The organism is Azotobacter chroococcum, assembly GCF_002220155.1.
GTDB lineage: Bacteria > Pseudomonadota > Gammaproteobacteria > Pseudomonadales > Pseudomonadaceae > Azotobacter > Azotobacter chroococcum.
Map to the genome: position 1 here is coordinate 2,441,573 of NZ_CP011835.1, position 115,343 is coordinate 2,556,915.

The following is a 115,343-nucleotide window of genomic DNA, read 5'->3' on the forward strand; positions in this document are numbered from 1 at the left end:
TGTTCGATGTACTGGCGCGAGCATTGTCCGAATAGTGAATCGCCCTGGGTTTCCCAGAGGCTTCCTGGCAGCACTTCTATCCCGTCGGCGCGGCCGAACGCTGGGAATACAAAGTCGCCCACTCGCAAGTCGCCCGGGCAAGCGCCCTGCTCCAGGACGGACAGGGCAATCTGCTGGCAGCCGAAGAGCTCAAGGATGGTCAGGGCAGGATTCTGAAGATCGACGCCGCGGGCAAACGTGAAGTGCTGGTTTCCGGCCTGCACAAACCCGACGGGCTGGTGCATTTCCAGGGCGGAATCGCCTACAGCCAGGAAGGCGGAACCCATCCGGTTAACTGGCTGTTCGAGGGTCAGATCCGCTCCCTGTTCGAGGGCACCAACGTGCAGGGCCTCGAAGCCGACGGCAGCGCCCCCATCCCTCTCGAGCACCTGAGAACGAGCCCAGCTTCCTGAAATGCGATGCGCGCGGGCTCTGGATCAGCGAGGACGCCACCCATCGGGCCCGGCTGCTCCTGTTGAATCCGCAGGGCCGGCTGGAAACCGTGCTCAGCCACCTGCAGGCCCCGCAGGTCCTCCTGCCCACCGGCGCGCACAGCGACCTCCTGGCGGAAGGCGGACGCAACCGAGTCCTGGAGATCCGCCGCAGCGAGTGAATCCGTCCCTCATTGCCCGGCGAAATACTCCCGGGTCAGCCTGAGCACCACCGGGCTCAGCAGCAGCAGCGCGACCAGGTTGGGAATCGCCATCAGGCCGTTGAGGGTGTCGGCCACCAGCCAGGCGAAGTCCAGCTGGGCGATGGCGCCGAAGGGGATCGCCGCGACCCAGATCAGCCGGAACGGCAGGATCGCCCGGGTGCCGAAGAGGAACTCCCAGCACTTCTCGCCGTAGAAGCTCCAGCCGAGCACGGTGGTGTAGGCGAAGACCGCCAGGGCCAGGCTGAGCAGCGCCGCGCCGAAGCCCGGCATGGCCGACTCGAAGGCCGCCGCGGAGAGCACCGCGCCGCTCTTGCCGCTGGTCCATACGCCGGAGCAGAGGATCGCCAGACCGGTCATGCTGCAGACGACGATGGTGTCGATGAAGGTGCCGAGCATGCCGATCAGCCCGGAACGCACCGAGCTGGTGGTGGTGCCGGCAGCCTGGGCGATGCCGGCGGTGCCGAGTCCGGCCTCGTTGGAGAAGATGCCGCGGGCCACGCCATAACGGATCGCCGCCATCACCGCCGCGCCGGCGAAGCCGCCGCTGGCCGCTGCCGGACTGAAGGCGTGCTCGAAGATCAGCGCGAAGGTGCCGGGAATCGCCTCGGCGTTGACCACCAGCACCACCAGGGCGGCAGCCACGTAGATCAGGCACATGAAGGGCACCAGGGCCTCGGCGACCCGGCCGATGCGCCTGATGCCGCCGAGGATCACCAGTGCGGTGACCACCATGGCCACCAGGCCGGTGCCCCACATCGGCACCCCGAAGCTGTCCTCCAGGGCATGGGCCATGCTGTTGACCTGCACCATGTTGCCGATGCCGAAGCCGGCCAGCCCGCCGAACACCGCGAAGGCGCCACCCATCCAGGCCCACTTCGGCCCGAGACCGTTGCGGATGGCGAACATCGGCCCGCCGACGTGCTCGCCGCGCCCGTCGCGCTCGCGGTAGTGCACCGCCAGCACCACTTCGCAGTACTTGGTGGCCATGCCGACCAGCGCGGTGCACCACATCCAGAACAGTGCGCCGGGACCGCCGAGGAAGATCGCGGTGGCCACCCCGGCGATGTTGCCGGTGCCGACGGTGGCGGCCAGGCAGGTCATCAGTGCCTCGAACGGGCTGATCTCGCCGGTCGCGCTCGAACCCCTGGCGCGCCCCTGCCAGAGCAGGGCGAAGCCGGTCGGCAGACGCCGCCAGGGCATGAAGCGCAGCATCAGCAGCAGGAACAGCCCGGTGCCGAGGATCAGCACCAGCATCGGCGGCCCCCAGACGATGCCGTTGAGCGCGTTGACCAGATTGTGGATGGACTCCATCGGAAGGCTCCTTCGTTGTTGCGCGGCGGATTGAGCCGCCAATGGAAGCACGAAGCGGACCAGCACGCACGGCTCCGGCAGCGCTCCGTCGCCGGGCCGCGCGTCATCAGAAGTCGCGCTTGTAGAAGATATCCAGCGAGCTGGCCAGGCCGCCGGCCGCCTCGAGGTACAGCTGGCGGGTCAGCTGGTAGCGCAGGGCGATGCTGTTCAGCGGCTCGAACACGCCGACCCCGTAGATCAGGCTGAGGCGCTCGGAAAGCTTGCCGCTGGCCACCACGCTGGTGTCCGTGCCGGTGCCCTGGGTGCCCACCTCGAACTCCTCGATGCCGAGGCTTTCCGCCAGGCTGCCGGTGATCGAGGAGCTGCCGGCCAGACCGAGGCCGAGCGCGGCGCGGGCCAGCAGGGCGCTGTCGCCGCTGTCGCTGCTGCCCGGCGCGCGGCCCAGCAGCAGGTAGGACAGCGCCTGTTCCTGGCCCATCGCCGGCTCGCCGAACACGTCGGTGCGCGGCTCCAGGGCGTTGCCGCCGACCCGCAGGCCGGCCACCACGTCGCCGACCCGGCGGATCGCCTCGATGTCCAGGTAGGGCTGGTCGATCGGGCCGATGAACAGCAGGCGCGCCCGGCGGATGTCCAGGCGCTGGCCATAGGCGCGGTAGCGGCCCTTGTCCAGGCTCAGCTCGCCGCGGGTGTCGAGGTTGTCGCCGATGTGCAGGTGGCCGGCCAGCTCGGCGGTCAGGCCGAAGCCGCTGAAGGTCAGCTTGTCCCGGCCGACCTCGACGTCGATGTCCATGCGCATCGCCAGCTTCCGCCGCGGCTCGACCTCGCGGCCGGCCACCACCGCATCCTCGGAAACCCGGACGGTCGAGGCCGGCAGTTCGCGCAGGGTGATCGCCCCGCGCGGCACCCCAAGCGCGCCGCTCAGGGCCAGCTGCCGATCGGCCGCCCCCCCGGCCAGGCGCACCTGCAGGTCCGGCTCCACCTCCAGCTCGGCATAGGGCTGCACGCTCACCGGCAGGCGGCTGCCCTGGATGCGCAGGTCCAGATCCAGCGCCTGGCGCCAGTCCAGGGTGCCGTCGAGGCTGCCGCGGCCGTGCTCGCCGCTGCGCCAGCCGCCGTTCAGGCGCAGGCTGTCGCCGACGATCTGCACCTGCAGGGCGAGATCCTCGATGCGAGTCGGCAGGTCGCTGCCGGCCAGCAGCCCGCCGCGCAGCTCGAGACGACCGTCGATCTGCGGCTGCAGCAGGCTGCCGCGCAGGCTGCCGCTGCCGTCGAGCCTGCCGGCCAGTTCCTCGATCGGGCCGGCGAAGGGGCGCAGCACCGCCAGGTCCAGCCCGCGCAGGGCGAACTGGCCGGAGAGCGGCTTGTCCCTGCCGCGCGGATCGATCTGCGCACGGACTTCCAGTTCGCCCAGCTGCGGCCCGGCGAAGGCCAGGCGGCTGTCGATGCGCTGCGGCTGCAGGCGGCTGTCGAGCACCAGCTGGCGGTAGGGGAACTCCTGCCAGCGCCCCTTGTTGCGCAGGCGCAGCACGCCGTTGCCAGCGTCCAGACGGATCTGCCCGCTGGGCCCGGCGGCCGGCAGGTCGAGCTGCAGCTCGCCGTTCAGCCGGCCCTGCCAGGCGAAGTCCTGCGGCCACCAGGCGGCCAGGCTGTCCAGCGGAAAGTCGCGCAGCCGGTAGTTCAGCCGCGGCTCGGGCAGCAGCCGCTGGCCCTCGCCGCAGAGGCTCGCCGAACCGGAGCGCCAGCAATGCGCAGCGAGGTTCAGCCGGCCGTCGGCCAGCCGCTCGAGGCGCGCCGGAGCCTGCAGGCGCCAGTCCTGGCCGCTGCTGCGCACCTGGCCGCGGCTCAGTTGGCCGCGCCAGTTCCAGCCCCGTGCCAGCTCCTCCAGACGCCCGTCGAGGGCCAGCGCCAGCTCCAGTTGCGGGCCGTCGAGGTCGAGGGTCAGCGTCTGGCTGCGCCGATCGCCCTGCCCCAGCACCTGGAGCCGCCCCAGGCGGGTATCGCCGGACTGGATGCCGTCGGCCTTGAGGGTTACGCGGCCGCGCTGGGCGGCGTCGAGATGGGCGTTCAGCGCCAGGCTGTCCAGGCGCCGCTCGTCCAGACGCAGCCGGCGGCCGGCGAGATCCAGTTTGCCTTGGGGGGCCTGCAGCGTGCCGGCGAGTTCGAGACGCCCGTTGGCGCTGCCCTGCAGACCCGGCCAGAGCTGACCGAGCTGCGGCAGCGCCAGCTCCAGCTGCCCCCTGAGCTGCGCGTCGAGCCGCCCGCTGCCGTGGATGCGGTTGTCGCCCAGGCGCAGGTCGAGGCTCGGCACGTCCCAGGCGCCATCCGCGCCCTTCGCCTCGAGCAGCAGGCGCGCCCGCTGGCCGCGCAGCTGGCCGGTCAGGTCGGCAGCGGCGTCCAGCTGCAGACGGCCGTCGCGGTATTGACCCCGGCTCTTCAGCGGACCGCCGAGGCGCCCGGCCAGCTCGGCGAGCCAGTAGGCGGGATCGAGGTCGCTCAGCTGCAGGTCGGCGTTCCAGCCGAAGCCGTCGGCGAAGCGCAGGCCGAGCACGCCCTGCACCCGCCCCTGGCCGGCGACCAGCCTGAGCTGCGGCAGGTGGAGCTGGGTGAAGTCGCCGCTCAGCGGGCTGGCCAGGGTGAAGGGACCGGCCGGCCCCTCGAGGGCGGCGTCGAAGTTGCCAAGATAACCGCCGTCGCGGTAGGACAGCTCGCCGGTCAGGCGCTTGAGACTCACCGCCGGCTCAGCGATCGCTGGATAGAGCCGCCGCCAGGGGAAGTCCCGCCAGTCGATGCGCAGCTCGCCGGCCAGTCCCTCGCGCCAGTCCAGGCGGCCGGCCAGGTCGACACGCTGCCTGTTGCCGGCATCCAGGCGGAGCGTCGCGAGCTCTGCGCCTTCGGCCGTCACCCGCCCCTGCAGAGCCAGCGCCACGGCACCGCCCTCGCCCGGCAGACTGGCATCGCCCTTGACCGCATAGCCCTCCTGCAGGTCGCCGTCGAGGCTGAGTTCGAGCCGCTCCAGACGCAGGGTGTCCGGCAGCCCGGCAGCCGCCTTGAAGCCGTCGGCGGTCAGGGTCAGGCTGGCCGGGACCTGCTCGGCGAGCGGCCGGATATCGCCGCTCAGCCGTCCTGTCAGGTAACCCTGGCTGTCGGCCTGCAGCCGCAGGCAGTCCTGCAGATCGCCCTCCACCTGCAGGCTCAGCTCCCAGGACTGACCCTCCGGTGCCGGCAGACGCAGGCTGCCGCTCGCCGTCAGCGGCCAGCCGGCGCGGGGCAGCAGGCGGCCCTGCAGGTCCAGCATCAGCTCGTCGCGGCGGGCCTCGAGCGTATCGATGCGAATGCCCTCGGCACTCCAGTGCGCCGCCAGATGCAGGCCCTGTGCCTGTTCGCCGTCGTTCAGCAGCAGGCGGCCGACGCGCACCTCGCCGAGGCGGATCTGCAGCGGCAGCTTCAGTTCCGGCAGTTGCAGCGGCCCGCCCGCCCCCTCGTCTTCGCCCGGCGGCAAGGTGAGGCTCACCTGCCCGGCCACCAGCCGGTCCACGCAGAGGGTCAGTCCCAGCAGGCAGGCCGGTCGCCAGGCGAACTCGACCCCGCTCAGCTCGACAGCCTGCTCGCCCTGCCGCCAGCTCAGCCGTCCGGCCTGCCAGCTGCCGGCGAGGCGCCCGGAGAAGTCCTCCACCAGCAGTCCCGGCACCTGATCGAGCAGCCAGCGGCTGCCGGCGCCCGTGCCGAGCAATCCACCCAGAACAGCCAATAGCAGCGCCAGCCCCAGCAGCAGGCCATACAACCCCAGTCTCAAGCCCTTCATAGCTCCGGTCCCATGGAGAAGTGCAGACGGAAGCTGCCGTCGTCGAGGCCGTGAGCCACGTCCACGCGCAGCGGACCGACCGGCGACACCCAGCGCACGCCGAAACCCACGCCGGTCTTGAGATCGGGCGAGGTTTCGGAATTGAAGGCGTTGCCCTGGTCGATGAAGGTAGCGATGCGCCATTTGTCGCGCAGCGCATACTGGTATTCCAGGCTGCCGGCGATCATGTAGCGGCCACCGATGTGGTCGCCGTCGGAGTTGGTCGGCGACAGCGTCTGGTACTCGTAGCCGCGCACGCTCTGGTCGCCGCCGGCGAAGAAGCGCAGCGACGGCGGCACCGTGGCGTATTCGTCGGTGAAGTTGCCGCCGAACTGCAACCGGCCGAGCAGGCGGTGGCGGCCGGCCAGGGTGGTCAGCCCCTTGAGCATCGCGGAGCTGTAGAGCAGGTTGGCGTCCGACAGCAGGCCCTCGCTCGCCGCGGCCATCTCCACCTGTAGGCGATAGCCGCGGCTCGGGTCGAGGGGATGGTCGCTGTTCAGGTAGGAATAGGCCACGCCCGGCAGCAGCAGGGTGCTCAGGCCGTTGTCGCTGCCGTAGCGGTATTCCTCGCGCTGCCATTTCAGCGAGAACACCTGCTGCCAGCCGTTGTCCAGCCGGCGGTGCCACTCCGAACCGACCTTGAGCAGCCGGCTACGGGTGTCGGTGTCGGCCAGCTCCTCGAACTGGTAGCCGCCGACGAAGCGCAGCTTGTCGGTCATCGGCGGGTCGAGGGGGATGTCGTACCAGAGGCCGACGTTCTGCTTGGGCTGCGACAGCTCCATTTCCGCGCCGTAGCTGTGCCCCTGGGGATTGGCCCAGTGGCGCGTCCAGTTGAGCCGCCCGCGCGGGCCGACGTCGGTGGAGAAGCCGGCGCCGATGCCGAAGCTGCGCGGCTTGCGCATGTGCAGCTGGACCAGCACCGGCACCACCTGGCCATTGACGCCGGCAGGGCTGGCGTCGACCCGCACGCCCTCGAAGTAGCCGCGCGCCTGGAGGTTCTGCTGCAGCTTGGCGATCAGCTCGGAGTCGTAGGGCGCGCCGGCCTCGAAGGGCACCATGCGCCGCATGAAGGCATCCTCGAACGGCGTTTCGCCCTCGAAGACCACCTCGCCCAGCCGGTAGCGCGGCCCGCTGGCATAGACCAGCTCGATGTCGGCGACGCCGGCGGCCGGGTCGATGAACAGGCGCTGGCGGGTGAAGCGGCCGGCGAAGAACCCGAAGCGTGATGCCTGGTTCTGGATCAGCTTCTTGGCGCTCTCGTAGCGGCCGTGGTTGAGCTGGGCGCCAGGCCTGAGACGGCGGCCCTGCGGCACGCGGAACGCCTCGAGCTGCGCCGCCGGCCCCTCGATGCGGATCTCGACGCGGCGCAGGCGCACCGGCTCGCCGGGAAGCACGCGCAGCAGCAGGGTCGGCGGAGCGCCGGGACGGACCTCGCTGGAAATCTGCGCATGGTAGTAGCCGAGCGCCTCGGCCGCGCTGCGGGCCTGCGCCTCGGCGGCCGGGGCGAGACGGCGCAGGGCCTGCTCGTCGCGCTCGCCGAGTTCGCCGATATAGCCCTCGATATTCGTCCGCAGGCTGGCGCGGGCCGGCTCGACCTGCACCTCCAGGCGGGCCTGGGCGAACACCGCAGAAGCGCAGAACAGCAGGCCCAGGAACGTCCCTGTATGGATGAAAACTCTCATGGGCAAGGATGCTAGCACGGCTGTTCGAGCGCTCCGACCGCTCTTGCCAAGCGTTTACATGGCACTCGCGTGCCGGTCAGGCATCCGTTTCCGCCAGCGGCTGCGGGCTGGGGTGAAAGAGGATGTGCTCGTGCACCGGTCCCAGCTCGACCAGGCCGACCTCCTGATAACCCTGGCGCTGGAGGAACTCCAGATAGTGCGGATCGCCGGTGTCGAGCACGATGCCGCGGGAGTTGCTGTCGCCGGTGCACCAGCGGTGCAGGGCCCCGAGCAGCTGTTCGCCGTAGTGCATGCCCTGGAACTCCGGACGCACGCCGATCAGCGGCAGCATGTGGTAGGCGCCCGGCGGCAGGCAGGCAATCACCGCCTCGTGGTAGTCCAGGTAGCGCCGGGTGCAGCGAAAGCCGGCGGTCAGCAGCATGCGCATCCGCCAGCTCCAGCTTTCGGTGATCTCCAGCCGGCGCTGCGGCGGGGAGATCAGCGCCACGCCGAGCAGCCGCTCGCCGAGCAGCAGACCGAGCGCCGGCAGGTCGTCGGCGAAGTGGCGCGACAGCAGCTCGCGCACGGTGGCGCGCACCCGCTGGTCGTAGCCAGGCCGGTCGGCCTCGAACAGGTAGGAGAAGGTCGGCGTGCGGCGGTAGGCCTGGTAGAGCAGCGAGCAGGACTCGCGCAGGTAGCCCCCATCGATGAGCCGAACTTCGGCAGGCGCGGTCATGGGCAGGGCCTCCTGGCAGCGGTTCGTTTCCCCTTCCTGCACGTTAGCACCGGGCTCCGGCAGCCGCCAGGCAGCTGGCCCGGCCGCGCGGTGATCGGCTAGCATGGCGGCCCCGCTTCGAACCGGCAGTCCCCCATGAAGATCGTCTCCTTCAACATCAACGGCCTGCGCGCCCGCCCGCACCAGCTCTCGGCACTCATCGACAAGCACCGGCCGGACGTGATCGGTCTGCAGGAAACCAAGGTCGCCGACGAGCAATTTCCCCGCGAGCAGATCGAGGCGCTCGGCTACCACGTGCACTACCACGGGCAGAAGGGCCACTACGGGGTCGCGCTGCTCTCCCGGCAGCCGCCGCTGGAGGTGCAGAAGGGCTTTCCCGAGGACGGCGAGGACTCGCAGAAGCGCTTCATCTGGGGCACCTACGCCGACACCGCCGGGCAGCCGGTCACGGTGATGAACGGCTACTTCCCGCAGGGCGAAAGCCGCGCCCATCCGCTGAAGTTTCCCGCCAAGACGCGCTTCTACGCCGACCTGCAGGCCCTGCTGGAAAGCCGCTTCGCCCCCGACCAGCCCCTGGCGCTGATGGGCGACTTCAACATCGCCCCGGAGGACGGCGACATCGGCATCGGCGCGGAGAACGCCAGGCGCTGGCTGCGCACCGGCAAGTGCAGCTTCCTGCCGGAGGAGCGCGAATGGATGGCCAGGCTCAAGGGCTGGGGCCTGCAGGACAGCTTCCGCGAACTGCACCCGGAGGTCTGCGACCGCTTCAGCTGGTTCGACTACCGCAGCCGCGGCTTCGAGGACGATCCCCGGCGCGGCCTGCGCATCGACCTGATCCTCACCTCCCGCGCCCTGCGTCCACGCCTGCGCCAGGCCGGCGTGGACTACGAACTGCGCGCCATGGACAAGCCATCCGACCATGCGCCGGTGTGGCTGGAACTCGACTGATCGCCGCAGACCGTGACCGGCTTCACAGCCGGGCACGACAGTCCGCGCCGTCCGTCAATCGTCACATAACCGCAACCAAACGGACTTATTCTCGCGCGACCCTCCCACCCGTGTAGTAGAAGGTGCCCTGCCCATGTCGCGCGCCCTGCCCGTGCCTGCCCGTTTTTCACGAAGCCCAGCCCGTTCCCTGCTGTTCGCCCTGCTCTGCTCCAGCCTGCCGTGGAGCGCCGCGGCTGCCCAGCCCAAGCCTGCCGCGCAGTCCCCCGTGCTGCGCATCCAGGGTTCCAACACCATCGGCGCCGAACTCGGCCCGGCCCTGGTGGTCGGCCTGTTCGAGCAGCAGGGCCTGCGCGAGGTACGTGTCGAGAATGGCGCGCAGGCGAACGAGCAGCGGGTCGTCGGCCTGGATGCCCAGGGCCGCCAGGTGCTGGCGGAAATCAGCGCCCACGGCTCCAGCACCGGCTTCGCCGCCCTGCAGGACGGCAGCGCCGATCTCGCCGCCTCCTCGCGGCCGATCAAGGACGGCGAGGTCGCCACGCTGACGGCGCTGGGCGACCTGCGCAGTCCGGCGGCCGAGCAGGTGATCGCCATCGACGGCCTGGCGGTCATCCTCCATCCGGCCAACCCGCTGCGCGCGCTCAGCCTGGAGCAGCTGGCCAGGGTGTTCGCCGGCGAGCTGAAGACCTGGGAAGAACTCGGTGGACGCGGCGGCGCGATCCAGCTGTATGCCCGCGATGCCCAGTCCGGCACCTTCGACACCTTCAACGAACTGGTGCTCAAGCCCCAGGGCAAGACCCTCGCCGCCAGCGCCAGGCGCTTCGAGTCGAGCAGCCAGCTGTCCGGCGCGGTGACCCAGGACCCGGCGGGAATCGGCTTCATCGGCCTGCCCTATGTGCGCCAGGCCAAGGCCCTGGCGATCTCCTCCGGCGAATCCCGGCCGATGCCGCCCGAGCCCGCGCTGATCGCCACCGAGGACTATCCCCTGGCGCGGCGCCTGTTCCTCTACAACCCGCCGCAACAGCCCAGCGCCTGGACCAAGGCCCTGGTCGAGTTCGCCCACAGCCCGCGCGGCCAGGAAGTGGTCGCGAAGAACGGCTTCATCGCACAGAAAGTGCAGGCGGTACACGTCGATCCCCACGCCGGCATGCCGCCAAGCTACCTGCAGCTGGCTCGCGAGGCCAATCGCCTGTCGGTGAACTTCCGCTTCCAGGAGGGCAGCGCCCTACTCGACAACAAGGCCCTGCGCGATGTCGAGCGCGTGCTCGCCTACCTGCGCGAGAAGGGCAAGCTGGAGAATTCGGTGGTGCTGGTCGGCTTCGGCGATCCCAAGCAGGACAGCGAACGCAGCGCCCTGCTGTCGAAGCTGCGGGCAATGGCGGTGCGCCGCGAACTGGCCAAGGGCGGCGTGACCTTCCGCGAAATCACCGGCCTCGGCGACGCCCTGCCAGTGGCCGCCAACAACGGCGAGGAAGGCCGGATCAAGAACCGCCGGGTCGAGGTCTGGGTGTACTGACTCCAGCGGAGGCGGGGCGCCCGCACGGCGCCCCGCCCGAACCGCTCAGCCGTTGCCGGCCTCCTCCGGTTCCTCGACCATCTCCAGGCTCAGTCCCTGCCAGGCGCTTTCCCCGCCGTTCCTGTCGGCGCCGGCCACCCCGCCGTCGCGGTGCAGCTTCAGCTTGAGACGCACGTTGTTCGCCGAGTCGGCGTTCTTCAGCGCCTCCTCCTCGCCGATGGCGCCCTCGTTGACCAGCTCGATCAGCGCCTGGTCGAAGGTCTGCATGCCGAGGTTGCGCGACTTCTCCATGATCTCCTTGATCTCGGACAGCTCGCTGCGCTTGATCAGGTCGCGCACCGTCGGCGTGCCGAGCAGCACCTCCACCGCGGCGCGGCGCTTGCCGTCGACCGTCTTGACCAGGCGCTGGGAGACGAAGGCCTTGAGGTTGTTGCCCAGGTCGTTGAGCAATTGCGGACAACGCTCCTCGGGGAAGAAGTTGATGATGCGGTCCAGCGCCTGGTTGGCGTTGTTGGCGTGCAGCGTGGAAATCGCCAGGTGACCGGTGTCGGCGAAGGCCAGGGCATGCTCCATGGTCTCGCGGTCGCGGATCTCGCCGATCAGGATCACGTCCGGCGCCTGGCGCAGGGTGTTCTTCAGCGCGGCGTGGAAGCTGCGGGTGTCCACGCCGACCTCGCGCTGGTTGATGATCGACTTCTTGTGCCGGTGCACGTATTCCACCGGATCCTCGATGGTGATGATGTGCCCGCCGCTGTTGCGGTTGCGGTAGTCGATCAGCGCCGCCAGGGAGGTCGACTTGCCCGAACCGGTGCCGCCGACGAACAGCACCAGGCCGCGCTTCTCCATCACCACGTCGAGGAGGATCTTCGGCAGCTTGAGGTCCTCGAAGCGCGGAATGTCCAGCTTGATGTTGCGCGCGACGATGGACACCTCGTTGCGCTGCTTGAAGATGTTGATGCGGAAGCGGCCGATGTTCGGCAGGGAGATCGCCAGGTTCATTTCCAGTTCGCGCTCGAACTCGACGCGCTGCTCGGCATCCATCAGCCCCTCGGCGATCTTCGCCACGGCGCCCGGCTGCAGCGGCTCCTGGCCGAGCGCCTTGAGCACGCCGTTGAACTTCGCGCAGGGCGGCGCGCCGGTGGACAGGTAAAGGTCCGAACCGTCCTGGGTGGCCAGGACTCTCAGCATCGATTGAATATCCATGGAATAGGTCCGCGAGGCATATGTCGTTCAAAATCAAACGGTTGTCAAACCGGTTCGGGCCACTCTAGCCAGCCCCTCCGATCTGGCACAATGCGCAGACTTCCAACTTGAGGACTCCTTCCATGGCCAAAGCGATGGCACGTCACATTCTGCTCGGCAGCGAGGCCGAAGCCGCGCAGTTGAAGCAGCGCCTGGCCAAAGGCGAGGACTTCGCCCAGCTGGCGCGGCGCCACTCGCTCTGCCCCTCGGGCAAGCGCGGCGGCGACCTCGGCGAGGTCCGTCCGGGGCAGATGGTGCGGGCGATCGACCAGGTGATCTTCAGGAAGGCCCTGCGCGAGATCCATGGCCCGGTGAAGTCGCAGTTCGGCTATCACCTGGTGCAGGTGTTCTATCGCGACTGAGGGGCGCTGCCCGCCGCCCTTGGGGCGATCAGCGAACGCCTTTTCCGGTCAGGCGCTTCCAGCGCCGGCATTCGGGGACGCATTATCCGCGAACCACTCATCGGTTGCGTTGCCCTCGAAATAGTTGTCTGATGACATACCTCATCAGAGTCTCCAGCCCGGAAAACCCCAATGCCCCGCGCGCCTTCGGCACCGCCCGTCCAGGGCAACACCCTGCAGATCCTTTCCATCGTCTGCTTCACCTTTCTCGGCTTCATGAGCATCGGCATCCCCATGGCCGTCCTGCCGGGGCTGATCCACCACGACCTGGGCTTCAGCACCCTGGTCGCCGGCCTGGTGATCGGCCTGCAGTACCTAGTGCAGTTTCATAGATGAAGTTGTGGAAATTATGGCATCAGGCGATGCTATGCCCCATGAAAGCACCTCTATTCGTTCGCCCTTTGACTACCGAGGAACGGCAGGCCCTGCAGGTTGGCTTGCGTGCCCGGGAAGCCTTCACGCTGCGGCGCTGCCAGATCCTGCTGGCCAGCGCTGACGGCAAGACCGCCACGGAAATTGCCGCTCTGTTCGGCTGCGCCACGCAAACCGTACGCAACACCCTGCGGGCCTTTGCCGCCGAGGGGGTGTCTTGCCTGACGGAGAAGTCGCATCGGCCCAAACGTGTCCGTCCCTTGCTTGCGGGCACGCAGGCCGAGCGCTTGCGCTCTTTGCTGCACCGCAGCCCCCGCGATTTCGGCAAGCCCACCCGCTTGTGGACCTTGAGCCTGGCCGCCGAGGTGGCCTTCGAGCAGGGGCTGACCGAACGGCAACTGAGCTATGAGTCGATCCGCCAGACGCTGATACGCCTGGGCGTGGGCTGGAAGCGGGCCAAGACCTGGATTACCAGCCCGGATCCCCACTATGCGCGCAAAAAAAGCGACGCGACTGGCTGATCGAACTGGCCACAACGCACCCGGACTGGGTGCTGGGTTTTCAGGACGAGGTCTGGTGGAGTCGTTTTGCGCGCCCATCCCTGAAGGCCTGGAGCGCGGGTCAGGCCCTGCGCCTGCAGCAGTTGTCGGTGGATCCGCAGGATGCCGGACCCAAGGCGCTGAGCTGCTATGGCCTGCTGCGCGCCGACACGGGGCAGATGCTGCTGCGTTTCGTCAAGGGCCGCCCGGTCAGCCAGGTGACCGAGGACTTCCTGGAGTGGGTCTGCGAGCGCCTGGCGAGCGAGGGGAAGAAGGCGCTGCTGATGATCTGGGACAACGCCAGCTGGCATATCAGCCACCGGGTGCGGGCCTGGATCGGGGCGCACAACCGCCGGGCCAGGGCCGAGGGTGGCGTACGGATCGTAACCTGCCGCCTGCCGAGCAAGAGCCCCTGGCTGAACCGGATCGAGCCCCGCTGGGTGCATGGCAAGCGGGCGATCCATGAACCCGAACGCCCGCTGACCAGCGCTGAGGTGATGGAGCGAGTCTGCACCTATTACGGTTGTGAACAGCTCCCGCCACTTGAACAGGATGTTGGTTGAAACTGCACTAGTCACCCTGCTGGTGCGCCCGTTTTCCTGCCGGGTGATCGACAGCGCAGGCCCCAAGCCGGCCCTAGTCTACGGGCTGACCGGCTGCGCCCTGGGCGGCCTGCTGATGCTGCTGGCCACGCTCTGGCCGGCCCTGCCGCTGCTCAGCCTGCTCGCCCTGGTGCTCAGCCGCCTGGTGCTGGGCGCGGCCCACAGCGTGCTCGGCGCCTCCGCGATCGCCTGGGGCATCGGCCAGGTCGGCAGCGCGGGTACCGCCCGGGTGATCTCCTGGAACGGCATCGCCAGCTATGGCGCCATCGCCCTGGGTGCGCCGCTCGGGGTCTGGCTGGTGGAGCGCTACGGCCTGCCCTGGATGGGCGCCAGCGTGCTGCTGATCGCCCTGTGCGGACTCGCCCTCGCCTGGCGCAAGGTGGGCGTGCCGGTGGTCGCCGGCGGGCGGCTGGGCTTCATGAGCGTGCTCGGGCGGGTCAGCCCCTACGGCCTGACCATGGCCCTGGGGACCCTCGGCTACGGCACCATCGCCGCCTTCATCACCCTCTACTACGACAGCCGCGGCTGGTCCTGGGCGGCATACGCGATGACCGCCTTCGGCCTGAGCTTCATCGCCGCCCGCCTGCTGTTCGCCCAGGCGATCGACCGTCTCGGCGGCTACCGGGTGGGCATCGCCTGCCTGCTGGTCGAGGGCGGCGGCCTGCTGCTGCTCTGGGCGGCGCCCGGCCCACTGTCGGCGATGCTCGGCGCGGGGCTGAGCGGCTTCGGCTTCTCGCTGGTGTTTCCCGCCCTCGGCGTGGAAGCGGTGAAGAGCACACCGGCATCGAACCGCGGGGCGGCGATCGGCGCCTATTCGCTGTTCCTCGATCTGGCGCTGGGCGTCGCCGGCCCGCTGATCGGCCCGCTGATCGGCCTGCTGATCGGCAGCCACGGCTTCCGCTCGATCTTTCTGGTCTGCGCGCTGGCCTCCTTCCTGGGCCTCGGCCTGACCCTGGCCCTGCAGTACCGCAGCACCCGTCAACCCAGCGAAGCCGAGACGGCGCTGGCGACAGTCGAGGTGGATTAGCGCCCTGCCCGGGCGGACAGCTTCAGTGCCGGCGCTCCGGCCCCGTCAGTCCCAGCTTCTCGATGCGGGCTGAAGTTGAACTGGGGACAGCAGGGCTTCAGGTAAGTGGCATTGCCCGGCGTCGCCGCCTCGACGCTGCCCGGCATGACGAGGCCGGCCGCCGAAGTTGCCAGCACAAGGGCCCGCATATCGAAGATCCGGCGGCATCGAGCGCTGCGCACCGTCGGACGCGCAGGATCATCTGAAGCTTTCCCTAGCTTGGAATTTTTAGCCGGCGAGGCATATGCGAACCTGCTGTGCACAAGCCTTTGCAACACAAGCGTGAAACGTCCACTTGCCTCCGTCAGGCCTGCCGCTTGAAAAGCATTGCCACTTCGAAGTGCCCAAAATCAACCCAAGACCGCATTAAACATGCTTTGCAAGCACAGAGGAAACGTTCCAACAATGGCAATTGTTTACTAAACAACCATTTTCCCCCAACAGAACATAAAGAACCTTTTAAATTTTTATAGGAAAAATTCTTACTGGCAAATTAATGGCCACCCCTCCCCTAATCCAGAGAACGGCATGGCAAGATTCTGTGAATTACCGGACTCAGCCAGGCAGCCGGTCGCTTACTTGCAATGGCAAGGGCCCCTGTAGAGCAACCATGACTATGAAAAGCAGCTTGCCAAACAAAATTTCAAAGACTAAGTTAGCGCTATCTCATATAAAAACTGAACTTGCCCAAGCATGCACGCATGTCACCAGCCCGCTTCTTTGGATAGGCGAGGTGGCAGACAACAAGAACAACAAGACAATGGCGGCAGACTTAACTTTGCGGTGATTTGTTGCGTCCCGCAAAGACAGCGCTGTCCCGACGATTAGGAAGGTATCCATGCTTCCAGCCAGTAGTACGTCGGTAAACGCAGGGAACACCGGTTGCGGGCTACCCTGCGCTCCCCAGGCACTTTGCCAACATAGTGATTTCACTCTCCAGCATTGGAGATTCGATTTCCATCCCACCCACACCGTCACTACGGTGCACTCGATGCAGGCTGCCAGCAGCTATAGGGCTGCCTCTTGCAGCATTCAGGCAAGCCTGCACACGACACACTCAGTCATCGGGCGATTGCCATCCATACCGGGCCGGCAAGTCTCCCCGTGGTTGCGTATCGGGGAGGCGTTGCCAGCGCGCGCACCTCGATGCCTCGAAGCGATGGCTCGAAGCTTCGGCTGAGACTCGCTGAACGATCCTCCCCTATCCAAAGCAACCGGCTCCCGCTCGGAGCGGCTGCACGACGGCGATCTTCCAACGTTGTTATCCCCCCAAAAAAAAGGAAATGATATGCAGCCAATAAGGTTTCGCAAAACACTGCTGAGCGTCATGGTAAGCGCTGTGGGCCTCTGTCAAACCGCGCTGGGTGCCGCCCCCGGTACCGGCGTGGTGGAGAGCGTGGCCCCGGGTGCGCCGGGGAAAGCACCGTTTTGGTCCTATTCGGGAAAAACCGGTATCGGCACCTCCTACGAGCAGTACAACGAAGATGGCCAATATGCCCGTTCGGCGGCCACCGGTCCCGTGTCGAAAGTCTGGTTCTCCCTGGCCCAGGGGATCGTCACCGAGACCATGTTCGGCTTGATTCATGAAGCTCAGCTCAGGGAGTTGCAACTGGTTATCCAGGGGCCGGACTTCGTGGATCTGGAAGCGCAGGACACCGACAGCGAAATCCACTACCTGTCGGTCGACGGCGAGGGCCGCCCCAATTCGCTCGCCTACAAGATCATCAACCGCGACAAGGAAGGCCTGTACGAGATCGAGAAACATGTGTTCACCGATCCGAACACGAACTCCCTGATGATGCGGGTCATCTTCCACAGCACCGACCCGGCCATCCAGGCCTATGTGCACGTCGATCCGGCGATCGGCAACACCGGCAGCGGCGACACCGCCTTCGTCGACCGGCAGGCGCTGTACGCCCAGCAAGACGAGACGACGCTGGTGGTCAAGGCCAGCCAGCCCCTGGAGAACGCCACCGTCGGCTTTGCCGGAACCTCCGACGGCCTGACCGACCTGAAGAAGGATGGCAAGCTCGACAACCAGCACACCAGCACTGGGTCACAGCAGGGCAACGTCGCCCTGCTGGCGCGCCTTCCCTTGAAGGGCACCGAAACCACAATCGACCTGGTCGTCGGGTTCGGGAAGAGCCGCAAGGAAGCCGACAAGGCGGCGGACAAGACGCTTGCCCGCGGCTACGCCAAGGTGCTGGCCCACTACAATGGCGAGGGCAAGGCGATCGGCTGGCAGGATTATCTGCAATCCCTGTCCGCCCTGCCGGCCATGTATGCGCAGAGCACGGACAACGGCAAGCTGCTCAACGTCAGCGCCATGGTGCTCAAGGCCCAGGAAGACAAGAGCAACGCCGGGGCGCTGATCGCCTCCCTGTCCAACCCATGGGGCGATACGACTTCCGCCGAGCAGAGCAGTACCGGCTACAAGGCCGTCTGGCCACGTGACTTCTACCAGTGCGCGATGGCGCTGCTGGCGCTCGGCGACCGCCAGACGCCGAAGGTTGCCTTCGAATACCTGAAGAAGGTTCAGGTCAGAGAAGACACCCCCGGCAACGAGGGCGCTACCGGATGGTTCCTGCAGAAAACCCATGTCGATGGCGAGCTCGAATGGATGTCGGTCCAGCTCGACCAGACCGCCATGCCCATCATGCTGGGCTGGAAACTCTGGCAGGCCGGGATACTGGACGACAAGCAGATCACCGACTGGTACCAGAACATGCTCAAGCCGGCGGCGGAATTCCTGGTCACGGGAGGTCAGCTCAAACTCGGCTGGAACGATTGGAACATCACCCCACCGCTGACCCAGAATGAGCGCTGGGAAGAGCAATGGGGCTACTCGCCCTCGACCACGGCAGCGCTCATCGCCGGCCTGGCAGCGGCCTCCGACATCGCCGAGCATGCGGGTGATACCAATGCGGCGCAGACTTTCCTGAACACCGCAAAAGGTTACTCCGACAAAGTGGAAGCGAGCATGTTCACCCGCAGTGGCGAGCTGGGCGACGGACGCTATTACCTGCGCATCACCCAGAACGACGACCCCAACGACGGCGGCACCCTGAGTTACAGCAACGGCTACGCCGGACTGCCGGAAAGCCAGATTCTCGACGCCGGTTTTCTGGAGCTGGTGCGTTACGGCGTTCGCCCCGCCACCGATCCCCACATCGTCGATTCGCTGGGAGAGCTCGACAGCCAGGTGCTGCCCGAGCACCTGAAGGTTAAATACACCTTCACCTACCCCGGAGTCGTAGGCGAATTCCCCGGCTGGCGTCGCTACGGCAACGATGGCTACGGCGAAAATCTAAACACCGGCGGCAACTGGATGACCTCCGAGCCGGGCTCGGACCGGGGCCGGGTCTGGCCGTTCTTTACCGGCGAGCGGGGCCATTACGAGCTGGCGCTCGCCAAGGCCCGGTTGCCGGAAGGGGTCAGCACGTTGAGCGACGAGCAACTGATGCAGCTCAAAAATACCTACGTCAAGAGCATGGAGCTGTTCGCCAATGAAGGCATGATGCTGCCGGAACAGGTCTGGGACGGCGTGGGTGACAACAGCACCCATGGCTTCGAGAAGGGAGAAGGCACGAACTCCGCCACCCCCCTGGCCTGGACCCATGCCGAATACGTCAAGCTGGTTCGCTCGATGACCGACCAGGCGGTGTGGGATCACTACCCCATCGTCCAGGAAAAACTCGCGCAATGACCTGAGGGTGCACATCGCGCCGGGCAAGCGCCGCACCGCTTGCCCGGCACGTCAACAAGGCGCCCCCAGCATTACCATCACATCAACTTTCGCATCAGCTCGGCCAAGGCCTCCACCTAGGCTCGCACCGAACCCTCAAGCCCTTTCGCCACTTGGCATTGCCATAGCGGCGCACGCCTTGCTTTCCGCTGTCGATTACCGAGCTCTGTCAAGGGAGCCGAGGCGCTGAGCTGCGCTGCAGCATGAGCGCGAAGGGCAACTGCTACGACAACGCCTGTGCCGAGAGCTTCTTCCACAGCCTGAAGGTTGAGTGCATCCATGGGGAACGCTTCGGTACGCGTGCCCAGATGCGAGCAACCGTGTTCGAATACATCGAAGTCGACTACAACCGCCAGCGGCGCCACAGCACGCTGGGATACATCAGCCCGGAATCCTTCGAGCTCCGGATGAGTGCTTAAAACCCTGTCCACGACTGCTGGTCAAGAGCACTTCGGTAATGCCCACGATCCTGGGCGAAGGAATAAAGAAAGCCATCCAAGCAAGACCTCGGCAATAGACAGCGCTATCCATGGATGGTCGCACTGCCACCCAGCCAAGCCTATTGCCACTATCGTGTTATTTTTATTGATTATCGCTGGGCTGCATTAAGGCAATACCTGGAACCCGGCGACTCCATTCTCATAAAGATAGCGCTATCCTGAAAAAATAAACATCTTTTGGCAATCTCGAAACCACAGATAATCATTAATTTCTACCTGGATGAAACTATTCAGCCGTAGCAGCTCAATATCATTGCAACTGGCGCCAGGCCTTCCTCCACATCGCCATCAATATGGCCAGCACAGTTCTATCAAGCTGCGCGAAGCTCGCGGGGCCAGGCGAAGTTCGTTATCACTCTCGGCAAACCGAAAAATCGGGCTATAACCGATACAAGTTTGGAGCTTTCATTTATTCAGAAGTACCTGCCTACCGCGATCGAACGGCAAACAACCGGAAATGCATATGCGGTGATGGCCGGCGTGATGTATGTGAGCAGTCCGAAACTTCCACAGGTTTCCATCTTCAGGCACGACCTGAGCCGGCTGCGCCCCCGTCATCCTTTCCTGGCACCCGCCACGCGCATGAAGCCGGCGATCCAGCCACGATGGCGACAGGGCCTGCTCGGGCGCCACTCCGTCCACGTGCAGCACCGAACGGCGCTCCCCCTCAAACGGACCGAGCTTCTCCCCGGCCGCGTCCTGCCAGGGCCGCGGGCCGGTGTGTCGCCCTTTCCTTCCCGCAGGGAAGCGCTCGAGTGTGTTGCCGCCGCTGCGCTACCGCGTCCAGCTCGAACCCAGAGGCCGGACCTGCAACGAGTCGAGCATCGCGCTGCCGCCCTCGGAGAAGAGCTGTACACCGTCGCTCGTCGCGCCCGGGAAGATCTGCGCGGTGATGACGGTCTGCCCCTGGTCACCGAAGACCTCCACCGACGACCAGTCGACGAGCACATGCAGCCGGATCTTGCCATCCCTCGCGGTCAAGGGCGCCCGCTGAACGCCGGGGAAGTCGGTGCTGAAGCTGCCCTCGCCGGAGCGCGTCCGGTCGACGTAGATTTCGCCGGCCTCGGCGTCGTAACCGATGAGGGTTTCCTCGCCGTTGCCACTACGGACCTTCAGCCCGGCCCGCTTCGCGTCGCCGGAAAGCAGGTCGGCCTTGATCTCGAACGCCTTGCCCTGCAGCGGAAGCGTGGTCGTGCCGGACGGAATCTGCTGTTGGCTGAACGTCTGCCAATCCTCTCCCAGCAGATCAAGCTCCTGCACGGGCTGCTGAACCAGCCGGAGAGCGCCATCGATGGTGCGCAAGGCAAACTCGCGCGGAATACTCATCGCGCCACGCCAGGGGCTCGTCGGCGTCAATTGGCCGTAATTCCAGTTGTTCATCCAGCCGATCGCGAGGCGGCGCGCATCGGGCACGTTGTTGAAGGTGATCGCGGCGTAGAAATCCTTACCGTAATCCACCCAACTGCTGCGCTGCAGGAGCGACAGCGCGGGCTCATCCGCAAACATGAAGTGGTCGGCGAGGATGTAACCCCAGCCGCCCGTGTTCCTGTCCCTGAGCTGGATCTGGGCGGTCTGGCCGATAAGGTTCCGGACGTTCCATGCAGCCCAGTCCAGCGTGGTGCTGTTGGGCCCCGTCGTCGATCGGACCACTTCGCCATCGATGAGCAGGTTGACCGTAGTTTCCGTGGGGCGCGGCAAGGCCGGCTCGTCGGAGAACATGAAGTGGTCCGCGTTGATGTGTCCCCAGCCACCGGTGTTGCTGTCGACGATCTCGATGCGCGCCGTCTGGCCCCTGAGCTCGGAGACGTCCCAGTGGGTCCAGTTGAGGGCCTCGCTGTCCTGACCGGTGGCCGTGCGCACCACCTCGCCATCGACGACCAGATTGACCGCTGTCGGAGGATTGTTGGCAGTGCCGGGATAAGGATGGGCGCCACCACCGACCAGAAAATTGATGTAGTCGCTCATGACGGTGAACCCGGGCGAGACAATCGTGCCGGTTCCGTTGTCATAATCGATGAAGGTGTTGACCAGTTGGTGCCCCTCGTAGCCGCTGACGGACTGCTGGCCTGCGAGTGTGCCGGCCGCCGGCGCGCTACCGGCGAAGGTGCCGGTGGCGCTCCAACCGCTGCCGTAACTGCTCCCCTCGAAGTCGGCGAATACCGAGCCGGCGGGTACCGCCTGGTCCGAGATCGCGGGATCGTGCGGATGCTTGCCTCCGCCGACGAGGAAGTTGAGGTAAGGGCCTTCGATGGTAAAGGGGGGCGATGTCAGGGTTCCCGTTCCCAGGTCCGCCTCATGGTAACTGTTGACCAGGCCGCCACCGAGATATCCGCTCACCTCGCCCTGCGGCGAAATCGTGCCGGAGATCGGGCCCGAGCCGAAGGCGGTACCGGTCGTGGTCCACTCACCGTAGTCGCGCTCCTCGAAGCCCTGGTAGAGCTCGCCGGGGGGCGGCGTATAGTCGCCGAGGACATTGTCGGCCCGAAAGGTCGTCCCGTCGAAGTCGCCGACGAAGTACTGCATGCCGGAGCCGCCCGCGATGCTGCCGGGATTGAGGCTGACCAGAAGCACCCACTTGATCCGGCCGGAATCGCCGTCGACGGGAAGCGGAAAGAGGTCGGGACACTCCCAGGCCCCCCCCGTGGCGTTGGCGGGGCCGAAGTCGCTCATGTGCGTCCAGTTCTTCAGATCGGGCGAGCTGTAGAGCTTGACCTTGTGCTCCAGCGCCGCGACCACGGCCATGACCCACTTCTGCCCCGGCGCGTACCAGAACACCTTCGGATCGCGGAATTCCGCCGAACCGATGTCGAGCACGGGATTTCCGGCGTATCGCGTCCAGGTACGGCCGCGGTCGGTGCTGTACGCAAGCGACTGCGCCTGCGATCCCGGCCGTGCGCTGGTGTAGATGGCCACCATCGGCGGATTGCGCCGGCTCCCGAAACCGCTGGTGTTGTGCTTGTCGACCACCACGCTGCCGGAAAAGACCATTTCGTCGCCCTGTTCGGGAATGGCCACCGGCAAGTGCTCCCAATGCATCAGATCCGGGCTGACGGCGTGCCCCCAGGACATATGCCCCCAGGTATCGCCGAACGGGTTGTACTGGTAGAACAGGTGATATTCGCCGTCGTGGTAGACCAGTCCGTTCGGATCGTTCATCCAGTTCTCGGCGGGACTGAAGTGGAACTGGGGCCGGTAGGGTTCCTGATAGGTGCCATTGTCCGACGCCCCGGCGGCATCCTGCATGGCGAGGCTGGCTGCGGAAATCGCCAGCGCAAGGAGCCGTATGGCCGAGCGTCGGCAGACCAAGGCATCACGCCCCCGACTTGCATGCTTGTCATTGTTCATTTTTCAGCCTTCCCTAGCTTGGATTTTTCAGGCGGCCAGGCATATACGGGCTTACCATGCACAAGCCTTTACAACAAAAGCGCGAAACGTTGAGCTATTTATTTGAGTTCACCCCCAGCGCATTGCAACTTCGTCTCGACTGAGAACACTCCCTCCCAAAACAAATCCCCAGGAACATTGTCTATCCAGCAGGCGCGCACTCGTGACCGGCAACGCAGCACATGACTTTCAGCGAACCCCAAAGTCACTTTTTCTATCGTGCGAAGAGCATCCGTTTTTATTCGGGCGACACCGCCTCCCAGCCAGGCGCCTGACTGCAAAACCAGCACTGGCGTGCATCCTGATAGTTCACCCGGAGAAATACTTGCCGCCAGCGGCTCCATCGGCAAATAATTATTGAGGCAAAGCGACGCACTTTAGCTGACGTATTGAATCATCACATCCATCGACAGCCTGCTTGACCTGCCTCACCAAACCACAAATCGAGCGTCAATCAACACCTACCTGACTCCAGAACTTTCGCCATATCGAAGAAGCTACCCATCCCTGTTTCGCAGCCCAGAAAAGCAACTTCAAGAGCGCAATTACAGTATCCGCATGGATACTCTGTCACTTTCATTAATCTGAGCCAGCCAACGTCCCTAACATGATGACGCCTCCAATAAGGCTCATGTCTGAAAGCATAGGAGAAACGTTTCAGCAATGACAACTCACACCAAGAAATTATTTCCACGAACGCAATGTAAGATTGTTTTTAATTGTTATGGGAAAAGTGCCGATCTGGCCAAATACTGGCCATGATCGGTCCAAGGGTCGCGCGGCAAGATGCCATTAACGGTGCAATCGACCTGGCCCCTGGGCCGCTGATGCTTCTGCCTTCCGTAATCGTCCGAAGTCAGGCTGGCAAAGCACTGGCCCCACTTGTGCCTTTTGTCGGCCACTCGGACAGCTTGCGAAGATCGTGCATTACTTCTTCAAGGACAGCCCCGGAAGCCTGAGCAGGCGCTCAGACACCAGACTTTGAGGGCCTTTCGCAGTCTGTGCAGGCGATGCGCAGAAGTCTTGCCCGGATGCCGGAATCGTGCGCTCGGGCGCAGGTTGCATCGGCGGCTTCGCGCAGGGCAGGAAGGACTCCGGACGCTGTCCGCACAGGCGTAAACGGTAAAAAGACTCAATGGTCAATGACAGGCTTCAGCTTCTGGCTCGCATCAACAGAATCTGTGGCGGCCATGACTGACTGCGCGACAAAGAGCAGTTACATCCACCGAGCATGCCGTAATGCAATCAAAGGATCTGATGATGAACCTGATGATGAAGCCGAACTGGACTCCCGACAGCTGGAGAACCAGGCCCATCCAGCAGCAACCCGAATACCCCGATACCTCCCATCTTGCCCAGGTCGAGGCAACCCTGGCCGGTTATCCGCCGCTGGTGTTCGCCGGCGAGACACGCGAGCTGCGCCGGCTGTTCGCCGAGGTCAGCCAGGGACGCGCCTTTCTGCTGCAGGGCGGCGATTGCGCGGAGAGCTTCGCCGAATTCTCCTCGAGCAAGATCGGCGATACCGTGAAAGTGCTGTTGCAGATGGCGGTGATCATGACCTTCGCCGCCGGCTGCCCGGTGGTCAAGGTCGGACGCATGGCCGGCCAGTTCGCCAAGCCGCGCTCGGCGGGCAGCGAAACCGTCGACGGCGTCACCCTGCCCGCCTACCGCGGCGACATCGTCAACGGCATCGACTTCGACGAAAGGAGCCGGACACCGGACCCGCAACGCCTGCTGCGGGCCTATCACCAGTCCACCGCCACCCTCAACCTGCTGCGCGCCTTCGCCCAGGGCGGCTTCGCCGACCTGCATCAACTCCACCAGTGGAACCTCGACTTCATCTCTGACGAAGCCCTGTCGGAAAAGTACAGCCAGCTGGCCGGCCGCATCGACGAAAGCCTCGCCTTCATCCGCGCCTGCGGTCTGAAGAGCACGCCGCAGTTGCACAAGACCAGCTTCTTCACCGCCCACGAAGCGCTGCTGCTGAACTACGAGCAGGCCCTGACCCGCCAGGACAGCCTGACCGGCGAGTGGTACGACTGCTCGGCGCACATGCTGTGGATCGGCGACCGCACCCGCCAGCCGGACGGTGCCCACGTGGAATTCCTGCGCGGCGTCGGCAACCCGATCGGGGTGAAGGTCGGCCCCAGCATGGACCCGGACGAGCTGCTGCGCCTGATCGACAGCCTCAACCCGGACAACGACCCGGGCCGCCTCAATCTGATCGTGCGGATGGGCGCGGACAGGGTGGAAGAACATCTGCCGGCGCTGATCCGTGCGGTGCAGCGCGAAGGCCGCCAGGTGCTGTGGAGTTCCGATCCGATGCACGGCAACACCATCAAGGCCGGCGGCTACAAGACTCGCGCCTTCGAGAGCATCCTGCATGAGGTGCGGCAGTTCTTCGCCGTGCACCGGGCCGAGGGCAGCCATGCCGGCGGCATCCACATCGAGATGACCGGGCAGAACGTCACCGAATGCATCGGCGGCAGCCGTGCGGTCACCGAAGAGCGACTTTCCGATCGCTATCACACCCACTGCGATCCGCGCCTGAATGCCGACCAGGCTCTGGAGCTGGCCTTTCTGATCGCCGAATCGATCAAGCCCAAGCACCCGAAGGCCCCCCGGCACAACGGCACGCGATCGGGCCATAGGTATCGGCTGCTGGAAGTTCGCTGATTTCAGTGGCGGTCTCTGCGACACCGGCCATGACCGCTCTCATGGCCGGCTACCGCCGGAGGTGGCAACGCTCGACGCAGGCGGCAAACACGCCGGCAAGCGCGCATTGCGGAGGTCGGGTCCGGGCATGAGACAGTCGCAGGCCAGCGCCTTCGCACGCGAGGGCGCGGATGGATGTGGGGCGGCCCCGCAGCATTCACTCAGTCAGGCATGCCTGATCCTGTCCGCCGGCGACATGCCGAAGCTTTCGCCCCAGCGCGGCGCTCCCGGCACCTCCAGGCCGAAGCAGTCGAGCGCCCGGGCCACCGAGTGATCGACGATGTCGGCAATGCTCTGCGGCTCGGTGTAGAAGGCCGGTACCGGCGGATGGATGATGCCACCCAGCTCGGTCACGGTCAGCATGTTGCGGATATGCCCGGCATGCAACGGGGCCTCGCGGACCATCAGCACCAGGCGCCGGCGCTCCTTCAGCGCCACGTCGGCCGCACGCGTTAGCAGCGTGGTGGTCACGCCGCTGGCGATCTCCGCCAGGGTGCGCACCGAACAGGGCGCCACCAGCATGCCGAGCGTTCGGAACGAGCCGCTGGAAATGCTGGCGCCGACATCGCCGATCGGGTGTACATGGTCAGCCAGCGCGTACAACTCGTCACGCTTGAGGCGGGTTTCGTAGGCGCGGGTCATTTCTCCCGCGCGCGACACCACCAGATGGCTTTCCACCTCCAGGGCCCTTAGCATCTGCAGGGCCCGGATACCGTAGATGATGCCGGTGGCGCCGCTGATGCCGACGACCAGCCGTTGCGCGCTCATGAGCGGGCCTGCGGAAAGAGCTCGGGCGCGAAGGGGTGCGGGTCGACGTCACGGAATTTCGCCCGCTCGAAGCGCTCCCGCAGATGCCAGGGCGCCGTGCAGTCGAAGATGGTCTTGCAGGTCAGGCCGCGCGCGGCGATCGACGGGCTGTACTCCGGGACTTGCGACGGGTCGAGCACGTGGCCGGGCACGCCGGGCACGAAGATCGTGTCCACATCGCCCTGGTAGCGGGTCTGCATGGCCCAGAGCACATCGTCGGAGTCGAAGGGGTCGACGTCCTCGTCGACCAGGATGACGTTCTTCAGCTCGCGGTAGACGGCAAGCGCGATGAGCGCGGCCTGGCGCTGGCGGCCTTCGTCGCCCGGCCGGCGCTTGGCCACCTGCAGCACGGCGAGCAGCTTGCCGCCGCCGGCGGTATGCGCATACACGTTCTTCAGCAAGCCCGGCATGGCCCGTTCCACGGCGTTGCGGATGCTCGCCTCGGTGGGAATGCCGGCCAGGTTGGTGTGTTCCTCGCCGGGGCCGACCAGGGTCTGCAGGATCGCCTGCCGGCGCATGGTGACGGCAGTCACGCGGATGACCGGCAGCGAAGGGTTGGCAGGTCCCGTGTAGCCGGGAAACTCCGGCATGGCGCGGCCGCTGTCGGTGTTGATGTCCTCGCGCAGGCGCTCGTGGGGCAGGATCTCGCCCTCGATCACCACCTCGGCGCGGGCGATCGCCTTCTGCCCGATGCTGACCGCCTCGACCAGCTCCACCGGCCTGCCGCGCAGGCCGCCGGCGATCTTCAGCTCGTCATAGCCCAGCGGCGTGGTCGGCGCCTCGAAGCAGGAGCCGATGAGGATCGCCGGGTCCAGCCCCATGTTGATGGTCACCGGCAGCGGCTTGCCGGCCGCCTCGGCCTTCTGGCGGAACTTGTCGATGTGCCGATCGGGGGCGAAGAAGATTGACAGCCGGTCCCGGCCCTGCACGCACAGGCGGTGGATGGTGACGTCGGCATGGCCCTCCTCCGGGTCGCTGCCCAGTACCAGGCCGAGACAGAAGAACGGACCGGCGTCCTCGTCGGTGTTGGTCGGTGCCGGCAGCAGTTCGCGCAGATCGAAGCCGGGGTCTTCGGCGCGGTGGACGATCTCCTGGCACGGCGCCTGCTCCCTCGGGACGACCACCGGATCGATGGCCTTCTCGATCGCCTCGCCCATGCGCTCGGCCAGCCGGTCGGGCGTGGTGTCGAGCAGCAGGGCGACCCGTTCGCGGCTGGCCATCACACCCACCAGCACCCGCGAATCCGGATAGCCCTTGATGTGATTGAACATCATCGCCGGCCCCAGCCGGGTCGGACGCTTGACGGTGCCGCCTGCCCCGACACGCTTGTAGACCCCGGCCAGTTCGCCATGCGGGTCCACCGGATGGTCGGTGTGCAGGAGCTGCCCCGGCACTTGCTGCAGACGCGCCAGAGCGCTGCGCAGGTCATTGATGGGCGGGAAATCGATGAAGGCGGGGAATGGCTGTTCCATAGGTTGAAAAGTCCATTTTCAGAAGATATATCCATGCCTCCTGGCGTACACACTGAAATTCTCGCTGGAAATGCGCTGGACCTTGAGCCTGTGCAGGAAACTTCCCGTACAGGCATTCCCATGGCCACCGGCCATGAGCCCTCATGCATGCAAGACAACAAGCCAGGCGGCTTTACATTCCTGCATTCGATTGTTGTTTGCAGCAGCGCTGTAAAGATAGCCCCACCTGCCTGCCGCTCAAGCCCTGCCATCGGAAACCACGGTGTTTCTGCTGGCGACACCCGTGTAGAGAGCCGGTCGATTCGGCCCTGGGACTCTTGCCGACTGTCTGAAGGCCTGGCATTTCAGCGACTTGCCGGTCGTCCATCTGGGACTCCGCTCCCTAGGGCCTGTTGACGTTTTGGCGTAGGCCGCGACGGCGGCCCGTTTGGCGCAGAACAAGGAACGAGGAGAGAAGTTTGGTCATTCCAAATGAACGACGAGCGACGCCGTGCTGCGCCAAAGGGGCCCCGTCCCTTCGGGTTGCGCGGCAACGCGGCTCACGCCAAAACGTCAACAGGCCCTAATGCCGGCGGTCCGGCCGGGCCAGCCCCAGCTTCTCGATGCGGTAGCGCAGCATGTCGCGCGTCAGGCCCAGCAGCCGCGCCGACTTGGTCACGTTCCAGTCGGTCTTGTCCAGCGTGCGCAGCACCATGTCGCGCTCCACCTCGGGCAGATTGAGTCCCTCCTCCGGCTGCGCCGGCTCGCAGTCCCGGGCCGCCGGCGGGCGTGGCTCGCCGCCCTCCATCAGCTCCGGGCAGAGGGCCAGCTGGGCCGGGCCGACCAGGTTGCCCGGCGCCAGCAGGGCGGTCTGCTCCAGCATGTTGCGCAGCTCGCGCACGTTGCCCGGCCAGCTGTAGCGCTGCAGCAGTTCCCGGGCCTGTGCGTTGAAGGCCAGGCCGGGCTTGCCGTAGCGCTTGCCGTGCAGGGCCAGGTAGTGCTCGGCCAGGGCGATCACGTCGTCGCCGCGGGCGCGCAGCGGCGGCACCCTGATTTCGATGATCCGCAGGCGGAAGAACAGGTCGCGGCGAAACTTGCCCTGCTGCACCATCCGCTCCAGGTTGCAGTTGGTGGCGGCGACGATGCGCAGGTTGACCCGCCGCTCCTTGACCGCCCCCAGCCGGCGGATGCTGCGGTCCTCCAGGAGCTTGAGCAGCTTGGCCTGCAGCGACAGCTCGATCTCGCCGATCTCGTCGAGGAACAGCGTGCCGCCGTCCGCCGCCTCGACCAGGCCGACCCGCCGCTCCTTGGCGTCGGTGAAGGCGCCCCGCTCGTGGCCGAACAGCTCCGCCTCCAGGAGGTGCGCCGGAATCGAGGCGCAGTTGACCTCGACGAAGGGACCGTTGCGGCGGCTGCCGTCGAAATGCAGGGCGCGGGCGACCAGTTCCTTGCCGGTGCCGGTCTCGCCCTGGATCAGCACCACCGGCAGGTCGGCGTCGGTCATCCGGCTTTCCGCCTCCAGCAACTGGCGCACCGTCGCCTTCATCGCCAGCATCGCCGGCGAGCTGCCGATCAGCGCGTCGAGCCCGGCGTCGCGGGCCTCGCGCGCCTGGTAGAAGGACAGCGCATGCTCTAGGCGCTGGGCCTCGAGCGCCTTGTCGATCAGCAGCTTGAGTTCGGCCAGCACCACCGGCTTGGTCAGGTAGTGGTAGGAGCCGGCCTTCATCGCCGCCACCGCGTCCTCCACGTTGCCGTAGCCGGTCATCACGATCGGCTTGATCTGCGGGTCCAGGGCGCGCACCCGGGCGATCAGCTCCAGCCCGCTCATCCCTGGCAGGGAGCGGTCGGTCAGCAGCACGTCGGGACGATGGGTCCCGAGCATCGCCAGCGCTTCCTCGGCCGAGCTGCAGACCAGCGCCTCGTAGTGCTTGCGCTCGAGATACGTCTGAATGTTGCTCGCCAGCGTCGCGTCGTCCTCGACGATCAGAATGCTGTGCTCCATTGTGGCTATCCCCCTTCTGCAATCCTGAAGACCAGACACACGTCGGTCCCCTCCTTTTCCCGGCTGTCCAGCCGGATGGCGCCGCCGAAGCGCTCCATGATCCGCTTGACCAGCACCAGCCCGACGCCGAGCCCGCCGCGCTTGGTGGTGTAGAAGGCCTTGAAGGCCATCGCCATCTGCTCCTTGGTCATACCATTGCCGCTGTCGCCGATGGTCAGGCGCAGGCGCCGCTCGAGGGCGTCGACAGCGATGCGGACGCGCAGCGAGCCGCCCCGCGGCATGGCCTCGAGGGCATTGGAGATCACGCTGTTGAGCACCTGGGCGAACAGCAGCCGGTGACTGAGCACCGCCGGCGCCGGCTGCGCCTGCCAGTCGACCTGGATGTTGGCGCTGCGGATCTGCCGCTCGAAGGCCTGCAGCACCTCGTCCACCGCGGCGACCGGGTCGACCGCCTCGCGCTCGCCGCAGAGCGGGCGGGAGGAAATCAGCAGCTCGCTGATGCACTTCGACAGGCGATCGACCTGGCTGATGATGTCCTCGATGTTCTTGCGCACCGGCAGCGCCTCCGCATCCAGCGCCAGCTCGGCGCTGGAGCGGATCGCCGCGAGGGGGTTGCGCAGGCTGTGGGCCACCGCCGAGGACATTTCCCCCAGGGCCACCACCGTCTCGTTGGCGACCAGCTGCCGCTGCTGGGCGGCGAGCAGCCCCGACAGCCGCCAGATCATCCAGAACAGGCCGAGGTAGATCAGCACGCCGCCGAGCACCGCAGCCAGCCAGAACACCAGGTAGCTGCGCTGCAGCTGGGCGAGCAGGTCGACCGGCTCCTTGTGCAGCTCCAGCAGGGACTCCACCCGGCCCGCCTCGTCCCGCAGCGGGATGTAGTGCTCGACCTGGAGGCTTGCGGGCGGGCTGATGATGTTCGCGCCGCTCGCCTGGAAATGGCTGGCGGTGACCGTATCGCCGCAATCGAAGGCTTCCTCGAGGCTCGGGCTGGCGCCTTTTTTGCCGATCAGTTGCGGATCGCTCGACCAGAAGATGACCCGGTCGGGGCCGTACAGGCTGGCCAGCTGTACATCGGGAAGATTGACGACATGCTCGAGGAACTCGCGCCGCCCGAGCGCCTGCGACAGCTCCCCGGAAGCGCTGCCCTCCTGCCCCGGCCCGACAAGCCCCGCCTCCATCGGCATGGCCATCCCCGGCGCGGCATGGTAGCGCTCCATGGCGGCGATCGCGTGAACCGCCTGGGCCGTCAGCAGACCATCGCGCCGGACGTTCTCGATCAGCAGGAAACGGGTGGAAAGGATGGTCAGCGAGATGACGACCGTCGTGATGACGGCGAAGCTGACCAGAGAGAACCATCTGATCAGGTTGAAACGCTTCGGGATCTCCGCGCCCAAGATTGGTCGCCTCCATGCGAAGAAGGATGCCTCTGGGACCCCGACTGGCTCATCCGGTTTTTGTTTTTCTGCTGAGACCTTTATAGCCCATCGCCATGGGCACCCAAGCACGATTGGCGATTATGAACGTCGGTGCTTATTACGAGAGCCGCCAGCCTAGCGGCCCCATGTGTCAGCTTCGGGTCAGCGCCGGCCCACTCCCCTGGACTGCACGAAACCTGTCGGCACCGTCGTGGACAGTAAAGCAGCGAAAAGTGGCCGCTGGCGCGAATGGGACAGATCTGTGCACGCCCCTCAGTGCCGGTGCCCCGGGTGGTTGAGGGCACGCAGATACATCGCGCCGGCCAGCGGCAATTCGCCATCCAGCTCGGCCAGGCTGGCGGTCTGCATCGGTAGCGGATCCTGCAGGTGACCGTGGATCAGCAGGCCGGCCAGGGCGCCGATGAAGGGCTGATGGCTGACCAGCAGCAGCTCCTCCTCGCGGCGCTCGGCCAGGCGGTCGAGGGCCTGGCGCGGATCGTCGTCAGGAGTCAGCCAGTCCGCCACCGCCAGCTGCGGTGCGCTGTCGAGCAGCGCCTCCAGCAGCTCGGCGGTCTGCCGGGCGCGCACATAGGGACTGCAGAGAATCGTCCGCAGCGGCCGGTGGGCCAGGTGCGCGGCCGCCTGGCGGACCTCCTTGCGGCCGTGCCGGGTCAGCTCGCGCTCGGCATCGGTGCGGGCGTGCGGCTCGGCCTCGCCATGTCGCAGCAGCCAGAGTTTCATGGGGATCTCCTTGCCGGCTGGGGATCGGAATCAGAAGCCGCTGGTGGAAATGAAGTCCACGTCGGTCTTCGGCTCGCCGGTCATCAGCGCCTCGATGACCTGCGCCAGGGTCCGTCCCTCGAAGAGAATGGCATGCAGGCCGGCGACCAGCGGCATGTAGACGCCGAGCTCCTCGGCCTTGGCCTTGAGCACCCGCAGGGTGTTGACCCCTTCGGCCACCTCGCCGAGGCGCGCCACCGCCTCCTCCAGGCTGAGGCCCTGGCCGAGCGCGTAGCCCACTTGGTAGTTGCGGCTCTTCGGCGAGGTGCAGGTGACGATCAGGTCGCCGACCCCGGCCAGGCCGAGGAAGGTCATCGGGTTGGCGCCGAGCCGCACGGCGAAGCGGGTCATCTCGGCGAGGGCGCGGGTGACCAGCATGCTCTTGGTGTTCTCGCCCATGCCCAGCGAGGCGGCCATGCCGGCCATGATCGCGTAGACGTTCTTCAGCGCCCCGCCCAGCTCGGCGCCGAAGCGGTCGCCGCTGGCGTAGACGCGGAAGGTACGCCCGTGCAGCACGGCCTGCACCGCCCGGCACAGCGCCTCGTCCTCGCTGGCGATGACCGTGGCGGTCAGCGCATGCTCGGCGATCTCCCGCGCCAGGTTCGGCCCGGAGAGCACGCCGATGCGCGCCTGCGGCGCGATCTCCTCGATGATCTGGCTCATCAGCTTGAAGCTCTGCGCCTCGATCCCCTTGGTGGTGCTGACCAGCATCTTCCCGGCCAGCAGCCCGGACACCGGCTGCAGCACCTGGCGCAGGGCGCTGGAGGGCAGCACGACGAAGATCAGCTCGCTGCCCGCAATCGTCGCGGCGAGGTCGGTGACCGGCTCGACGCCGTGAAGCACCTTGATCCCCTTCAGGTAGCGCGGATTCTCCCGCTGCGTGCGGATCGCCTCGGCCTGCGCCGGATCGCGCATCCACAGCCGCACGGCGTGGCCGTTCTCCGCCAGCAGGTTGGCAAGCGCCGTGCCGAAGCTGCCGCCGCCGAGCACCGCGATAGGTTGTCTTGCAATCATCTCGTTCCTCCAGTACGGCAATGGGGCGGCATTATACGGGGCGGGGCCGCGGCGACCAGTCATCGGTTGTCCCTTGTGCGGGCGCAGCCACTGGCGTAAGCATTTTGAAATGCAGGCAAGCTTCCCCAGGCCGCTCGACGGCCCTTCCTCCGGTCAACAAGTGATAAACTAGGTAATTACGGCCGACCCTCGTCATTCCGCTCCCATGCCTTGTGCTGCCGGCCGCGACGCCAGGGCAGGAATGACCGCGCTCGGCACTGTGACTTTCAACATCAGGCAACAGTCTATGACTAGGCTGCCGAATCATAGCCCCGTTGCCTGCGGCCACCAGACGTTTCGTCCGCCTTCACGAACGGACTATTGAGGAACTTGCATGACCAAACAAAACGCCTATACCCGGGAAGACCTGCTGCGCTGCGCTCGCGGCGAGCTGTTCGGTCCGGGTAATGCGCAACTGCCCGCCCCCAATATGTTGATGGTCGATCGCATCACGCATATCAGCGATACCGGCGGCAAGTACGGCAAGGGCGAAATGGTCGCCGAACTGGACATCAACCCCGACCTGTGGTTCTTCGCCTGCCACTTCGAAGGGGATCCGGTCATGCCGGGCTGCCTGGGCCTCGACGCCATGTGGCAGCTGGTCGGCTTCTACCTGGGCTGGCAGGGCAATCCGGGCCGTGGCCGGGCCCTGGGCTCGGGCGAAGTCAAATTCTTCGGCCAGGTGCTGCCGACGGCGAAGAAACTCACCTACAACATCCATATCAAGCGCACCATCAGCCGTTCGCTGATCCTCGGCATCGCCGACGGCACCGTCAGCGTCGATGGCCGCGAGATCTACAGTGCCGAAGGCCTGCGCGTCGGCCTGTTCACCTCTACCGACAGCTTCTGAAGGACATCCACATGCGTCGCGTCGTGATCACTGGCCTCGGCATCGTATCCTGCCTGGGCAATGACAAGGACACCGTATCCGCCAACCTGCGTGCCGGCCGGCCAGGGATTCGCTACAACCCCGCCTACGCCGAAATGGGCCTGCGCAGCCAGGTGTCCGGCTCCGTCGACCTGGATCTGGAAGCGCTGATCGACCGCAAGGTCTACCGCTTCATGGGTGACGCCGCCGCCTTCGCCTACCTGTCCATGGAACAGGCGATCAAGGATGCCGGCCTGACCGCGGAAGAGATCTCCAGCCCGCGCGTCGGCCTGATCGCCGGCTCCGGCGGCGCCTCCACCTTCAACCAGATGGAAGCCCTGGACACCCTGCGCGAGAAGGGCGTCAAGCGCGTCGGTCCGTACCGCGTGCCGCGCACCATGGGCAGCACCGTCTCCGCCTGCCTGGCCACCCCCTTCAAGATCAAGGGCGTGAACTACTCGATCTCCTCGGCCTGCGCCACCAGCGCCCACTGCATCGGCAGCGCCATGGAGCAGATCCTGATGGGCAAGCAGGACATGGTCTTCGCCGGCGGCGGCGAAGAGGAGCACTGGAGCCAGAGCTTCCTGTTCGACGCCATGGGCGCCCTGTCCACCCAGTACAACGCCACCCCGGAAAAGGCCTCGCGCGCCTACGACGCCAAGCGTGACGGCTTCGTCATCGCCGGCGGCGGCGGCATGGTGGTGGTCGAGGAGCTGGAGCATGCGCTCAAGCGCGGCGCGAAGATCTATGCCGAGATCATCGGCTACGGCGCCACCTCCGACGGCTACGACATGGTCGCGCCGAGCGGCGAAGGCGCGGTGCGCTGCATGCAGCTGGCGCTGGCCACGGTCGACACCCCGATCGACTACCTGAACACCCACGGCACCTCGACGCCGGTCGGCGACCTGGCCGAGGCCAAGGCGGTGCGCACCGTGTTCGGCGACAAGGCCCCGGCGATCAGCTCGACCAAGAGCCTGTCCGGCCACTCGCTGGGCGCCGCCGGCGTGCAGGAAGCGATCTACAGCCTGCTGATGATGGAAGGCAACTTCATCGCCGGCTCGGCCAACATCGAGGAACTGGATCCGGAAGTGGCCGATCTGCCGATCGTCCAGAAGACCCGCGAGAACGTCATCCTGAACACCGTGATGAGCAACAGCTTCGGCTTCGGCGGCACCAACGCCACCCTGGTGCTCAAGCGCTGGCAGGGCTGACCCCGCGGTCCCGGCCATACAGCAGACGCCCCGCTTTGCCGGGGCGTCCTGCTTTCCGGCGCCCTACTCCTGGCGGAAGGACGGCTCGGCGACGAACTGCCAGTCGGCATAGCGGGTCGTCCCCTCGAAACTCTCCCAGCCCGGCGGAAAGTTCGCGCTCTTCAGCGGCTGCCGTTCGGACAGGCTGTAGACTCCGGCGATGCGTCCGTCGACCGAGCGGATCAGCCCCCACTCGCGGCTGCCGGTGACCGGGTCGGCGTAGAGCCGGCGCAGGTGGCGCTGGCGCTTGATCTGCCGGCGATCCTCCAGCAGCTCCTCGAGGCTCTGCGGATACTGGGCGATGCCCGGCGAGTGGCGGTAATAGCTGCGCAGCGCCATGGCGTACTGGTTGCCGATCCACAGCAGGTCGCGCTCCCGGGCGCGCTGGCTGGCGGTCGACCACAGCTGGCCGGCCGCGGCCAGCGCGCCGCCCATCAGCGCGACGAGAAACAGCACGCCCAGGTAGGTGAAGCCCCGCTGGCCGCGCATCGGATCACCACTCGGCATACAGGCTGCCGTCCTTGGCCCGTCCGTCCGCGCCGCTCCTGACGTCGGCGACGCTGCCGGGAACCCCCTCGGGCGGCGGCAATACCACCCACTGGTCGCTGCGCTCACTGATCGGATCCACCGGCAGGTTGCGCAGGTAGCGCTGCTCCACCAGCGCCTCGAGGCTCTCCGGATAGCTGCCGGTGTCGCCATAGTACTGGTCCAGGGCATCGCGCATCACCGCCAGGCTCTGCTTGAGGGTGGTTTCCCGGGAATACTCGAGGCTGGAGAAATAGCGCGGCACGGCGATGGTCAGCAGGCTGGCGATGATCGCCATGACCACCAGCAGCTCGATCAGGGTGAATCCGGCCTGTCGTCGCATAACTACCACTCCCCATACGGAATGCCGTTGAGCCCGCGGCTTTCGGACAGCGAATGGACGTCGAAGACGTCCTCGCCCTCCTGCGGGTTCTCCGCGGAACTGTCGTAGCTGCGCAGCCCCCAGCTCTCCAGCGCGCTCGTGCCCGGCTCGGCGAAGGGGTCGCGGGGAATCCGCCGGAGGAAATAGAGCTTGCTCCCCGACGGGTTGCGCAGGTCGCGGACGCCCTCCACCAGCACCTCCAGCGAGGGCGGATAGCCGCTGCCGAGGGCGGACTTCTCGATGAAGCCGGCGTCGGCCGCCTGCTTGTAGGCGTCGATGGCGTCGCGGATGCGGTACAGCGCGGTTTTCAGCTCCTGCTCCTTGCCGCGGCGGATCACCGTCTCGGTCAGCGGCGCGGCCATGCCGACCAGCAGCCCGAGGATCGCCAGGGCGATCACCAGCTCGAGCAGCGAGAAGCCGCGCGCCCTGCTCCTCATGGCTGATCCAGACCGGCGGCGGCCAGCGGCTCGGCGCCCGGCCGGCGCCGGCTGGCCTCGCCCTCGCGGGGCAGCGCGGCCGGCCGCAGGCGCAGGCCGCTCTCGGTGCCGGACTCGAACTCCATGTCGTAGGGGCTCTGGTACGGCAGGTTGCGCACGATGTGCGGGGTGATCGACAGCACCAGCTCGGACTTGCTCAGGGTGTCCTTGTTGCTGCCGAACAGCCGGCCGAGGCCGGGGATGTCGCCGAGGCCGGGAATGCGGTCGCCCGACTTGCCGTGGTCGTTGCGCATCAGGCCGGCCAGTACCTGGGTTTCGCCGTTGCGCAGGCGCAGGGTGGTGACCGCGTTGCGGGTGTCCACCTGGACCGGAATGGTCCCGGCCGCGGTGGCCGGCTGCTGGGTCGCGTTGCTCACCTCCAGCCCCACCTTGATGGCCACCTCGTCGTTCAGGTGGATGGTCGGCTCGACCTCCAGCTTCAGGCCCACGTCCAGGTAGGTGATGCTCTCGGTGATCACCGGCCCCTGGGTCGAGGGCGTCGAGGTGGCGCTGACCACCGGCACCCGCTCGCCGATGTGGATGCGCGCCTGCTCGCGGTTGCTGACCCGCAGCACCGGGCTGGCGAGGGTGTTGATGTCGCTGTCGTTGGCGTTGATCTTCAGGGTCGGCGACGGCGAGAAGTTGATGCGGTCGGAATTGATCCCGCGCAGCTGGCCGAGGATGCTCACCGCGCTGCCGCCGTCCTCGGTGAGGATGCCGAAGGTGTTCGGCCACTGCAGGCCGAGGTCGAGGATGCGCTTGCGCGAGACTTCCATCACCTCCAGTTCCAGCACCACCTCCGGGTTGGCCTGGTCCTGGGCCTGGAACAGCCGCTCGGCCAGGTGCACCGCATCCGGTGTGTCGCGCATGGTCAGGGTGTTGAGACGCTCGTCGACGAACACGTCGCGGGTCTTGAGCAGGGTCTTGACCATGTTCAGCGCGGTATTGGCGTCGGTGTTGGTCAGGTAGAAGGTCCTCAGCACCAGCTCCTGGTAGTCCTTGAGCTTCTGCGGGGTGTTCGGGTAGATGACGATGGTGTTGTCGTTGACCACCTTCTGCTTCAGCTGGCTCTGCTGCAGCAGCAGGTCCACCGCATCCTCGATGGCCACCTGGCGGACGTAGATGGTCGCCTTGAGGTCCGGGCGCACGTCCTGGTCGAAGATGAAGTTCATCCCCGCGGTCTGCGCCAGCACCTCGAACACCAGCTTCAGGTTGGCCTCGCGGAACTCCAGGCTCACCGGTTTCTGCAGCCTGGAGCGCAGCTGCGGATAGGCGACGGCGGTCTGCGCGCGGGTTCCCTCGATGCCCTCCTGCAGGGCCAGCGCCCCCTCGTGCCGCGGCTCCAGGACGAGGATCGCGCGCACCAGCCGCTCGGCCCCGGCCAGGTCGCCGCGGGCCAGGGCCAGCTCGGCCTGGCGGTACTGCTCGGCTACATTGCGCAGCTGGACGATCTGGCGCATGCCCTCGCGGGCCCGGGCGTTGCCCGGCTCGATGCCCAGCACCCGCTGGAAGGTAGCCTGCGCCGCCTCGTTGTTACCCGCGGCGCGCGCCTGCTCGGCCTGGGCCAGCAGCCGGGTGACCACCACTGCCCGCTGGGTGGTCAGGGCGATCTGCGCGCCGGGATCCTGCGAATCCTCATGCGCCGCCTCGGCCAGTTGCGCCAGGCCTTCCTCGTACTTGCCCTGGTCGATCAGGGCGATGCCCTCCTTGCCCGGCTGCCCGGCGCAGCCGGACAGCAGCACGCTCCCCAGCAGCACGGGCAACCAGAGGGCGCTTGCAGCCTTGCGCGTTGCGATGATCATGGATTGTCCCCCACAGACAGCGTCTGGGTCTGTTTCAGCGGCAGATAGACGAAGGTCAGCTCGTCGGCAGCGACCTTCTCCACCCGGTAGGTGCCGTCGATCACGTCGCCGGCCTGCACCGTGTGCAGGTGGTCGCCGCGCAGCAGAAAGACCCTGAGGCGGACGCTGTCGTCCAGCCTGCCGATGAATTCGAAGGGCAGCGGCGGCGCGGCCGGTGGCGCTGGCGGCGTCAGCGCTGCGGCCTTCGCCGGTGCGGCATCGGAAGCACGGCGCGCAGGCGGCGCGCGCCAGCTGCGCGCGGCGAACAGATCGGCCTGCGGCACCGCCCGGCTCGATGCCACGCTCCGCAATGCCCGGCTTTCCGGCTGGGTGGCGGTCTGCTCGTCCGGCGCCACCGCCGGCCGGCTGCGCGGCGCCACGGCCAGGGGCTCGGCCTCCTGCGGGAAGAACTCGGGCAGCAGCGCCAGCAGCCCCGCGACGCCGAGGAAGGCCAGCCAGCCCAGCAGCCGTCGCTTGTCCATCACCACCTCGACAGATAGAGGGTCATGCGGATGCGCGCCTCGAGTTCGGTTTCATGGATGGCCTTGCGCTTGAACTCGACATCCTCCAGCACCAGCGCCGGCACCTCGCTCAGCAGGCTGTGCAGGAAGCGGCGCAGCTGCGGATAGCCGGCGCGCACCGGCAGGAGGATGCGGTAGCGCGCCAGGCGGGTCTTCGGGTCGATGCCGAGGGAATACTCGCCGCGGGCCAGCGACAGGTTGTGTGCCCGGGCCGCCGCGTAGATGCGGTCGATGGTCGTGCTCGCCGCCGGCTGCGCCGGCAGCTGGCGGTGGAAGTCGGCCAGCTGCTGACCGGGCCCCTGGGGCGGCAGCTCGACGCCCCGCTCGATGCGCACCTGACGCTCGCGGGCCGCCACGATCTGCCCGGCCAGCATCTCGCGCTCCTGCCAGGCCGGCCACAGGCCGAACAGCCCATGGCCGGCGACCAGCACCAGCAGCGCGGCGCCGCCGGCGCCCGGCCAGCCCAGCCGCCGGAGGCGCTCGCGGACGATCAGCCTATGGACGCCCATCCGGCACCTCCCAGGTCGCCAGCAGGTTGAAGCGGATCGGCCGCTCGGCCACCTGGACGAGCACCTCGTGGTCGAGCAGGGACACGTCGCTCAGCCCGTCGCTGTCCTCGAGGCGCTGGTGAAACTCCAGCATCGCCTCCAGGTTGCGCGCCTCGGCGCTGATCCGCAGCAACCGCTTGCGCGCATCCGGGGTCAGGCCGAGCAGGGCGACATCCTTGAGCGGCAAGGCCTCCAGGGTGGCGAACAGCCCGTTCCAGGGCAGGTTCAGCGCCGCCGAGACGCGGCGCATCTCCGCCAGGCTGGCCTGCTGGGCGAGGCTGTCGGCCTTCGACAGCGGCGCCTGGCGGACCTCGCCGCCCTGCCCCGGCTGCAGCCGGGCCAGCGCCTCGGCATCGCGCGCCCGGTCCGCATCGATCCGCTGCTGCAGCGTCCAGAGCACTCCGGCCAATAGCAGGCCGGCGGCCAGCAGCGCCCAGCCGAGCGGACTGGCGATGGATCTGCGCTGGAAATCGAGTTCGATCGGGCGCATCTCAGTTCACCGCCTGGGCCATGGCCTGCAGGGTATCCGCCGAGGCGCGCGGCAGTTCCAGGGCGTGCAGCCCGGCCGGCGGCGGCGCCGTGCGCCCCGGCGCATGCAGGTAGAACGCCGAACGCGCCGCGTCCTCCAGGCCCTGCAGCTCGCTCTCCCGCTCGACCAGCGCGAGCAGCGCGGCATCGTCGTCGTCGCCGCTCACCGAGCGCACGGCGGCCCAGCCTCCGGCGCGGGCCAGCAGCAGGCTGCTGCGCCCCGGCTCGGCCAGCACGAAGAGGAAGTCGCCCGCCGGCAGCTGCCCGGCGAAGCGGTTGAAGGCCGCCATCAGGTAGGGCTGCACCGAGCACAGGCGCAGCCCGGCATCCTTCGACAGGACCTGCAGGCGCTCCAGCAAGCCCCGCTCGATGGCCGCCGCCAGCCGCGGCTGCCCGGCCGGTGCCGGCGACAGGCGCAGCAGCCAGCCGTCGGCCAGCGCGCCGTAGATCTCCTGGAAACGGAAGCGCGCATAGGCCTCCAGCTCTTCCGGCGAAGCGAGCTGCTCGCTCCAGGGAATCAGCGCGAAACGCACGAAGCGGCTGGACAGCAGCAGGTCCAGGCTGGCTCGCCGCCGGCCCTGCTCGCCGAGCAGGCGCTCGAGCGCCTGCGCCGCAGCGCTCCAGGCCGGTCCCTCGGCCGGGCCGTATTCGACGCCGCCGAGCAGTTCCAGCTCGCCGCGCCGCCTTCGGAACAGCGCCAGGCGCGTGGCGCCGAGCACGGCGATGCGCCGCTCAGCCAACGAAAGTGACACGGTTGATCTCCTCCAGGGTGGTCCGTCCGCTGCGTACCAGCTCCACCGCCGAGCTGCGCAGCAGGCGCAGGCCGCGGCGGCGGGCCAGCTCCTTGATCTGCGAGATGGGCTGGCGCTCGACGATCAGCTGGCGGATCTCGTCGTCGAGCAGCAGCAGTTCGGCGATCGCCTTGCGCCCGCGGTAGCCCGAGCCGCGGCAGCGCCCGCAGCCGCTGCCGTGGACGAAGCGGAAGTCGCCGACCTCGGCCGGGTTCAGCCCGGAGGTCAGCAGTTCCTCCTCGCTCGGCTCGACGGGCGCCGCGCAGTCCGGGCAGACCAGGCGGATCAGGCGCTGGGCGAGCACCGCGTTGAGCGCGGAGACGAAGCTGTAGGGATCGACCTCCATCTGCACGAAGCGGCCGATCACGTCGAACACGTTGTTGGCATGGATGGTGGTGAACACCAGGTGGCCAGTGAGCGCCGACTGCACGGCGATCTGTGCGGTTTCCGGGTCGCGGATCTCGCCGACCATGATCTTGTCCGGGTCATGGCGGAGGATCGAGCGCAGGCCGCGGGCGAAGGTCAGGCCCTTCTTCTCGTTGACCGGGATCTGCAGCACGCCGGGCAGCTGGTACTCCACCGGGTCCTCGATGGTGATGATCTTGTCCACCCCGTGGTTGATCTCGGTGATCATCGCGTACAGAGTGGTGGTCTTGCCGCTGCCAGTGGGGCCGGTCACCAGCACCATGCCGTAGGGCTCGGCGGCCAGCCGGCGCAGGATGCGCAGGGTCGCCTCCTCGAAGCCCAGCGCTTCCAGGCTGACGCCGCTGACGCGGTCGGCCAGGTCCTGCTTGTCGAGCACCCGCAGCACCGCGTCCTCGCCGAAGATGCTCGGCATGATCGACACCCGGAAGTCGATCTGCCGGCCGTGGATGCCGACCTTGAAGCGGCCGTCCTGGGGCACCCGCTTCTCGCCGATGTCCAGCTCGGCGAGCACCTTGACCCGCGAGATCACCTGGTCGGCGATCTCGCTGCCCTGCACCCGGCCGATGGAGTTGAGCACCCCGTCGATGCGGTACTTGATCGCCAGCCCGTTGCCGGTCATGCCCAGGTGGATGTCGCTGGCGTGCATCTTCAGCGCGTCGTAGAGGGTCGAGTTGACCAGCTTGACCACCACGCTGGAGTCCTCGCTGATCCGCGCCAGCGAGAGGTTCTCCACCGCCTCGGCCTCGACCGCCCCGGCGGCGTCGGCGCCCAGCGACTCGACGGCGTGGAAGGCCTCCTCGTGGCGCGCCAGGTAGCCGGCCAGGTCGGCCGGATGCACCAGGTACAGCGGCGCGCCCTCCAGGCAGGCGTCGATCCAGGCCAGCCGGGCATCGTCGAAGGGATCGGCGAACACCCCGACCTCGCGCTCGTCCAGGCGGACCACGGCGAATTCGCGCTTGAGCGCCTGGGCCAGCGCCAGCCGCTCGAACACCGGCCGGCAGGCGAACAGCGTCTCGCCGTCGAGCACCGGGTAGCGCAGGGTCGCCCCCAAGCGGCGGACGAACGCCTCCGGCGCCAGCCCGGCCAGCGCCTCCAGCGCCTCGAGCACCCGTCCGCCCTCGCTCGCCGCGCGCTCGCGGGCCTCGCGCAGCAGCGCCGCCTCGAGCCGCGCAGGGCGGGGCTCGTCCACGCCGGCCGCATCCACGCCGGGCAGAACAGCGCCGGCTGCGGATGCTGGAGAAAGACTGTCCATGCGGCTCTCCTCGTTCGACACCAGCGCCAAGCGGCACTACCGGGTGCGTTCCCGGCGCGCGACCTGCGGCTTGCACACCACCCGGCCCAGATCGGCCAGCGGAAAGGGCTTGAGCAGGATGTTGACGATGCCGCGGTGCGCCGCGTCGTCGCAGACCGCCCCGCTCGGGTGGCCGGTCATCAGCACCCGCTCGCCGTCGTAGCGGCCGCGCAGGGCGTCGAGCAGCTGGAAGGCGTCCATGTCCGGCAGACAGTAGTCGAGTACCAGGATGTCCGGCCCGAAGCTCGCCGCCAGGGCAAGGGCGCCGGCCCCGTCGTGGGCGACGCGCACTTCGCAGCGTCTCGTTTCGAGATAGGCCTTGAGGTTCTCCGCAAGGACCGGCTCGTCCTCGACAAGCAAGACTTTCCTGATCATCGCCACGACGACTGACTCCCGTTCAGAAACCCGTGTCCACTTCCGAATTGCGAAAACGCGTACCCGATTCGGCATATGCACAGCCCGGGCCAGTCTTGATTTATTTATATATGATTGATTTTACGTAAATTTTTCAAAATCCCCGGTTCCCCAGATTCGGGGAAACAGCGCCGCTTCCCCCACTGCGGGGGATGGCCGCAGGCACCTTCGCGATAACCTGTGGAGCGACGCCGGACGCCCCCGCCTCTTCCACCCGGAGCACGACCTCTCGCCAATCCCATGCGCCATACTGGCGCCATACGCAACAGCGGGAGCATGAGGCGTGGACCTGATATTTCTCGGCACCTCCTCCGGGGCCCCCACCCGGGCCCGCAACGTCACCGGACTGGCGCTGCAGGAGGAGACCGGCAAGGGCTGGCATCTGGTCGACTGTGGCGAGGCCACGCAGCACCAGGTGCTGCGCACGCCGCTCTCGTTGCACGAGCTGCGCGCGATCTTCGTCACCCATGTCCATGGCGACCACTGCTATGGCCTGCCCGGCCTGCTGGCCAGCGCCGGCATGCAGGGCAGACAGGAGCCGCTGGAGATCGTCGCCCCGGACGGTATCGAGGAGTGGGTCCGCACCACGCTGCGCCTCACCCGGACCTGGCTGGCGTTCGAGCTGAACTTCCATGCCGTCGAGTCCCTGGACGAATGGCGGGGCGGCAACCTGCGCGTCGCAGCCGTCGCCCTCTCCCACCGGGTGCCCAGCTATGGCTACAGCTTCACCGAGGCCCGCCCGGACCCGCGCCTGGACATCGACAGGCTCGACCGGCACGGCATCCCCCGCGGCCCGCTCTGGGGCCAGCTGGCCCGCGGCATCGACGTGCAGCACGAGGGCCGCACGCTGCACAGCGACGACTACCTGATCTTCGGCCGCCCGCCCCGCCGCGTGGTGGTCGGCGGCGACAACGACCGTCCCGAGCTGCTGGCCGAAGCCTGCCGCAGCGCCCAGGTGCTGGTCCACGAGGCCACCTACACCCAGGCCGTCGCGAACGACGCCAGGGCCGACTTCGGCCACAGCACCGCCGCCGCGGTCGCCGCCTTCGCCCAGGCGGCCGGCCTCGCCAACCTGGTCCTGACCCACTTCAGCGCCCGCTACCAGGCCGATCCGAAACGCGGGCCGTGCATCGAGGACATTCGTGCCGAGGCCGCGGCGGCGTATCGGGGACGCCTGTTCCTGGCGGAGGACTTCGCGCGGTTCCGGCTGGGGCGGGATGGGGAATTGCAGCGGGTCGAGTGCGGGCGTTGATGCGCTGCTGGAGGCAGCCGGTCGAGCATCCGTTTGCGGCATCGCGCTGCTGCAGCCGTCTCGACGGAGCACGGGCGCCAGCGCCGTTTTCCGTATCGAAGGGCCTAGTGCAGTTTCAACCAACATCCTGTTCAAGTGGCGGGAGCTGTTCACAACCGTAATAGGTGCAGACTCGCTCCATCACCTCAGCGCTGGTCAGCGGGCGTTCGGGTTCATGGATCGCCCGCTTGCCATGCACCCAGCGGGGCTCGATCCGGTTCAGCCAGGGGCTCTTGCTCGGCAGGCGGCAGGTTACGATCCGTACGCCACCCTCGGCCCTGGCCCGGCGGTTGTGCGCCCCGATCCAGGCCCGCACCCGGTGGCTGATATGCCAGCTGGCGTTGTCCCAGATCATCAGCAGCGCCTTCTTCCCCTCGCTCGCCAGGCGCTCGCAGACCCACTCCAGGAAGTCCTCGGTCACCTGGCTGACCGGGCGGCCCTTGACGAAACGCAGCAGCATCTGCCCCGTGTCGGCGCGCAGCAGGCCATAGCAGCTCAGCGCCTTGGGTCCGGCATCCTGCGGATCCACCGACAACTGCTGCAGGCGCAGGGCCTGACCCGCGCTCCAGGCCTTCAGGGATGGGCGCGCAAAACGACTCCACCAGACCTCGTCCTGAAAACCCAGCACCCAGTCCGGGTGCGTTGTGGCCAGTTCGATCAGCCAGTCGCGTCGCTTTTTTTGCGCGCATAGTGGGGATCCGGGCTGGTAATCCAGGTCTTGGCCCGCTTCCAGCCCACGCCCAGGCGTATCAGCGTCTGGCGGATCGACTCATAGCTCAGTTGCCGTTCGGTCAGCCCCTGCTCGAAGGCCACCTCGGCGGCCAGGCTCAAGGTCCACAAGCGGGTGGGCTTGCCGAAATCGCGGGGGCTGCGGTGCAGCAAAGAGCGCAAGCGCTCGGCCTGCGTGCCCGCAAGCAAGGGACGGACACGTTTGGGCCGATGCGACTTCTCCGTCAGGCAAGACACCCCCTCGGCGGCAAAGGCCCGCAGGGTGTTGCGTACGGTTTGCGTGGCGCAGCCGAACAGAGCGGCAATTTCCGTGGCGGTCTTGCCGTCAGCGCTGGCCAGCAGGATCTGGCAGCGCCGCAGCGTGAAGGCTTCCCGGGCACGCAAGCCAACCTGCAGGGCCTGCCGTTCCTCGGTAGTCAAAGGGCGAACGAATAGAGGTGCTTTCATGGGGCATAGCATCGCCTGATGCCATAATTTCCACAACTTCATCTATGAAACTGCACTAGGGTCTGTTGACGTTCTGGCGTGAGCCGCGTTGCCGCGTCAAATGCCGCCAGGCAAGGCGCGGGGCGCCGGCAATGGTCATTCCCTTGCCAAGTCCCGCAACGCCGCATGGCGGCATTTGACGCGCAACCCGAAGGGACGGGGCCCGTCTGGCGCAGCACGGCGTCGCTCGTCGTTCATTTGGAGTGACCAAACTTCTCTCCTCGCTCCTTGTTCTGCGCCAAACGGGCCTCCGTCGCGGCCTACGCCAAAACGTTAACAGACCCTAACCATCCGGCAGGGGAGCTCTTCGCGGCACCGGCGCGAACTGGAGCGACAGCCTCCGCTTCCTGGCGAGATTTTCCTCGATCTGTCCGGACAGGTAATAGACCCCCGCCAGCACCCCGGTGTCGGGGTCCCACATCAGATCGGCCCATTTTTCCTTGAAGGCTGCGTTCAGGCTCTTGCGAAGCAGCGCCTCCATTTCCGGGCGCTCGTCCTCGCGCATCATGGCGCTGATACCCGCCACGCCCAGGGAAAGCACCGAGCCCACCGCCCGGCCGACCGCCATCGAAACAACGCTCGAGGCACTGCTGGTGGCGAGTTCGGTCATCAGTCTCTTGCTGGTCCGCCGCACGACCGGGGATATGTCCGCGTCCGATCTCCAGGCTCTCGCGCTGCCGGAAGTCGTGCGGATTCGCGCGACCAGGACCCCATAAGCCGGCAGCTTGTCGATCGGCTCGCTGTGGATGATCTGATGGACCGAAGCGACATGAGTGGGGGGCGGCCCCAGGGCGATCGCCGGAATGCCCTTGAGCCGGCGCTCGAATTGATCCTGGGGTACGCCGTAGCGCTGCGGGATTTTCCGGAGCAGCTCGCCGAGGAGCCAGACGTAGAACTTCATCGCCTTTTCCATGACCCGGTCGGGATCAATCTGCCTAGCGACGGGCTCCAGCACGCGACCGTGGTATTGCTCCTGCAGATAGATGGCCAGGCGATCCACAGCCGGCCCCTGTTCCTTTCCTGCATTCAGCCTGTACCAGCCCACCTTCATGGTCAGCCATTGCTGGGTCCAGTAGCCGGAAAACCAGGGAATGAAATTCGTATCGGTGCGCTGGTAAACGAGGCCCATCCATTCCAGCATGACGTCGCGCGCGTAATTCGTGGTCTGCCTCGTCGCCTCCTTCGAGGCGGCGACGATGTCGCTATCGACCTTCCGCCAGGTACTTTCCGAAACCACGACCGGCGGCGGCTGCCGCCTGGGGGGATGGTCTCGCGAAGCGCACCCGGCCAGCATCACCATCAGCAAGGCGACGCCCAGGGAGCGCCAGCTCAACATCGCAAGCGCCTGCAACGACAGCGGTGACGACTCGCCGTCGGGCATGTCTCGACCGGGACTTTCACTCTGCTCATGGGATTCGACAGCTCCGCAGACCTCGATGGACGGCCCTCCCTCCCAACACGACGAAGCGCATGCGGGGGGTCTTTGCGGCCCCTCCACGTCCCGACGCAATATCTGGCATGTTCGTCCAAGGCCCTTGAAGTATAGAGGGCGGGAGCGGGCTCGAAGCCTTCCACGGGAAGGCACGGTTCCGACTCACCCCGCAAGCGGCAGTCCTTTCAAGGTCTTCGGCCGAACGCCGATCGATTGCTGGCCAGCAAGGCTGTAGGAGCAGATTTATCTGCGATCATTGGCAAAACCAGAAGCATCGCGAATAAATTCGCTCCTACCGAAGCGGTATCGACCTCACTTCCCGGGCTATTCCCCAATGGGAAAGTGCAAGTTCTTGAAAGGGTGCCCGCAAGCGGCACGACCCACTGCTCGAGGAGGCCGCCGGTGCGGCGGTCGGGCATCCCGGCAGCGTCAGTGACTATCCTGTCTCCCCCTGGAGGGGAGATCATCAATGCCTGTTGCGTAGCGTGCCATGCCGCCGACTAGGGCTCGACCCGGACATAGCGCCCGGTGGGGACGAAGCGCCCGGCGGCCAGATCCACCCCGACGATGTGCGCCCCCGCCGCCCCCACCCGCCGGCCCGGACCGAAGCCCAGGGGCGGGGTCACCCCGGTGTGCAGGGCGTGCAGGTTCTCGAGCTCCCGCAGCAGGCGTTCGCGGCTGGCGTCGCGGCCGGCGCGCTTGAGGCCCTCGGCGAGCAGCAGCGTCGCGCTGTAGGCGCCGATCTGCAGCGCCGGCTGCTGGGCGTCCAGGCCGGCGCGCCGGCGCAGGGCTTCGAGCGCCTGCGCGCCGGCCGGCGTGACGTCCGCCGGCAGCAGCGGATAGGCGAGGAACAACCGCCCGGAGAAGGCCGGCGGCAGGCGCAGCGCCGCGCCGGCCGCCTGCTGGGCGCTGGCGTACAGCCGCGGCGCCAGCCCGGCCCCGTCCAGGGCGCGGCCCAGGGCGAGCAGTGCCTCCCCGGCGCCGAGGAAGAACAGCGCCTCGAGATCCGCCGTCAGCGGCGCCTCGCCATCCGCCTGTGCCGCTCCGTAGTCGAACAGGCGCACCCGCTTCCAGCCATGTGCGCGCAGGCGAGCCGCCAGCGCCTCGGCCTGCCGGGCGGCCTCCGGCGGATAGGCGATCAGCGCCGGACTTTCGCCGGGTGGCGACTCGCCGGCGGCGAACCCGGCGAGGGCGAACAGCTGCTCGCTCAGCCCCGCCAGCGGTGCGAAGACCAGCGGGCCCTCCTCCCCGTCCGGCCCCGGCAGCGGCCCGACCAGCGGCACCCCGCGCGGCGCCAGCAGCGTGCCGTAGCGCGCCTCCAGCGCCGGCGCCAGCGGCGCCAGCAGGGCGAAGACCTCGCCGCCGTCGAGCAGCCCGGCGAGCGCCGCCTCGGCCGAGGCGCGGTCGGGGCCGGGGTCGGCGATCACCAGTTCCAGGCGCCGGCCATGGATGCCGCCGGCCTGGTTCAGCTCGTCGAGCGCCGCCTGCAGCAGCGCGCCGACGATTTTCCCCGCCGCGGCCAGCGGACCGGCGGACGGCAGCAGGGTACCGAGGCGCAGGTGCGCCTCGTGCAGGCCGGGGTCGAGGTCTTCTTCGAGGCGCTTGAGATAGGCGCCGAGATTGGCCAGATCGCGCCAGCTCATGACGAAGCGCGGCATCGCCGGGTCCAGGCGCTCGCCGGCCGGATCGAGCCCCTCGCCCAGCGCCCGGGCCAGGCCCGCTGCATCGTAGGCGGGCCGGGCCGTGGTCAGCCGCCGCCAGGTGATCTCCGGCGGCCGGACCGCACCCTCGGGCCGGCCGCGCCCGTCGCTGCCGTGGCAGCCGGCGCAGGGCAGCACGCTGGCCGGCATCGCGGTGCCGGCCGGACCGACGCGCGCCTCGACCGGGGTGTTGCCGGCACCGAGCCCCTCCCGGTAGAGCCGCCGGCCGGCGGCCTCCTCGGCCGTCAATGCGAGCGCTCCGGCAAGGCTCGTCCAGCCAAGCAGCAGGACGAGCAGACAGGCCCGCAGACGATGGCTCCCACCCGGGTGCCCGGGAGCCATCAAGAAGCCCATCAGCGGCCGGCCACCGGCTCAGCGAGCAGCTGCAGGCGCTGGGCGATGGCCGCGGGCGGCGCGTCCGGGCGGATCTTGCTCCAGCGCTTGTTCGGCACGTCGCCGGCGATCAGCAGGGTCGAGTGTCCCTCGGGCGTCTGCGAGAGCTGGCCGAGCCGGGCGAGGACCAGATCCATGTTGGCCTTGTCGCCGGTGAGGAAGGTCCAGTTCGGATCGTCCGCGCCCTGCTGGGCGGCGAAGGCCTTGAGCGCCTGGGGCGAGTCGTGCTCGGGGTCGCTGCTCAGAGAGACGAACTGCACCCGGCCGGCCTGCTCGCCGAGGGCCGCACGCACCTCGCGCAGCTTGCGGGTGATCAGCGGACAGGCATCGCTGCAGCGCGTGTAGATCACATTGAGCAGCACCACCTGTCCGGCCAGCACGTCGCTGTAGAAGCGCCGCTCGCGGCCGTCCTGGTCGAGCAGCGGGGTGTCGGTGAAATAGCTGCGCGCATCCGGCACGCCGCCCTTCACTTCCTGCGCCGCCGCCCCGGCCGCCGGGGCCGGGGCATGGCCCTCGTGGGCCTGGGCGGCCGCGACGAGCAGCGCCAGGGCGATGCCGGGCAAGGTCTTCATGGCCGGCTCTCCTGCGTCGCGTGCCGGGCCATGTGTCCGTGCCCGGCGTGCTCGCGGGCCTCGGCCAGCACCTCGATCCGCGCGACCAGCACGGCCGGGTCGGTGAAGCCGTAGTAGCGCGTCCACCGCCCGCTGCGGGCGTCGCCGACCAGCAGGGTCGGCGGGTGGCTGGCGAAGTCCGCCGACCAGACGCCGAGGCCCCTGAGGACCTCGTCGACCGCCGCGACCTCCCCGGTCAGCCAGCGCCAGCCCGGGCCGGACTGGTAGGCGCGGGAGTAGTCCAGCAGCCGCGCCGGGCTGTCGCGCAGCGGATCGACGCTGATCGACAAGAGACCCACCTCGGCGCCGGCCCGCTCGCCGAGCTGCGCCTGGACCTTCTGCATGATCGCCGAGATCACCGGGCAGACCGTGGTGCAGCTGGTGTAGACGAAGCCCATCACCACGATGCGTTCGCCCACCGCATCCGCCAAACGCAGCTGGCGGCCGTGCTGGTCGCTCAGCGGCACCTCGGCGAAGCGCACCCGGGCGCTCTCCGCCTGGGTTTGCGGAAGCGGGTGGCCGGCATGTTCTTCCGCCGCGCCGGCCCGCAGCGTTCCGGCCATCGCCAACAGGACGCAGAGCGCCCGGGCCAGGCCGGCCTGAAGTTGTTGCATGATCACTGTCCTCCGGCAGGCCGCGCCCGCAGACCGAGATAGGGCAGATCGCCGAACTTCAGCCCGAGCGACGCCGCGCCCAGGTGCAGGTAGTAGGCGCCGGCCTGCGCCAGCTCGACCGGCGCCTCGTAGATCCCCTCGCCCACCTCCCGAGCGGCGACCTCCCGGGGCTGCGCGGACGGGGCGCGGAAGTAGCGCACGCGCAGGTCCGCCACGCCGGTCTGGGGCTCCTCGCCGCCCTTCACCAGGCGCAGGCGCAGCGTGAAGGGCGTGCCGGCGACCACGCCGTGGCCGTCGACCAGGTACTCCACCTGCAGCCGCGTCCGCTGGCGCTGCCGGTCGGGATCGGCGCGCACCTCGAGGGCGAAGCAGTGGGCGATCTGCGGCTGGTTGAGCAGGAAGGCGACGTCGAGACGACCGGCGGCCGGCAGCCGAACCCGGGTGCCGAACAGCCCCGGCTCCAGCTCGCGCAGGCTGCGCGGCACTACGGTCGCCGCGCGTGCCGTGTGCCCGCGGTTGAGGTAGCCGGACATCGGCGCGTTCATGCCCTCCATGTAGAAGTAGGTGGTGTTGTCCACCGGGTTGACCACGAACAGCGCGGCATCGTCGCCGGCCGGGGCCAGGCTGCTGGCCAGCGGCAGGTTGCCGGCCAGCCTGGGCGCCGCAGGTCCCGCCTCGAAGCCGAGCACGCCCGGCTCGCGGCCCTTGCCCAGCGAGGCCAGGTCGATCATCGACACCTTCGGCGAGGCCAGCCCGCGCACGTAGGCGAAGGCGCGGGTGAAGGCGATCTGGTAGGGCTCGGCGGCGACTTCCAGGCGATGCAGCACCTCGTCGCTGGCGGCGTCGATCACCGTCGCCGTGTTATCCGCGGTATTGAGGACGAAACCGTGGCGGCCGTCCGGGGCGAACGCCAGCGGGCCGATGCCCCGCCCCACCGGGATCGTCTTGCGCGTCTCCAGGCTGACGGCGTCGATCACGCTGAGCGTGCCGGCCTCGCCGTCGCTGACGTAGACCGCCCCGGACAGCGGCGACAGGGCCACGCCGAGCGGATGCGGCCCGCTGCGGATCTCGCGGATTCGCTCCAGGGTCGCCACGTCGAACACCGTCAGGGTGCCGGCCTCGCGGCTGGTGACGAAGGCATGCCGCGAATCGGCGCTGAAGGCGATTTCGTGGTGGCCGCGGCCGGTGTCGGCCTGCAGCACCGGTTTCAGGCTCCGGGTGTCGATCACCGTCACCCCGCTGCCGGCTTCCCCGGGGGCGTCGTTGCCGACCCACAGGAAGCGGCCGTCGGGCTGCAGGGCCAGGCGTACCGGCTGGCGCCCGGCGGGAATGCTGGCGAGCACCTGGAAACGCTCGGCGTCGATCACCGCCACCTCGCCGGCCTCCGGCATGGAGACGTAGAGGCGCCGCTCGGCGGGGCTGGCCACCCAGTCCATCGGCGGACGCCGGAGCGGAATGCGGGTGAACATGCTGGTCACCCCGCCGACCGAGGTCAGCGGATCGACCACCGTGATGCTCGGGTCCTGGTTGAGGATCAGCAGGTAGTAGCTGGTCAGGTCGAGCAGCGGGCGCACGCCCGGCAAGCCCTTGAGGTAGAGGCCGATGCGGCTGCGGCAGGCGGTCTGCGGATCGTCGTTGCCGGTCGCCAGGTCGAGCCAGGCGCCCGGCACCTGGCCGGCGAGCGGCTGGCCGCTGGCCGCGTCGCTCAGCCGGAAGCGCAGGTCGGCGAACATCCCCTCGGTCGGCTCCGCGCCGTCGACCGGCTGCACCGCGAACTCGACGGCGATGCCGTCGCGCACCAGCCGGTTGCCGGCCTGCTCTCCGGACGGCGCTGGCGGGCGGCTGTCGAACAGGAGCAGGCCGGCGCCGAACGCCAGACCGAACGGGAGCAGCAGCGCCAACCCCTTGTGCACGGCTTTCACGGTCGATACCTCGCATTCTTGTTGTTGTCATGGGCGCGACCCGCTCCGCCAGGCCGCGCAGCACCGCCCGGGCTCCTCGCTCAGCGCGAATTGCCCTTGCCGTTCTTGCCCTTGCCCTGTTCCTGCTGCACCCGCAGCAGCCCCCACAACCCGCCGGCGTTGCCGAAGGCTGCCTGGTCCCGGTACAGATAGTCGCCGGGCGCGGCGTTGCCGCCGCCGGCGCCGGGGTACAGGAAGTTGAAGTGCGCCGCCGGCAGCACGCTTTCCTGGGCGCCGGCGTAGCGGCTCAGCGGGTTGTTGCCGAAGCGCACCGAGGCGACACCGGCATCCGGGATCGGATAGCCGTTCTCGGTGTACTGGGCGAGGAAGGGCTCCTGCGGGAACAGGTGGCCGTCGAGCCCGAAGGTCGCCGCCCGGCTGCCGCCCGAGGGCATGGTCACGTGGATGCGCAGCGGCTGGCCGGGGCTGGCGGTGAGCACCGGGGTCACCGGATCGCCGCCGACCAGCTCGTTGCTGTAGGCCATGTGGACGTTCGCGAGGTCGCCCCAGCCGCCATGGCCGAAGGGGGCGTCGGGCGCCAGACCGAAGCGGTACCAGAGCGGCTCGCTCCGGTAGTTGACCGCCATGCCAGAGTTGTCCTCCGGGTCGACCGGGATGCCGAAGCCCTCGGCGGCCATGTTCTCCACCGGCCGGCCGTTCGCCCAGCGCAGGTTCAGCGCCTTGTGCCAGACCAGCGAGAAGTCGCGGTAGTCGGCCTGCCCGGACTGTTTCACCGTGGCCGCCGCGCGCATGCCCGCATCCTCCGTCCAGGTCGAGGCCAGCGGCAGCACGCTCATCGCTCCGGCCAGCCCCTTCTGTCCCTGCTTGATCGGGTCGGCCGGCAGCAGGTTGAGAGCGCCGAACTCGACGGCCGTGGCCTCGATCTTGTCGAGGTTGCGCTGGGCGTCCTCGACCGGCTTGCCCTCGCGCTCCAGATGGCCGGCGTAGAAGCGGTAGGTGCGGCTCTGGTACTGCCCGCCGGCAACCCGCGGCGGCACCGTCTGCTCCGGGTTGATGCCGACGTTGAAGCCGTCGGCCTTGGTCACGTCGTAGGCCAGCAGCTGGGCGTGCAGGCCTACATGGGCGGAGGGGCGCATCAGGTTGTTGTTGAAGGTGGTCGAACCCTCGGCGCCGTCGCGGTCGCGCTTCACCACGCCGGCCATGACCGCATAGGTCGGCAGGTCTGGCATCTGCTCGGGCAGGCGGTTCTCCAGGGTGACGTCGATGCAGTCGCCCGCCGCGGCGCGCAGCACCAGCGGCTCGACCGGGACGCCGGCCTTGAGCTTGCCGGTGTCCGGATCGAGGTCGGCCTTGTGCACGTAGAGGATCGCGGTGGGGTCGTGCAGCGGCCCGGACTGGCCGCCGATGGTTGCGCTCTCGCCGCTCTCCTCGTCGACCACCGTGGTCTGCGCGATGGTCGTCGCCCGCGGGTTGAACACCAGGGTGCCGCCGGCCGGATTCAGCGGCGCGCCGACGTGCTGGCCGTCGCCCGCCGGGTCGCCGATGGTCAGCCCGAGGGCGTTGTCGAGGATGTCGTTGGCCAGCGCCGCGACGATCTCGTAGCTGCGCAGCGGCGTCGCGCGGGTGCCGTTGCCGCTGGGGTTGGGACTGACGCGCGGGCACACCCCGTCGAAGGCGGCGGTGTTGCGCGCCGCCACCGGCCGCGGGTTGTTCGGCAGCGGCTGAAGGTCGTCGCGGCTGAGCGTGTAGTTGCGCATCACGCCCCACAGGCCGTTCCAGTAGCCCTCCAGCGAGGCGTTCATGCTGTACAGGTAGTCGGCGGTTTCCGCGACGGCGTCGGACATCATCGCCACCGGCGCGACGAAGCCGAACTGCTCGGAAATGCCGACCATCTGCGCGGACCTCCAGCCCGAGTTGGGACTGCGCCCGTAGCCGTTGCCGTAGCCGGTGCCGTTCTGCAGCCATTTCACCCCGTGCAGGGTGACGTTGTGCGCCTCCTCGTGGCCGCCGGCATGCACCCGCAGGCGCACGTTGTCGCCGGAATAGCTGCGCAAGAGCGGCGTGAAGGGATCGCCCGGCAGGTCGCCGGCGACGTTGACGTGCGGCGGGAAGGCTGTGACGCCGCCGCTCGGCCCTTCGGCCTCCTGGAGCGCCGAGGGCGCCAGGTTGAGCGGCGCGATGACCCGGTCGGTACGGCTCTGCAGGGCATGCGCCAGGTCCCCGGCCAGCCCCGCGGCCTGCATACCGGGCTTGCCGTCCGGGCCGCTGCGGTTCGGGTCGTAGACCCGCAGCCCCACGGGCTCGTGCCGGTAGTTGACGACGAAGATCCCCGGATCGTCGACCGAGATCGCCTGCGGGCAGGGCCGGGCCTGACAGCCCGGCACCTGGCCGCCGGCAAGCTCCACCACCGATTCCAGCAGCGTGGAGGCGTTGCGGCGCACCGGCGGGCTGATGGCATGCCGGAAGGTTTCGGCCGTCGCCGGGTAGGCCATCGGGTCGGGAATCCCGTCGGGCCCGGCGCCCACGTAGACGCCGGCCTCGTAGGCATGCTGGAAGTCGCTGTACTCGAGGAAGAACTCGCGGAAGCTGTCGTTCCTGCCGTCGCCGTCGTAGTCGCCGGTGGCGATCACCGCCTGCCAGGAGGTCGGCCCGCCGTCGGCGCGGGTGTACAGCGGCTCGCCGGTTTCCGCGTGGTACCAGCTGGAGCCGGCCGGCTCGGTCAGCACGGTGGCGTAGAGGCCGACCTGCTGGTGGGTGGAGGGGCCGAAGTGGTCGTGGGTGAAGATGTTGCCCAGGCCGCGGTCGACGTCGTGGGTGTTGACCACCGGGTCGGCGAACCAGCGCTGCATCGTGGTCCGCGCGCCGATCCAGTCGGCCCGGTTGAACTGGCCGAAATAGGGATGGGTCTTCGCCTGCGGGCAGTCCGGCGTGCCGTTGCGCGCATCACCCGTCGTGCACCGGTTGTACGCGCGGATGGCATGGATGGTCTCGACCACCGCCGCGGGCGAGAGCACGCCGTCCTCGTAGTTCCAGCCGTTGGCCGAGCCGTCGGCGGCGGTCAGGTCCCATTTCGGCAGGTGGATGTGCTGGCCGATCACGTCGGTCGGGGTGCGCACCTGGTAGTCGTCCAGCTCGTAGAAGGCCGGCACCAGGTTGGTGTGGTGATACATGGTGCAGTCGAAGGTGTTCATCCGCATCACCAGAGGCTCCGGCGGCTTGCGCTTGTCGATGGTCGGCACGGCGTCCTCCCAGAGGGTGAGGATGCGGGTCTGCGGGAAGTGGTAGCCGACCTTGTTGAACACCGCGTCGAACTGGATGTTGGCGCCCTTGTAGACCCGCGGCCGGTCGGCGGTGAAGGACGAGGAGCCGCTGAACGACAGTCCGCTGCCGCCGGCGAACTTGCCGCTTCCCGCCGCCGCGGTCAGGCGCACCTGGCGGTCGTCCATGCACGGCTCGAAGAAGGGCGCGCCGGCCACCGGCGGCGCGCCGTTGGTGCGGAAGCTCTTCTGCTGCACGCTGCCGTCGGGCAGCAGCGCATGGCTGTCGTGGGAACCCTTGGCATGGAAGGCCATGGCCGCCTGCTCGACGTCGGTGCCCTCCTCGGGGAAGTAGACCGGCTTGGCCTTCTTGACGAGCTTGCTGAAGTCCAGCGCGCTGGTGGTGACCGTGGCCTCGCCGCCGGCCGACCAGCCGAGCAGCGCATTGCGCGGCAGGCCGCCGTCCCAGCCACCGGCCTGGTTCGGGTCGAGGTTGGCCCAGAGCGTGTTGCCACTGTCGCGCAGCGCCCTCGCCTTGCCGGCGTCGAGCATGTCCAGCGGCGGGGTCGGCGGGCGCTGGCCGACGCTGTGCTCGATGCCGCCGATCCAGAACGGGAAGCCCGGGTTCTTCAGGCTGCCGTCGGCGTTGCGGTTGGCCTCGCTGCGGTCGACCAGGGCCACCGAGCCGACGACCCGGCCATCGTCGTCATCGTCGTCCTGGCTGCGGCCGATCTTCGCCACCACCCGGACCTGGCCCGGCATCGGCGCCAGCGCCTTGCCCGGCAGCGGCACCACCGCCGGGATCGGCGTGCCGGCGACGATCTCGCCGTCCGGCAGGGCCCGCGCGCCCTGCGCCGGCAGACCGCTGCGCAGCTCGAAGGGCTCCTCGTGGAAGCCGTCCTCGCCCTCCTCGCTGACCGCCAGCCGGGTGCCTTCCTCGAACACGTCGTGGGTCCGCCACATGCTCCACATGCCCTGGGCGAAGTGCGGGTAGAAGTGGCAGTGGTAGATGGCGTCGCCGGCCACCCGGTTGCGGTTGCCCGAACCGCCGTTGGCGATCTCGTAGGTGTAGCCCGAACCCGGCCCGAGGCCCTGGGCGTCCATGTAGTCGGAGTTGTCGTCGTTGGGGTTGTACAGCCACTGGTGGCCGTGCAGGTGGAAGACGTGCTGCTCGTGGCCGACGTGGGTGTTGCGGAACTTGACGAAATCGCCGATGTAGCTGTGGTTGACGTTCGACGGCTCGGCCGGATACAGCGCCATGGCGGCCTTGATGCCGATGGCCCCGGCCGGCGGCGTCTGCCCCGGTCTCAGGGATTCGAGGCCGACGTTGGCCGGCACGTCCACCAGCATGGCGGCGTCGCCGACCGTGTGCGCGCTGAGGAAGAACTCCTCGTAGTGGCAGGTCAGGCAGTCGTGCATCGGCCCGACGCCGAGGCGGTTGGCGAGCACCTCGGCGCCGACGCCGTTGGCGCCGTAGTTGATCATGAAGGCGTCGCGGGTCGGCTCCAGCACATGGCCGAACTGCGGATCGGCCCAGTAGCCGGGGAAGGCCTGGGCGGCCACCGCCTCGTCCTGGAAGGCGACGGCGAAATCGCGGAACGGCTCCAGCCGGTTGGGCAGCGCCGGGTTGCGCTTGCCCTGGCGCTCCAGCGGATAGGTGGAGGCCGGGAAGCTGCCGTCCGTATTCGGCCCCATGACGATGGCGTCGCTGTGGCTGGCGACGATCTGGCTGCCGTCGATCATGTTGAGGATCGGCGCGCCGGCCTTGCCCTCGCTGCGCCAGGGTTCGGCGTCCGGGTAGCGCGCCTCGTAGTCGACGATCGGCTGGCCGGTCGGCGTGCGGCCGGTGCTGGCCAGGCGCATCTCCTCCTCGGTCAGGGTGTTGCGGTAGATCCGCCCGCCCCTGGGCACCACCACCACCTGGGTGAACAGGCCGTTGCCGGCATTGCCGGCCGTGCCCTCGCCGCCGAAGGTCGCGCCGTCGCTGGTGGCAAGGAAGACGCCTTCGCGCTCGGCGAACAGGCTGTAGCTGCGGCTGGCACCCGGCGCCAGCAGGAAGCTGCCGTTGCGCCCGCTGTTCGCGGCGATGTCGCCGACGCTGCCCACCACCTGCATTCCGTTGACCTTGAAGCCGATCTGCCGGCCGCGCACCTGGTCGTCGACCTGCAGCTCGGGCTCCTCGGCATTGCGGGGGTTGGCCTGCGCGGCCAGCAGGTTCTGCAGATTGATCTTCAGGCAGTCGCCCTCGGCGACCCGCAGCACCAGCGGCCGCGGCCGCTTGTCCGGCCGCAGCGTGACCCGCCCGGGCTGCGCCGCGCCGCCCTGGTGCAGCGGCGTGCCGTCCTCGTCGACCACGTCCCGGCGCAGCGCGAACATCATGCCGTTGACGTTCTGCGCGCCGAGGCGGTTGAACATCAGCGGCTGGTCGATCGCCACCACGTCGGCGCTCAGCGTGCGCGCGCAACTGATGGCGGCCTCGGCCTGTCGATCGGGCAGTAGTCCTGCAGCGGCCAGCACCAGCAGGCCACCGAGGCGTACGAAAAACCTGACTGCGTCGTCGTCTCGACGGAGAGCAATGCTGGCCATGATGTTGTTTCTGTTCATCATGGCTCACCTTGGTTTCGATTCCGGGCGCCAATGCGGGGGACGCTGCAGCCACTCAGCAACCGCCATGCCAGGGTGAAATACTTTCGATATTTCAAGTGGTTGCAGTTTGCCATCAGCCGTATTCGGAGAAATCACCCGGCATTTGCAGGGCTTCTTCGGCAAACCTGCTGGCAAAATGAAAGGCCGTGCCATCAAGGGCAGATTCCGCCGGGGCAACGCCTCCCCGAAGGTGGGGGAGCAACGGCCCCAGAGGTGGGGACAGGCCGGCTCCCGGCCATGCGGCCAGAGCCGGGAAGACGAAGACTGTGGCCCGCCCGCAGCGCCCGGGCAGCGCCGAGACCCCCGCCAACATGAGCGCCCCTCATGCAAACCCACAGCCGCCGCGAAAGCCATGCAGCTTTGCTATTATCTGCAGCCTTTCCCCCGGCTTTACCCAGGTATTCCGTTCATGTCCGACCGCGCCGCCCGCCTCCAGGCCCTCCAGCACGCCCTCCAGGAACGCATCCTGATCCTCGACGGCGGCATGGGCACCATGATCCAGAGCTACAAGCTGCAGGAGGAGGACTACCGCGGCACGCGCTTCGCCGACTGGCCGAGCGACGTCAAGGGCAACAACGACCTGCTGCTGCTGACCCGCCCGGACGTGATCCAGGCCATCGAGAAGGCCTACCTGGACGCCGGCGCCGACATCCTCGAGACCAACACCTTCAACGCCACCCGCGTGTCCCAGGCCGACTACGGCATGGAGGAGCTGGTCTACGAACTGAACGTGGAAGGCGCGCGCCTGGCCCGTGAAGTCGCCGACGCCAAGACCGCCGAGACCCCGGCCAGGCCGCGCTTCGTCGCCGGCGTGCTCGGCCCGACCAGCCGCACCTGCTCGATCTCCCCGGACGTCAACAACCCCGGCTACCGCAACGTCACCTTCGACGAGCTGGTGGAGAACTACACCGAGGCCACCCGCGGGCTGATCGAGGGCGGCGCCGACCTGATCCTGATCGAGACCATCTTCGACACCCTCAATGCCAAGGCGGCGATCTTCGCCGTGCAGCAGGTGTTCGAGGAGGACGGCGTCACGCTGCCGATCATGATCTCCGGGACCATCACCGACGCCTCCGGCCGCACCCTCTCCGGGCAGACCACCGAGGCGTTCTGGAACTCGGTGCGCCACGCCAAGCCCATTTCCGTGGGGCTGAACTGCGCCCTCGGCGCCAAGGACCTGCGCCCCTATCTGGAAGAGCTGGCGATCAAGGCCGAGACCTTTGTGTCCGCCCACCCCAACGCCGGCCTGCCAAACGCCTTCGGCGAATACGACGAGACCCCGGCGGAAATGGCTGCGGTGGTCGAGGAATTCGCCGCCTCGGGCTTCCTGAACATCGTCGGCGGTTGCTGCGGCACCACCCCGCCGCATATCCAGGCGATTGCCGAGGCGGTGGCCAAGTACCCGCCGCGCGTGATTCCGGAGATTCCCAAGGCCTGCCGCCTGTCCGGCCTCGAGCCGTTCACCATCGACCGCCAGTCGCTGTTCGTCAACGTCGGCGAGCGCACCAACATCACCGGCAGCGCCAAGTTCGCCCGGCTGATCCGCGAGGAGAACTACGCCGAGGCGCTGGACGTGGCCCGCCAGCAGGTGGAAGCCGGCGCCCAGGTGATCGACATCAACATGGACGAGGGCATGCTGGATTCGAAGGCGGCGATGGTCACCTTCCTCAACCTGATCGCCTCCGAGCCGGACATCTCCCGCGTGCCGATCATGATCGACTCCTCCAAGTGGGAGGTGATCGAAGCCGGTCTGAAGTGCATCCAGGGCAAGGGCATCGTCAACTCGATCTCCATGAAGGAAGGCGTCGAGCCCTTCAAGCACCACGCCCACCTGTGCAAGCGCTACGGCGCCGCCGTGGTGGTGATGGCCTTCGACGAGGCCGGCCAGGCCGACACCGCCGCGCGCAAGCGCGAGATCTGCCAGCGCTCCTACGACATCCTGGTCAACGAAGTCGGCTTCCCGCCGGAAGACATCATCTTCGACCCGAACATCTTCGCCGTGGCCACCGGCATCGACGAGCACAACAACTACGCGGTCGACTTCATCGAGGCCTGCGCCTATATCCGCGACAACCTGCCCTATGCCCTCTCCTCGGGCGGCGTGTCCAACGTGTCCTTCTCGTTCCGCGGCAACAACCCGGTGCGCGAGGCGATCCACTCGGTGTTCCTCTACCACGCGATCCAGAACGGCCTGACCATGGGCATCGTCAACGCCGGCCAGCTGGAGATCTACGACGAGATTCCGAAAGAGCTGCGCGAGAAGGTCGAGGACGTGGTGCTCAACCGCCATGCCGGCGCCACCGAGGCGCTGCTGGCCATCGCCGACCAGTACAAGGGCGACGGCAGCGTCAAGGAAGCCGAAACCGAGGAATGGCGCGCCCTGCCGGTCGGCAAGCGCCTGGAGCACGCGCTGGTCAAGGGCATCACCACCTTCATCGTCGAGGACACCGAGGAGTGCCGCCAGCAGTGCGCGCGGCCCATCGAGGTCATCGAAGGCCCGCTGATGAGCGGCATGAACGTGGTCGGCGACCTGTTCGGCGCCGGCAAGATGTTCCTGCCCCAGGTGGTCAAGTCCGCCCGGGTGATGAAGCAGGCGGTGGCCCACCTGATCCCGTTCATCGAGGCGGAAAAGGGCGACAAGCCGGAAGCCAAGGGCAAGATCCTGATGGCCACGGTGAAGGGCGACGTGCACGACATCGGCAAGAACATCGTCGGCGTGGTGCTCGGCTGCAACGGCTACGACATCGTCGACCTCGGCGTGATGGTCCCGGCGGAGAAGATCCTGCAGACCGCCATCGCGGAAAAATGCGACATCATCGGCCTGTCCGGGCTGATCACCCCCTCGCTCGACGAGATGGTCCACGTCGCCCGCGAGATGCAGCGCCAGGGCTTCGCCCTGCCCTTGATGATCGGCGGCGCCACCACCTCCAAGGCGCACACCGCGGTGAAGATCGAACCGCAGTACGGCAACGACGCGGTGGTCTACGTCACCGACGCCTCGCGCGCCGTCGGCGTGGCCACCACCCTGCTGTCCAGGGAAATGAAGCCGGCCTACGTCGCCAAGCTGCGCGAGGAATATGCCGAGGTGCGCGAGCGCACCGCCAACCGCGGCGCCCGCACCGAGCGCCTGAGCTACGAGAAGGCGCTGGCCAACAAGCCGCCGCTCGACTGGGCCGGCTACCAGCCGCCGAAGCCCGCCTTCACCGGCGTGAAGGAACTGGCGGACATCGACCTCGCCGTGCTTGCCGAGTACATCGACTGGACGCCGTTCTTCATGTCCTGGGACCTGGCCGGCAAGTTCCCGCGCATCCTCACCGACGAGGTGGTCGGCGAAGCGGCCACCGCGCTGTTCAACGACGCCCAGGCGATGCTCAGGAAGCTGATCGACGAGAAGCTGATCAAGGCCAAGGCGGTGTTCGGCTTCTGGCCGGCCAACCAGGTGCAGGACGACGACCTGGAAGTCTACGGCGACAACGGCGAGAAACTGGCCACCCTGCACCACCTGCGCCAACAGGCCGCCAAGCCCGACGGCAAGCCCAACTACTCGCTGGCCGACTTCGTCGCGCCGAAGGACTCGGGCAAGACCGACTATGTGGGCGGCTTCATCGTCACCGCCGGCATCGGCGCCGAGGAGCTGGCCAAGGCCTACCAGGACAAGGGCGACGACTACAACTCGATTATGGTCAAGGCGCTGGCCGACCGCCTCGCCGAAGCCTGCGCCGAATGGCTGCACGAGCGGGTGCGCAAGGAATACTGGGGCTACGACAAGGACGAGGCGCTGAGCAACGAAGAGCTGATCAAGGAACAGTACAAGGGCATCCGCCCCGCCCCCGGCTACCCGGCCTGCCCGGACCATACCGAGAAAGGCACACTGTTCGCCCTGCTCGACCCGCAAGGCACCAGCGGCGTGACCCTCACCGAACACTACGCCATGTACCCGGCGGCGGCGGTGAGCGGCTGGTACTTCGCCCATCCCGAGGCGAAATACTTCGCCGTGGGCAAGGTCGAGAAGGATCAGGTCGCCAGTTACAGCGCGCGCAAGGGGCAGGACGTGGCCGTGACTGAACGCTGGCTGGCCCCGAATCTGGGCTACGAAGCCTGACCACACAAGGCGCGGTGCCCGTACCGCGCCAGGAGTCCCTATGACCGACACGCCCTATCTGCTCGACCAGCTGGAAACCGCCGACATGCTGGAGATCGACGGCCTCCACGCCAGCGACTTCAGCCTCGACGACGCCCTGCTGGACGAAGCCGACGCAGCCGCCAAGGCCGACCAGCCCTTCGCCAGCGAAGGCATCGTACTGCGCATCGAAGCCCTCGACGGCCGCGAGCGCCGCCACTGGCAGTTCAGCTACAACCAGGTGATGGAAGCCGCCTACCAGCCCGCCGACGACAGCTGGCAACTGGAAGGTGGCCACCGGCTGAAATGCTTCGCCGCCATCGGTGCCGAGGGGGACGACTGAACGGCAACCTTGCGCCGGCGTTCGTCGTGGCAACCCATCGGCCGGAGAACAGGGCGAACCAAGGACAATATCCGACCACCTCCTTGGGAAAGCACAATGTTTTTGGAAACACAGATGTCCTTACCCACCTACGACCAGTTCATCGAACCCATCCTGCGTTTCTTGGCCGCTAATTCAGAGGGCGCACCGACGCGAGAGGTCCATGAGGCAGCAGCCAAGGCCCTGCAACTCACTGAAGAACAGCGCCAAGCGCTGATTTCCAGCGGCCAAGCGATTTACAAGAACCGTGCGGGCTGGGCCCATGACCGTCTCAAGCGCGCCGGGCTTTCCAGCAGCACCAAGCGGGGTCACTGGCAGCTGACCGATCTGGGCTTCACTTATGCCGCAAAGCATCCGTCACCGCTTTCGGATGCCGAAGTTGAGCGCCTGGCCATGGGGTTCAACAACGTGAAGTTGAAGGTCGCCAACGATGCCGCACCTCTGGAAGTGGAACAGGAAATCACGCCTTCCGCTGCCTCCGCGACGGCGAGCCCCGATGATCGTCTGGAACAGGCGCTCAAGGAACTGCGCGATGCGGTAGCCGCTGACCTGCTGGACAACCTGCTGCAGGTGTCACCCGGGCGCTTCGAGATCATTGTCCTCGATGTCCTGCACAGCCTCGGCTACGGTGCTAGTCGCAGTGACCTGCAGCGTGTGGGCGGCTCGGGAGATGGCGGCATCGACGGTGTCATCTCCTTGGACAAGCTTGGACTGGAGAAGGTCTACGTGCAGGCCAAACGCTGGCAGGGCACCGTCGGCAGTCCGGAGCTGCAGGCCTTCTATGGCGCACTGGCCGGCCAGAAGGCTAAGCGCGGCGTATTCATCACGACTTCTGGCTTTACTACTAAAGCCATCGATTTCGCCAGATCGGTCGAAGGCATCGTACTGGTCGATGGGATGAAACTGGTCCAGTTAATGATGGACCATGAGGTTGGCGTTACCTCGCGTCTCATCAAGCTCCCCAAGCTCGATAGCGATTACTTCGATGAGGAGGCCGGATAAGAAACCCAGCCTGAAGCCTCAACTTGAATTCGTACGGCTTCTCCATGCAGCCAATGAAACTACTACGCGAACTCTCCGCAAGCTGCATAAATAACCATCGCAACGTCAGGGACTGACATGAAAGTCTGGCTGCTCGCTTCGATCATCACGGTTGGCTCGATTACCGTAGTACTGGCTTGGACCAATCGTCATGAAAACCCTCTGCCAGCGGATGCCCGGGCGGAACTCGTGGTAGTCAACAAAGCGCAGCGACTGCTCACGCTGTATGACAATGGCCAACCGCTAAAAAGCTATCCCATTGCATTGGGCCGCAATCCCGTCGGCGCCAAGGAATACGAGGGCGACAAGAGAACGCCCGAAGGAAGCTATCGGATCGACTACCGCAAAGCCAATAGCGGCTACTACCGCGCCTTGCATATTTCCTATCCGAATGCAGCCGATACCGAGGCCGCACGAAAAAAGGGACTGTCTGCCGGCGGCGCCATCATGATCCATGGACAACGCAATGGCTTCGGCTGGATTGGCAAGCTACATCGGCTGTCCGATTGGACCTTGGGCTGCATCGCCGTCACCAATCGGGAAATGGCCGAACTCTGGAGAGCCGTGCCGGACGGAACGCCTATCGAGCTAAAGCCCTGAGACCATTCTCGGATCCACTATCCGGCTCACGCCAAGTAATCGTTATCAAGCTGATCGGTCCTTGGTTGCCGGCAGCCTTGTTTTTTGTACTGGGAATGCAGTTAGTCTGGTTCGGCTTTCGTGCCTGGCATGGGCGCTGAGGCCCTTGTTTCTGCTGGCTTACAAGCTGTTCACTCTGGCCCGACTGCACACTGGCTTTGCGACGAAGGACCCGCTGACAGGCCTCGTTGCGCTAGATCGCCCGGCTCTCAAGGCCTACCTTGTGATGACGATTGCGCCATTTGAACGCCAGGTTATCCCGCGATATGGCGATGCAGTGGTCTGGCACGATCAGTGATGAAGTTTTGGAAGAGTCCGTTTTCGAGCGGACTCATGACAAGTTCTGACCTGTTCGGAGAGCGCTCCATGCACTCACTCGCCATCGACGAAACCAGCTCCGCCATCGAGGTAGACCCTCGCAACCTGTATCACCCCGGTGATATCGAGATCACGCCGAACGCCCGCTATCGCTTCGCAGCCAGCGGCAAATGGAAGGACAGCTGGATCACCTGCGGTCCGGAGGGCTGGTGGGGCTGGCTGCTGCAGAAGAGAAATCGCCTGCCTGGGCGGCGGGTGTTTTTACTGTGTGGTGTCGTGGGAAAGGACGAAAAGCGTGCGTTCCCGATCGGCTCGGCGTGCGAGTGGAGTGCACCACCCGAAGTCGCCGAATGGTCTGACCGCCAGCTCTACTTCTTCGCCAACGACTGGCCGGGCAAATACGGCAACAACCATCCCCTTGGGCCGGAAAAGGGTGGGCCGCTTCGCGTAGTAGTCACGCGGCTCTCCTGACATCTCGAAACAACAGCTCCCCGCGATCCCTGGCGAGGTGTGCTCCAGAACTGGCCCCCGGCTGGGCAGAACGTTGATGGCCCGTGCGATGAGGCCCATTGATGGCAGGCCTTTCACATGGACTGAACGGCTTTTGCGTACAAACGGAGATCAGCTGTAATCTTGAAGGACAAGGACTCGGCGGAAAGCTAACCGCATGAGAAGCCGAGCGCCACACGGCGGTGCGAGGACCTGGCCAGACCAACGGGAGGGCGAACTCGATGCGCCGGTTATGCGCCACTAATTCCGCTGATTTTCCACACTGCACATATAACCTTGTGGACCGGTAACAATTGTAGTTCTTCCGTCAATACCTTTGTCGAGCAATAGCTTGATAGCTCCACTGTCATATATGATCATTGTCACAACATCGACACTACCAAATGATTTCCAGTTTGCTTCCTTGTATGCACAGCTAACTTGACAACCAGGCAACTTGCATTCTATTTTTTCTTCCGTGTAGTTGCCTGCCGCATACGAAACACCGACGAGCATATTTGAAACAACACAAACCGCAACCCTGTTGAATATGTGTGCTTTCATTTCTCTCCCTGATTCACTTATCCATAACAAGACATGAGGTGAGTATCGCTCGCAGGCAGTACGAGTGTGCGCTTCAGCGAAAAGTTATCTGACGATACACACGCGATAATATTTTCCATACCGGACCTGCCCGACACTCTGCCGAGTGGGATAAAAACAGCGCTTGCGCGATAGCATTCCCGGTTCCCTCCCATAGTTCCCCTCACAAGACCTGCACCAGCCGCTGCCTGGCAGCCAATGCCGATTGACTGCCGAATTTTTTGATCGTTCCCAGGCTCCCGCGTGGCAGAAAAACGCGGGCCCCTTCGCGTGGCCATTACGTGGCTCTCCTGACATCCTGAAGACAACGGCTCCCTGCGATCCTTAGCGAGGTGCGTTCCAGAGCTGGCCCCCCCTGGGCGACAAGGCCCGGTAGAGGCTTTTGCAGGACAGTCCCGCCAATCCGGTAAATGGACTTGGCCAAATCCGCTGCAATGCGCTTGTATATCCCTTACCCCGCGAATGCCGCATCGCAGCCGGGGATGACCAGGCCGATATAGCTGCCCTGAAACAGACCCGCCGGAGAGGCTGAGCGAGCCGGGTGTCGAACCGCTCAATCTCATCGCATTCAGGAAAGACTCCCATGAACAACAATCCCGTTGGCTGGTTCGAAATCTACGTCCAGGACATGGACCGTGCGAAGGCGTTCTACGAGAGCGTATTCGACCTGCAACTGATGAGGCTCGACAGCCCGGACATGGAAATATGGGCCTTTCCGATGCAGGCAGATCGCTATGGCGCGCCCGGGGCATTGGTTCGGATGCCTGGCTTTCCTTCTGGCGCGAACAGTGTGCTGGTCTACTTCAGTTGCGCGGACTGCGCGATAGAAGCCGCGAAGGCGGCAAACTCCGGCGGCAAGGTGGAAAAGGAGAAATTCTCCATCGGCGAATATGGCCACATCGCCCTGGTCAGGGATACCGAAGGCACCATGATCGGCCTGCATTCGATGCAGTGACCGGCACGCGTGTGGCTCGATGATGCGCAGACGCTGCGCTCAGAACAACGGAACGATCTCGGCGCCGCCGCGTAAAATCGGGTGGACCAGAATCCTGTAGCTGTCGGCGTCGAAGTGGAGGGGTTGCCTGGCGGGCGCCCTCCGAGCCTCCTCCAGGCTGGCGTAGCTCCCGAGGAAATGCCCCTGGTTGACCACATGGCAGTCCTGGAGCGCCTCGTTTCGCTCATGCAGGCCACAGGCCCCGGATATGGCCAGCAGTTTCGCAGGGTGGAAAATGGCCGCAGGTCTTTTCCACCCTGCTTGAAGCCACCGCCCTTGCGGAACGGACCGCAGAGAAGCTTTTTGTGAGTTCCATGAGGCCGCGCAATGAAGACACCCGATCTGCCGCTGACGCTGTACGTCGACATGGCCTGCCCGCTGTGCGCCCGCGAGATCCACTGGCTGCGCCGGCATGCCGATCCGGCGCGGCTGGTGCTGGTCGACATCAGCAGCAAAGCCTTCGACCCCGCGCCGCTGGGACGCAGCCTGGAAGCGTTGCAGCAATGCCTGCACGCCCGCAGCGCCAGAGGCGAGTGGCTCACCGGCATCGATGCCACCCTCTGGAGCTGGCGGGCCGCGGGGGTCGGGGGCTGGGTTGCGCCGCTCGGCTGGCGGCCGTTGCGGCCTGTGTTTCGCCTGGTCTACCGGCTGTTTACCCTGGCCCGCCCGCATCTCGCCTGGCTGCCGCACCCCGACGGCGGCCGGCGCTGCAAGGAGGTCTGTCCGGGCGATGAGCGCGGCAGGCGTTGAATGCGGCATCCCGGCATGGCCAGCAGGACGAAGGCGCCCTCGCCAGGCTCCCCGCACATGTGCTCATCCGGCGAATACTCCGGCGAGATCGCGCCGCACATCTACAGCCTGGGAAGCATCCTTGAAACAGCCAGCGCCCTACTCCCTCGCCATGCTTGCCTGTATCGTCAGCCTCCTGGCGATGCCTGGCTTCGCGCAGGGCGATGAGTCAACCCGCTTGTCGTTGCGGGAGCGCTGGATGCAGCGGCAGTCGGACGACTCCGCGACCGATGCCCCGCTCACCCAGCCGGGCGACTTCACCTTCACCCTTCGCCATGACGGACTGCTCAGGACCTATCGCCTTCACGTGCCCGCCAGCTACAGCGCGGCCCGGCCCACGCCGCTGCTGGTGGCGCTGCACGGGGGCGGCGGCAGCATGGACCATCAGGTGGACGATGCCCGCTACGGACTGATCGGCAAGTCCGAACGGGAAGGCTTCATCCTGGTGTTCCCCAATGGCTTCAGCCGGCTGAGGAGCGGCAAGCTGGCCACCTGGAACGCCGGTGAGTGCTGCGGGGCCGCCCGCGACCGGCAGGTCGACGATGTCGGCTTCATCCGCCAAGTGGTGGCCAAGGTCGCCCGCCAGATGACTATCGACCGCCACCGCATCTACGCCGCGGGCATGTCGAACGGCGGGATGATGGCCTACCGTCTGGCCTGCGAGATGGCCGACGTGTTCCGGGCGGTCGCCTCGGTAGCCGGGTGCGCCGCTGCACGCCGGCGAGGCCCGTTTCCGTCCTGCACATCCATGCGAGGAACGACACCCATGTGCTGTTCGACGGAGGGGCCGGCGAGGTGTTCCGGGACCCGTCGCTGGTCACGGATTTCACCTCCGTGCCGGCGACCGTCTCGACCTGGGCAGGACTCGACGGCTGCCCGGCGAGGCCGCGTCGGGTTCTGGACAGACCCGACGCCTATTGCGAGCGCTATTCGCCGTGCCGGGGCGGCAGCGAAGTCCAGCTGTGCGTCACCGCGACGGGCGGCCATTCCTGGCCCGGCGGCAACAAGAGACGCGGCGAGCCGGCATCCCGGGCGATTTCCGCCACGGATCTGATGTGGGACTTCTTCAGCCGCCATTGAGCATGGAGCGCCCGGGCGACATGGACGCTCCAGCCAGTCCGGCAGACAGACATGGCCAACTGATCGCTGCGCCTACGGACGCTTCGCGCGGCGCTCCCGACGCAGGTTGACCCCAGGCCATCGGGTGCCCACGCAGGAGCGTGGCCACCCTCCGACAGGGACATCGACGCAACAACGTGGACGCGCTCAGTGCGAGGAACACCTGTCCGTCTTGAGACAGCTGTTGATGGTCTCGGGCACCGGCATGTCCACCTCCAGCAGCGCGTTCAGGCGCGGGATGTCGAAGCCGCAGATGCGGGTTTCGCCCACTTCCAGCAGCGGCCGCTTGATCAGCAGCGGCTCGGCGAGCATCTTGCCGATCAGCTCGTCGCGGCTCAAAGCCGCGACATCCAGCTCGCCGGATTTGATCTTCGGCGCGGCGCTATTGACCATGGCGTCCTTCTCCAGCCCGGCGAAGAAGGCCTCCAGCTGTTCGCGGGTCCAGGGGGTGCTCAGCAGATCCCTGACCTCCAGTTCGACACCATGCTCCTGGAGCAGGGTTTTCTGGCGGCGGTTGCCGCCACAGCCGGGTTTTTCGTAGAAGACAACGGTCTTTGCAGCAGCTTGAGCAGTCATGGCGATCCTTTCGGCGATCGGACGGATTGATGTCCGGGATCTTAACCAAGGTCACCGGGGCGGTCAGCTGGTTTCGGGGGCGCGCAGGACGGGGCAAGCGCCACGATCCACATCGCCACTCCACCATCCGCTAGGATCGCGGCCGCGACCCGGGACGTATAATCCGCGCCCTTCTACCTCGCCAGTCCGGACGGACGGAGTCAGCGGAGCATGCCGATCAACTATGCGCGACGCCTGACCGATCGCAAGCGTACCAAGCGCGCCAACCGGCAGCTGGGGCTGTCGCTGGCCTTCGTGGCCGGGGCGGCCAACGCCGGCGGCTTTCTCGCCGTGCAGCAGTACACCTCGCACATGACCGGCATCGCCTCCTCGATGGCCGGCAACCTGGCGCTCGGCAGCACCGAGCTGGCGCTTGGCGGGCTCGGCGGCCTGCTGTCGTTCATCGCCGGAGCCATCACCTCCACCCTGCTGGTCAACTTCTCCCGCCGGCGCCGCCTGCACGGCCAGTACGCCCTGCCGCTGCTGCTCGAAGCCCTCCTGCTGCTGTGCTTCGGCGTGCTCGGCACACGGCTGATGGAGATTCCCGGCTTCTACATACCGCTGACGGTGATGCTGCTGTGCTTCATCATGGGCCTGCAGAACGCCATCATCACCAAGATCTCCAATGCCGAGATCCGCACCACCCACATCACCGGGATGGTCACCGACATCGGCATCGAACTGGGCAAGCTGATCTACGTGAACCGCAGCGCGTTCCCGGATCAGGAGCCGGTGCGCGCCAACCGCGAGCGCCTGCGCATCAACGCCCTGCTGGTCGGCTGCTTCCTCGTCGGCAGCGCCATCGGCGCCTTCGGCTTCAGCCACTTCGGCTTCCTCTCCACCGTGCCGCTGGCCGCACTGCTGATGCTCCTCGCCGCGCTGCCGATCCTCGACGACCTACGGCTGAGCTGGTGGCTATGGCGGCGGAGCCGGTAGCCGCCGGGCTGGAGGGGGCGGGGCCGGGAACCCCGCAGGAGAGAAAACGCCGCGGGCCGTTCCACTCCGAACGCGGCAGGCGCACCGTCCGCAGCCCTTGGGTTTCCCTGCGCGAAATGCCAACCTTGGCCCTTCTCTCCACCGGAACGCCCCATGCCCCAAACACGCTGGATGCCACTGCTGGCCGGCTGGGCCTGCGCGCTGGGCGCGGCGACGGCGCAGGCCGCCTGCCCCTCCGAGCCCGAAGCCGCCCGTCTCGTGGCGCTCTACATGGAGCGGCAGGTGCTGGAGAACCCGCCGCCGCTGACCCTCGCCGAGGCCGAATGCGGACGCGACCGGGTGGTGACGCTGCTCGGCCGGCAGATGGGCCGGGTGGTGGGCTACAAGGCGGGGCTCACCAACCCGGCGGTACAGAAGCGCTTCAACCACGACCAGCCGGTGCGCGGCACGCTGCTCGCGGACATGCTGCTGTCCGACGGCGCCGAAGTGCCGGCACGCTTCGGCGCGCAGCCGCGCCTCGAGGCGGACCTGCTGGTGCGCGTCGGGAGTCCGGAGATCCACTCGGCGACCACGCCCGAGCAGGCGATGCAGTACATCGACGCGCTGATCCCCTTCATCGAACTGCCCGACCTGCTGGTGCGGGACCCCGGCACGCTGAACGGCGCGACGATCACCTACATCAACGTCGGCGCGCGCCTGGGCGTGATGGGCGAGCCCCTGCCGGCCTCGCCGGAGCTGACCGCGCAACTGGCCGGGATGACCGTGCGGGTGCTCGACGGCGAGGGTCGCGAACTCGACCGCGGACGCGGCAGCGACGTGATGGGCCACCCGCTCGCGGCGGCGATCTGGCTCGCCCGAGACCTGGCCCGCAGCGGCGTCCGCCTGCAGGCCGGCGACCTGCTGAGCCTCGGCTCGTTCTCCAGGCCCCTGGTCCCGCAGGCCGGCCAGCAGGTGCGGGTGGTGTACGAAGGGCTGGACGGTGCGCCGTCGGTCGGCGTGAGCTTCCGCTGAGAACGCAGACTCAGGCGCCGGCGACGGGCCGGGCACACGCCGCCGCCCCTGGCGCGTAATCGGGAAAATCCATCCTGCTCCGGCGCGTGCCGTTCCGGCTGCGAATGTCCGTCAGCCAGAAACCCCTGGTCGACCTGCAGAGATCCATCGGCGCGACGGCAGGACAGTGAGCCCCCGCTCGCGAACGCTTCGGCGGACTGCGGGGCCGGCCCCCGTCTCCTGTTAGACTGCGTGCCATTTCCGCTCTTTCAGGCCCGTCCCGTGACCACCATCGCCTTCTCCGCCCTGCCCCTTTCCACCGCCATGCTGGCCAACCTCGATGCCCTCGGCTACGCGGCGATGACGCCGATCCAGGCGCAGAGCCTGCCGGTCATCCTCAAGGGCCAGGACCTCATCGCCCAGGCCAAGACCGGCAGCGGCAAGACCGCGGCCTTCGGCATCGGCCTGCTGGAGCCGCTCAATCCGCGCTGGTTCGGCTGCCAGGCACTGGTGCTCTGCCCGACCCGCGAACTGGCCGACCAGGTCGCCAAGGAGCTCCGCCGGCTGGCCCGCGCCGCCGACAACATCAAGATCCTCACCCTCTGCGGCGGCGTGTCCTTCGGCCCGCAGATCGGCTCGCTGGAGCACGGCGCCCACGTCATCGTCGGCACTCCCGGTCGCATCCAGGAGCACCTGAAAAAGGGCACCCTGAAGCTCGACGGGCTCAACACCCTGGTCCTCGACGAAGCCGACCGCATGCTCGACATGGGCTTCTACGACAGCATCGCCGAGATCATCGGGCAGACGCCAAACAAGCGGCAGACCCTGCTGTTCTCGGCCACCTACCCGACCGGCATCAAGCAGCTCTCCGCGACCTTCATGCGCGACCCGCAGCAGGTCAAGGCCGAGGCGCTGCACGACGACAGCCAGATCGAGCAGCGCTTCTACGAGATCGCTCCCGAGCAGCGCATGGACGCCGTGGTGAAGCTGCTCGCCTGCTACCGCCCGGAATCCTCGGTGGCGTTCTGCTTCACCAAGCAGCAGTGCCAGGAACTGGTCGAGCACCTGAACCGCCAGGGCATTTCCGCCATGGCGCTGAACGGCGACCTGGAGCAGCGCGATCGCGACCAGGTGCTGGCGATGTTCGCCAACCGCAGCCTGTCGGTGCTGGTCGCCACCGACGTCGCTGCCCGCGGCCTCGACATCGACGCCCTCGATCTGGTGATCAACGTCGAACTGGCGCGCGACTCGGAAACCCACATCCACCGGGTCGGCCGCACCGGCCGCGCCGGCAAGAAGGGCATCGCGGTGAGCCTGGTCGCGCCGCCCGAAGCGCACCGCGCCCAGGCCATCGAAACCCTGCAGAAAGCCCCGCTGAACTGGCACCCGCTGAACAGCCTCAAGGCGCAGACCGGCGAGCCGCTGCAACCGCCGATGGTGACCCTGTGCATCGCCGCCGGGCGCAAGGACAAGCTGCGCCCCGGCGACATCCTCGGCGCGCTGACCGGCGAGGCCGGCATCCCCGGCGCCCAGGTCGGCAAGATCGCCATCTTCGACTTCCAGGCCTTCGTCGCCGTCGAGCGCGGCGTCGCCCGCCAGGCGCTGAAACGCCTCGACGAGGGCAAGATCAAGGGGCGCTCGTTCAAGGTGCGCATCCTGCGGGCGTAGCCGGCAGGTCGTTTGTGGAAGGTGAACACATGCCGGCTGCCGCTCGCCGCCTTGCCCTGCTGGCCCTCGGATGCCTGCTCGTCACCGGCTGCGCGGGATTCCGGGGTGGCTGGGAGAGCGTCGCCTACCTCGGCGACACGCCGCCGGCCCTTCCGGAGTCGCCGTCCTTCTTCGAGGAAACGCAGAACCCTCCTGCGCTGGAGCTTCCCGGCCTGCGTCTGCAGGTGACGCTCGACAACCAGCTGCGCACCTACGACACGCAGCTGTACCTGTTCGTCCTCCCGCTCTACATCGACCCGCGCGAGCGCTACTGGAAGAACCACAGCCCCGGGAAAACCCGCGTGTTCATCACGGTGACGCCCACGGAGCCCGGCTTCGTGTTCCGCCCGTCACAGGCGGTGCTCCAGATTGGGAATCGACGCTTCGGTGGCGTCGCCGGATTCGACTTCGACCGCTGGGACCAGCAGGGCATGCGCGTCAGGGAAGGCGGAAGCTGGGAGCATCGCCCCGTGGCAACGGAGCTGCATCTCGACCAGCCGGGACGCAGCTATCACCTGTCGATCGACTTCGACACCCCAGTGCCCTCGCCGGAGTCCCGCGAGATTCTGCTCGACCTGTCGCAGGCGCTCGGCTCGTCCCGGCATCCGGCGCTGCCGCCCATCCGCCTCGTGCCGATGCGCTGGCGGCGGAGCTATAGCTAAGCCAGGGTCTGTTGATGTTTTGGCGTGAGCCGCGTTGCCGCGCCAAATGCCGCCAGGCAAGGCGCGGGGCGCCGGCAATGGTCATTCCCTTGCCAGGCCCTGCAACGCCGCATGGCGGCATTTGCCGCGCAACCCGAAGGGACGGGGCCCGTTTGGCGCAGCACGGCGTCGCTCGTCGTTCATTTGGAATGACCAAACTTCTCTCCTCGTTCCTTGTTCTGTGCCAAACGGGCCGCCGTCGCGGCCCACGCCAAAACGTCAACAGACCCAAGCCTGGTTGCCCACAGCTCGCCCGCATCCGTGCCACTCTTCCCGTTGCCCCGACTGCCGCTCGCCTGTGCCCGGTGGTAGCATTCGCGCCCCATGAAAATCGCCGACTTTCACCAACGCCTCGCCGACCTCGGTGCCAAACCCCGCCATATCGGGCGGATCGACCGTGCCTGGCTGCAGGGCTGGCCGCTGGACACCGGCACGCGCCACCAGCAGGCCCAGGACTTTCTGCCGCTCAGCGTGCGCGAAGCCATGCCGCAGCTGAGCGAGACGGTCGCCGGCCTGGCGCGACTGCGCTCGGAGCATCCGGCCGCCGACGGTTCGGCGCGCCTGCTGGTCGAGCTGGGCGACGGGCAAATGGTCGAGAGCGTGCTGCTGCCGCGCGACGGGCTCTGCGTGTCGAGCCAGGTCGGTTGCGCGGTGGGCTGCGTGTTCTGCATGACCGGCAAGAGCGGCCTCTTGCGCCAGCTCGGCAGCGCCGAAATCGTCGCCCAGGTGGCGCTGGCCCGGCGCTTCCGCCCGGTGAAGAAGGTGGTGTTCATGGGCATGGGCGAGCCGGCGCACAACCTCGACAACGTGCTGGAAGCCATCGAGCTGCTCGGCACTGCCGGCGGCATCGGCCACAAGAATCTGGTGTTCTCCACGGTGGGCGATCCGCGGGTGTTCGAGCGCCTGCCGCAAGGGCCGGTCAAGCCGGCGCTGGCCCTGTCCCTGCACAGCACCGACGCCGAACGGCGTCACTGGCTGCTGCCGCACGCCCCGCGCATCGACCCGCAGGAGCTGGTCGAACTGGGCGAGGACTATGCGCGGCAGACCGGCCATCCGATCCAGTACCAGTGGACGCTGCTCGAGGGCATCAACGACAGCCAGGAGGAAATGGACGGCATCCTGCGCCTGCTCAAGGGCAAGTACGCGGTGATGAATCTGATTCCCTACAACAGCCTGGAAGCCGACGACTACCGGCGCCCCGGCGGCGAGCGGATCGTCGCGCTGGTGCGCTACCTGCACAGCCGCGGCGTGCTGACCAAGGTGCGCAACTCGGCGGGACAGGATATCGACGGCGGCTGCGGACAGCTGCGCGCGCGGGCCGAGCAGGCGGCAAGGAGCCGGCCGCCACGCCTGCGCTGAGCTTCCAACGCGCCAGGGACTGTCTCCCTTCGCCTGGACAGCCTCGCCACGGCCCCGATACTGTCGGGACAGGATCTGCCCTCAACCCTGGAGGCCCGCCATGTTCCGCATCCTCGGAATCGACCATCTGGTACTGCGCGTCGTCGACCTGGAGAAGATGCTGCGCTTCTACTGCGAGGCGCTGGGCTGCAGCGTCGAGCGCCGCCGGGATGACATCGGCCTGGTCCAGTTGCGCGCCGGGAGCGCGCTGATCGATCTGGTTCCCGTCGACGGCCAGCTGGGCAGCGCCGGCGGCGCCGCCCCGGGCAAGGAAGGACGCAATCTCGATCATTTCTGCCTGCGCATCGAGCCGTTCGACGAGGCGCTGATCCGTGCCCGGCTCGAAACCCACGGCATCGCGACCGGCGCCGTGGAGTCGCGCTACGGGGCCGAAGGGATGGGGCCCTCCCTCTACCTCACCGACCCGGAAGGCAATGTCGTCGAACTCAAGGGGCCAGCGGCCGCCTGAGCCTTTCATGACGAGCGACGCGGACCTCCTCGCGCGGATCGACGCCGCCTTCGCCGACGTCGGCAAGCCCGAGCACTTCACCGACTACCGGCACTGCTGCGAGTGCGCCGAGCACGACGAGACGCTGCGCAGCCATGACCGGAACAGCCTGGAACTGCGCCACGTCGGCAATCCGGGCCGGGACCCGCTGTGCTTTGCATCGCCCCAGGGCCAGGCCTACTACCTGCCCGTGCTGGTCCGCTTCGCCCTCGCTCCGCCAAGCCGCGAATACGGCTGGTATGCCGATCAGTTGCTGTTCCACCTTTCTTCGGGCGGGGCCTGGAACCAGCTGTATTGCTACTGCACGTCCGAACAGCGGCGCGCCGTTGCTGCGCTGCTGGCGCATCTGGTCGAGACCCGCACCGAGGCGTTCGACGGCTTTCCCGAAGAGGACAGGCTGCTCCAGGCCTATGCGCTCTGGTCGGCCGCCTGACCTCCCCAGCGACGCCTCGCCCCTGTCCCGCGCCGGCGGTTACACTGCGTGCCCTGCCCGGGATCGAGGAAAAGCCCCGGGCCTCGCCAGGCAGTACAGAGAGACAACCCAGTCATGATGGTTACCCAGAAACAGGTGGAGGCCGGCCAAGCCGTCTACACCCGGCGGATGCTCGCGCTCTACGACTTCGTGGTGCTCGGCGTCTCCAACCCCTTCATCTGGAAGTGCCCCACCCGCCGCCTCGAGGAACACTATGCGCGCCACCTCAGCGCCAATCATCTGGATGTCGGGGTGGGCACCGGGTATTTCCTCGACCGCTGCCGCTTTCCCGCGGACACACCCCGGGTGGCTCTGATGGATCTGAACCCGGACACCCTGGCGTTCGCCGCCCAGCGCATCGTCCGCCATGCGCCGAAGACTTACCGGCGCAATGTGCTGGAGCCGATCGCCTTCGCCGGCGAAGGCTTCGACTCGGTCGGCGTCAACTACCTGCTGCACTGCCTGCCGGGTTCCCTCGCCGAGAAGGCCGTGGTCTTCGATCACCTCAAGGCGCTGATGAACCCCGGCGCCGTGATCTTCGGCAGCACCCTGCTGCAGGGCAGCGTCCCGCGCAGCACCCTGGCGCGGGGTCTGATGGCCGCGTACAACCGCAAGGGAATTTTTTCCAACCGGGAGGACGATCTGGAAACCCTGCAGCACGAGCTTGGCCAGCGCTTTCGCGAGGTCTCGGTCGAGGTGCTGGGCTGCGCCGCGCTGTTCTCGGGGCGGGCTTAGGGGCAGCCCTTTCAAGGTGTTTGCGTAAACTCTCCCGAGGATCAAGCGGGAGGGTAAGACGATGTGGGATGCAGTTCTGGCGCGCTTCGAGAGGCAGGCACCGGCCAGCGTCATGGCACGTCTGGCGCTGGAACGGGCGATGCCGGCCGCCTGGATCGACGAAGTGTTCGAGACTCACCGGCAACGCCAGTATCCCCGCGAGCTGCTGTTTTCCACGGTGGTCGAGCTGATGTCGCTGGTTTCCCTGGGATTGCGCCCTTCGCTGCATGCCGCCGCGCGCCAGATGGACCACCTGCCCGTATCGCTGGCGGCGCTGTACGACAAGGTCAGGCGTACCGAGCCGCCCTTGCTGCGGGCCTTGGTCCAGGGCAGCGCCCAGCGCCTGGAGCCGGTCGTCTCGGCCTTGGGCACAGCGCCCTGCCTGCCCGGCTGGCAGGTGCGCATCATCGACGGCAATCATCTGCCGGCCTCGGAGAAACGCCTGGCGCCGCTGCGCAACCAGCGCGCCGCCGCTCTGCCGGGGCATTCGCTGGTGGTCTACGACCCCGACCTCGACCTGGTGACCGATCTGGCGGTCTGCGAGGACGCCTATGAAAGCGAACGCACCGGCGTCCTGCCGCTACTGGACAGTGCCCGGCCGGGACAGCTGTGGATGGCCGACCGGCATTTCTGCACCCGCACGATTCTCCAGTCGCTCCAGCAGGGCCGGGCCGATTTCATCGTGCGCCAGGATGCCAGGCATCCGCGCATCGTTCACGAGGGACCCTGGCACGACCGAGGCAGGGTGGAAACCGGGCAGGTGCTTGAGCAGGACATCCGGCTGGACGAGGGCCAGGCGCCCTGGCGCCGCATCGAGCTGCGTCTGGATCGGCCGACGGAGTCGGGCGAGTCCGTGCTCTGGCTCTGGAGCAACCTGCCGGCCCGGATCGGCGCGCAGCAGATTGCCGACCTGTACCGTCGGCGCTGGCGTATCGAGGGGATGTTCCAGCGCCTGGAGTCGGTCTTGCAGAGCGAGATCCGCCGCCTGGGCCATCCCCGGGCAGCGTTGCTGGGGTTTGCCGTGGCGGTGCTGGCCTGCAACCTCCTGGCGGTGCTCAAGCACAGTGTCGAACAGGCCCATCGCGAACAGCTTCCCGAGGGCTGGGAGGCGTCCCCCTACCACCTGGCAGTCCAGGTCAGAAGCCGTTACGAGGGGATGCTCGTCGCACTGCCGGTGGAGCACTGGCCCACGTGGGCCGACGGTTCGGCCAGCACACTGGCGCAGCGCCTGCTGGAGTTGGCACGGCACATCAAGCCCGGCCAGGTGGCCACCAGCAAGCGTGGCCCCAAGGTGAAGAAGACCCGGGAGTGGGTCGATAGCGCCGCAGCCCGCGCTCATGTCTCTACGGCCCGTGTAATCGAGGCCTCGAAAGGTAAGAGACCTTGAAAGGGCTGGGGCTTAGGGGCTGTTGATGTTTTGGCGTGAGCCGCGTTGCCGCGTCAAATGCCGCCAAGCAAGGCGCGGGGCGCCGGCAATGGTCATTCCCTTGCCAAGACCCGCAACGCCGCATGGCGGCATTTGCCGCGCAACCCGCAGGGACGGGGCCCGTCTGGCGCAGCACGGCGTCTCTCCTCGCTCATTTGGAATGACCAAACTTCTCTCGTCGTTCCTTGTTCTGCGCCAGACGGGCCGCCGTCGCGGCCTACGCCAAAATATCAACAGCCCCTAAGGCGCGGCCTGATCCACCCGGTACCAGGTGCGCGTTTCGCCGAGCAGCGGAGTGCCGATGAAGCCCCGTACCTGCAGTTGCTTCCCGCCCTTCTGCAGGGTCAGGCGGCAGTCGTACACCTTGCCGCTGTCGGGATCGAGGATCTCCCCGCCCCCGTAGACCTCGCCCCGCTTCTTCACCCCGCTGAGGATGGTCATGCCGAGCAGCGGCCTGCCGCGGCGCTCGCCCTCGCACTTGTCGCAGTAGTGCGATTCGGCATTCGGTCCGCGCAGGCCCTTTTCGATGGTGCCCTGATATTCGTCGCCCCGCTCGGCGATGCGGACCAGCGCGCGCGGCTCGCCGGTCCGTTCGTCGCGGATCATCCACAGTCCGATCAGCGGGTCGCTCGCCGTGGCGCTGGCGGCGCCGCTGGCGGCCAGCAGCATCACCAGGGCGCAGCAGACGCACAGCCGCCGCACGGCCGCATGGGAGTTGCCCTCCCTGGCGTTCATTTCAGCGCCCCCCGGCGATGGCCCGAACGGCCGGGTGCGGGCGGTCCAGCCGCTCGCGCAGGGCGGCCAGCTCGCGGCGGATGGCATCGCCGCGATAGTGCAGGAAGGCGCCGGTCTCGCCGCCGACCAGAACCTCCAGATAGGGCTCGGCGGCCGCGATCCCCTCGTCGCAATAGGTCTTGAGGGTCAGCAGGCTGTCGTCATCCTCCTCGATCTCGGTTTCCACCACCCGCTTGAGGCCCAGTTCCTGAACCAGTATGCCCAGCCCCACGCTGTCCTCGTCGGCGACGCCCTGGTGCAGGGGCAGATGCAGGGAGAAGTGCCGCTCGTCCACCCATACCGGCTCCAGCGGGGAGGCGCTGCGCAGCAGCTCCAGGGTGCGCGCCGCCTGCTCCAGGCTCTCCTGGTTGATGGCCGGCATGTACAGGCCGCGGCGGCCGGAGCCGGCGTAGGCCTTGCGCATGATGCCTTCGAGGTTGGGCTTGCGGCCCGCCGGCGAATGCACCCGCCCCGGATGGTCGCGACCGATGCCGCCGCCGAACTCGATGACCAGGTTCACCCCGTCGTCGATCGCCCGCTGCAGGCCGCTCATCCACTTCACCGGGTGGAACATCTGGAAGAACAGCGCGGCGCGCACCTGCTCCGGGTCGTCGGCGTGATAGTCGCCGGTATAGTTGGACAGGACCTTCAGCGCCGGGGCGCTCAGGGCGACGGCGTCGAGGTGGGGACGGTAGTGCTCCGCGGCGCCGATCATCAGGTAGGTGTGGTAGGCGCCCTCGGTCTTCAGGTAGCGCCCGGCCCTGGCCCGGCCGAAGCGGGCGACGACGTCCGCCATGAGCGCTTCCAGGTCGCTCTCGAAGCCGCAGACCACGGTCTGGTCGGGCAGGTTGCAGCCACCGATGCCGCAGTAGCGCGCCTCGGCAAGCGGCTTGATGGAGTCGAGGTCGAGGCGGAAGGCGGCCATCTGCCCGCGACCGAACTCCGACATCAGCCGGCCGCGCATGCGGATCAGCCGCAGCGCATCCTCGAACTGCAGGGCGCCGGCGGCGACCAGCGCGGAATACTCGCCCAGGCTGTGCCCGGCCAGCACGCTCGGCGCCCATGTCCCGCCGGTCAGGTCGCGGAACGCCGCGAGGCAGGCCATGGAATGGGTGAGCAGCGCGATCTGGGTGAATTCGGTGCTGTTGAGCCGTTCTTCCGGCCCCTGGAAGGACAGTTCCGCCACGTCGAAGCCCATCGCCTGGCTCGCTCGCTCGTAGAGATCGCGCACGCAGGAAAAGTGCCGGTGGATGTCGCTCCCCATGCCGACGTACTGCGAGCCTTGCCCGGGGAACACGAACATGATGTTGGGACTGGAAACCTGGCTCATGGAAAAACTCCCTGTATGGATCGAGCACCGGGCATCGCCGCCCGGACCGTCAAACACGCGGGGACGCCCGCGCGCGTCATGCCACCTGGGTAATGGCGCCATCCGGCAACGGGCGCCCCCTCCGGTCGGTAATTCCCAGGTGTTGCAGCACACGGTCGGTCATGCGATCGGCCGTGAAGCGCTCCGCCAGCGGGCGGGCATTCCCTGCCAGCTCGCGGTGGAGTGTCGCGTTCGTCAGCAGCCTCTCCAGCTGCCGGGCCAGGTCGCCGCTGTCCCAGGCGGCGAAGGTCAAGCCCCCGGCCCGCTCGCCGTCACGCATCACTTCGGTGACGCCGCCGTAGTCGGGCACCAGCACCGGCGTGCCATGGCTCATCGCCTCGGCCACCACCAGGCCGAAGGCCTCCCGATTCACCGAGGGATAGACCACGCAGTGGCTGTGGGCGAACAGCGTGTCGCGGATCTCGCGGGGGACCGCCCCGGCCTGGTGTATCGGCAGACCGAGATGGTCGGCGAGATCGGCGATGACCTTCTTGCAGGATTCGCCCTTGGCGGTGGCGCCGCAGACCACCAGTTGCAGCGGGACACCGCGCGCCTTCAGCAGCCGGGCGGCATAGAGCAGCAGGTCGATGCCCTTCTCGGCCTCCTGGCGGCCGAAGTAGGTGACGATGGGGATGTCCTCCCGCAGCCTGGGGAAGAGCTTCCTGAGCCCCGCCCGCAGCAGCTGGGCCGACGGGGCGGGCAGTTCGATGCCGTTGTAGAGCACGCACATGCGCTCCCGGGAAACCTTCAGCTCGACGGCGATCCGCTCGAGGTAGTCGTGGCTGACCAGCAGGGCCGGCCAGCGCGAGCCGGCGACGGCCTCGTTGAGGCGGCTGCGGTAGGTCTCGAACAGGCCGCTCCGCCGGGCATAGTCGGCGAACTGCTCGTCCCCCTGGAAGGTCAGCGCGTAGTCGAAATCGAGTCCGCCCTGGCGCTTGGCGGCCAGGGCGAGCATGCCGAGGGAGGCGAAGCTCATCATCAGATGGCTGACCCCGTCCCGGGCGATGAAGCGGCGCAGGCGGCGGACCAGGCCGGCATCGGAGTCCGGCGCCGCATGCAGCGAACAGATGAGGTGGGTGAGCATGCGGTCGACGAAGCCGTTGAGGCTCTGGGTGACGCGCACCCGCAGCTTCAGCGGGAGCAGGAAGGCGGCCGAGCCGACCACCTGGTCCATGAACGCCGAGGGTCGCCGGAACTGGTAGCGCGTGCCGTGGCAGAGCAGCCGGTGTTCGATCCCCGGATCGGCCAGTTCGGGATTCCACTCCATCATCCAGTAGACCAGCACCTTGTAGCCGCGTCGGTGCAGGATAGTGGCGAGAGTCAGGTCACGAATCGTGGAGCCCAGGTAGGACCCACTGCCAATGGTGACGAACGCAAAAGTCGGCTTGCTCATGCGGCCTCCAGTCCATGGGAGGATGGCAACGGACGAGATCGCGCCCGTTGCCTCCCCTGCTCGGTGAACGCTCAGAACGTGTAGCTAACGCCGGTAAACACCGAGTAGCGCAACAGCGTCCCGAACTCGTCGTCGTCGCCCCCGGTGAAGATGTTGCCCGTGAAATAGGCCTGGACGTGGTTGGTCAGGTCGTATTCGAGAATGCCGGTGAAACGCTGGGACTCGTCGTCCAGGTTCCTCAGGTAACGGATGTTGTATTCCAGATCCTGGATCGAGGTGTTGTCGGTGACCTGGACCATCGCGTAGCTCTGCCGGTGGAGAACGTTCCGGCTTTCGAACTGGCCGGTCAGGACGCACCCGATCATGGGCTCGTCGTCGCAGCCGTTGTTGTCGCGCAGGTACTCGACGTTGACGGTCGGACCGATCTCGAGGGTATAGGAGGCGCCGAACTGGTAGCCGGTCTTGCCCTCGTGCTTGACGTTGCCCTCGGTATAGAGAAGCAGCGCATCCGAGGCGTTCCAGCCGGCGAAGAAGCCGGTCTGGTGCTGGTCGCTTTCCCGGTAGGAGTGGATGATCGAGGCGTAGCCGGAGGAGCCGGTGTAGTCGAGCTTCACCGCGTAGATCTTCTCGAACTCCTCGTCCGAGAGCCGGCCGGTGCCCACCGAGGGCTGGCCCGTCATGTAGCCTTCGACGTCGTCCGAACGTCCCGGACCGTAGTTGTAGATCGTCGAGAGCGTCCAGTTTTCGTTGGGAATCCAGATCGCCCGGTAGTAGTCCAGGCCGGGAACCTCGACGCGCGGGTTGTTGCGCCCGTTGTCGCGGGTGAAGGGGTTGGACAGCGAGAGGATCACCGACGGGCCCCACTGCAGGTTCTCCCGCCCGTAGGAGAGAGTCAGCTCGTCGAAGGGCCGGTAGCGCACCCAGCCTTCGGTGAGGAACAGCTCCGAGCTGTCCTGGTCGTCGCCATCGCGCGGGCCGTCCTCCCATTTCTCCCAGATCGCCTCGGCGCGCGGCTTGAGGGCGAACTCCCAGTTGCGGAAGTTCAGGTTCAGGTCCGCCCGCGGGTTGAGCACCCACTGGTAGCGCGGTATCTCGGCGGCGTTGTCGGGGTTGAGGGTCGAGTCCTCTGTTTCCTGGACCAGGGTGTAGGCCATGAGATTGACGCGCGAATAGAAGCCGCTTGCCAGCTCATCGGCCAGGCTCATCCGCTCCTCGCCCAGCTCGGGAAGCTCGGCCGCACCCACCACACCTGCCTGGATTGCCATGCCCGCCAGAGGCAATACCAGTCCCAAACGATGCGCCATCCTTGCCATCTCTTCCATCCCTGTAATATCCGAAGTTGTCCATACTGCGTTGACTACCCTGAACGGGTTGTTGAGCCCAAAAGGGTAAGTATGGAGCGCTCCGTATTGCAGAGGCAATGCCGAGCCGGCCATCCGTGGCGTTCCTCTCATGCCGGAGCGCTCCATACCAGGCTCACTTCATGAACAAATTGATATTAAAGATGAAGTCCGGCAGCGGCGCGAGTTTTGGCTTGGTCATGCTCAGGGTGGTGACATCGCCGCTCATCAGCTCCTCGTAGATGGCGATCTCGGAGATGAAGGGGCGTGCCTCGCCATTGATCGTCACCGTGCTGCCGTACTGCATGTTGGCCGACTTGAAGCGCTTGCCCGACAGCGTGTAGTAGTCCGCCTTCACTCCCACCATGCGCTTCTTGTCCACCCAGTAGACGATCCGGTCGTAGGTGGTCTTCGAATTGCGTGCCTTGAGGTCGAAGACGTAGCACTCCACCCCATCCACGGTTTCGTCGGGCAGCCGCGTCGCATCGTAGTCCTCGGCGTAGTTGGTCGAGGCGACGTCGCCGTAGGAGGCCTGACCCATCAGCTTCTGGCGCAGCGAGATGGGGATCGGCTTGCTCAGGCCCGGCTTGTGGAACCACATGTTGTTGTCGAGCATGAGCAGCTTCTGCCCCTTGGACTTCGGCGGCGCGATGTTGAGCCCCGAGATGTTGAAGCCGCGCGCCTTGATGTCGTAGAGCATGCTGTCGGTGCGGCCCCTCTCGTTGGCTTCGATCGCCACGTTCCAGGCGATGCCCTGCAGGTTGCCGCGCGACTCGTCGGCCCGCTTGAGGATCTGGTAGGGATCCTCGGCGGAGCTGGCGAGCGGGGTCGGCGTGGAGGCCTTGGCCACCTGCGGAATCGCCTTGGCCTCAGGCTCGGGCTCGGTGCGTGCCGGCACGCTCGTCTGGGAAGACTGACTGGCGGGCGGGCTGGCGGCCTGGGAGGCCGCCGGGGCCTTCGACTCCACCGGCGCCGGCAGGGAAGTGGCTGCCCGCTCGGCGGGCTTGTCGTCATCGTCGCTGCCGAACAGCCGGCTGAAGAAGCCCCGGCCATCCTCCCCGGCAGTCTTCGCAGAGGGTGCAGTGTTCTCCGCGACGGCCAGGGTGCTGATCAGCAGTGCCAGACCGAATGCGGAAATGCGGGAAAGTCCGTTCATCTCTCAAAATCTCCGTCGGTTCGAAAACCTGTCCCAGCGGCTCATACATGTCCCAGAGCGCCGACGATTTCCATCCGCGCCGCCTTGCGTGCCGGAAGGCTCGCCGCCAGCAGGGACAGCACCAGCAAAGCCAGCATGCTCCAGAGCATTTCCTGGGGCACCAGGTAGACCTCCAGCGGAATGCGCCGGGTGATCTGCGGCGGAATCCAGGTCGGCTCCAGGGTGGCGATGCTCGACCACACGGCGAGGGTGAGCAGCACCCCGACCAGCGAGCCGAACAGGCCGAGCAGCATGCTTTCCAGGGCGAACAGCCCGACGATGCCGCGACGCTTCACGCCCAGGGCGCGCAGCGTGCCGATCTCCCGGGTGCGCTCCATGATCGCCATGCCCACGGTGTTGACCACACTCATCACCACGATGGTGAAGACGATCAGGAAGGCGAACAGGAAGATCACGTCGAACATGTTCTTGACCTTGGTGTAGAAGGTCGACAGCTCGTTCCAGGTCTTGATCTCGATATCCAGGCCGCGGGCGACCAGCTCGCTCTGCAGGGTCGCGCGCATCGACTCGGTGAGCAGGCCGTCATTGAGCAGGACGTTGATCCGGTCGACGCTGGTGGTGTCGTAGAGGTTCTGGGCGAACTCCAGGCTGACCAGCATCAGCTTGTCCTCCAGCGCCTCGACCGGCGAGTTGAAGGTCTGCAGCATCTGGCCATCGAGGGCGTTGATCTGCCCGTTCACGGTCGGCGCCATCACCACCACGGTATCGCCCTGCTTGAACCTGAGCTGGTCGGCCAGCCCCTGGCTCATGCCCAGGCCGTTGGGGGTTTCGTCGCTCATGGGCTCGCCGTCGAACAGCTGCATGTTGCCGACCTTGGTCCGCGAGCGGCTGCGGATGACATCGACCTTCGACGACACCCGCCCACTGGCGAGGAAGATGGTCGACACCTCGCCGTTGCTGACCAGGCCGGAAATGTTCAGCTCGGGGGTCGAGATGCGGATCTCCGGATGGGCCTGCAGCACCTCGTCGATCACCCGCACATCCTCCTCGTTGAGCAGGTAGCGCGTCGGGTCGAGCTTGCCCTCGTTGAGGAAGCCCTTCTTGAAGATCGACATGTGGCCGTTGCCCTGGATGTGGATGTAGGAGTCCTCCAGGCTGGTGAAGATGTAAGCGGTGAAACCGCCCAGGGCGTTGACCGCGGCGAAGCCGAGGCCGATCGCCATCACGGTGAACAGCGAGCGGCGGCCGTTGCGGAACAGGTTCCGCGTGGCGAGCTTGAACCAGGTGATCATGGACGTCCCCCTGCGATGCGGGTCTGTACGGCCGGGCGCGTCGGATGGCTGTCACTGCCGATCTCGCCGTCCTGCATCAGGACGCGGCGCTTGACGCTCTCCAGCAGGCGCTGGTCGTGGGTGGAAAAGACGAAGGCGGTGCCGTGGCTGGCGTTGATGTTCAACATCAGCTCGATGATCCGCCGGGCGTTGCCCGAGTCGAGGTTGGCGGTGGGTTCGTCGGCGATCACCAGGGCCGGGTCGGTGACCAGCGCCCGGGCGATGGCGACCCGCTGCTGCTGGCCGCCGGAGAGCTTGGCCGGGCGGTGGGCGACGTGCTTCTCGAGGCCCACCTCGGTCAGCCGCTCGAGCGCCCGCTCCCGGGCCACCGTGGACGAGGCGCCGGCGATCTGCAGCGGCAGCATGACGTTCTCCAGCGCCGAGAGCACCGGCACCAGGTTGAAGTTCTGGAAGACGAAGCCGATGGTCCGGTTGCGCAGCTCGCTGCGGGCGTTGTCCGACAGATCGTTGACCTCCTGGCCATTGATCAGCACGGTGCCCGAGGTGGGCGAGTCGAGCATCCCGATGAGGTTGCACAGGGTCGACTTGCCGGACCCGGACGGCCCCCAGATCGCGACGAACTCGCGCGCCTGGATGGTGATGTCGATGCCCTTGAGGGCGATCACCGGATTTTCGCCAATCTGGTAGTGCCTGGTGACTCGGCGCAGCTCGACGAGCGGGGCCGTTCCGATAGAGGTGATGGTATTCATGGTCGGGTTTCCTGATGCGTCCAATGCCTTGAAATCCCCTGCACTCCGCGAAACCGGGGCGTGACCGGGCTGCGGCGTATGCCGCAGGACCCGGATACTTCGCCGGTTATCGGCCGGATGCGCCCGCTGTCTCGGTAGCTGCGTAGGCGATGACGAAATTCCCTTCACGCACGCTGTGCACGTTGATCAGCCGATCACTGTCGCGCACCTGGATGATGAAGTTCCCGGCGCCGTCGATGGCGATCGCCTCGAAGCGTTGCGGGGCGCCGTTCACACCGGTGCCCAGCAGCTTTCCGGCGGCCTCCTTGGCGGACCACAGACGGGTGATCCACTCGTCCCGCGCTTCGCCCTCGGTCGCCAGCTCGTCCAGCAGCTCGCGCTCGCCGGCCGTGCTGAAGCTTTCCAGGAAGCCGGCCGCGTGCGGACGGACCTGCTCGATGTCGATGCCCAGCGGTTGCTCGCCGGCGAGCGCCACCGCCCGGTCCTCGCAATGCGCGATGCTGATCCTCGGCAGCCGCGCATGGCCTTCCAGTGCCGCCACCAGCGGCTGGCCGGCCGCATCGCTATCGATGACGAAGGCTGCCGGGTGCAGCATCTCCGACTGCTCGCTGCGGGCGGCGAGCCAGGCGCGCACCGCATCCTTCGCCGCCACCCGGCCGAGCTGCCACTGCTGCTGGCGCGGCGGAACGCCGGCCTTGGCGACGAAGTCCGCCATCTCGTCCAGATGCAGGTAGTGACGCGCCAGCAGCAGCGGGTCGAATCCCTGGGTATCGGCCTTGCTGATCAGGCAGCACTGCACGCCCTTGGCCAGCGACGGCAGCGCGAGAGAACGACTCAGCAGATGCCGGGTCGGCTGGCGGCGGAAATCGAGTACCTGGGCCGGATGGCGGAACTTGATGCTCCCCCACTCCCGCACGCGCAGCCAGACCCCGCCGGAACCGTCCTGGATCTCCACGTTGGCGTACATGGTCATGGTTTCGTCGCGGACGATCTCGATGCGGATCGGCACCCGGGTGCCGGCCGGCGGCGTCGAGCGGTACAGCTCGAGCTTGCCGAAGCCGATCGGCAGCACGTAGCGGTCATGCTGCATCGCCCATACGCCGATGAACTGACCGATCCCGTCGAACAGGGCCGGATCGATCAGCAGCTGGGGCTGGCTGATCGAGCGGAACAGCTCGGTCTGCGGCCGGGTCACCAGGTCCGTCACCGCGCCCTCGTCGGCGATGATGATTTCGCCGGTCAGGCAGTGGAAGCACGGTCCGTGGAACATGTGGCGTTCCCGGTAGATGTCCTCGCCGGTCAGGGGCAGGCGGTAGGGGTTGCTGAAGCTACCGAAGGCCAGGTCGAGATCGACCCGGTAGGCCGTGGAGAACAGCACGGTCGCGGTGGTCGAGGGCATGTCCTGCCCCTCGAGCTGCAGGGCCACGGCGATGCGCCAGACCTGGCCGTCGGCATCGACCTCCTTCACCCGGGCGCTGATGTTCAGCAGCTCGCTGTCGCGGTCGGACACCTCGATCCAGCGGGTGGCCTTGACGTCCTCGAAGCCGATCAGCCCCAGGCCGGGCGCCAGACAGGCCGCCGCCTCGGCCATCACTTCCAGGCTCATGGTCAGCGGCAGCACCGGCATGCAGGCGGAAACCGGCTTGACCCCGGGGGCATGGACGAAGGCGTGATCGGCGAGGTACAGGTCTTCGTCCAGGTGCAGCCGGCGCTGGATCAGCAGCGACTCGCCGGGGGCGTAGGCCAGCACCTGGCCGACGAAGGGCAGACTGCCCTCCTCCAGCGGCTCGGCGGCCGGCCGGACCGCTTCCCGGGCGCGCGTCGATTCGGCTTCGAGTTCCACCTCGGCGACGACCGCCACGGCCTCCTCGACAGGCTCCTCGCTGCGCAGTTCCTCGGCGGACTCCACCTCGTAGACGCGGGCGATCAAGGGCATTTCGCTGTTGGTATCGAGTACCAGATGGGAAAGGCTTGCGCTGCTCATATCTTCTCCAGAACCAGTCCGGTGATGGTCAGGCCCGGCCCGAAGCCGAGGCATACGATACGAGTGCCGACAGTGGCCTCCTCCAGATGCTGCATGAGAATGTGCGGGATCGTGGAGGAAGACATGTTGCCGTGCTCGAAGAAAACGCCCTTGCTGATCGCCACCTGATCCTCGGAGAGGTCCAGCTCCTCCTGGACGTGCTCGACGATCTTCGGCCCGCCCGGATGGACGGCGAAGCTCAGGGCGTCCTTGTCCCGCTCGAAGTCCATGCCGGCACGCCGCAGCAGGTCCACCACGAAGGCCCGTACATGCCGCTTGATGATCACCGGCACCAGAGGCGAGAGGGTCATGACGTACTGGTACGGGCCGGGCACCCCGGTCATGGTGTCGGTCGAGTCCGGCAACAGGTGCTCGCTCATCGCCAGGATGCGCAGGCCGCGCAATCCCTGCCGGCGCAGTTCCTCCTCGGACAGCACCGAGTACTTGATCAGCCCGTCGGAGAACAGGGTCGCCGAGATGATGTTGTCCGCCCGCCATTCGGTGATGTTGTTGTGCGCGGACATCAGCTCGGTGTGCACGATGTCCACCCGGTGCTTGATCGGAGTGACGCCACAGCGCGACGAGACGAGCATGCCATGGGCCATCTTGATCGCCGGGAAGGCGCCGTAGCAGCCCATGGTGTAGCTGTGGGTCACCGTGGTCTCGAACCATTTGCGCCTCGACACCACGTGCTCGACCGGACTCGGCGACAGATAGCCGGTGCAGGTCACGTGGATCAGATCGTCGGGCGCCGGAGCGTCGGCCGCATACATCCGCTCGACCCCTTCCTCGACGACCCTGGCGAAGCTTTCGTGGCGCACCTTGAGGTCCGCACCGCGCGGATCCTTCTTGATGTCGAACAGCCGCAGGTGCGCCTCTTCGGGCTCGGGATCGGCGACATCGAAGTTGCCCTCGCCGAAACGGATGTCGGTCAGCTTCGGAAAGTAGACCAGCTGCCGCTGCTTGATCTGCGCAGGCGACACGGCGTACTTGTCGAACTTCTCCTTGACCGTCTTGTAGACGTCGAGAAAGCTCTCCTCGTCGGTGATGCCGTGGTTCAGGCAGTGGGCCTTGGCGAATGCATAGGCAGTCAGTTCGAGCGTGATGCGCTGGGGAATCGGCTTGGCCATCTGCACCGGCGTGAAGCCGGTCAGGACCGCACCGTTCGGATTGACCATGTCGTTCATATCTTCTCCAGCACCATTCCGGTGACAGTCAGTCCTGGACCGAAACCAAGGCACACGACACGCGTGCCGATATCCACCTCCTCGAGGACCTGCTTGAGGATGTGGGGAACCGTGGCGGAGGACATGTTGCCGTTCTCCAGGAACACGCTCTTGCTGATCGCCACCTGCTCGTCGGCGAGCCCCAGATCCTCCTGGATGTGCTCGACGATCTTCGGCCCGCCCGGGTGAATGGCGAAGGTCAGCTCGCGCTTCTCCCGCTCGAAGTCGATGCCGGCGCGCTCGAGCAGCTTCACCACGAAGTCGCGGACGTGGCGCTTGATGACCACCGGCACCATGGGCGTGAGGGTCATCAGGAACTGGTGCGCCCCCGGAATCCAGGTCATGTCGTCGGCGGAGTCCGGCAGCAGGTGCTCGTTCATCGCCAGAATCCTGAGGCCATGCCCGCCCTGGCGGTGCAGCTCGCCCTCGGACAGCACCGAGTACTTGATCAGCCCGTCGGCGAACAGGGTCATGGTGATGATGTTTTCCGCCCGCGCATCGACGATGTTGTTGTGCGCCGAGAGCAGTTCGGTGTGCACGATGTCCACCCGGTCCTTGATCGGGGTGAGGCCGAAGTGCGACGAGGAAAGCATGCCGTGGGCCATCTTGATCGCCGGGAAGGCGCCGTAGCAGCCCATGTGGTAGCTATGGGTCACCGTGGTCTCGAACCAGCCGCGGTTGGCCGCCATCCGCTCGACCGGACTCGGCGACAGATAGCCCGAGCAGGTCACGTGGATGAGGTCGTCGGGGGCCTCGGCGATGTCCTTGAACATCAGCTCCAGCCCCTGGTCGACGACCTTGGCATAGCTCTCGTGGCGCACCTTGAGGTCCGCACCGCGCGGGTCATCGATCATATCGAACAGCCGCAGATAGGGATGCTCGGGCGGCGTGATCTCGACGTGGCCGTTGGCGAAACGGATATCGGAGACCTTCGGGAAGAAGATCAGCTGGCGCCGTTTGATCTGCGAAGACGACAGGGCGTACTTGTCGAACTTCTCCTTGACCGACTGGTAGACCTGGGCGAAGCCTGCATCGTCCTGACCGACGCCGTTCTTGATGCAGTAGGCGCGGGCGAAGGCGTAGGCCGACAGCTCCAGGGTCAGCGCCTGGGGAACAGGCTTGGCCAGCTGTACGGGGGTGAACCCGGTAAGAACTGCGTTGTGGGGACTGCTCATGGTATTTCCTCCTTGACTGAGCGGGTGCCTCTACAGCGATCCCGCGCGCGAACGCGCGGGAATAACTTCTACCGCGGGCCGTTCCTACCTAGGACTGGCGCCCCGAGTCACGCTTCTTGCGTGCTTGCATCTGCTCGACGATCTGCTCGAGACTCGCCGTGATCACCAGTTCCGTCTCACCGGTGTTGCCCCGCCGGATCTGCTCCAGGCAGTGACGGGTGCCGATAGCCAACGGAATCGGATGAATGTTGCGTTCGGCGTAGAACTTGAGCATCTGGTCCCCGACCATTCCGGACTTCCAGGGACCCCAGTCGATGGCCAGCGCGTGCACGCCGGGCCAGACATGGCCGAGGCTGTCGGCCAGCTTGTTGAGCACTTCGTTGGCCGCGCTGTAGTCGCTCTGCCCCGCATTGCCGAAACGGCCGGCGATGGAGGAGAAGAACAGCACGAACTTCAGGCCGTCCGGACGCAGCCGGCTGGCCAGCACCCGGGCACCGGCGACCTTGGTGTCGTACACCGCGGCGAAGGACTCCAGGGTCTTGTCGCGGATCAGCTTGTCGTCGATGACCCCGGCGCCGTGCAGCACGCCGTCGAGCCGTCCCCACTTCGCGTAGATCCCGTCGATCACCCGGCCGAAGGCCTCGCCGTCGCGCACGTCCACGGCGTGATACTCGACCTTCGCGCCAGTCGCCTCGAGACGCGCCAGGTTGTCGCGGATCTCGCGATCCTTGAGCAGGCGCTTGAAGATCCGGTCCACCTCGGCCGGCTTCACCTTCGCATCCCCCTCGCCGCGCAGCTTTCCGATCAGCACCTGCTTGAGCTTCGCCGGGTCGGCGATGCCGCGGGTGTCCTCGGCTTCCTCCTCCGGCAGCGGACTGCGTCCCGCCAGCACCAGTTGCGGGCGGTACTCCTTGCCCAGGGCGGTGGCGATCTCCGCGGTGATGCCGCCGGCGCCGCCGGTGATCAGCACCACGGCGCCCTCTTCGAGGACCGGCGGGAGTGCCGCACTGCCAGCCGCCTGCAGGCTCAACTCCAGCTGGCAGCGCCCTTCGGCGCCGTAGCCGATTTCCAGCACCGGCGTCTGCGCGGCCCATTCGCCCAGTACCCGCTCGACCATCTCCCCGACCTTGAGGCTCGGCGACAGGTCGATGCACTTGACGTGAGCCTCGTCACCCCACTCCCGCGCCGCCGACTTGGCGACGCCCAGGGTGCCGGCAGACTCGATGGGCAGCTCGCGCGAGCGCTCGAGGCCGAAGCGGCCATCCAGCGCGGTGACGCTGAGCAGCCAGCCGGCACCGTCATGCGTGGCGGCCTTGAGGTCCTGGTCGAAGACCTTGCACAGCAGGAACAGGACCTTGGCCGGGGCGATGGCATCGCCCTCCCCGGCCGGCACGCCGAGCAGGCTGACGAGGGTTCCGATCCGCTCCTCGCCGAGCAGGCCGCGCAGCGCCTGCACCGACTCCAGCGAGGTAGGATCGAACTCGAAGCGCCCATCACCCAGTACGCGATTTTCCTTGCCCGGAACGATCTGCCTCACTACATGCCCGGCCTGGCCGAGGGCGACCCGGAAGGCCGCGGCCAGTTCCGAGTCGGCTCCCACCAGCAGGACCGGCAGAGCGGCTGCGGGCTGCGGACCGGCGACCGCACCCAGGGGCGCGGCGACGGGCTTGACGGTGTAGCAATGCACTACTTGTTCCGGCGCAACGTCTGTTGCGGACTCCGCCGTCTCAGCCGGCAATGCCGACGGCGGAGTCAGTGCTTTTTTTGAGGCTTGGGCCCCTTCCCCGGCAGCCGGGGAACCATGCAGCTTGTCGTACCAGGCGACGATCTCGTTGAGGGTCTTCAGGCCGGTGAGCTCCTCGAACACCGCCTCCTCGTCGCGTCCCTCCATCAGGTTGTGGCGATCCTTGAGCTGGCTCAGGACCTCGATGCGCTTGATCGAGTCGATGCCCAGGTCGGCTTCCATGTGGGCATCCAGGTCGAGCATGTCCTCCGGATAGCCGGTGCGCTCGGAAACCGCCAGCAGCAGATCGGCCTTGAACGCCTCGGTGGAGGCCACGCCGGCGGGAGCGGCGGACTTGGCGGCTGGAGCAGCCGGAGCGGCTGCGGCGACCGCCAGCTTCGGCGCCTCGGTACGCACCTCGCTGCGCTGGACCGAGCCCTCGATGGTGGCGACCTGTGGCTCGCGGCCGACCGGCAGAGCGGCGGCGTGCAGCGACAGCACCTGGGCCGGCAGTACCGGCGCCGGTGCCGGCGCCAGCCCGGCCTGGGAGACTACCTGCAGGCTGGGACGCGGCTCGCCGACGCTTGCCAGGTCAGCCCCTGCGAGGCTGCTCTGGAAATCGAGGAACCGACGCAGCGTGTCCTGCTGGTCGCGTTGCAGTGCGATGAACTGCGCGATGACTTCCTGAACGTGTGCGACGTTTAACAGCGATGGGGCCTCCATCTCTGCCGGGAGATCCCCCGTACGCAGCGTGTTGTCGTTTGCCATGCTGAACCTCCGTTGTGGCGCGTGGCGGTTGACGTTGACCGGAATGACTGCCGGTCGGGCGAAAGAGACATGGGCGACGGTCGAAGTGCTCGCGACCGGCTGTGCCTGGGGCCTGGGCGCTGCCGCCGGCAGCGGGCTGGGCGCGCTGGCCGGACTCGTCGGCGCGGCGGCGGCCGGCGCCTGGATGATTGCCGGACGGGCCTTGGCCGGCGCATTCCAGGGTACCGCGTGGGCACCGTCGACACGCCAGATCATCGGACCGGGCACGGCCCTGGCCTTGGCGCGGGCGAACACCTCCGCCACCGCCAGCGCCGCGTAGCCACGCCCCATGAACCAGCGGCCCAGTTCCAGCGGCAGGCCGAGGACGAACAGCTGGCCGAACACGTGGGCGAGCTGCACCCAGCCGCCACGTCCGGGCACCTCGATGCCCAGCGCGGTGTGCGGGCGATCGGCGAGGATGCGGTCGACCAGTCCGGTCAGCACCAGCCCAGGGCCAGCCTCGACGAAGATCCGCGCGCCGGCGTCGTACAGCTGGTTGATCTCCTTGACGAAGTGCACCGGCTCGGTCATGTGCTCGACCAGCAGGGCGCGCATGGCCTCGGGGTCTTCCGGATAGGCAGTACCGGTGGTGTTGCTGAACACCGGCACCTGGGCCGGCTTGAACTCGACCTTCGCCAGTTCGGCCGCCAGCCCCTCGCGCGCACTGGCCATCGCCGGCGAGTGGAAGGCGGCGCTGACCGGCAGCACCTTGACCCGCAGCGACTCGTTGCCCAGCACCCTGGCTGCCGCCTCGATGGCCTCCATCGAACCGGCGACGATGGTCTGGTCGGCGGCATTCAGGTTGGCCAGGGTGACGTTCAGGCCGTGCTGCTCGATCAGCGCGCGGACGCGGGCCTCGTCGGCATCGATTGCCGCCATGGCCCCCGGATTGCGCCGGCCGGCCTCGCCGGCGAGCCGGCCGCGGGCCTCCGACAGGCGGATGAAGTCATCCAGGCCGATCACCCCGGCGGCATGCAGGGCGACATACTCGCCATAGCTGTGCCCGGCGACGAAGTCCGGTTTGAGCCCGTAGTCACCCAGCACCCTGAGCGCAGCGCTGTCGATCACCCCGAGTGCCGGCTGGGCGACCTGGGTCGCATTCAGCGCGGTCTGCTGGCGGGCGCGCTCCTCGTCGCTGAACACCGGCACCGGATAGATGTAGCGCGACAAGGGCTGCTCCAGACGGTCGGCGAGCAGCACGTCGGCGCGCTCGAACAGGCCATGCAGCTCGGGCAGGGAAGTCGTCAGGTCGGCCAGCATGTTGACGCGCTGCGAGCCCTGGCCGGGGAACACGAAGCAGACGCCGCCGGTGGTTTCCGGCCCCTCGCGGAAGAACACGCCCTGCGGATACTTCACTTCGCTCTCGCGGCCCTGCAGTGCCTTCAGGGCCAGCTCCAGCTTGGCCTTGAGGTCCGAGCCGGAGCTGGCGACCAGCGCCAGCCGGCAGTTGCCGGCGCGGGCCGCGCCCTGCTCCAGGTGCAGCGCATAGGCGAGCTGGGCGACATCGATCTGCTCGGGATGCTCCAGCGCATCGAGCAGGCGCTGCACCTGTTCGCGCACCTGCGCGCGGTCCTGTCCGCGGAAGGTGAAGGGCTCGGCATCGCGCGGATGCAGATCGACGACATCGCTGTCGCGGTAGGCGCCGGTGTACTCCTCCAGCACCACATGGAAGTTGGTGCCGCCGAAACCGAAGGCGCTGACCCCGGCGCGCCGCGGATGGTCCGTGGCGTTCAGCCAGGGACGGGTTTCGGTGTTGACGAAGAACGGCGAACGGCTGAAGTCGATCTTCGAGTTCGGCGTTTCGACGCCGATGGTCGGCGGCAGCACGCGCTGCTTGAGCGCCAGCGCGGTCTTCATCATCGCCGCCAGGCCGGCGGAGACCTTGGTGTGGCCGATCATCGACTTGACCGAGCCCACGGCGCAGGACTGCCTGGCCATGTCGGTCTTGCCGAAGGCTAGGTTGAGCGATTCGATCTCCGACTTGTCGCCCAGCGCGGTGCCGGTGCCGTGGGCCTCGATCAGGCCGATGCTGGTCGGATCGACCGCGGCATCCTCGTAGGCGCGCTGCAGGGCGGTGACCTGACCCTGCGGATGGGGTGCGGTGAGGCTGCGGTTGCGGCCGTCACTGGAGGCGCCGATGCCCTTGATCACCGCGTAGATGCGGTCGCCGTCGCGCTCGGCGTCGCCCAGCCGCTTGAGCACCAGGGCCACCACGCCCTCGCCCAGGGCGATGCCGTCGGCGCTGTCGTCGAACGGACGGCTGCGCCCGCGCGGCGACAGGGCGTGGGTCTGGGCGAAGCAGAGGAAGCCGATCGGGTTGTTGGTGGCATCCACCGAGCCGACCACGGCGACGTCGGCGTCATGGCTGCGCAGCTGGCGGATGCCCACGTCGAGGGCCGCCAGCGACGAGGCGCAGGCCGCGTCGACGATGTAGTTGGTGCCGCGCAGGTCGAAACGGTTGGCGATCCGCCCGGCGATGACGTTCTCCAGAATGCCGGGGAAGGAATCCTCGGTCCACTTGGGCAGGTCCTGCTCGTAGAGCGCCTCCATCAGTTGCTTGGCGGCGGTTTCCGGCAGTCCCTCGATCCGCGGCAGGTAATGGCTGAGCAGGCCGCGGAAGATGTAGTCGCAGCCCAGCTCGTTCATCCCGCCGGCGGCGAAGATGGTCGCGGTGCGGTCCTTGGCGAACGAGCGGCGGTCGAAACCGGCGTCGGCCAGGGCCTGGCGCACCACGTCGAGGGCCAGCAGTTGCACCGGCTCGATCGATTTCAGGCTGGCCGGAGGGATGCCGTACAGGGACGGATCGAACTGGATGTCGTCCATGAAGCCGCCCCACTTCGAATACACCTTGTCGGGCGTGCCGCGCTTGGGATCGAAGAAGTCCTCGGGGCGCCAGCGCTCCTCGCTCACCTCGCGGATCGCATTGACCCGGTGGAGGATGTTCTGCCAGTAGGTGCGCAGGTCGTTGCCGCCGGGCAGCAGGCCGGCCATGCCGACGATGGCGATGTCGCTTTCCGCCGCCACGCGCTTGGCCGCGCGCTTGCGCGGCAGACGCTGGTCGAGCTGGGCCAGCACCCCGCCGCAGCCTACCGATACCGCGCTGTGCAGCTCCGCAATGCTCAGCGCCTTGGAACGCAGGCGGGCGACTTCGCCGAGCATGTACATGCCCTCGCGGCGCTGGTCCTCGGGGGGAATCTGCACGTAGCGGGAGGCTGCCGAACGGTCGGGGTTCTGGCTGATGCCCTTGGAGGCTATGCGCAGGCGGCCGATGTTGAACAGCTCCAGCACCTTGAGGACCTTCTCCGGGGTCTCCAGGGCGAGCAGCATGTCGCGCCGGGTGCGGTTGAACTCGTCGCAGAAGGGGGTCACCGCGCAGCGGGTGTACATGCCCTTGCCGGATTGCAGCAGGGTGGTTTCCTTGCAGGCGATGGCCTGGGACTGGAACTCCGGCAGGATCGCGCCGCTGTTGACGATCTCGTGGGTGAACAGGTAGGCGGTGCCCATGATCACGCCGATCTTCATGCCGCGCTCGACCAGCGGCGCCGCCAGGGCGGAAACCATCGCCGCCGACAGTTCGTCGTGGATGCCGCCGGCGAACAGGACCTGGACCGCCTCGGGATCATTGATCTCGACCGAGCTCAGGGTCTCGATGGCCGACTCCCAGAGGATGAAACTGCTCAGCGGGCCGGTATGGCCGCCGCACTCGCCGCCCTCGAAGATGAACTTGCGCGCGCCGTCCTTGATGAAGCCCTTGAGCAGCCCTGGCGACGGCACGTGCAGGTAGGTGCTGATGCCGATGGACTCCAGCTCGCGGGCCTGGCCGGGACGGCCGCCAGCGATCAGCGCGAAGCGCGGCTTGATCTGGCGGACCACCTCGAGCTGGGCCTGGCGCAGCTCCAGCGGCATGAATCCCAGGATGCCGACCCCCCAGGGCTGGTCGCCGAGCAGTTCCTTGGTCTTGGTTAGCAGGGTCTGCACCTGATCCTGGCGCATCACCGACAGGGCGATGAACGGCAGGCCGCCGCCATCGGCCACCGCCTTGGCGAAACCGTCGACGTCGCTGACCCGGGTCATCGGGCCCTGGACGATCGGATAGCGGGTGCCGTGCAGCTGCGCCAGCGGGGAATCCGGACCCAGCGCCTGCTGCGCGCGGGCACCGCGCAGGGCCTGCTCGGTGCCGGTCGCGAGCGCGGCGAGAATGCGCCCGACGGTGCCATGGCGACGCGCCAGGGCGGCGGCCAGGGCGATGTCCTCGCCCATCGGCACCAGCGGGGCATCCACCTGGGCGAGGGACTGGAGCAGCAGTGCCTCCCAGGGCTCGTCCTTGATCACCGCCTGCTCGAGTTCGTCGAGCCGTTCGCGGGCACCGCGGCCAAAGAGACGGAACGAGCGCTGTTCCGGGCCGATCAGCAGGGTTTCGCTGCCATCCAGCGCAGCCCAGGCGCGGGCCTGCGAGGTGCCGATGAAGGGGCTTTCGTCGGCCAGCCAGAGCTGCTCGCAGAGCACCACGCCGGACGCGCCGGCGAGCACCGCGGCGGCCGCGGTGTGGGTACCCATGCCGCCCTGCACCCAGTAGGGGATGTTGACCCGGCCGTGCAGTTCCTGGAGGAGGATGAAGCTCGAATGGCGACTGACCCAGCCACCGGACTCGTGTCCCTTGAGGATCAGCCCGTCGCAGCCGGAGGCTTCCGCGGCCAGCGCCGAGGGCAGGTCCCAGACCTCGACGAAGATCTTGCGGGCCAGGCGCTTGATCTTCTTCTTCAGCGCGGCCAGCTCCTTGGGCTGCATGCCGGTGAATACCAGATCATCCGGCTTGAGACCGGCGAGCACCAGGATCGGCACGCGCTGGGGGATGAATTCGGCCAGTTGCTCGAGGCCGCGCTCGGCGGAGCCGAGGGTATCCCAGCGGATCCCCCACTGGGCGTTCGGCCCGGCGCTGGCGGCCAGGCCCTCGATGGCTGTCCGGGTGGCTTCCGGATCGTTGTGACAGCCCAGGTCGAGGATTCCGATTTCCCCGGCACGACAGGCAGCAATCGCAATCTTGGAGTCGAGATATCCAGCGGGAGTTATTGCAATATGACTAGCCATTTGATCATCCTGCTCTCAAAAAGATGCACCTTTCGGCGCAAGCTTTTGTTCCTTGTTCGAGCGCTTCACACGCAGTGCTCGCGTTCGGCTGGCATGGCCCCCCGACTACCCTGGAAAGCGGGAAATGCCATTCAATTGACATCACCCGAAGGCCAACCGAGTTCTCGATGGAGAGGCGGCATTCGCGTCTCGCCCCTGCAAGCAAAGTAGCCTCTGGCCATCAGGCATGTGGTAGCAACATGCTTGGTTTTCACATTACTGGCAAAACAAAGCGTACTCTGAATTCCCGGTAATTCATTCCGAACAAAACAGGAAAGTGAATCCCGAATCCAAATCGAATTTTCACAAATCAGCAGAGGCTCTTTGATATCATCACGCCGCAGACACCATCATATGAAACACGCACATTTTTGCATGGCATAAAAAAACGAAAGCAAAACGGGAATGTCGAAAAATTACGCCAAGACCGGCACGAGCAAAAACTGCATGGCATGCCAACCAAGGCATCGCACCTTGAAAAGCCAGCAGCGAGATCCTGGCAATGCAGGCCGAGCGGCCTAAAGAAATACAAAATAAGATATATGTTTTTGATTTTTATATTCTTTCAGATAACCAACAAGCATAGCTCCAGTTGCACACTGCATACATCAATGCATGAATACGCCTTTAAAAAATACACAGCCTCATCAAAACCAAAAAGCCAAATCACTGAATACCCAACAAAACGAGGCAGCAAATACTTTTATAAAAAGTATTTTGCGATGCAATAGCATATAAAAAAACCATTAAAAATATTTTATCACAACAATGATATCAGCAAATTGCCACCAACAGACCAGATCGCCATCACTCAACACAGGACATCTGCCCGCATTAAACCAACAGAGAAACTCCAGAAACCGATAGAGGCCGATACCAAAGCAGGAAAAGTTATCCGAAACAATCCACACAAGAACTTCGCCGCTCATCGAAACACAATAAAATCAAAATGCCACCTGCTCTGTTTTTCAAGATTTTTTTCGGCCGATCGGGAAACAGTTGTGCGCTCGCCCCCGCAACCCCTGGCAATCGCCTGCGCGACGACATATTCGAAACGGCAACAGGCAAATTGATGGCACTCCGGTTATAGCGGAAGACTCGAACAAGTTCTGGAAAGCGGCTGTATATATGAGCGCAGATTATCGAAAAGCATTGTCGGCGCAATAGCGCGAAACCGGCCAAAGACGCGTGCCAGGCGCATCGAGGCCAACCGCGGCCGTCTGGCCGCGGAGGATGAAGGGGGCATCAGCGCAGGCAGTCGACCGTGTAGATGCGCCCCTGCGGGCCGTCCTCATGCTGCAGGCCATGCATATCTAGGCCGAATCCCGGAAAGCGCGCATCGAAAGCACGGGTGGAATGCAGGTAATCGACGATCGCCCGGGTGGTCCGGGTAAAGCGCTCACCCGGCATGATCAACGGAATGCCGGGCGGATAAGGCACCAGCATCACCGCCGCGATACGCCCCTCGAGGTGCTCGATGGGCACCGCCTCGACCTCGCCACGCACCAGCTTGTCGTAGGCGTCCGCGGGCTTGAGGGCGACTTCCGGCAGCAGGCTGTACATGTGCTTGAGCGCCTTGGCCCGTGCGCTTTGCCGGTTGAAGTCGTGCAACTGGTCGCACAGGTCGCGCAGCCCCATGCCGGCATAGCGGGCTCCGCCGGCATGGGCGATGGACGGCAGCACCTGCTCCAGCGGCAGGTTGGCGTCGTAGCAGCGCTTGAACTCCAGCAGTTCGGTCAGCAGGGTGCTCCATTTGCCCTTGGTGATCCCCATCGAAAACAGCACGAGGAAGGAATACAAGCCGGTTTTTTCCACCACCAGTCCGCGTTCCCAGAGGAAGCGGCCGACCACCACCGCCGGAATGCCCTGCCCGGCAGGCTGGCCGCCGGCATCCAGCCCCGGCGTCACCAGGGTGACCTTGATCGGGTCGAGCAGCACATAGTCCTCGGGCAGGGCGCCGAAGCCATGCCAATCGGCCGCCGGGGTCAGCAGCCAGTCGGCGGCAGAGCCCTGCTCGCCGGCCGCGCCGAGCGGCGGCTGCCAGATGTCGAACCACCAGTCGTCCGGCGCCAGGCTCTGGCGCAGCTTGGCCAGGGCGCGGCGGAAGCTGAGCGCCTCGTCGAAGGTTTCCTGGATCAGCGAGCGACCGGCCGGCCCCTCCATCATCGCCGAGGCGACATCCAGCGAGGCGAGGATGCCGTACTGCGGCGAGGTGGAGATGTGCATCATGAAGGCTTCGTTGAAACGGTCGCGGTCCAGCTGGCGGCGTCCGCCATCCTGCACGTGGATCATCGAGGCCTGGCTGAAGGCGGCCAGCAGCTTGTGGGTGGAGTGGGTGCTGAACACCAGCGGGCTGTCCGCCGAGCGCGTGGTGCCCATGCCGTAGCGCCCCACATAGAATTCGTGGAAGGCGGCGTAGGCGAACCAGGCCTCGTCGAAGTGCAGCACCTCGACGGCATCGCCCAGAGTCTGCTTGATCAGCTCGGCGTTGTAGCAGAGGCCGTCATAGGTGGAATTGGTCACTACTGCGAGCTTCACCCGGGGCTCGCGGCCGCGGGCCAGGGGATTGGCGGCGATCTTCGCGGCGATCGACTCGCGGCTGAACTCGCTGAGCGGAATCGGCCCGATGATGCCCAGTTCGTTGCGCTCCGGCAGCAGATAGAGGGGAATCGCCCCGGTCATGACGATGGCGTGGACGATCGACTTGTGGCAGTTGCGGTCGACCAGCACCAGGTCGTCGCGGGCGACCATCGAGTGCCAGACGATCTTGTTGGCGGTCGAGGTGCCATTGATCACGAAAAAGGTGTGATCGGCGCCGAAATTGCGCGCCGCCCGAGCTTCCGCCTCGGCCAGCGGGCCGGTGTGGTCGAGCAGCGAGCCGAGCTCCGGCACGGACACCGAGAGATCGGAACGCAGGGTGTTCTCGCCGAAGAACTGGTGGAAGGCCTGGCCCACCGGACTCTTGCGGTAGGCCACGCCGCCGCCGTGGCCGGGCGTGTGCCAGGAATAGTTGGACTGCAGGGTGTGCTCGACCAGCGCGCTGAAGAACGGCGGCAGCAGCCCGGCCAGGTAGTTGCGGGCGGCGCGGGCGACTTGGCGGGCGAGGAAGGGCACGGTGTCCTCGAACAGATAGAGGATGCCGCGCAGCTGGTTGAGGTCGGCCATCGCCTCGGCCGGGGCGTTCTCGATGGTGACCTGCTCGCCAAGGGCGAAGATCGGCAGCTGCGGGGCGCGCGAGCGGGCGATGCGGATCAGCTCGAGCATGTCCTGCAACAGACGCTGGTTTTCCCCCGCCCCCTCGGCGGCGACCAGGACGCAGGCCAGGCCGTGGTGGGTCGAAGCGACGATCCGCCCCTCGCTGGAGGTGGCGGTGGAAAGGATGCTGAAGCCGCTCTGCTCCAGCTCCCGGGCGATCGCCCGCACGCGCTCGCCGGCGATGCTGTCGGCCTTGATATCGCGGTGGACGATGAGAATCGGGAAATTGAGGTCTTTGTACACGATCCGTGTCCTGAGGGAATTCGCCCTCAGGATAAGCCAGAGCGCCGGCCGGAAGCTGCCACGGCCACGCCGGAAATCGCGGCTACTGCTGCTGCGCCTGCTCCATCTGCAGCCATAGCGCCGGGCCGCCGGCGGCCTTCTCGATCGCCGCCAGCCGCTCGGCATGGGCGGCCAGCTCCGGCTCGCTGGCGCGGATCACCCGGGTGCGCGGACGATCCGGCGGCAGGCGGCGGATCACCGAAGCCTGGGCCCGTCCGCCGTCCTCGCTGCCATCGCCGGCCAGCGACAGGTGCGTCTGCCCGCCGGTCATGGCCAGCCAGACGTCGGCGAGAATCTCGGCGTCGAGCAGTGCGCCGTGCAGCTCGCGGTTGGAGTTGTCGACGTCGTAGCGCTTGCACAGGGCGTCGAGGCTGTTGCGCTGGCCGGGGTGGCGCTCGCGGGCCATCAGCAGGGTGTCGAGCACCGAGCAGTGGGCGACGATGTCGGCACGCTCCGTCTGGCCCAGCAGGGCGAACTCGTTGTCGATGAAGCCGATGTCGAACGCCGCGTTGTGGATGATCAGCTGGGTGCCCTTGATGAACTCGAAGAACTCGTCGGCCACATCGGCGAAGCGCGGCTTGTCGGCGAGAAACTCGTTGGTGATGCCGTGTACCGCGATGGCGCCCTCGTCCACGACGCGGTCCGGCTGAAGATAGACGTGGAAATGCCGCCCGGTGAGGCGGCGGCCCTGCAGTTCGACGCAACCGATCTCGATGATCCGGTGGCCTTCGGTCACCGGCATGCCGGTGGTTTCGGTATCCAGTACGACGCTGCGCATGTTCTATCGGTATCTTCAGGAAAGTGTCTAGACGCTGTGCTTCTTCTGCGCCCGGGCGTCGGCGACGCCACGGTTGGCCAGCAGGTCGGCGCGTTCGTTGCCGGGATGGCCGGTATGCCCGCGCACCCAGCTCCAGCTGACCTGATGGCGGTTGACCTGCTCGTCGAGCTGCTGCCAGAGATCGGCGTTCTTCACCGGCTGGCGCGCGGCGGTCTTCCAGCCGCGCTTCTTCCAGTTCGGCAGCCACTCCTGGATGCCACGCATCACGTACTCGGAGTCGGTGGTCAGCTGCACCTCGCAGGACCGCTTGAGCTCGGCCAGCGCGCGGATCGCCGCGGTCAGCTCCATGCGGTTGTTGGTGGTTTCCGCCTCGCCGCCCCAGAGCTCACGCTCGACGCCGCGGCAGACCAGCAGCGCGCCCCAGCCCCCGGGACCGGGATTACCCTTGCAGGCACCATCGGTATAGATTTCGACCTTGTCGCTCACTCAGGCTCCATGTTCAGACTCGCGCCGGCTGACCTTGACCACCGGCAGCGGCAGCAGCTTGCCGATGGGTTCCCGGCGCGTCTGCGGCAGCGGCCGCAGGCCGACCACCAGCTTGCGCACCACCAGCAGGTAGAAGCCGCCGCCCGGCATCCGCCAGGACTCGCCCCAGGGTTCCAGACGCGCGGTGCGGGATTGCCAGACGCTGGATGAAAGCGGCGGACGATAGCATCCGAAGCGGCGTTTCTCCAGCGCGAAGCCGAGCAGCGCCAGCCAGTCGCCGACCCGACTGGGACCGATGCAGCGGGCCTGACGCAGGACATCGCCGGCGAAATGGCGGCGCAGCCCCCAGAGACTGCGCGGATTGATGCCGACCACCAGCAGATGGCCGCCAGGACGCACGCTGCGCGCCGCCTCGCGCAGCAGCGCATGGGGCGACAGGCTGAAGTCCAGGGCATGCTGCAGCACCACCACGTCGGCGGCGTGCTCGGCCAGCGGCCAGGCCTGCTCCTCGCAGACGATCTGCACCCCCGGCAAGGGCGCCCCCAGGCGCACGCAGCAGCGGATCTGCCCCGCCCCCTCGAAGTCGCCCGGCGGACCGTAGTGCACCAGATAGCCGCCGAAGAAGCGCGCCAGTTCCTCCTTGAGCAGACGCCGCTCTTCCTGCAGCATCTGCTCTCCCAGAGGCGTGGCGAACCAGTCGCGGGCGTCGCTCATCAGCGACAGCCACTGGGGATCGGCGTGGGCGAAGGGTTGGTCGGTCATGAAGGCTCCCTGCGTGCATACGCTCGGTCTAAGATGAAACGGATTCTTTTAAGTTTAGCGACCGCCAGCGTCAACACGCCCCGGCGAATGCCACCGCCGGACCGGACCAGGCGGCGCATTCCCTTCTTGATGGACACATTCGACAGGAGAATGCGGGAAACGCCCGACGACGATACCGGGAAACCCGCGAACACAGCATGGTACGGATCGACGCACTCCCCGCCTTCCAGGACAACTACATCTGGCTGCTGCAGGCCCCGGCCAGCCGGCACCTCGCCGTGGTCGACCCCGGCGAGGCCGCCCCGGTGCTCGCCTGGCTGGAGGCGAACCCCGGCTGGCAACTCACCGACATCCTGATCACCCACCATCATGCCGACCACATCGGCGGCGTGGAAACCCTCAGGCAGGCGACCGGGGCTCGGGTGCTGGGCCCCGACGACGAGCGCATCCCGGCAGTGGATCTCAGGCTGCGCGACGGCGAACGGATCGAAGTCCTCGGCTGCACCTTCAGGGTGCTCGAGGTGCCGGGCCACACCCGCAGCCACATCGCCTACTTCCACGATGCCGCGCAGCCCTGGCTGTTCTGCGGCGACACCCTGTTCGCCGCCGGCTGCGGACGTCTCTTCGAAGGCACGCCGAGCCAGATGCACCAGTCGCTGCGCCGCCTGGCCGGGCTGCCCGAGGCGACCCTGGTGTACTGCACCCATGAATACACCCTGAGCAATCTGCGTTTCGCCCAGGCCGTGGAACCGGACAACCCGGCCATCGCCCGGCGCCTGGCCGAGGTAAGCGCCTGGCGCGCTGCGGGGCGAAGCAGCCTGCCGTCGAACCTGGCCCTGGAGCGGGACACCAATCCCTTCCTGCGCACCGGGGAAACCTCCATTAAAGAAAAGATGGCCCGCCGCAGTGGCCGGGCATCCATTGACCCAGATCAAGTTTTCGCTGAATTGCGGGGATGGAAGGACAATTTCTAGGTAGCCGCCTACAGTTTGAAAGTCCCCGACGGGTTGACCCCCCTTCGGGGTGCTTCCTAGAATCGGCCCACTTTTTTGCCCGGACCCCTTATCCGCCCATGTCAAACTCACCCTTCAACAAGGATGTTGCCCCGGGCATATTGGCGCGGCGCACTCCATTTATCGTCATCTTCCTGGCCGCGACCCTGGCAGGCTGCCAGAGCACCGGCGAGCGCAACGATGACGAATATGCGCGCCTGGCCGCGAAGCCCAAGCGCGAAACCCAGTGGCTGAACCAGGCTGCCACCCCGCAGCCCCAGGACATCTGGACGCGCATGCGCGAAGGCTTCGCGCTGCAGGACGAGATCGGCGTCAACCCGCGCATCGAACGCCAGCGCCTGTGGTTCGTCAGCAACCCGGCGCATATCGACAAGGTCAGCGAACGCGGCGCGCTTTACATCCACTACATCGTCGAGCGTCTGGAAGAGCGCGGGATGCCGCTGGAGCTGGCCCTGCTGCCGGTCATCGAGAGCGCCTACAACCCCCTCGCCTACTCCCGCGCCCATGCGGTGGGCCTCTGGCAGTTCGTTCCCGCCACCGGTCGCGACTACAACCTGCACCAGACCCAGTGGTACGACGGCCGCCGCGACATCACCGCCTCCACCCAGGCGGCGATCGAGTACCTCTCCCGGCTCCACGAGATGTTCAACGGCGACTGGCTGCTCGCCCTGGCCTCCTACAACGCCGGCGAGGGCACGGTCAGCCGGGCCATGGAGCGCAACCGCCGGCTCGGCCTGCCCACCGACTACTGGAACCTGCCCCTGCCCAAGGAAACCCAGGACTACGTGCCCAAGCTGCTGGCCCTGTCCCAGGTGATCAACACCCCCGAGTCCTATGGCATCAGCCTGAGCCCGATCGCCAACGAACCCTATTTCGACCGGGTGGAAATCGGCGGCAGCATGCAGCTGTCGCGCCTCGCCGAAATGGCCGGCATCGACAAGGGCGAGCTGCTCCGGCTGAACCCGGCCTACAAGCGCGGCATCACCCTGGACGGCCCCCAGTACCTGCTGGTGCCGACCGAAAAGGCCGAGCGGTTGCAGCTCAGCCTGGGCCGCAGCCCCGAGCAGCTGGCCGAATGGCGCAAGCAGCGTCTGGCCACCAACCGCAGCGCCCCCCGTCCGCGCCGGCCGGAACTGCACCGGACCTTCACCCTGCAGCAGGCCACCACGCCGCCCAGCGCCGCGCGGATGCTGGCTCTGGAGGAAGAAGAGCCGCCGCGCCGGACGTCCATTGCCAAGAAGCGCCAGTCGGTGACCTACTACAAGGTGCGCAAGGGTGACTCGCTCTATCGCATCGCCCAGCGCTTCCAGGTCGACACCAAGACGCTGCAGCGCTGGAACTCCCTGAACGGCCGGACCATCCGCCCGGGTCAGACCCTGACCCTCTTCCTGGCAAACTGACAGCATCCAGCAACGCCTGACCGCCAAGGCCCGCGGGCCTTGCCGCCCCGGCGGCCCGGCGAATGCGCCCAAGCCCCGGCGGCACAAGCTTTTTCCAAGACTGACAAGCTGTTACTGTAGCGGCCCGAATGTCCAGAAGTCGCCATGGATCGGACCCACCCATCGATGCGTCCCCTTTGCCTGCTGTTGCTCAGTCTGCTCGCGAGTGCGCCGGCGGCCGCGCGCATCACCGAAAGCCATGGCTACGCCCAGTTCGGCGCGCTCAAGTATCCCGCCCATTTCCGCCACCTCGACTGGGTCAACCCCAAGGCCCCCAAGGGCGGCACGCTGCGCCTGATGGCCCTCGGCACCTTCGACACGCTGAACCCCTACAGCCTCAAGGGTACCAGCCCGGCGGCGACGGCCGATTTCCTCCAGTACGGCATCAGCGAGCTGAACGAGCCGCTGATGGCCGGCTCCGGGAGATACGACCCCTCCGGGGACGAGCCCGCCTCCAGCTATGGCCTGATTGCCGAGTCCATCGAGTACAACGAGAGCCGCAGCTGGGTGGTGTTCAATCTGCGCAAGGCGGCCCGCTTCCACGACGGCAAGCCGATCACCGCCGAGGACGTGGCCTTCTCCTACCGCCTGCTCAGTCAGGAAGGCCACCCCCACTACCGCAACGAGCTGCGCGAGGTGCAGCGGGTCGACGTCCTCGGGCGCCAGCGCATCCGCTTCGTCTTCAAGCGCTCCGGCAACCCGCTGCTGATCCTGCGCCTCGGCGAGCTGCCGGTGCTCCCCCGCCATTACTGGAAGGGCCGCGACTTCAAGGCCACCACCTTCGAGCCGCCGCTGGGCAGCGGCCCCTACCGCATCGTCCGGGTGCAGCCGGGGCGTCGTCTGCTGTTCGAGCGGGTCAAGGACTGGTGGGGCGCGAAGCTGCCGATCAACCGCGGCAAGTACAACTTCGACCGGGTGGAAGTGGACTTCTACCGCGACAGCGGCGTCGCCTTCGAGGCGTTCAAGGCCGGGCACTTCGACTTCTACATCGAGCGCCAGGCGAAGAACTGGGCCGGCGGCTACCGCTTTCCGGCCGTGGAAACGGGACAGGTGATCCGCGCCGAGATCCCGCACCGGATTCCGACGCAGACCCAGGCGCTGTTCATGAACACCCGGCGCAGCCCGTTCGCCGACCCCCGGGTGCGCGAGGCCTTGGGGCTGATGTTCGATTTCGAATGGACCAATCGCACCCTGTTCCACGGCGCCTACCGGCGTGCCGAGAGCTACTACCCGAACAGCGAGTTTTCCGCCACCGGCAAGCCCGAAGGCGAGGAATGGCTGCTGCTGTCCAGGCATCGCCAGCAACTGCCCGAACGCCTGTTCCGCGAGCCCTTCCCAGTGCCAAAGACCGGCGGCCACGGTATCCCGCGCGACACCCTGCGCCGCGCCCTCGCCCTGCTCGGCGAGGGCGGCTGGAAACTCTCCGGCCAGCAGCTGGTCGATGCCCGCGGCCAGCCGCTGCACTTCGAGATCCTGCTGGTCAATCCCGGTCTCGAACGCATCCTCCAGCCCTATAGCGAGAACCTCGCCAGCCTCGGCATCGAGGCGCAGCTGCGCACCGTGGATCGCGCCCAGTACAAGCATCGACTGGACCACTTCGACTACGACATGGTCCTGATGACCCTGCCGCAGACTCTCAGCCCTGGCCTCGAGCAATGGTTCTACTTTCACTCCAGCCAGGCCGGCGTGAAGGGCGGCAAGAACTACGCGGGCATCGCCAACCCAGTGGTCGACAGCCTGCTGGAGAACCTTCTGGCAGCGCAGACCCGGGAGCAGCAGGTCGCCGCCGCCCGCGCCCTCGACCGTGTCCTGCTCTGGCAGCACTACAGCATCCCGAACTGGTACAGCAATCATCACCGCCTGGCGTACCGCAACCGGTTCGCCTTCGTCACCACGCCCCCCTACACCCTGGGCCTGCGCGCCTGGTGGCTGAAGTCCACGGAGAACGACCGATGACGCGTCCACTGCGCTCCTTCCTGCTCGCCGCCGGCGGCAGCCTGCTGCTCGGCCTGGCCAGCCTGGCCCAGGCCGCGCCGCAACATGCCCTGACCCTCTATGGCGAGGCGCCGAAATACCCCGCCGACTACCGGCACTTCGACTATGTCGAGCCGGACGCCCCCAAGGGCGGCACCCTGCGCCAGGCCGGCTTCGGCAGCTTCGACAGCCTCAACCCCTTCATCAACAAGGGCGTCGCTGCCGACGAGATCGGCCTGGTCTACGACACCCTGACCCGCCACGGCCTGGACGAGCCCTTCAGCGAATACGGCCTGCTCGCCGAGAAGATCGAGCGGGCGCCGGACAACAGCTGGGTGCGCTTCCACCTTCGCCCCGAGGCGCGCTTCCACGACGGTCATCCGGTGACCGCCGAGGACGTGGTGTTCAGCTTCGAGACCCTGATGAAGGACGGCGCGCCGATGTACCGCGCCTACTACGCCGACGTCAGCCAGGCGGTCGCCGAGGACGAGCGCCGGGTGCGCTTCGACTTCAAGCATGCCGGCAACCGCGAGTTGCCGCTGATCCTCGGCCAGCTGGCGGTGCTGCCCAAGCACTGGTGGGCCAGCCGCGACTTCACAAAATCCGGCCTGGAGCCGCCGCTGGGCAGCGGTCCGTACCGGATCGCCGACGTCCAGGCCGGGCGCAGCATCCGCTACGAGCGGGTCAGGGACTGGTGGGGCAAGGATCTGCCAGCCAACCGCGGCTTCTACAACTTCGATGCGGTGCAGGTCGACTACTACCGCGACAACACCGTCGCCCTGGAGGCGCTCAAGGCCGGGCAGTTCGACTACTGGCTGGAAACCAGCGCGAAGAACTGGGCGACCGCCTACGACGTTCCCGCGGTCAAGAACGGCCAGCTGGTCAAGGAAGAGATCGCCAACAACAACCCGACCGGCATGCAGGGCTTCATCTTCAACATCCGCCGGCCGCTGTTCCAGGACCGCCGGGTGCGCGAGGCCCTGGCCCTGCTGTTCGACTTCGAGTGGACCAACCGCCAGCTGTTCAACGGCGCCTATACCCGCACCCGCAGCTACTTCGACAATTCCGAGCTGGCCTCCCGCGGCCTGCCCGACGAAGCCGAGCTGAAGATCCTCGAGCCGCTGCGCGCGCAGATTCCGCCGGAGGTCTTCAACAACGAGTTCCGTCCGCCGGTCAGCGACGGCAGCGGCATCATCCGCGACCAGCAGCGGCGCGCCTACCAGCTGCTGCAGGAGGCCGGCTGGCGGGTCGAGGGCGACCGCATGCTGGATGCCGGCGGCCAGCCGGTGCGCATCGAGTTCCTCCTCGCCCAGGCCGATTTCGAGCGCATCCTGCTGCCCTACAAGCGCAACCTCGCCGATCTTGGGATCAACCTGGAAATCCGCCGGGTCGATGTTTCCCAGTACATCAACCGCCTGCGCTCGCGCGACTTCGACATGATGGTCGGCGGCTTCTCCCAGTCCAATTCGCCCGGCAACGAACAGCGCGAATACTGGCACTCGGTCAGCGCCGACAACCCGGGCAGCCGCAACTTCATCGGCCTCAAGGACCCGGCCATCGACCGCCTGGTCGACGGCCTGGTCCAGGCCGACACCCGCGACCGCCTGATCAGCCATACCCGGGCGCTGGACCGGGTGCTGCTGTGGGGCCACTACGTGGTGCCCAACTGGCACATCAAGACCTGGCGGGTGGCCTACTGGAATCGCCTCGCTCACCCGAAGGTGACCCCGCGCTACGACATCGGCCTGTATACCTGGTGGAGCAAGGCCGAGGCAACCACCACTCCGAACGCGCCGGCAGCCACGGAGCGCTGAGATGTTCGCCTATATCCTGCGCCGCCTGCTGCTGATCGTGCCGACCCTGCTCGGCATCCTGCTGCTCAACTTCGTCATCATCCAGGCCGCACCCGGCGGCCCGGTGGAACAGGCCATCGCCAGGCTGGAAGGCTTCGAGGCGGCCGCCGGCGGTGCCACCGGGCGCATCTCCGGCGGCGGCAGCGAGGTTTCCGCCGGCAGCTCCCACTACCGCGGTGCCCAGGGCCTGGACCCGGAGCTGATCGCCGAGATCGAGCGCATGTACGGCTTCGACAAGCCGGCCCACGAGCGCTTCTGGCTGATGCTGACCAGCTACCTGAAGCTGGACTTCGGCGAGAGCTTCTTCCGCGACGCCACGGTCGTCGACCTGATCCTCGAGAAGATGCCGGTATCGATCTCCCTGGGGCTGTGGAGCACCCTGATCATGTACCTGGTGTCCATTCCCTTGGGGATAGCCAAGGCGGTTCGCCACGGCAGCGCCTTCGACGTCTGGACCAGCTCGGCGATCATCGTCGGCTACGCGATCCCCGCCTTCCTGTTCGCCATCCTGCTGATCGTGCTGTTCGCCGGCGGCAGCTACTTCGACTGGTTCCCGCTGCGCGGGCTGACCTCGAACGACTTCGACGAACTCAGCCTGGGAGGCAAGATCCTCGACTACTTCTGGCACCTGGCCCTGCCGGTGACCGCGCTGGTGATCGGCAACTTCGCCACCCTCACCCTGCTGACCAAGAACAGCTTCCTCGACGAGATCAACAAGCAGTATGTGGTCACCGCCCGCGCCAAGGGCCTGTCGAAGAACCGCGTGCTCTACGGACACGTGTTCCGCAACGCCATGCTGATCGTCATCGCCGGTTTCCCGTCGGCCTTCATCGGCCTGTTCTTCACCGGATCACTGCTGATCGAGGTGATCTTCTCCCTCGACGGCCTGGGCCTGCTGAGCTTCGAGGCGGCGATCAACCGCGACTATCCGGTGGTGTTCGGCACCCTATTCATCTTCACCTTGCTGGGACTGGTCGTGAAACTGATCGGCGATCTCACCTACACCCTGGTCGATCCGCGCATCGACTTCGAAAGCCGGGAGAGCTGAAGATGCAGCTGACTCCCCTCAACCGGCGCCGTCTGGAACTCTTCAAGGCGCACAAGCGCGGCTGGTGGTCGCTCTGGCTGTTCCTCGCGCTGTTCGTCGCCAGCCTCGGTGCCGAGCTGATCGCCAACGACAGGCCGCTGGTCGTGCACTACGACGGTGGCTGGTACTTCCCGGTGCTCAAGCGCTATCCGGAAACCACCTTCGGCGGCGAATTCCCGCTGAGCACCAACTACAAGAGCCCCTACATTCAGAACCTGATCGCCGAGAAGGACGGCTGGATGCTCTGGCCGCCGATCCCCTTCAGCTATTCGAGCATCAACTACGAGTTGAGCGTTCCGGCGCCGGCGCCGCCATCGGGGGTCAACTGGCTGGGCACCGACGACCAGGGCCGCGACGTGCTCGCCCGGGTGATCTACGGCTTCCGCATCTCGGTGCTGTTCGCCCTTACCCTGACCCTGCTCAGCTCGCTCATCGGTGTCCTCGTCGGCGCCCTGCAGGGCTTCCACGGCGGCTGGGTCGACTTGCTCGGCCAGCGCTTCCTGGAGGTCTGGTCCGGCCTGCCGGTGCTCTACCTGCTGATCATCCTGGCCAGCTTCGTGCAGCCGAACTTCTGGTGGCTCCTGGGCATCATGCTGCTGTTCTCCTGGATGAGCCTGGTCGACGTGGTGCGCGCCGAATTCCTGCGCGGCCGCAACCTGGAGTACGTGCGCGCCGCCCGCGCCCTGGGCATGGGCAACAGTGCGATCATGTACCGCCACATCCTGCCCAACGCCATGGTCTCGACCATGACCTTCATGCCCTTCATCCTCACCGGCGCCATCGGCACCCTCACCGCCCTGGACTTCCTCGGCTTCGGCCTGCCGCCCGGCGCGCCGTCCCTCGGCGAACTGGTCGCCCAGGGCAAGGCCAACCTGCAGGCGCCCTGGCTGGGGATCAGCGCCTTCGTGGTGCTGGCGCTGATGCTCAGCCTGCTGGTGTTCATCGGCGAGGCGGCGCGCGATGCCTTCGATCCTAGGAAGTGAGATGAACGATTCGCAGAACCTCATCGAAATCCGCGACCTGGCGGTCGAGTTCGTCGGCGGCGATCGGGTGCAGCGCGTGGTGGAAGGCGTCAGCTTCGACATCCGCCGGGGCGAGACCCTGGCCCTGGTCGGCGAGAGCGGCTCCGGCAAGTCGGTCACCGCCCACTCCATCCTCCGCCTGCTGCCCTATCCGCTGGCCCGCCACCCGGCCGGCAGCATCCGCTACGGCGGGCAGGACCTGCTCAAGCTCGACGAGCGCCAGCTGCGCGGCATCCGCGGCAACCGCATCGCCATGGTCTTCCAGGAGCCGATGACCTCACTGAACCCGCTGCACTGCATCGAGAAGCAGATCAACGAGGTCCTCGCCCTGCACAAGGGCCTGCGCGGCGCCGCCGCCACCGCGCGCACCCTGGAGCTGCTCGAACTGGTCGGCATTCCCGAACCGCACAAGCGCCTCAAGGCCTATCCCCACGAACTCTCCGGCGGCCAGCGGCAGCGGGTGATGATCGCCATGGCCCTGGCCAACGAGCCGGAGCTGCTGATCGCCGACGAGCCGACCACGGCGCTGGACGTCACCGTGCAGCTGAAGATCCTCGAGCTGCTCAAGGACCTGCAGGCCCGCCTGGGCATGGCGCTGCTGCTGATCACCCACGACCTCAACCTGGTGCGGCGCACCGCCCAGCGGGTCTGTGTCATGCGCGGCGGTCGCATCGTCGAACAGGCCGGCTGCGAGGAAATCTTCCATGCGCCGAAGCACCCCTATACTCAGGAACTGCTCGGTGCGGAACCTCGCGGCGAACCGGCAGACAACCCGGTCGGCGAGCCGCTGCTGGAGGTCGAGGATCTGCGTGTCTGGTTCCCGATCAGGAAGGGCCTGATGCGCCGCACGGTCGACCATGTGAAGGCGGTGGATGGCATCGGCTTCACCCTGCACCGGGGACAGACCCTGGGCATCGTCGGCGAAAGCGGCTCCGGCAAATCCACCCTCGGCATGGCGATCCTGCGCCTGCTTTCCAGCCAGGGCTCGATCCGCTTCCGCGGCCAACCCCTGAACGGCCTGTCGCAGCGCGAGATCCGCCCGCTGCGGCGGGAAATGCAGGTGGTCTTCCAGGACCCCTTCGGCAGTCTCAGCCCGCGCATGTCGGTGGGCCAGATCGTCGGCGAGGGCCTGCGCATCCATGGCCCGGGAACGCCGGCCGAGCAGGAGCTGGCGATCGTCGAGGCGCTTCGGGAGGTCGGCCTGGACCCGGAAACCCGTCACCGCTATCCGCATGAATTTTCCGGCGGACAGCGGCAGCGGATCGCCATCGCCCGGGCGCTGGTGCTGAAGCCGGAGCTGATCCTGCTGGACGAGCCCACCTCGGCGCTCGACCGCACGGTGCAGCGCCAGGTGGTGGAGCTGCTGCGCTCGCTGCAGCGCAAGTACGAGCTGACCTACCTGTTCATCAGCCACGACCTGGCGGTGGTCAAGGCGCTCAGTCACCAGCTGATGGTGGTCAGACAGGGACAGGTGGTCGAACAGGGGCCGGCGCGGGACATCTTCGCCGACCCGCAACATATTTATACACGGCAGTTGCTGGAGGCCGCCTTCCTGGCTCCCGGCAGCGCCGATTAACTAGAAGAGGAACTGATCCATGGGATTTCTCGCCGGTAAGCGCGTACTGATCGTCGGCGTCGCCAGCAAACTGTCCATCGCCTCCGGTATCGCCGCCGCGATGCACCGCGAAGGCGCCGAACTGGCCTTTACCTATCAGAACGACAAGCTCAAGGGCCGCGTCGAGGAGTTCGCCGCCGGCTGGGGTTCCAGCCCCGAGCTGTGCTTCCCCTGCGACGTGGCCAACGACGAGGACATCGCCAAGGTCTTCGAGGAACTGGGCAAGAAGTGGGATGGCCTGGACTGCATCGTCCATTCGGTCGGCTTCGCCCCGGGCGATCAGCTCAACGGCGACTTCACCGACGTCACCACCCGCGAAGGCTTCAAGATCGCCCACGACATCAGCGCCTACAGCTTCGTTGCCCTGGCCAAGGCCGGCCGCGAGATGATGAAGGGCCGCAACGGCAGCCTGCTGACCCTGTCCTACCTGGGCGCCGAACGCACCATGCCCAACTACAACGTGATGGGCATGGCCAAGGCCAGCCTGGAGGCCGGCGTGCGCTACCTGGCTGCCAGCCTCGGCCCGGAAGGCACCCGCGTCAACTGCATCTCCGCCGGCCCGATCCGCACCCTGGCCGCCTCCGGCATCGCCAGCTTCCGCAAGATGCTCGCCGCCAACGAGCGCCAGACCCCGCTGCGCCGCAACGTGACCATCGATGAGGTCGGCAATGCCGGCGCCTTCCTCTGCTCCGACCTGGCTTCGGGCATCAGCGGCGAGATCCTGTATGTCGACGGCGGCTTCAACACCACGGCCATGGGTCCGCTGGAAGACTGAGTCGCCCGCCCTTGAAAGGCTGGCGGTCCCGGCGGCCGCCGCTGACAATGCCCGTATCGCAGGATGCGGGCATTGTCGTTTTCGTGCTCGTCTTTTTGCGCCCCTTCGCCCGAGGTCGATGCCGTCATGCAAGAGCAGTCTCCTGCCGAACTGATCTACGGTCTGGATGACCGCCCCGCCCCGCTTGCGGCGCTGTTCGCCGCCCTGCAGCACATCCTCGCCAGCTTCGTCGGGGTGATCACCCCGCCGCTGGTGATCGGCGCGACGCTCGGCCTCGGCGCACAGCTGCCCTACCTGATCAGCATGGCGCTGCTGGTTTCCGGCATCGGCACCTTCCTCCAGGCCTGGCGGCCGCTGGGCATCGGCGCCGGGATGATCTGCCTGCAGGGCACCAGCTTCACCTTTCTCGGCGCGGTGCTTGCCGCCGGCCTGCTGGCCAGGAACCGCGGCGGCGGCCCCGAGGAGATCCTCGCACTGATCTTCGGCGTGTGCTTTCTCGGTGCCTTCGTGCAGATCGTCCTCAGCCGCTTCATCGGCCAGCTGCGCCGGGTGATCAGCCCGCTGACCACCGGCATCGTCATCACCCTGATCGGCGTCAGCCTGATCAAGGTCGGCATCACCGATATCGGTGGCGGCTTCGGTGCCGCGGACTTCGGCGCGCCGGGCAATCTCGCCCTGGGTGCGCTGGTGCTGCTGACCATCGTCCTGCTCAACCGCTCGCCGCGCCCTTGGGTACGCCTGTCGGCGATCATCGTCGCCCTCGCCCTCGGCAGCCTGGCGGCCTGGCTCTGCGGCCGCTTCGTGCCACAGCCGCTGCCCGAGCTGCCACCTGTCAGCCTGCCGCAGCCCTTCCGCTACGGCTTCGACTTCGCCTGGGCGGCCTTCGTGCCGGTGGCGCTGGTCTACCTGATCAGCACCATCGAGACGGTCGGCGACCTCACCGCCAACTGCCTGCTGTCGCGCCAGCCGCTCTCCGGCCCGTCCTACCTGGGCCGGCTCAAGGGCGGCGTGCTCGGCGACGGCGTCAGCTGCCTGATCGCCGCCAGCCTCGGCGCCTTTCCCAACACCACCTTCGCGCAGAACAACGGGGTGATCCAGATGACC

The 115,343-nt window shown here is 67.0% G+C and carries 86 protein-coding genes and 4 pseudogenes (2 of these 90 running past the window's edge); 43 read left to right on the forward strand and 47 right to left on the reverse strand.

Annotated elements, in window-relative coordinates; translation table 11 throughout:
* The 3 genes and pseudogenes from ACG10_RS11200 to ACG10_RS24425 form a co-directional block, all read left to right on the forward strand.
* Positions 1 to 35: pseudogene (locus tag ACG10_RS11200) on the forward strand (aminotransferase-like domain-containing protein) (it extends 1,348 nt beyond the left edge of the window).
* 207 nt (positions 36 to 242) lie between these two features.
* Positions 243 to 452, forward strand: coding sequence for a hypothetical protein (locus ACG10_RS24420; protein WP_232487086.1), 210 nt, complete (start codon positions 243 to 245; stop codon positions 450 to 452).
* Positions 453 to 514: 62 nt separating this feature from the next.
* On the forward strand, positions 515 to 652 hold the full coding sequence (locus tag ACG10_RS24425; RefSeq protein WP_232487087.1) for a hypothetical protein: 138 nt from the start codon (positions 515 to 517) through the stop codon (positions 650 to 652).
* A gap of 9 nt (positions 653 to 661) precedes the next feature.
* On the opposite strand, the gene ACG10_RS11210 is transcribed toward ACG10_RS24425, so the two are convergent.
* The 4 genes from ACG10_RS11210 to ACG10_RS11225 form a co-directional block, all read right to left on the reverse strand.
* A complete protein-coding gene (locus ACG10_RS11210; protein WP_089168276.1) occupies positions 662 to 2,005 on the reverse strand; it encodes an alanine/glycine:cation symporter family protein in 1,344 nt (447 codons plus the stop codon).
* Between the two features lie 106 nt (positions 2,006 to 2,111).
* On the reverse strand, positions 2,112 to 5,807 hold the full coding sequence (locus ACG10_RS11215) for a translocation/assembly module TamB domain-containing protein (protein WP_089168277.1): 3,696 nt from the start codon (positions 5,805 to 5,807) through the stop codon (positions 2,112 to 2,114).
* Positions 5,804 to 7,528: an autotransporter assembly complex protein TamA gene (locus ACG10_RS11220; protein WP_165494351.1), complete on the reverse strand. Its 1,725-nt coding sequence runs from the start codon at positions 7,526 to 7,528 to the stop codon at positions 5,804 to 5,806. The genes ACG10_RS11215 and ACG10_RS11220 overlap by 4 nt, the downstream gene beginning before the upstream one ends.
* Positions 7,529 to 7,604: 76 nt before the next feature.
* Positions 7,605 to 8,243, reverse strand: a complete 639-nt coding sequence (locus tag ACG10_RS11225; RefSeq protein ID WP_089168278.1) for a GNAT family N-acetyltransferase — start codon at positions 8,241 to 8,243, stop codon at positions 7,605 to 7,607.
* A 135-nt stretch (positions 8,244 to 8,378) separates the two neighbouring features.
* Here ACG10_RS11225 and xthA point away from each other — a divergent pair, with 135 nt between their 5' ends.
* A complete protein-coding gene (xthA, locus tag ACG10_RS11230; protein ID WP_089168279.1) occupies positions 8,379 to 9,191 on the forward strand; it encodes an exodeoxyribonuclease III in 813 nt (270 codons plus the stop codon).
* 133 nt (positions 9,192 to 9,324) lie between these two features.
* A complete protein-coding gene (locus tag ACG10_RS11235; RefSeq protein WP_089168280.1) occupies positions 9,325 to 10,704 on the forward strand; it encodes a substrate-binding domain-containing protein in 1,380 nt (459 codons plus the stop codon).
* A 45-nt stretch (positions 10,705 to 10,749) separates the two neighbouring features.
* Here ACG10_RS11235 and ACG10_RS11240 read toward each other — a convergent pair whose 3' ends face one another.
* Positions 10,750 to 11,907 (reverse strand): PilT/PilU family type 4a pilus ATPase, encoded by a 1,158-nt coding sequence (locus tag ACG10_RS11240; RefSeq protein ID WP_089168281.1) that lies wholly within the window; start codon positions 11,905 to 11,907, stop codon positions 10,750 to 10,752.
* Between the two features lie 122 nt (positions 11,908 to 12,029).
* Here ACG10_RS11240 and ACG10_RS11245 point away from each other — a divergent pair, with 122 nt between their 5' ends.
* From ACG10_RS11245 to ACG10_RS11275, 8 genes and pseudogenes are all read left to right on the forward strand, one after another.
* The gene (locus ACG10_RS11245) at positions 12,030 to 12,308 is read left to right on the forward strand and encodes a peptidylprolyl isomerase (protein ID WP_089168282.1); all 279 of its coding nucleotides are present in this window, start codon (positions 12,030 to 12,032) and stop codon (positions 12,306 to 12,308) included.
* 171 nt (positions 12,309 to 12,479) lie between these two features.
* Positions 12,480 to 12,665 (forward strand): annotated as a pseudogene (locus ACG10_RS11250) (MFS transporter); the annotation flags it as partial.
* A 56-nt stretch (positions 12,666 to 12,721) separates the two neighbouring features.
* A complete protein-coding gene (locus ACG10_RS11255) occupies positions 12,722 to 13,240 on the forward strand; it encodes a helix-turn-helix domain-containing protein (RefSeq protein WP_089168266.1) in 519 nt (172 codons plus the stop codon).
* 29 nt (positions 13,241 to 13,269) lie between these two features.
* Positions 13,270 to 13,821: a transposase gene (locus tag ACG10_RS11260; protein WP_089168265.1), complete on the forward strand. Its 552-nt coding sequence runs from the start codon at positions 13,270 to 13,272 to the stop codon at positions 13,819 to 13,821.
* On the forward strand, positions 13,811 to 14,887 hold the full coding sequence (locus tag ACG10_RS11265; protein WP_089168283.1) for an MFS transporter: 1,077 nt from the start codon (positions 13,811 to 13,813) through the stop codon (positions 14,885 to 14,887). The genes ACG10_RS11260 and ACG10_RS11265 overlap by 11 nt, the downstream gene beginning before the upstream one ends.
* Before the next feature lie 649 nt (positions 14,888 to 15,536).
* On the forward strand, positions 15,537 to 15,713 hold the full coding sequence (locus ACG10_RS24430; RefSeq protein ID WP_169531045.1) for a hypothetical protein: 177 nt from the start codon (positions 15,537 to 15,539) through the stop codon (positions 15,711 to 15,713).
* A gap of 552 nt (positions 15,714 to 16,265) precedes the next feature.
* Complete coding sequence (locus ACG10_RS11270; RefSeq protein ID WP_232487088.1) at positions 16,266 to 18,632, forward strand: glucan 1,4-alpha-glucosidase; 2,367 nt, start codon at positions 16,266 to 16,268, stop codon at positions 18,630 to 18,632.
* Between the two features lie 230 nt (positions 18,633 to 18,862).
* A pseudogene (locus ACG10_RS11275) lies at positions 18,863 to 19,090 on the forward strand (IS3 family transposase); the annotation flags it as partial.
* 855 nt (positions 19,091 to 19,945) lie between these two features.
* Here ACG10_RS11275 and ACG10_RS11280 read toward each other — a convergent pair.
* The gene (locus tag ACG10_RS11280) at positions 19,946 to 22,516 is read right to left on the reverse strand and encodes a glycoside hydrolase family 32 protein (RefSeq protein ID WP_089168285.1); all 2,571 of its coding nucleotides are present in this window, start codon (positions 22,514 to 22,516) and stop codon (positions 19,946 to 19,948) included.
* Positions 22,517 to 23,827: 1,311 nt separating this feature from the next.
* Here ACG10_RS11280 and ACG10_RS11285 point away from each other — a divergent pair.
* Positions 23,828 to 25,156, forward strand: a pseudogene (locus tag ACG10_RS11285) (class II 3-deoxy-7-phosphoheptulonate synthase); the annotation flags it as partial.
* A gap of 279 nt (positions 25,157 to 25,435) precedes the next feature.
* Here the strand turns inward: ACG10_RS11285 and ACG10_RS11290 are convergent.
* The 6 genes from ACG10_RS11290 to ACG10_RS11315 all read right to left on the reverse strand — a co-directional run bounded on the left by ACG10_RS11290 (position 25,436) and on the right by ACG10_RS11315 (position 32,742).
* Positions 25,436 to 26,038 (reverse strand): UbiX family flavin prenyltransferase, encoded by a 603-nt coding sequence (locus ACG10_RS11290; RefSeq protein WP_089168286.1) that lies wholly within the window; start codon positions 26,036 to 26,038, stop codon positions 25,436 to 25,438.
* Positions 26,035 to 27,549: a UbiD family decarboxylase gene (locus ACG10_RS11295; RefSeq protein WP_089168287.1), complete on the reverse strand. Its 1,515-nt coding sequence runs from the start codon at positions 27,547 to 27,549 to the stop codon at positions 26,035 to 26,037. The genes ACG10_RS11290 and ACG10_RS11295 overlap by 4 nt, the downstream gene beginning before the upstream one ends.
* Positions 27,550 to 28,111: 562 nt before the next feature.
* Entirely contained in the window at positions 28,112 to 29,530 is a 1,419-nt protein-coding gene (locus tag ACG10_RS11300) for a sigma-54-dependent transcriptional regulator (RefSeq protein WP_089168288.1), read from the reverse strand.
* Between the two features lie 5 nt (positions 29,531 to 29,535).
* Positions 29,536 to 30,927, reverse strand: a complete 1,392-nt coding sequence (locus ACG10_RS11305; RefSeq protein ID WP_089168289.1) for a sensor histidine kinase — start codon at positions 30,925 to 30,927, stop codon at positions 29,536 to 29,538.
* 294 nt (positions 30,928 to 31,221) lie between these two features.
* Complete coding sequence (sixA, locus tag ACG10_RS11310; protein WP_089168290.1) at positions 31,222 to 31,689, reverse strand: phosphohistidine phosphatase SixA; 468 nt, start codon at positions 31,687 to 31,689, stop codon at positions 31,222 to 31,224.
* 30 nt (positions 31,690 to 31,719) lie between these two features.
* A complete protein-coding gene (locus ACG10_RS11315; protein WP_089168291.1) occupies positions 31,720 to 32,742 on the reverse strand; it encodes an NAD(P)H-dependent glycerol-3-phosphate dehydrogenase in 1,023 nt (340 codons plus the stop codon).
* Between the two features lie 373 nt (positions 32,743 to 33,115).
* Between ACG10_RS11315 and fabA the strand changes: the two genes are divergently transcribed.
* Together fabA and fabB are read left to right on the forward strand one after the other, a co-directional pair.
* Positions 33,116 to 33,631 (forward strand): 3-hydroxyacyl-[acyl-carrier-protein] dehydratase FabA, encoded by a 516-nt coding sequence (fabA, locus tag ACG10_RS11320; protein ID WP_039803811.1) that lies wholly within the window; start codon positions 33,116 to 33,118, stop codon positions 33,629 to 33,631.
* Positions 33,632 to 33,642: 11 nt separating this feature from the next.
* A complete protein-coding gene (fabB, locus tag ACG10_RS11325; protein WP_089168292.1) occupies positions 33,643 to 34,860 on the forward strand; it encodes a beta-ketoacyl-ACP synthase I in 1,218 nt (405 codons plus the stop codon).
* 63 nt (positions 34,861 to 34,923) lie between these two features.
* Here the strand turns inward: fabB and ACG10_RS11330 are convergent, their stop codons facing one another.
* Genes ACG10_RS11330 through ACG10_RS11375 form a run of 10 tightly spaced genes read right to left on the reverse strand, consistent with a single transcriptional unit; the run spans position 34,924 to position 42,603 of the window.
* Positions 34,924 to 35,406, reverse strand: a complete 483-nt coding sequence (locus tag ACG10_RS11330) for a type II secretion system protein (RefSeq protein WP_089168293.1) — start codon at positions 35,404 to 35,406, stop codon at positions 34,924 to 34,926.
* Positions 35,393 to 35,767 carry a type II secretion system protein gene (locus ACG10_RS11335; RefSeq protein ID WP_039803804.1) on the reverse strand — a complete coding sequence of 125 codons (375 nt, stop codon included), beginning with the start codon at positions 35,765 to 35,767 and terminating at the stop codon, positions 35,393 to 35,395. The genes ACG10_RS11330 and ACG10_RS11335 overlap by 14 nt, the downstream gene beginning before the upstream one ends.
* Positions 35,768 to 35,769: 2 nt before the next feature.
* On the reverse strand, positions 35,770 to 36,243 hold the full coding sequence (locus ACG10_RS11340; protein ID WP_089168294.1) for a type II secretion system protein: 474 nt from the start codon (positions 36,241 to 36,243) through the stop codon (positions 35,770 to 35,772).
* Positions 36,240 to 38,084 (reverse strand): secretin N-terminal domain-containing protein, encoded by a 1,845-nt coding sequence (locus tag ACG10_RS11345; RefSeq protein ID WP_039803801.1) that lies wholly within the window; start codon positions 38,082 to 38,084, stop codon positions 36,240 to 36,242. The genes ACG10_RS11340 and ACG10_RS11345 overlap by 4 nt, the downstream gene beginning before the upstream one ends.
* Positions 38,081 to 38,605, reverse strand: coding sequence for a hypothetical protein (locus ACG10_RS11350; protein WP_089168295.1), 525 nt, complete (start codon positions 38,603 to 38,605; stop codon positions 38,081 to 38,083). The genes ACG10_RS11345 and ACG10_RS11350 overlap by 4 nt, the downstream gene beginning before the upstream one ends.
* A complete protein-coding gene (locus ACG10_RS11355) occupies positions 38,605 to 39,153 on the reverse strand; it encodes a GspMb/PilO family protein (RefSeq protein WP_089168296.1) in 549 nt (182 codons plus the stop codon). The genes ACG10_RS11350 and ACG10_RS11355 overlap by 1 nt, the downstream gene beginning before the upstream one ends.
* Positions 39,140 to 39,682 carry a pilus assembly protein gene (locus ACG10_RS11360; protein WP_089168297.1) on the reverse strand — a complete coding sequence of 181 codons (543 nt, stop codon included), beginning with the start codon at positions 39,680 to 39,682 and terminating at the stop codon, positions 39,140 to 39,142. Before ACG10_RS11360 ends, ACG10_RS11355 begins: the two co-directional genes overlap by 14 nt.
* A 1-nt stretch (position 39,683) precedes the next feature.
* Entirely contained in the window at positions 39,684 to 40,472 is a 789-nt protein-coding gene (locus ACG10_RS11365) for a hypothetical protein (RefSeq protein ID WP_232487089.1), read from the reverse strand.
* Entirely contained in the window at positions 40,453 to 42,189 is a 1,737-nt protein-coding gene (locus tag ACG10_RS11370) for a GspE/PulE family protein (protein WP_089168298.1), read from the reverse strand. Before ACG10_RS11370 ends, ACG10_RS11365 begins: the two co-directional genes overlap by 20 nt.
* A 36-nt stretch (positions 42,190 to 42,225) precedes the next feature.
* On the reverse strand, positions 42,226 to 42,603 hold the full coding sequence (locus ACG10_RS11375) for a response regulator (protein ID WP_039803792.1): 378 nt from the start codon (positions 42,601 to 42,603) through the stop codon (positions 42,226 to 42,228).
* Between the two features lie 322 nt (positions 42,604 to 42,925).
* Here ACG10_RS11375 and ACG10_RS11380 point away from each other — a divergent pair, with 322 nt between their 5' ends.
* Positions 42,926 to 43,894 carry an MBL fold metallo-hydrolase gene (locus tag ACG10_RS11380; RefSeq protein ID WP_089168299.1) on the forward strand — a complete coding sequence of 323 codons (969 nt, stop codon included), beginning with the start codon at positions 42,926 to 42,928 and terminating at the stop codon, positions 43,892 to 43,894.
* Positions 43,895 to 44,009: 115 nt separating this feature from the next.
* Here ACG10_RS11380 and ACG10_RS11385 read toward each other — a convergent pair whose 3' ends face one another.
* The 8 genes from ACG10_RS11385 to mnxG form a co-directional block, all read right to left on the reverse strand.
* A complete protein-coding gene (locus ACG10_RS11385) occupies positions 44,010 to 44,561 on the reverse strand; it encodes a transposase (protein ID WP_089168265.1) in 552 nt (183 codons plus the stop codon).
* Between the two features lie 29 nt (positions 44,562 to 44,590).
* Positions 44,591 to 45,109 (reverse strand): helix-turn-helix domain-containing protein, encoded by a 519-nt coding sequence (locus ACG10_RS11390; protein WP_089168266.1) that lies wholly within the window; start codon positions 45,107 to 45,109, stop codon positions 44,591 to 44,593.
* A 322-nt stretch (positions 45,110 to 45,431) separates the two neighbouring features.
* Positions 45,432 to 46,529 carry a hypothetical protein gene (locus ACG10_RS11395; RefSeq protein ID WP_232487090.1) on the reverse strand — a complete coding sequence of 366 codons (1,098 nt, stop codon included), beginning with the start codon at positions 46,527 to 46,529 and terminating at the stop codon, positions 45,432 to 45,434.
* A gap of 551 nt (positions 46,530 to 47,080) precedes the next feature.
* Positions 47,081 to 48,529, reverse strand: a complete 1,449-nt coding sequence (locus ACG10_RS11400) for an ABC transporter substrate-binding protein (RefSeq protein ID WP_332460652.1) — start codon at positions 48,527 to 48,529, stop codon at positions 47,081 to 47,083.
* Positions 48,530 to 48,633: 104 nt separating this feature from the next.
* Positions 48,634 to 49,245 (reverse strand): SCO family protein, encoded by a 612-nt coding sequence (locus tag ACG10_RS11405; RefSeq protein WP_089168300.1) that lies wholly within the window; start codon positions 49,243 to 49,245, stop codon positions 48,634 to 48,636.
* Complete coding sequence (locus tag ACG10_RS11410; protein ID WP_089168301.1) at positions 49,242 to 49,898, reverse strand: SCO family protein; 657 nt, start codon at positions 49,896 to 49,898, stop codon at positions 49,242 to 49,244. The genes ACG10_RS11405 and ACG10_RS11410 overlap by 4 nt, the downstream gene beginning before the upstream one ends.
* Before the next feature lie 2 nt (positions 49,899 to 49,900).
* Complete coding sequence (locus ACG10_RS11415; protein ID WP_232487091.1) at positions 49,901 to 51,820, reverse strand: cytochrome D1 domain-containing protein; 1,920 nt, start codon at positions 51,818 to 51,820, stop codon at positions 49,901 to 49,903.
* 80 nt (positions 51,821 to 51,900) lie between these two features.
* On the reverse strand, positions 51,901 to 57,681 hold the full coding sequence (gene mnxG, locus ACG10_RS11420; RefSeq protein ID WP_232487092.1) for a manganese-oxidizing multicopper oxidase MnxG: 5,781 nt from the start codon (positions 57,679 to 57,681) through the stop codon (positions 51,901 to 51,903).
* Positions 57,682 to 58,132: 451 nt separating this feature from the next.
* On the opposite strand from mnxG, the gene metH reads away from it, so the two are divergent.
* The 5 genes from metH to ACG10_RS11455 all read left to right on the forward strand — a co-directional run bounded on the left by metH (position 58,133) and on the right by ACG10_RS11455 (position 64,694).
* Positions 58,133 to 61,825 (forward strand): methionine synthase, encoded by a 3,693-nt coding sequence (gene metH, locus ACG10_RS11430; protein WP_089168303.1) that lies wholly within the window; start codon positions 58,133 to 58,135, stop codon positions 61,823 to 61,825.
* 40 nt (positions 61,826 to 61,865) lie between these two features.
* On the forward strand, positions 61,866 to 62,186 hold the full coding sequence (locus ACG10_RS11435) for a DUF5629 family protein (protein ID WP_039803783.1): 321 nt from the start codon (positions 61,866 to 61,868) through the stop codon (positions 62,184 to 62,186).
* Positions 62,187 to 62,300: 114 nt separating this feature from the next.
* Positions 62,301 to 63,227, forward strand: a complete 927-nt coding sequence (locus tag ACG10_RS11440) for a restriction endonuclease (protein WP_089169862.1) — start codon at positions 62,301 to 62,303, stop codon at positions 63,225 to 63,227.
* 117 nt (positions 63,228 to 63,344) lie between these two features.
* Positions 63,345 to 63,866, forward strand: coding sequence for a L,D-transpeptidase family protein (locus ACG10_RS11445; protein WP_089168304.1), 522 nt, complete (start codon positions 63,345 to 63,347; stop codon positions 63,864 to 63,866).
* A gap of 405 nt (positions 63,867 to 64,271) precedes the next feature.
* The gene (locus tag ACG10_RS11455) at positions 64,272 to 64,694 is read left to right on the forward strand and encodes a hypothetical protein (RefSeq protein WP_157731436.1); all 423 of its coding nucleotides are present in this window, start codon (positions 64,272 to 64,274) and stop codon (positions 64,692 to 64,694) included.
* Positions 64,695 to 64,973: 279 nt separating this feature from the next.
* Here the strand turns inward: ACG10_RS11455 and ACG10_RS23695 are convergent, their stop codons facing one another.
* Positions 64,974 to 65,276, reverse strand: a complete 303-nt coding sequence (locus ACG10_RS23695; protein ID WP_157731437.1) for a hypothetical protein — start codon at positions 65,274 to 65,276, stop codon at positions 64,974 to 64,976.
* Between the two features lie 622 nt (positions 65,277 to 65,898).
* On the opposite strand from ACG10_RS23695, the gene ACG10_RS11460 reads away from it, so the two are divergent.
* The 3 genes from ACG10_RS11460 (at position 65,899) to ACG10_RS11470 (ending at position 68,152) form a co-directional block, all read left to right on the forward strand.
* Positions 65,899 to 66,270 (forward strand): VOC family protein, encoded by a 372-nt coding sequence (locus ACG10_RS11460; RefSeq protein ID WP_089168307.1) that lies wholly within the window; start codon positions 65,899 to 65,901, stop codon positions 66,268 to 66,270.
* Positions 66,271 to 66,636: 366 nt separating this feature from the next.
* Entirely contained in the window at positions 66,637 to 67,059 is a 423-nt protein-coding gene (locus tag ACG10_RS11465) for a thiol-disulfide oxidoreductase DCC family protein (RefSeq protein WP_089168308.1), read from the forward strand.
* A 121-nt stretch (positions 67,060 to 67,180) separates the two neighbouring features.
* Positions 67,181 to 68,152 carry an alpha/beta hydrolase family esterase gene (locus ACG10_RS11470; protein ID WP_198318931.1) on the forward strand — a complete coding sequence of 324 codons (972 nt, stop codon included), beginning with the start codon at positions 67,181 to 67,183 and terminating at the stop codon, positions 68,150 to 68,152.
* A gap of 212 nt (positions 68,153 to 68,364) precedes the next feature.
* On the opposite strand, the gene ACG10_RS11475 is transcribed toward ACG10_RS11470, so the two are convergent.
* Positions 68,365 to 68,793: an ArsC/Spx/MgsR family protein gene (locus ACG10_RS11475; protein WP_089168309.1), complete on the reverse strand. Its 429-nt coding sequence runs from the start codon at positions 68,791 to 68,793 to the stop codon at positions 68,365 to 68,367.
* Positions 68,794 to 69,003: 210 nt separating this feature from the next.
* On the opposite strand from ACG10_RS11475, the gene ACG10_RS11480 reads away from it, so the two are divergent.
* From ACG10_RS11480 to ACG10_RS11525, 9 genes are all read left to right on the forward strand, one after another.
* Positions 69,004 to 69,768, forward strand: a complete 765-nt coding sequence (locus ACG10_RS11480) for a YoaK family protein (RefSeq protein ID WP_089168310.1) — start codon at positions 69,004 to 69,006, stop codon at positions 69,766 to 69,768.
* A 153-nt stretch (positions 69,769 to 69,921) separates the two neighbouring features.
* Positions 69,922 to 70,779, forward strand: coding sequence for a 2-keto-4-pentenoate hydratase (locus ACG10_RS11485; protein WP_198318932.1), 858 nt, complete (start codon positions 69,922 to 69,924; stop codon positions 70,777 to 70,779).
* A 261-nt stretch (positions 70,780 to 71,040) separates the two neighbouring features.
* Positions 71,041 to 72,426, forward strand: coding sequence for an ATP-dependent RNA helicase DbpA (gene dbpA / locus ACG10_RS11490; protein ID WP_089168311.1), 1,386 nt, complete (start codon positions 71,041 to 71,043; stop codon positions 72,424 to 72,426).
* A 29-nt stretch (positions 72,427 to 72,455) separates the two neighbouring features.
* A complete protein-coding gene (locus ACG10_RS11495) occupies positions 72,456 to 73,127 on the forward strand; it encodes a hypothetical protein (RefSeq protein WP_089168312.1) in 672 nt (223 codons plus the stop codon).
* A gap of 363 nt (positions 73,128 to 73,490) precedes the next feature.
* Entirely contained in the window at positions 73,491 to 74,525 is a 1,035-nt protein-coding gene (locus ACG10_RS11505; protein ID WP_089168313.1) for an RNA methyltransferase, read from the forward strand.
* 100 nt (positions 74,526 to 74,625) lie between these two features.
* The gene (locus ACG10_RS11510) at positions 74,626 to 75,033 is read left to right on the forward strand and encodes a VOC family protein (protein WP_089168314.1); all 408 of its coding nucleotides are present in this window, start codon (positions 74,626 to 74,628) and stop codon (positions 75,031 to 75,033) included.
* A 7-nt stretch (positions 75,034 to 75,040) separates the two neighbouring features.
* On the forward strand, positions 75,041 to 75,505 hold the full coding sequence (locus ACG10_RS11515; protein ID WP_089168315.1) for a hypothetical protein: 465 nt from the start codon (positions 75,041 to 75,043) through the stop codon (positions 75,503 to 75,505).
* Positions 75,506 to 75,619: 114 nt separating this feature from the next.
* Positions 75,620 to 76,279 carry a class I SAM-dependent methyltransferase gene (locus ACG10_RS11520; protein ID WP_089168316.1) on the forward strand — a complete coding sequence of 220 codons (660 nt, stop codon included), beginning with the start codon at positions 75,620 to 75,622 and terminating at the stop codon, positions 76,277 to 76,279.
* Between the two features lie 112 nt (positions 76,280 to 76,391).
* Entirely contained in the window at positions 76,392 to 77,705 is a 1,314-nt protein-coding gene (locus ACG10_RS11525) for an IS4 family transposase (protein ID WP_089169864.1), read from the forward strand.
* A 279-nt stretch (positions 77,706 to 77,984) separates the two neighbouring features.
* Here the strand turns inward: ACG10_RS11525 and ACG10_RS11530 are convergent, their stop codons facing one another.
* The 15 genes from ACG10_RS11530 to ACG10_RS11605 all read right to left on the reverse strand — a co-directional run bounded on the left by ACG10_RS11530 (position 77,985) and on the right by ACG10_RS11605 (position 103,461).
* The gene (locus ACG10_RS11530) at positions 77,985 to 78,479 is read right to left on the reverse strand and encodes a DUF2147 domain-containing protein (RefSeq protein WP_089168317.1); all 495 of its coding nucleotides are present in this window, start codon (positions 78,477 to 78,479) and stop codon (positions 77,985 to 77,987) included.
* Position 78,480: 1 nt separating this feature from the next.
* Complete coding sequence (locus tag ACG10_RS11535; protein WP_089168318.1) at positions 78,481 to 79,848, reverse strand: ACP S-malonyltransferase; 1,368 nt, start codon at positions 79,846 to 79,848, stop codon at positions 78,481 to 78,483.
* Positions 79,849 to 79,924: 76 nt separating this feature from the next.
* Complete coding sequence (locus ACG10_RS11540; RefSeq protein ID WP_089168319.1) at positions 79,925 to 81,280, reverse strand: glycosyltransferase family 4 protein; 1,356 nt, start codon at positions 81,278 to 81,280, stop codon at positions 79,925 to 79,927.
* Positions 81,281 to 81,351: 71 nt separating this feature from the next.
* Positions 81,352 to 82,584 carry a hypothetical protein gene (locus ACG10_RS11545; RefSeq protein WP_089168320.1) on the reverse strand — a complete coding sequence of 411 codons (1,233 nt, stop codon included), beginning with the start codon at positions 82,582 to 82,584 and terminating at the stop codon, positions 81,352 to 81,354.
* A gap of 172 nt (positions 82,585 to 82,756) precedes the next feature.
* Positions 82,757 to 83,776: an outer membrane lipoprotein-sorting protein gene (locus ACG10_RS11555; protein ID WP_089168321.1), complete on the reverse strand. Its 1,020-nt coding sequence runs from the start codon at positions 83,774 to 83,776 to the stop codon at positions 82,757 to 82,759.
* Positions 83,777 to 83,817: 41 nt separating this feature from the next.
* Positions 83,818 to 85,068: an ABC transporter permease gene (locus ACG10_RS11560; RefSeq protein WP_089168322.1), complete on the reverse strand. Its 1,251-nt coding sequence runs from the start codon at positions 85,066 to 85,068 to the stop codon at positions 83,818 to 83,820.
* Complete coding sequence (locus ACG10_RS11565) at positions 85,065 to 85,817, reverse strand: ABC transporter ATP-binding protein (protein WP_039803748.1); 753 nt, start codon at positions 85,815 to 85,817, stop codon at positions 85,065 to 85,067. Before ACG10_RS11565 ends, ACG10_RS11560 begins: the two co-directional genes overlap by 4 nt.
* 106 nt (positions 85,818 to 85,923) lie before the next feature.
* Positions 85,924 to 87,801: a 4'-phosphopantetheinyl transferase superfamily protein gene (locus ACG10_RS11570; RefSeq protein ID WP_089168323.1), complete on the reverse strand. Its 1,878-nt coding sequence runs from the start codon at positions 87,799 to 87,801 to the stop codon at positions 85,924 to 85,926.
* Positions 87,798 to 89,027, reverse strand: a complete 1,230-nt coding sequence (locus tag ACG10_RS11575) for a 3-oxoacyl-[acyl-carrier-protein] synthase III C-terminal domain-containing protein (protein WP_089168324.1) — start codon at positions 89,025 to 89,027, stop codon at positions 87,798 to 87,800. Before ACG10_RS11575 ends, ACG10_RS11570 begins: the two co-directional genes overlap by 4 nt.
* Entirely contained in the window at positions 89,024 to 90,241 is a 1,218-nt protein-coding gene (locus ACG10_RS11580; protein ID WP_089168325.1) for a type III polyketide synthase, read from the reverse strand. Before ACG10_RS11580 ends, ACG10_RS11575 begins: the two co-directional genes overlap by 4 nt.
* 88 nt (positions 90,242 to 90,329) lie before the next feature.
* Complete coding sequence (locus ACG10_RS11585; protein ID WP_089168326.1) at positions 90,330 to 97,859, reverse strand: type I polyketide synthase; 7,530 nt, start codon at positions 97,857 to 97,859, stop codon at positions 90,330 to 90,332.
* A gap of 1,284 nt (positions 97,860 to 99,143) precedes the next feature.
* Positions 99,144 to 101,396: an Orn/Lys/Arg family decarboxylase gene (locus ACG10_RS11590; protein ID WP_089168327.1), complete on the reverse strand. Its 2,253-nt coding sequence runs from the start codon at positions 101,394 to 101,396 to the stop codon at positions 99,144 to 99,146.
* A gap of 82 nt (positions 101,397 to 101,478) precedes the next feature.
* The gene (gene dnaQ, locus ACG10_RS11595) at positions 101,479 to 102,213 is read right to left on the reverse strand and encodes a DNA polymerase III subunit epsilon (protein ID WP_089168328.1); all 735 of its coding nucleotides are present in this window, start codon (positions 102,211 to 102,213) and stop codon (positions 101,479 to 101,481) included.
* Between the two features lie 27 nt (positions 102,214 to 102,240).
* Positions 102,241 to 102,699: a ribonuclease HI gene (rnhA, locus tag ACG10_RS11600; RefSeq protein ID WP_089168329.1), complete on the reverse strand. Its 459-nt coding sequence runs from the start codon at positions 102,697 to 102,699 to the stop codon at positions 102,241 to 102,243.
* A complete protein-coding gene (locus ACG10_RS11605; protein ID WP_039803732.1) occupies positions 102,700 to 103,461 on the reverse strand; it encodes a class I SAM-dependent methyltransferase in 762 nt (253 codons plus the stop codon). It abuts the gene before it with no gap.
* Between the two features lie 197 nt (positions 103,462 to 103,658).
* Here ACG10_RS11605 and gloB point away from each other — a divergent pair, with 197 nt between their 5' ends.
* The 9 genes from gloB to ACG10_RS11650 form a co-directional block, all read left to right on the forward strand.
* A complete protein-coding gene (gene gloB, locus ACG10_RS11610; protein WP_089168330.1) occupies positions 103,659 to 104,435 on the forward strand; it encodes a hydroxyacylglutathione hydrolase in 777 nt (258 codons plus the stop codon).
* A gap of 98 nt (positions 104,436 to 104,533) precedes the next feature.
* A complete protein-coding gene (locus tag ACG10_RS11615; RefSeq protein ID WP_089168331.1) occupies positions 104,534 to 105,874 on the forward strand; it encodes a lytic transglycosylase domain-containing protein in 1,341 nt (446 codons plus the stop codon).
* A 165-nt stretch (positions 105,875 to 106,039) separates the two neighbouring features.
* Complete coding sequence (locus tag ACG10_RS11620; protein ID WP_089168332.1) at positions 106,040 to 107,869, forward strand: extracellular solute-binding protein; 1,830 nt, start codon at positions 106,040 to 106,042, stop codon at positions 107,867 to 107,869.
* Positions 107,866 to 109,701, forward strand: coding sequence for an extracellular solute-binding protein (locus ACG10_RS11625; protein WP_089168333.1), 1,836 nt, complete (start codon positions 107,866 to 107,868; stop codon positions 109,699 to 109,701). The genes ACG10_RS11620 and ACG10_RS11625 overlap by 4 nt, the downstream gene beginning before the upstream one ends.
* Position 109,702: 1 nt before the next feature.
* A complete protein-coding gene (locus tag ACG10_RS11630; protein WP_039803724.1) occupies positions 109,703 to 110,788 on the forward strand; it encodes a microcin C ABC transporter permease YejB in 1,086 nt (361 codons plus the stop codon).
* A gap of 2 nt (positions 110,789 to 110,790) precedes the next feature.
* Entirely contained in the window at positions 110,791 to 111,810 is a 1,020-nt protein-coding gene (locus tag ACG10_RS11635) for an ABC transporter permease (RefSeq protein WP_089168334.1), read from the forward strand.
* A 1-nt stretch (position 111,811) separates the two neighbouring features.
* Positions 111,812 to 113,425, forward strand: a complete 1,614-nt coding sequence (locus tag ACG10_RS11640) for an ABC transporter ATP-binding protein (protein ID WP_089168335.1) — start codon at positions 111,812 to 111,814, stop codon at positions 113,423 to 113,425.
* A gap of 19 nt (positions 113,426 to 113,444) precedes the next feature.
* The gene (gene fabI / locus ACG10_RS11645) at positions 113,445 to 114,239 is read left to right on the forward strand and encodes an enoyl-ACP reductase FabI (protein ID WP_089168336.1); all 795 of its coding nucleotides are present in this window, start codon (positions 113,445 to 113,447) and stop codon (positions 114,237 to 114,239) included.
* A gap of 126 nt (positions 114,240 to 114,365) precedes the next feature.
* On the forward strand, positions 114,366 to 115,343 hold the 5' portion of the coding sequence (locus ACG10_RS11650) for a uracil-xanthine permease family protein (RefSeq protein ID WP_089168337.1). It continues 381 nt past the right edge of the window; 978 of the gene's 1,359 nt are visible here — the first part of the coding sequence; the start codon lies at positions 114,366 to 114,368; its stop codon lies off the right edge, out of view.

What these genes read in the sequence shown, in the direction of transcription:
- ACG10_RS11510 (WP_089168314.1), top strand. Translation starts at nt 74,626, where the DNA reads ATGTTCCGCATCCTCGGAATCGACCATCTGGTACTGCGCGTCGTCGAC.
- ACG10_RS11440 (WP_089169862.1), top strand. Translation starts at nt 62,301, where the DNA reads ATGTCCTTACCCACCTACGACCAGTTCATCGAACCCATCCTGCGTTTC.
- ACG10_RS11360 (WP_089168297.1), bottom strand. Translation starts at nt 39,682, where the DNA reads ATGCGCCCGATCGAACTCGATTTCCAGCGCAGATCCATCGCCAGTCCG.
- ACG10_RS11605 (WP_039803732.1), bottom strand. Translation starts at nt 103,461, where the DNA reads ATGACCGACCAACCCTTCGCCCACGCCGATCCCCAGTGGCTGTCGCTG.
- ACG10_RS11235 (WP_089168280.1), top strand. Translation starts at nt 9,325, where the DNA reads ATGTCGCGCGCCCTGCCCGTGCCTGCCCGTTTTTCACGAAGCCCAGCC.
- ACG10_RS11525 (WP_089169864.1), top strand. Translation starts at nt 76,392, where the DNA reads ATGGCACGTCTGGCGCTGGAACGGGCGATGCCGGCCGCCTGGATCGAC.
- ACG10_RS11460 (WP_089168307.1), top strand. Translation starts at nt 65,899, where the DNA reads ATGAACAACAATCCCGTTGGCTGGTTCGAAATCTACGTCCAGGACATG.
- ACG10_RS11255 (WP_089168266.1), top strand. Translation starts at nt 12,722, where the DNA reads ATGAAAGCACCTCTATTCGTTCGCCCTTTGACTACCGAGGAACGGCAG.
- ACG10_RS11220 (WP_165494351.1), bottom strand. Translation starts at nt 7,528, where the DNA reads ATGAGAGTTTTCATCCATACAGGGACGTTCCTGGGCCTGCTGTTCTGC.
- ACG10_RS11580 (WP_089168325.1), bottom strand. Translation starts at nt 90,241, where the DNA reads ATGAGCAGTCCCCACAACGCAGTTCTTACCGGGTTCACCCCCGTACAG.
- ACG10_RS11215 (WP_089168277.1), bottom strand. Translation starts at nt 5,807, where the DNA reads ATGAAGGGCTTGAGACTGGGGTTGTATGGCCTGCTGCTGGGGCTGGCG.
- gloB (WP_089168330.1), top strand. Translation starts at nt 103,659, where the DNA reads ATGGTACGGATCGACGCACTCCCCGCCTTCCAGGACAACTACATCTGG.
- ACG10_RS11210 (WP_089168276.1), bottom strand. Translation starts at nt 2,005, where the DNA reads ATGGAGTCCATCCACAATCTGGTCAACGCGCTCAACGGCATCGTCTGG.
- fabI (WP_089168336.1), top strand. Translation starts at nt 113,445, where the DNA reads ATGGGATTTCTCGCCGGTAAGCGCGTACTGATCGTCGGCGTCGCCAGC.
- ACG10_RS11560 (WP_089168322.1), bottom strand. Translation starts at nt 85,068, where the DNA reads ATGATCACCTGGTTCAAGCTCGCCACGCGGAACCTGTTCCGCAACGGC.
- ACG10_RS11495 (WP_089168312.1), top strand. Translation starts at nt 72,456, where the DNA reads ATGCCGGCTGCCGCTCGCCGCCTTGCCCTGCTGGCCCTCGGATGCCTG.
- ACG10_RS11620 (WP_089168332.1), top strand. Translation starts at nt 106,040, where the DNA reads ATGCGTCCCCTTTGCCTGCTGTTGCTCAGTCTGCTCGCGAGTGCGCCG.
- ACG10_RS11575 (WP_089168324.1), bottom strand. Translation starts at nt 89,027, where the DNA reads ATGAACGACATGGTCAATCCGAACGGTGCGGTCCTGACCGGCTTCACG.
- ACG10_RS11565 (WP_039803748.1), bottom strand. Translation starts at nt 85,817, where the DNA reads ATGAATACCATCACCTCTATCGGAACGGCCCCGCTCGTCGAGCTGCGC.
- ACG10_RS11545 (WP_089168320.1), bottom strand. Translation starts at nt 82,584, where the DNA reads ATGGCGCATCGTTTGGGACTGGTATTGCCTCTGGCGGGCATGGCAATC.
- ACG10_RS11535 (WP_089168318.1), bottom strand. Translation starts at nt 79,848, where the DNA reads ATGAGCCAGGTTTCCAGTCCCAACATCATGTTCGTGTTCCCCGGGCAA.
- ACG10_RS11630 (WP_039803724.1), top strand. Translation starts at nt 109,703, where the DNA reads ATGTTCGCCTATATCCTGCGCCGCCTGCTGCTGATCGTGCCGACCCTG.
- ACG10_RS11480 (WP_089168310.1), top strand. Translation starts at nt 69,004, where the DNA reads ATGCCGATCAACTATGCGCGACGCCTGACCGATCGCAAGCGTACCAAG.
- ACG10_RS11530 (WP_089168317.1), bottom strand. Translation starts at nt 78,479, where the DNA reads ATGAACGCCAGGGAGGGCAACTCCCATGCGGCCGTGCGGCGGCTGTGC.
- ACG10_RS11265 (WP_089168283.1), top strand. Translation starts at nt 13,811, where the DNA reads ATGTTGGTTGAAACTGCACTAGTCACCCTGCTGGTGCGCCCGTTTTCC.
- ACG10_RS11615 (WP_089168331.1), top strand. Translation starts at nt 104,534, where the DNA reads ATGTCAAACTCACCCTTCAACAAGGATGTTGCCCCGGGCATATTGGCG.
- ACG10_RS11465 (WP_089168308.1), top strand. Translation starts at nt 66,637, where the DNA reads ATGAAGACACCCGATCTGCCGCTGACGCTGTACGTCGACATGGCCTGC.
- ACG10_RS11375 (WP_039803792.1), bottom strand. Translation starts at nt 42,603, where the DNA reads ATGATCAGGAAAGTCTTGCTTGTCGAGGACGAGCCGGTCCTTGCGGAG.
- fabA (WP_039803811.1), top strand. Translation starts at nt 33,116, where the DNA reads ATGACCAAACAAAACGCCTATACCCGGGAAGACCTGCTGCGCTGCGCT.
- dnaQ (WP_089168328.1), bottom strand. Translation starts at nt 102,213, where the DNA reads ATGCGCAGCGTCGTACTGGATACCGAAACCACCGGCATGCCGGTGACC.
- ACG10_RS11635 (WP_089168334.1), top strand. Translation starts at nt 110,791, where the DNA reads ATGCAGCTGACTCCCCTCAACCGGCGCCGTCTGGAACTCTTCAAGGCG.
- mnxG (WP_232487092.1), bottom strand. Translation starts at nt 57,681, where the DNA reads ATGAACAGAAACAACATCATGGCCAGCATTGCTCTCCGTCGAGACGAC.
- ACG10_RS11520 (WP_089168316.1), top strand. Translation starts at nt 75,620, where the DNA reads ATGATGGTTACCCAGAAACAGGTGGAGGCCGGCCAAGCCGTCTACACC.
- ACG10_RS11280 (WP_089168285.1), bottom strand. Translation starts at nt 22,516, where the DNA reads ATGAACAATGACAAGCATGCAAGTCGGGGGCGTGATGCCTTGGTCTGC.
- sixA (WP_089168290.1), bottom strand. Translation starts at nt 31,689, where the DNA reads ATGAAACTCTGGCTGCTGCGACATGGCGAGGCCGAGCCGCACGCCCGC.
- ACG10_RS11625 (WP_089168333.1), top strand. Translation starts at nt 107,866, where the DNA reads ATGACGCGTCCACTGCGCTCCTTCCTGCTCGCCGCCGGCGGCAGCCTG.
- ACG10_RS11505 (WP_089168313.1), top strand. Translation starts at nt 73,491, where the DNA reads ATGAAAATCGCCGACTTTCACCAACGCCTCGCCGACCTCGGTGCCAAA.
- ACG10_RS11335 (WP_039803804.1), bottom strand. Translation starts at nt 35,767, where the DNA reads ATGCGACGACAGGCCGGATTCACCCTGATCGAGCTGCTGGTGGTCATG.
- ACG10_RS11345 (WP_039803801.1), bottom strand. Translation starts at nt 38,084, where the DNA reads ATGATCATCGCAACGCGCAAGGCTGCAAGCGCCCTCTGGTTGCCCGTG.
- ACG10_RS11555 (WP_089168321.1), bottom strand. Translation starts at nt 83,776, where the DNA reads ATGAACGGACTTTCCCGCATTTCCGCATTCGGTCTGGCACTGCTGATC.
- ACG10_RS11455 (WP_157731436.1), top strand. Translation starts at nt 64,272, where the DNA reads ATGCACTCACTCGCCATCGACGAAACCAGCTCCGCCATCGAGGTAGAC.
- ACG10_RS24430 (WP_169531045.1), top strand. Translation starts at nt 15,537, where the DNA reads ATGACTATGAAAAGCAGCTTGCCAAACAAAATTTCAAAGACTAAGTTA.
- ACG10_RS11570 (WP_089168323.1), bottom strand. Translation starts at nt 87,801, where the DNA reads ATGAGCAGCGCAAGCCTTTCCCATCTGGTACTCGATACCAACAGCGAA.
- fabB (WP_089168292.1), top strand. Translation starts at nt 33,643, where the DNA reads ATGCGTCGCGTCGTGATCACTGGCCTCGGCATCGTATCCTGCCTGGGC.
- ACG10_RS11410 (WP_089168301.1), bottom strand. Translation starts at nt 49,898, where the DNA reads ATGCAACAACTTCAGGCCGGCCTGGCCCGGGCGCTCTGCGTCCTGTTG.
- ACG10_RS11395 (WP_232487090.1), bottom strand. Translation starts at nt 46,529, where the DNA reads ATGCCCGACGGCGAGTCGTCACCGCTGTCGTTGCAGGCGCTTGCGATG.
- metH (WP_089168303.1), top strand. Translation starts at nt 58,133, where the DNA reads ATGTCCGACCGCGCCGCCCGCCTCCAGGCCCTCCAGCACGCCCTCCAG.
- ACG10_RS11315 (WP_089168291.1), bottom strand. Translation starts at nt 32,742, where the DNA reads ATGATTGCAAGACAACCTATCGCGGTGCTCGGCGGCGGCAGCTTCGGC.
- ACG10_RS11390 (WP_089168266.1), bottom strand. Translation starts at nt 45,109, where the DNA reads ATGAAAGCACCTCTATTCGTTCGCCCTTTGACTACCGAGGAACGGCAG.
- ACG10_RS11515 (WP_089168315.1), top strand. Translation starts at nt 75,041, where the DNA reads ATGACGAGCGACGCGGACCTCCTCGCGCGGATCGACGCCGCCTTCGCC.
- ACG10_RS11585 (WP_089168326.1), bottom strand. Translation starts at nt 97,859, where the DNA reads ATGGCTAGTCATATTGCAATAACTCCCGCTGGATATCTCGACTCCAAG.
- ACG10_RS11370 (WP_089168298.1), bottom strand. Translation starts at nt 42,189, where the DNA reads ATGGACAGTCTTTCTCCAGCATCCGCAGCCGGCGCTGTTCTGCCCGGC.
- ACG10_RS11475 (WP_089168309.1), bottom strand. Translation starts at nt 68,793, where the DNA reads ATGACTGCTCAAGCTGCTGCAAAGACCGTTGTCTTCTACGAAAAACCC.
- ACG10_RS11300 (WP_089168288.1), bottom strand. Translation starts at nt 29,530, where the DNA reads ATGGAGCACAGCATTCTGATCGTCGAGGACGACGCGACGCTGGCGAGC.
- ACG10_RS11350 (WP_089168295.1), bottom strand. Translation starts at nt 38,605, where the DNA reads ATGGACAAGCGACGGCTGCTGGGCTGGCTGGCCTTCCTCGGCGTCGCG.
- ACG10_RS11540 (WP_089168319.1), bottom strand. Translation starts at nt 81,280, where the DNA reads ATGAGCAAGCCGACTTTTGCGTTCGTCACCATTGGCAGTGGGTCCTAC.
- ACG10_RS11340 (WP_089168294.1), bottom strand. Translation starts at nt 36,243, where the DNA reads ATGAGGAGCAGGGCGCGCGGCTTCTCGCTGCTCGAGCTGGTGATCGCC.
- ACG10_RS11640 (WP_089168335.1), top strand. Translation starts at nt 111,812, where the DNA reads ATGAACGATTCGCAGAACCTCATCGAAATCCGCGACCTGGCGGTCGAG.
- ACG10_RS11295 (WP_089168287.1), bottom strand. Translation starts at nt 27,549, where the DNA reads ATGGAACAGCCATTCCCCGCCTTCATCGATTTCCCGCCCATCAATGAC.
- ACG10_RS11240 (WP_089168281.1), bottom strand. Translation starts at nt 11,907, where the DNA reads ATGGATATTCAATCGATGCTGAGAGTCCTGGCCACCCAGGACGGTTCG.
- ACG10_RS11485 (WP_198318932.1), top strand. Translation starts at nt 69,922, where the DNA reads ATGCCCCAAACACGCTGGATGCCACTGCTGGCCGGCTGGGCCTGCGCG.
- ACG10_RS11225 (WP_089168278.1), bottom strand. Translation starts at nt 8,243, where the DNA reads ATGACCGCGCCTGCCGAAGTTCGGCTCATCGATGGGGGCTACCTGCGC.
- ACG10_RS11405 (WP_089168300.1), bottom strand. Translation starts at nt 49,245, where the DNA reads ATGAAGACCTTGCCCGGCATCGCCCTGGCGCTGCTCGTCGCGGCCGCC.
- ACG10_RS11435 (WP_039803783.1), top strand. Translation starts at nt 61,866, where the DNA reads ATGACCGACACGCCCTATCTGCTCGACCAGCTGGAAACCGCCGACATG.
- ACG10_RS11330 (WP_089168293.1), bottom strand. Translation starts at nt 35,406, where the DNA reads ATGCCGAGTGGTGATCCGATGCGCGGCCAGCGGGGCTTCACCTACCTG.
- ACG10_RS11445 (WP_089168304.1), top strand. Translation starts at nt 63,345, where the DNA reads ATGAAAGTCTGGCTGCTCGCTTCGATCATCACGGTTGGCTCGATTACC.
- ACG10_RS11245 (WP_089168282.1), top strand. Translation starts at nt 12,030, where the DNA reads ATGGCCAAAGCGATGGCACGTCACATTCTGCTCGGCAGCGAGGCCGAA.
- ACG10_RS11290 (WP_089168286.1), bottom strand. Translation starts at nt 26,038, where the DNA reads ATGAGCGCGCAACGGCTGGTCGTCGGCATCAGCGGCGCCACCGGCATC.
- ACG10_RS11355 (WP_089168296.1), bottom strand. Translation starts at nt 39,153, where the DNA reads ATGGGCGTCCATAGGCTGATCGTCCGCGAGCGCCTCCGGCGGCTGGGC.
- ACG10_RS23695 (WP_157731437.1), bottom strand. Translation starts at nt 65,276, where the DNA reads ATGAAAGCACACATATTCAACAGGGTTGCGGTTTGTGTTGTTTCAAAT.
- xthA (WP_089168279.1), top strand. Translation starts at nt 8,379, where the DNA reads ATGAAGATCGTCTCCTTCAACATCAACGGCCTGCGCGCCCGCCCGCAC.